81 protein-coding genes and 1 tRNA gene are annotated in these 87,086 nt (G+C 63.8%); 65 read left to right on the top strand and 17 right to left on the bottom strand.

The features are described from left to right. The 4 genes from VNN55_07635 to VNN55_07650 form a co-directional block, all read left to right on the top strand. On the top strand, positions 1–994 hold a 994-nt coding region (locus tag VNN55_07635; GenBank protein ID HWO57421.1), incomplete at its 5' end, for a GGDEF domain-containing protein. 53 nt (positions 995–1,047) lie between these two features. Beyond that, positions 1,048–2,199: a DUF362 domain-containing protein gene (locus VNN55_07640; GenBank protein HWO57422.1), complete on the top strand. Its 1,152-nt coding sequence runs from the start codon at positions 1,048–1,050 to the stop codon at positions 2,197–2,199. 57 nt (positions 2,200–2,256) lie between these two features. Continuing rightward, complete coding sequence (locus VNN55_07645; protein HWO57423.1) at positions 2,257–2,637, top strand: CoA-binding protein; 381 nt, start codon at positions 2,257–2,259, stop codon at positions 2,635–2,637. A 3-nt stretch (positions 2,638–2,640) separates the two neighbouring features. Next, positions 2,641–3,837, top strand: coding sequence for a threonine synthase (locus tag VNN55_07650; GenBank protein ID HWO57424.1), 1,197 nt, complete (start codon positions 2,641–2,643; stop codon positions 3,835–3,837). Between the two features lie 50 nt (positions 3,838–3,887). On the opposite strand, the gene VNN55_07655 is transcribed toward VNN55_07650, so the two are convergent. The 4 genes from VNN55_07655 to VNN55_07670 form a co-directional block, all read right to left on the bottom strand. Further along, positions 3,888–3,962: transfer RNA gene (locus tag VNN55_07655), tRNA-Asn, on the bottom strand. A 12-nt stretch (positions 3,963–3,974) separates the two neighbouring features. Then, positions 3,975–5,174 carry a glycosyltransferase gene (locus tag VNN55_07660; GenBank protein ID HWO57425.1) on the bottom strand — a complete coding sequence of 400 codons (1,200 nt, stop codon included), beginning with the start codon at positions 5,172–5,174 and terminating at the stop codon, positions 3,975–3,977. Further along, on the bottom strand, positions 5,171–6,220 hold the full coding sequence (locus tag VNN55_07665) for a glycosyltransferase family 2 protein (GenBank protein HWO57426.1): 1,050 nt from the start codon (positions 6,218–6,220) through the stop codon (positions 5,171–5,173). Before VNN55_07665 ends, VNN55_07660 begins: the two co-directional genes overlap by 4 nt. Positions 6,221–6,590: 370 nt before the next feature. Continuing rightward, positions 6,591–6,809 (bottom strand): hypothetical protein, encoded by a 219-nt coding sequence (locus VNN55_07670; protein ID HWO57427.1) that lies wholly within the window; start codon positions 6,807–6,809, stop codon positions 6,591–6,593. 73 nt (positions 6,810–6,882) lie between these two features. Here VNN55_07670 and VNN55_07675 point away from each other — a divergent pair, with 73 nt between their 5' ends. Genes VNN55_07675 through VNN55_07685 form a run of 3 tightly spaced genes read left to right on the top strand, consistent with a single transcriptional unit; the run spans position 6,883 to position 9,329 of the window. After that, complete coding sequence (locus VNN55_07675; protein ID HWO57428.1) at positions 6,883–7,671, top strand: class I SAM-dependent methyltransferase; 789 nt, start codon at positions 6,883–6,885, stop codon at positions 7,669–7,671. 15 nt (positions 7,672–7,686) lie between these two features. Further along, positions 7,687–8,535, top strand: coding sequence for a class I SAM-dependent methyltransferase (locus VNN55_07680; GenBank protein ID HWO57429.1), 849 nt, complete (start codon positions 7,687–7,689; stop codon positions 8,533–8,535). Continuing rightward, positions 8,535–9,329 (top strand): prepilin peptidase, encoded by a 795-nt coding sequence (locus tag VNN55_07685; GenBank protein HWO57430.1) that lies wholly within the window; start codon positions 8,535–8,537, stop codon positions 9,327–9,329. The genes VNN55_07680 and VNN55_07685 overlap by 1 nt, the downstream gene beginning before the upstream one ends. 153 nt (positions 9,330–9,482) lie before the next feature. On the opposite strand, the gene VNN55_07690 is transcribed toward VNN55_07685, so the two are convergent. Both VNN55_07690 and VNN55_07695 read right to left on the bottom strand, forming a co-directional pair. Continuing rightward, on the bottom strand, positions 9,483–9,671 hold the full coding sequence (locus tag VNN55_07690) for a zinc-ribbon domain containing protein (protein HWO57431.1): 189 nt from the start codon (positions 9,669–9,671) through the stop codon (positions 9,483–9,485). A gap of 411 nt (positions 9,672–10,082) precedes the next feature. Continuing rightward, positions 10,083–11,453, bottom strand: a complete 1,371-nt coding sequence (locus VNN55_07695) for a sigma-54 dependent transcriptional regulator (GenBank protein ID HWO57432.1) — start codon at positions 11,451–11,453, stop codon at positions 10,083–10,085. Positions 11,454–11,669: 216 nt separating this feature from the next. Here VNN55_07695 and VNN55_07700 point away from each other — a divergent pair, with 216 nt between their 5' ends. The 14 genes from VNN55_07700 to fumC all read left to right on the top strand — a co-directional run bounded on the left by VNN55_07700 (position 11,670) and on the right by fumC (position 26,063). Next, positions 11,670–12,011 carry an STAS domain-containing protein gene (locus VNN55_07700; GenBank protein ID HWO57433.1) on the top strand — a complete coding sequence of 114 codons (342 nt, stop codon included), beginning with the start codon at positions 11,670–11,672 and terminating at the stop codon, positions 12,009–12,011. Between the two features lie 46 nt (positions 12,012–12,057). Continuing rightward, entirely contained in the window at positions 12,058–12,777 is a 720-nt protein-coding gene (locus VNN55_07705; protein ID HWO57434.1) for an SDR family NAD(P)-dependent oxidoreductase, read from the top strand. A 16-nt stretch (positions 12,778–12,793) separates the two neighbouring features. Continuing rightward, complete coding sequence (locus tag VNN55_07710) at positions 12,794–13,681, top strand: hypothetical protein (protein HWO57435.1); 888 nt, start codon at positions 12,794–12,796, stop codon at positions 13,679–13,681. Positions 13,682–13,833: 152 nt separating this feature from the next. Further along, positions 13,834–14,643, top strand: coding sequence for a segregation/condensation protein A (locus VNN55_07715; GenBank protein HWO57436.1), 810 nt, complete (start codon positions 13,834–13,836; stop codon positions 14,641–14,643). Beyond that, the gene (scpB, locus tag VNN55_07720; protein HWO57437.1) at positions 14,631–15,368 is read left to right on the top strand and encodes an SMC-Scp complex subunit ScpB; all 738 of its coding nucleotides are present in this window, start codon (positions 14,631–14,633) and stop codon (positions 15,366–15,368) included. Before VNN55_07715 ends, scpB begins: the two co-directional genes overlap by 13 nt. A 2-nt stretch (positions 15,369–15,370) precedes the next feature. Continuing rightward, positions 15,371–16,108, top strand: a complete 738-nt coding sequence (locus VNN55_07725) for a pseudouridine synthase (protein HWO57438.1) — start codon at positions 15,371–15,373, stop codon at positions 16,106–16,108. Between the two features lie 76 nt (positions 16,109–16,184). Next, complete coding sequence (lysS, locus tag VNN55_07730; GenBank protein ID HWO57439.1) at positions 16,185–17,672, top strand: lysine--tRNA ligase; 1,488 nt, start codon at positions 16,185–16,187, stop codon at positions 17,670–17,672. A gap of 16 nt (positions 17,673–17,688) precedes the next feature. Then, the gene (locus VNN55_07735) at positions 17,689–18,909 is read left to right on the top strand and encodes a lipoprotein-releasing ABC transporter permease subunit (protein HWO57440.1); all 1,221 of its coding nucleotides are present in this window, start codon (positions 17,689–17,691) and stop codon (positions 18,907–18,909) included. Then, positions 18,906–19,604 (top strand): ABC transporter ATP-binding protein, encoded by a 699-nt coding sequence (locus VNN55_07740; protein HWO57441.1) that lies wholly within the window; start codon positions 18,906–18,908, stop codon positions 19,602–19,604. The genes VNN55_07735 and VNN55_07740 overlap by 4 nt, the downstream gene beginning before the upstream one ends. Before the next feature lie 112 nt (positions 19,605–19,716). Continuing rightward, the gene (locus VNN55_07745) at positions 19,717–20,247 is read left to right on the top strand and encodes a UvrB/UvrC motif-containing protein (GenBank protein HWO57442.1); all 531 of its coding nucleotides are present in this window, start codon (positions 19,717–19,719) and stop codon (positions 20,245–20,247) included. Positions 20,248–20,257: 10 nt separating this feature from the next. Continuing rightward, positions 20,258–21,352 carry a protein arginine kinase gene (locus VNN55_07750; GenBank protein HWO57443.1) on the top strand — a complete coding sequence of 365 codons (1,095 nt, stop codon included), beginning with the start codon at positions 20,258–20,260 and terminating at the stop codon, positions 21,350–21,352. A gap of 117 nt (positions 21,353–21,469) precedes the next feature. Next, the gene (locus tag VNN55_07755; GenBank protein ID HWO57444.1) at positions 21,470–23,932 is read left to right on the top strand and encodes an ATP-dependent Clp protease ATP-binding subunit; all 2,463 of its coding nucleotides are present in this window, start codon (positions 21,470–21,472) and stop codon (positions 23,930–23,932) included. Positions 23,933–24,029: 97 nt separating this feature from the next. After that, on the top strand, positions 24,030–24,284 hold the full coding sequence (rpmA, locus tag VNN55_07760) for a 50S ribosomal protein L27 (protein ID HWO57445.1): 255 nt from the start codon (positions 24,030–24,032) through the stop codon (positions 24,282–24,284). A gap of 387 nt (positions 24,285–24,671) precedes the next feature. Further along, complete coding sequence (gene fumC / locus VNN55_07765) at positions 24,672–26,063, top strand: class II fumarate hydratase (protein HWO57446.1); 1,392 nt, start codon at positions 24,672–24,674, stop codon at positions 26,061–26,063. Positions 26,064–26,357: 294 nt separating this feature from the next. Here the strand turns inward: fumC and lpxD are convergent, their stop codons facing one another. The 4 genes from lpxD to rplU form a co-directional block, all read right to left on the bottom strand. Then, entirely contained in the window at positions 26,358–27,410 is a 1,053-nt protein-coding gene (lpxD, locus tag VNN55_07770) for a UDP-3-O-(3-hydroxymyristoyl)glucosamine N-acyltransferase (protein ID HWO57447.1), read from the bottom strand. Next, on the bottom strand, positions 27,407–27,976 hold the full coding sequence (locus VNN55_07775; protein ID HWO57448.1) for an OmpH family outer membrane protein: 570 nt from the start codon (positions 27,974–27,976) through the stop codon (positions 27,407–27,409). Before VNN55_07775 ends, lpxD begins: the two co-directional genes overlap by 4 nt. A gap of 29 nt (positions 27,977–28,005) precedes the next feature. Beyond that, positions 28,006–30,348, bottom strand: coding sequence for an outer membrane protein assembly factor BamA (bamA, locus tag VNN55_07780; protein HWO57449.1), 2,343 nt, complete (start codon positions 30,346–30,348; stop codon positions 28,006–28,008). A 118-nt stretch (positions 30,349–30,466) separates the two neighbouring features. Next, entirely contained in the window at positions 30,467–30,784 is a 318-nt protein-coding gene (rplU, locus tag VNN55_07785) for a 50S ribosomal protein L21 (GenBank protein ID HWO57450.1), read from the bottom strand. 191 nt (positions 30,785–30,975) lie between these two features. Here rplU and VNN55_07790 point away from each other — a divergent pair, with 191 nt between their 5' ends. From VNN55_07790 to VNN55_07835, 10 genes are all read left to right on the top strand, one after another. Then, the gene (locus VNN55_07790; protein HWO57451.1) at positions 30,976–31,311 is read left to right on the top strand and encodes a metalloregulator ArsR/SmtB family transcription factor; all 336 of its coding nucleotides are present in this window, start codon (positions 30,976–30,978) and stop codon (positions 31,309–31,311) included. Between the two features lie 54 nt (positions 31,312–31,365). After that, positions 31,366–32,667, top strand: coding sequence for a permease (locus tag VNN55_07795; GenBank protein HWO57452.1), 1,302 nt, complete (start codon positions 31,366–31,368; stop codon positions 32,665–32,667). Between the two features lie 11 nt (positions 32,668–32,678). Continuing rightward, a complete protein-coding gene (locus VNN55_07800; GenBank protein HWO57453.1) occupies positions 32,679–32,912 on the top strand; it encodes a thioredoxin family protein in 234 nt (77 codons plus the stop codon). 40 nt (positions 32,913–32,952) lie between these two features. Then, complete coding sequence (locus tag VNN55_07805) at positions 32,953–33,405, top strand: nitrophenyl compound nitroreductase subunit ArsF family protein (protein HWO57454.1); 453 nt, start codon at positions 32,953–32,955, stop codon at positions 33,403–33,405. Continuing rightward, the gene (locus VNN55_07810; protein HWO57455.1) at positions 33,402–34,091 is read left to right on the top strand and encodes an aromatic aminobenezylarsenical efflux permease ArsG family transporter; all 690 of its coding nucleotides are present in this window, start codon (positions 33,402–33,404) and stop codon (positions 34,089–34,091) included. The genes VNN55_07805 and VNN55_07810 overlap by 4 nt, the downstream gene beginning before the upstream one ends. 170 nt (positions 34,092–34,261) lie before the next feature. Then, positions 34,262–36,295 carry an excinuclease ABC subunit UvrB gene (gene uvrB, locus VNN55_07815; protein HWO57456.1) on the top strand — a complete coding sequence of 678 codons (2,034 nt, stop codon included), beginning with the start codon at positions 34,262–34,264 and terminating at the stop codon, positions 36,293–36,295. Positions 36,296–36,313: 18 nt separating this feature from the next. Beyond that, complete coding sequence (locus VNN55_07820) at positions 36,314–37,207, top strand: hypothetical protein (protein ID HWO57457.1); 894 nt, start codon at positions 36,314–36,316, stop codon at positions 37,205–37,207. Between the two features lie 194 nt (positions 37,208–37,401). Then, complete coding sequence (locus VNN55_07825; GenBank protein HWO57458.1) at positions 37,402–37,704, top strand: FeoA family protein; 303 nt, start codon at positions 37,402–37,404, stop codon at positions 37,702–37,704. Positions 37,705–37,768: 64 nt separating this feature from the next. Then, positions 37,769–39,916, top strand: a complete 2,148-nt coding sequence (feoB, locus tag VNN55_07830) for a ferrous iron transport protein B (GenBank protein HWO57459.1) — start codon at positions 37,769–37,771, stop codon at positions 39,914–39,916. 10 nt (positions 39,917–39,926) lie between these two features. Further along, complete coding sequence (locus VNN55_07835; protein HWO57460.1) at positions 39,927–40,064, top strand: hypothetical protein; 138 nt, start codon at positions 39,927–39,929, stop codon at positions 40,062–40,064. Between the two features lie 160 nt (positions 40,065–40,224). On the opposite strand, the gene VNN55_07840 is transcribed toward VNN55_07835, so the two are convergent. From VNN55_07840 to VNN55_07850, 3 genes are all read right to left on the bottom strand, one after another. Next, positions 40,225–40,383: a hypothetical protein gene (locus VNN55_07840; protein ID HWO57461.1), complete on the bottom strand. Its 159-nt coding sequence runs from the start codon at positions 40,381–40,383 to the stop codon at positions 40,225–40,227. A gap of 113 nt (positions 40,384–40,496) precedes the next feature. Further along, positions 40,497–41,363: a T9SS type A sorting domain-containing protein gene (locus tag VNN55_07845; protein ID HWO57462.1), complete on the bottom strand. Its 867-nt coding sequence runs from the start codon at positions 41,361–41,363 to the stop codon at positions 40,497–40,499. A 340-nt stretch (positions 41,364–41,703) separates the two neighbouring features. Continuing rightward, the gene (locus VNN55_07850) at positions 41,704–41,988 is read right to left on the bottom strand and encodes a metal-sulfur cluster assembly factor (GenBank protein ID HWO57463.1); all 285 of its coding nucleotides are present in this window, start codon (positions 41,986–41,988) and stop codon (positions 41,704–41,706) included. A gap of 366 nt (positions 41,989–42,354) precedes the next feature. Here VNN55_07850 and VNN55_07855 point away from each other — a divergent pair, with 366 nt between their 5' ends. Continuing rightward, entirely contained in the window at positions 42,355–43,212 is an 858-nt protein-coding gene (locus tag VNN55_07855; protein HWO57464.1) for a hypothetical protein, read from the top strand. Between the two features lie 17 nt (positions 43,213–43,229). On the opposite strand, the gene VNN55_07860 is transcribed toward VNN55_07855, so the two are convergent. After that, positions 43,230–43,400, bottom strand: coding sequence for a hypothetical protein (locus VNN55_07860; protein ID HWO57465.1), 171 nt, complete (start codon positions 43,398–43,400; stop codon positions 43,230–43,232). Between VNN55_07860 and VNN55_07865 the strand changes: the two genes are divergently transcribed. The 14 genes from VNN55_07865 (at position 43,393) to VNN55_07930 (ending at position 61,406) form a co-directional block, all read left to right on the top strand. Continuing rightward, entirely contained in the window at positions 43,393–45,600 is a 2,208-nt protein-coding gene (locus VNN55_07865; GenBank protein ID HWO57466.1) for an oligopeptide transporter, OPT family, read from the top strand. The genes VNN55_07860 and VNN55_07865 overlap by 8 nt on opposite strands. Before the next feature lie 98 nt (positions 45,601–45,698). Continuing rightward, positions 45,699–47,399, top strand: a complete 1,701-nt coding sequence (locus VNN55_07870) for a tetratricopeptide repeat protein (GenBank protein ID HWO57467.1) — start codon at positions 45,699–45,701, stop codon at positions 47,397–47,399. Positions 47,400–47,490: 91 nt separating this feature from the next. Then, a complete protein-coding gene (locus tag VNN55_07875; GenBank protein ID HWO57468.1) occupies positions 47,491–48,453 on the top strand; it encodes a hypothetical protein in 963 nt (320 codons plus the stop codon). Between the two features lie 52 nt (positions 48,454–48,505). After that, complete coding sequence (locus tag VNN55_07880; protein ID HWO57469.1) at positions 48,506–50,179, top strand: Ig-like domain-containing protein; 1,674 nt, start codon at positions 48,506–48,508, stop codon at positions 50,177–50,179. 59 nt (positions 50,180–50,238) lie between these two features. Then, positions 50,239–51,159 (top strand): mechanosensitive ion channel family protein, encoded by a 921-nt coding sequence (locus tag VNN55_07885; GenBank protein ID HWO57470.1) that lies wholly within the window; start codon positions 50,239–50,241, stop codon positions 51,157–51,159. A gap of 117 nt (positions 51,160–51,276) precedes the next feature. Beyond that, positions 51,277–52,044, top strand: coding sequence for a hypothetical protein (locus VNN55_07890; GenBank protein ID HWO57471.1), 768 nt, complete (start codon positions 51,277–51,279; stop codon positions 52,042–52,044). After that, positions 52,041–54,047, top strand: a complete 2,007-nt coding sequence (locus VNN55_07895; protein ID HWO57472.1) for a SpoIIE family protein phosphatase — start codon at positions 52,041–52,043, stop codon at positions 54,045–54,047. The genes VNN55_07890 and VNN55_07895 overlap by 4 nt, the downstream gene beginning before the upstream one ends. A 191-nt stretch (positions 54,048–54,238) precedes the next feature. Continuing rightward, positions 54,239–55,273 carry a heat-inducible transcriptional repressor HrcA gene (hrcA, locus tag VNN55_07900; protein ID HWO57473.1) on the top strand — a complete coding sequence of 345 codons (1,035 nt, stop codon included), beginning with the start codon at positions 54,239–54,241 and terminating at the stop codon, positions 55,271–55,273. Further along, complete coding sequence (locus VNN55_07905) at positions 55,270–55,812, top strand: nucleotide exchange factor GrpE (protein ID HWO57474.1); 543 nt, start codon at positions 55,270–55,272, stop codon at positions 55,810–55,812. Before hrcA ends, VNN55_07905 begins: the two co-directional genes overlap by 4 nt. A 120-nt stretch (positions 55,813–55,932) precedes the next feature. Further along, positions 55,933–57,861 carry a molecular chaperone DnaK gene (dnaK, locus tag VNN55_07910; protein ID HWO57475.1) on the top strand — a complete coding sequence of 643 codons (1,929 nt, stop codon included), beginning with the start codon at positions 55,933–55,935 and terminating at the stop codon, positions 57,859–57,861. A 100-nt stretch (positions 57,862–57,961) separates the two neighbouring features. Further along, positions 57,962–59,146 (top strand): molecular chaperone DnaJ, encoded by a 1,185-nt coding sequence (gene dnaJ, locus VNN55_07915; protein ID HWO57476.1) that lies wholly within the window; start codon positions 57,962–57,964, stop codon positions 59,144–59,146. Between the two features lie 287 nt (positions 59,147–59,433). Then, positions 59,434–60,270, top strand: a complete 837-nt coding sequence (locus VNN55_07920; protein ID HWO57477.1) for an RsmE family RNA methyltransferase — start codon at positions 59,434–59,436, stop codon at positions 60,268–60,270. Then, complete coding sequence (locus tag VNN55_07925; protein ID HWO57478.1) at positions 60,267–60,611, top strand: histidine triad nucleotide-binding protein; 345 nt, start codon at positions 60,267–60,269, stop codon at positions 60,609–60,611. Before VNN55_07920 ends, VNN55_07925 begins: the two co-directional genes overlap by 4 nt. Positions 60,612–60,641: 30 nt before the next feature. Continuing rightward, positions 60,642–61,406 carry an inositol monophosphatase family protein gene (locus VNN55_07930; protein ID HWO57479.1) on the top strand — a complete coding sequence of 255 codons (765 nt, stop codon included), beginning with the start codon at positions 60,642–60,644 and terminating at the stop codon, positions 61,404–61,406. A gap of 142 nt (positions 61,407–61,548) precedes the next feature. Here the strand turns inward: VNN55_07930 and VNN55_07935 are convergent, their stop codons facing one another. Together VNN55_07935 and VNN55_07940 are read right to left on the bottom strand one after the other, a co-directional pair. Next, a complete protein-coding gene (locus VNN55_07935; protein HWO57480.1) occupies positions 61,549–61,977 on the bottom strand; it encodes a DoxX family protein in 429 nt (142 codons plus the stop codon). A 62-nt stretch (positions 61,978–62,039) separates the two neighbouring features. After that, positions 62,040–62,909 carry an HAD family phosphatase gene (locus VNN55_07940; GenBank protein ID HWO57481.1) on the bottom strand — a complete coding sequence of 290 codons (870 nt, stop codon included), beginning with the start codon at positions 62,907–62,909 and terminating at the stop codon, positions 62,040–62,042. A gap of 37 nt (positions 62,910–62,946) precedes the next feature. Between VNN55_07940 and rpsU the strand changes: the two genes are divergently transcribed. The 17 genes from rpsU to VNN55_08025 all read left to right on the top strand — a co-directional run bounded on the left by rpsU (position 62,947) and on the right by VNN55_08025 (position 80,950). Beyond that, positions 62,947–63,138: a 30S ribosomal protein S21 gene (rpsU, locus tag VNN55_07945; protein HWO57482.1), complete on the top strand. Its 192-nt coding sequence runs from the start codon at positions 62,947–62,949 to the stop codon at positions 63,136–63,138. A gap of 283 nt (positions 63,139–63,421) precedes the next feature. Next, positions 63,422–64,078, top strand: a complete 657-nt coding sequence (locus tag VNN55_07950) for a CvpA family protein (protein HWO57483.1) — start codon at positions 63,422–63,424, stop codon at positions 64,076–64,078. A 107-nt stretch (positions 64,079–64,185) separates the two neighbouring features. After that, complete coding sequence (locus VNN55_07955; protein HWO57484.1) at positions 64,186–65,469, top strand: nodulation protein NfeD; 1,284 nt, start codon at positions 64,186–64,188, stop codon at positions 65,467–65,469. Positions 65,470–65,519: 50 nt separating this feature from the next. Beyond that, positions 65,520–66,275 carry a slipin family protein gene (locus VNN55_07960; GenBank protein HWO57485.1) on the top strand — a complete coding sequence of 252 codons (756 nt, stop codon included), beginning with the start codon at positions 65,520–65,522 and terminating at the stop codon, positions 66,273–66,275. Between the two features lie 277 nt (positions 66,276–66,552). Beyond that, positions 66,553–67,878, top strand: a complete 1,326-nt coding sequence (locus VNN55_07965; protein HWO57486.1) for a glutamine synthetase family protein — start codon at positions 66,553–66,555, stop codon at positions 67,876–67,878. A gap of 90 nt (positions 67,879–67,968) precedes the next feature. Next, positions 67,969–69,384, top strand: a complete 1,416-nt coding sequence (gatA, locus tag VNN55_07970) for an Asp-tRNA(Asn)/Glu-tRNA(Gln) amidotransferase subunit GatA (GenBank protein HWO57487.1) — start codon at positions 67,969–67,971, stop codon at positions 69,382–69,384. An 8-nt stretch (positions 69,385–69,392) separates the two neighbouring features. Then, entirely contained in the window at positions 69,393–70,838 is a 1,446-nt protein-coding gene (gatB, locus tag VNN55_07975; GenBank protein ID HWO57488.1) for an Asp-tRNA(Asn)/Glu-tRNA(Gln) amidotransferase subunit GatB, read from the top strand. A 404-nt stretch (positions 70,839–71,242) separates the two neighbouring features. Continuing rightward, positions 71,243–71,842 carry a phosphoribosylglycinamide formyltransferase gene (purN, locus tag VNN55_07980; GenBank protein ID HWO57489.1) on the top strand — a complete coding sequence of 200 codons (600 nt, stop codon included), beginning with the start codon at positions 71,243–71,245 and terminating at the stop codon, positions 71,840–71,842. A gap of 53 nt (positions 71,843–71,895) precedes the next feature. Then, positions 71,896–72,819, top strand: a complete 924-nt coding sequence (locus VNN55_07985; protein ID HWO57490.1) for a phosphoribosylaminoimidazolesuccinocarboxamide synthase — start codon at positions 71,896–71,898, stop codon at positions 72,817–72,819. Between the two features lie 47 nt (positions 72,820–72,866). After that, positions 72,867–74,486, top strand: coding sequence for a bifunctional phosphoribosylaminoimidazolecarboxamide formyltransferase/IMP cyclohydrolase (gene purH, locus VNN55_07990; protein ID HWO57491.1), 1,620 nt, complete (start codon positions 72,867–72,869; stop codon positions 74,484–74,486). A gap of 128 nt (positions 74,487–74,614) precedes the next feature. Next, a complete protein-coding gene (coaBC, locus tag VNN55_07995) occupies positions 74,615–75,844 on the top strand; it encodes a bifunctional phosphopantothenoylcysteine decarboxylase/phosphopantothenate--cysteine ligase CoaBC (GenBank protein ID HWO57492.1) in 1,230 nt (409 codons plus the stop codon). 93 nt (positions 75,845–75,937) lie between these two features. Beyond that, entirely contained in the window at positions 75,938–76,609 is a 672-nt protein-coding gene (locus VNN55_08000) for a uracil-DNA glycosylase (GenBank protein ID HWO57493.1), read from the top strand. Between the two features lie 21 nt (positions 76,610–76,630). Then, entirely contained in the window at positions 76,631–77,701 is a 1,071-nt protein-coding gene (locus VNN55_08005) for a sugar phosphate nucleotidyltransferase (GenBank protein ID HWO57494.1), read from the top strand. Positions 77,702–77,715: 14 nt separating this feature from the next. Beyond that, a complete protein-coding gene (locus VNN55_08010; protein HWO57495.1) occupies positions 77,716–78,354 on the top strand; it encodes an L-threonylcarbamoyladenylate synthase in 639 nt (212 codons plus the stop codon). 17 nt (positions 78,355–78,371) lie between these two features. Next, positions 78,372–78,893, top strand: a complete 522-nt coding sequence (locus VNN55_08015) for a low molecular weight protein arginine phosphatase (GenBank protein ID HWO57496.1) — start codon at positions 78,372–78,374, stop codon at positions 78,891–78,893. Beyond that, positions 78,890–79,789 (top strand): DUF3108 domain-containing protein, encoded by a 900-nt coding sequence (locus VNN55_08020; protein ID HWO57497.1) that lies wholly within the window; start codon positions 78,890–78,892, stop codon positions 79,787–79,789. The genes VNN55_08015 and VNN55_08020 overlap by 4 nt, the downstream gene beginning before the upstream one ends. 204 nt (positions 79,790–79,993) lie before the next feature. Further along, entirely contained in the window at positions 79,994–80,950 is a 957-nt protein-coding gene (locus tag VNN55_08025; GenBank protein HWO57498.1) for a hypothetical protein, read from the top strand. A gap of 398 nt (positions 80,951–81,348) precedes the next feature. Here VNN55_08025 and VNN55_08030 read toward each other — a convergent pair whose 3' ends face one another. Beyond that, positions 81,349–83,844: a T9SS type A sorting domain-containing protein gene (locus VNN55_08030; protein ID HWO57499.1), complete on the bottom strand. Its 2,496-nt coding sequence runs from the start codon at positions 83,842–83,844 to the stop codon at positions 81,349–81,351. A 643-nt stretch (positions 83,845–84,487) separates the two neighbouring features. Between VNN55_08030 and ftcD the strand changes: the two genes are divergently transcribed. Beyond that, entirely contained in the window at positions 84,488–86,038 is a 1,551-nt protein-coding gene (gene ftcD / locus VNN55_08035; GenBank protein ID HWO57500.1) for a glutamate formimidoyltransferase, read from the top strand. Positions 86,039–86,060: 22 nt separating this feature from the next. After that, positions 86,061–87,086 (top strand): MXAN_6640 family putative metalloprotease (locus VNN55_08040; GenBank protein HWO57501.1); only part of this gene is annotated, 1,026 nt, incomplete at its 3' end.

Raw genomic sequence — 87,086 nt, forward strand, 5'->3', positions numbered from 1 at the left:
CCGCATGCCCGCCGCCGGCGACCGCCGGCGTCTCTGTGACCTGCTCAACGCCGACTCCCTCGATGATCTGGTCCGTGTCGCCTGCGCCGAATCGGCCGCCTGCGGCGTCGACCGTCTGTTCGTGGTCGGGTGGAACGCACACCAGCTCGGTCCGTGGGCGATCTTCCCCCATTCGGCCGAGACACGCGATCTGTCCGAGGCGACCGAAGCACGCCTGATCGCCGGACGCGACCGGATCGCCGCCGACCCCGCGCCGGGCGTTCTGTTGGATCAGGCACGCGCGGTCGGGTTCGATGGGATGGCGGTGGTGCCATCGCGACGGCACCTCAGTTTCCATGTCTACTGGGGGTTCAGTCCGGAGGCGCCGATGCGTTGTGACCCGCGCGCGGGCGGCGCCTGGTCCGACTTTGAAGTCGCGCTCTGCAATTTCGCGCGGCTGGAGCAATTGCGCGAGCTGTCGCACATCGACACGCTCACCAACATTTTCAACCGTCGCTACTTCAACCTGCGGCTGTCGGAGGAGGTGGCGCGCGCCACGCGTTTTGCGCGGCCGCTGTCGCTCTCCATCTGCGATCTGGACCGTTTCAAGGCCCTCAACGACACCCACGGCCACCAGGTCGGCGACGCGATCCTGCGCTACACCGCCCAGACCCTGCGCCGCACCGTGCGCGCGATCGACATCGTCTGCCGCTTAGGTGGCGATGAGTTCGCCATCCTCATGCCCGACACCGATGCGGATGAATGCCGCATCCTGGCGGAGCGTCTGCGTCAGGCGCTGGCCGCCGGCCGCTTCACTCTGGGCCGCGGCCAGTCCGGCGGCGAGGTGCTCAATTTGCAGTTGTCGCTGGGGGGCGCGAGTTTCCCGCGTCATGCCGAGCGCGCCGAACGGCTCCTCTGGTGCGCCGACATGGCGCTCCTGGAAGCCAAACGCCAGGGCGGCAACCTCTTCGTGCTCTCCGATCCGGCGCGGCACCGGCGCGGCGTCGCGTTGTAAAACCACCAAATCCGACGTATATTCAGCGGGCACGCCAAATGCCCGACATTGTCATGAGCATGCACTCACACCATCCCCAGACCGCCGCCACCGCCGCCGGTCCCGCCCTGCGCTCGCGGGTGGTCGCCGTGCGCACCACACCGGAGACCGTGCTCGATGACTACCGCCGCCTGCTCGATCTGGCCGGCGTCGTCGATGGTCTCGACCGCAACGCCGACACGCTGCTGAAATTGAATCTGTCCTGGACCAAGTACTTTCCCGCCTGTTCCTCGCAGCCCTGGCAGGTGGAGGGCGTGGTCAAGGCGCTTCTGGAGTATGGTTTCCCGCGCGAACGGCTCTGGCCCATCGAGAACAAGACCGTGGTCACCGACCCGATCAAAGGGGCGACCAACAACATCTGGCTGCCGATCCTCGAGAAGTACGGGCTGACGTTTACGCCCCTGCCGTCGGTCGAATGGACGGTGTATCATTTCGAGACCCCGCTTCTGGCGCTCAATCACATTTTTCCCCAGGGGATCGAGATCCCGAAGATGTACGCCGGCAAGCAGATCATTCACTTCCCGACGGTGAAGACCCACGGTCACGCCATCACCACCGGCGCGATCAAAAACGCCTTTGGCGGGCTGCTAAAAGAAGTGCGCCACTACGCGCACAAACACATCCACGAGGTGATGGTCGATTTGGTGCTGATGCAGAGGGAGCTGCACCCGAAGATCTTCGCCGTGATGGATGGGACCGTCTGCGGCGACGGCGCCGGGCCGCGCACGATGATCCCGCGCGAGGGCAACGTCCTGCTGGCCTCGTTCGATTCGGTCGCCATCGACGCGGTCGCCGCGCGCGTGATGGGCTTCGATCCATTCTCGATTCCGTACCTGCGCATGTGCCACGAACGCGGCCTCGGCGTGGCCGACATCGGCCAGATCGACTTAATCGGCGATGATATCCGCCAGATCAACCTCGGATTCAAGACCAAGAAGTCGCTGGTCATCTGGGGCGATCAGATGCTGCGCAAGGGACCGCTGCGTTTCCTCGAACGGCCGCTTCTGCATTCGCCGCTGGTCGCCTGGGCGCCCTTTGCCTCCAATGTCTACCACGACTGGCTCTGGTACCCGACCGTCGGCCGCAAGATCATCCGCGGCTACAGCAAGACCCCATGGGGACGACTGTTCGAGGACTACAAGAAGCGTTACCTGGACCGTCGCTGACGAAATCATCGCGCGGGGCGCTTCGGGCGCCCTGTGTGTTTCCGAAAGGATATACTCATGTCACAGGGAACCGTGGCCGTGCTCGGCGCCTCGAAGGACCGCGGCAAATTCGGCAACAAGGCCGTACGCGCCTACATCCGCCAGGGATGGACAGTCTACCCGGTCAACCCCAATGAGACCGAGATCGAAGGGGTGACCGCCTACAAGTCGATCCTCGATGTGCCCCGCCCGGTGGACCGTGTCACCGTCTATCTGTCGCCCAAAATCGGCCTGACGGTGTTGCCCGACATCGCCGCCGTCGCGCCCGGCGAGGTTTTTTTCAATCCCGGCTCCGATGCTCCCGAAGTCATTGCCCGCGCCACCGAACTCGGGTTGCAGCCGATCGTGGCCTGCTCGATTGTCGATATCGGCATGACCCCGGCCGAGTTGCCCGCGTAGCCCGTGCCGGACGACGACCCCCAGAGTCCCCTGCGCTTCGATCTGCGCTGCGGTTGGTGCGGACGCGCCTATCCCAGTGACCAGATCGCCTGCTTCTGCGCCGACTGCAACCGCCCCCTGCTCGCCCGCTTTCATCTGACCGTCGGCGAAGGCGATCGGATACGCGCCCAATTGAACAACGAACGGCCCGGCGTCTGGCGCTACCGTCGCCTTCTGCCGGTGGCCGATGGCCGGAACATCCTCACGCTCGGTGAGGGCGGCGCGCCGCTGGTCGCCGCGCCGCGGTTGGCGCAACGGCTGGGTCTGACGCGCCTCTGGATTAAAGACGAATCGCAGAACCCGACCGGATCATTCAAAGCGCGCGGCATGACCGTGGCCATCTCGCGCGCCCGCGAATTGGGGGTGCGCCGATTTTGCCTGCCGTCGGCGGGCAACGCCGCCGGCGCGGCCGCCGCCTATGGCGCGCTGGCCGGATGCCCGGTGCGGGTCTACATGCCCGAGGATTCCGGTGAGGCCTTCTTCGGCGAATGCCGCGCCTATGGCGCCGAGGTGCGCGCCGTCAAGGGCACCATCGCCGACTGCGGCGCGCGCCTGCGCGCCGAATGCGACCCCGCCGAATGGTTCGACCTCTCCACGCTGAAGGAGCCCTTCCGCCTGGAGGGGAAGAAGACCATGGGCTATGAACTCTGGGAGGATTTCGACGGCGACCTCCCCGATGTCATCATCTATCCCACCGGCGGCGGCACCGGCTTGATCGGCATGTGGAAGGCCTTCGAGGAGATGGAACAACTCGGCTGGATCGATGCGCGTCGTCCGCGTCTGGTCTCCGTGCAAGCCGAGGGTTGCGCTCCGATCGTGCGCGCCTTCAGCGCCGGCGCGAAGACCGCCGATCCCGTCTCCGATCCGCACACCGCCGCGCTGGGATTGCGCGTGCCGTCGGCCTTCGGCGACTTCCTGATATTGCTCGCCCTTCGCGAGTCCGGCGGGGCCGCCGTGGCGGTCGGCGAAGACGAATGGGCGCAGGGATCGAACTGGATGGCCGCCGACACGGGCATCTTCGCCTGCCCCGAAGGCGGCGCGACCGTGGCGGCCCTGCGACAGTTGCGCGATCGCGGCCTGGTGCAGGCCGGCGACTGTGTCGTGCTCTTCAACACGGGCTCGGGGTTCAAGTACCCGCCGACGACCTGGCCGCGTCCATAGCGGCCACGACTCTCCATGCCGATTCAATGGTGGATGATTCTTCTCTGTCTTGGCTGGGGAGGCAGGATTCGAACCTGCGATCGACCGGTTAACAGCCGGTTGCCTTACCGCTAGGCCACTCCCCAGTCAGGAGGACGTCAGCGATGAACCGCGACATCAGGGCGAGCCGCTTTGTGATCGCGGGATAATGCGGGTTCGGGCGCGGCGGTGAACTCCGCCCCGAAGGCACTGCGGCAAAATGCCACCGCGGCGCCCCTTGGATCAAGCAATTTGAGCAGACGCTCCCGTCCCGGAGCGCTGAAGACCGGGCTGTCGGCCATCTGACGCATCGCCGCCGCCAACAGCGCCGGGTCGGCCGAATCGCAGACAATCCCCAGATGGAAGCGGCGGATCATCACGCCCAGATCGCCGACGTCGGTGCCGATCACCGGACGGTGTGCCTGCGCCGCCTCGGAGAAAACCAGCGGCAGACTGTCGGACTTAGTCGGGATGACGACAAAATCACACTGACGATACGCGTCGAGAATTTCCGTGCGGCCCACCGGTCCGGTAAAGGCAACCGACGGCGCGATTCCCAATGTCTCGGCCTCTTCACGCAGCGATGCCAGATCGGGGCCGTCGCCCACAAACCGCAACCGGGCCGCCGGCAGCGACCGGATGACCTCGGCAAAGGCCAGGAGCAATTCACGCGTGCCCTTGGCCCGGTGGATACGCCCGAGATACAGGTAGCGCGGCGCCGCGGTGGCCGAGGGCGCTTGCATCGGCAGCTCGCCCGAAAGCGGACGAAACGACGGCAGGAAGCGGCAACCCAACCCCAGCCAGCTTTTCACCCGCTCGCAGATATCCTCACCGTCGCCGAAGACCTGTGCCGCGTCGCGCAGCACTCTCGCAATCTGCGCGCCGATGAACGGACGCTGCGACCACGAGTAAATGTCCGACCCCAGGCACCAGACCGAGTAGGGGATGCCATACTCGCGCGACAGACGCCGCGCAAATTCTCCCGACGGCAGCGCCCAGAGCGCGAAAATGTGATCGTAACGATGACTCTGGCAGAGCGCGCGCCCCAACTCGTGACCGGCGGCGACGAAGCGCTTCAGACGGACCCAGCTGGCCGGCGACGCCAGATTCCAGCAGCCGACCGGCGATGATGCCCCGGTCTCAAAGCGATGCACCGATGGCGCTTCGGGGCAGACCGGACGGTGTGTGTAGCGCGGGGTGAGCACATCCACCGCCACGCCGCAGCCGCGCAGCGCCTCGACAAAGTGGGGCACAAACGGCGACGCCGGATCGTCGGCGTCGCAGGGATAGCGGTTGGTGATGACGAGGATCCGTCTCATCGCGCCGCCAGTTCATGCTCCGTGTCGCGTGTGGTCGGCGCCGGGGTTTCCTCCGGGACCGGTTGATCCGTCGGCCTCATCTGCAGCGTCGCCGCCCGGATCGTCTTTTGGGTGCGGAATAGCTCACGCCGGATTTGGACAATCTGCGATCCCAGGAAACCGAACAATAGCACCTGCAGTCCCGCCACCAGCAGAATCACGGTGAGGGAGACCAGCGGACGATCGGGATTGAGCGACTCGGTCTGCCACAGATAGATCAGGTGCAGTCCCGCGCCCAGCCCCAGGCCCATGATCAACGCGCCAATGAGCCCGAAAAGCAGGATCGGTTTCTCGTAAAAAGAAAAGATCAGATGCGAGGCCGCGGTGGCCTTGAAAAAGAACTTCGAGCGGCCGCGTTTCCGTCCGGTGAGCGTCGCCGGCATCTCCGCGGGGACAAACCCCGCCGCGATCGCCTTGGAGATGATTTCAAGGTGCAAGTCCTTGTCGTTGGATTCCAGCTCGAGGACCTCGAGCACCTCGCGGCGGTAGGCGCGCAAGATGCCGGTGACGGTCGTGAGGCCCCCCGGCATCGCCAGCCCCAGAATCCGGTTCCCCCAGCGCGAGATCAAAAGCCGCCCGGCCGGGACATTCTCCGTACGGCCTCCCCGGCAGTAGGGCGAGCCCACGACGAAGTCTACCTCGGGCCGCTCGTCGAGCACCGACAACAACCCGAGAATGTGTTCGGGATCGTAACTGAGATCGGCGTCGATGCTGACGATGATCCGTCCGCGCGCGGCGGCAAAGCCCTGACGAATCGCATAACCGCGTCCGCGGTTGGGCCTGTACGAAACCACGCGCAAGACACGCTGCGACTGCGCCATCGAGCGCAGACGCTCGCCGGTGGCGTCGGTGGAACCATCGTCGATTGCGATGATCTCGAAGGTCCGGCCCGCGCGCGACAGTACCGCAACGATCCGGTCGACCGTGGCGGGCAGGTTGTCCAGTTCGTTGTGCATCGGCACAACGACCGAAACATCGGGACGATGTGAGGCCGTGGGTGTACGCATCCCATGTCGCGCCGGCCCCATCCCTGGGGTCCGGAACTCTTAGGAGATTATCGACAGAAACGGGGAGAGATTAAGGCAGGAACCTGACGACTCACTGAACGCGCCATGCAGCCGACGGCTCGCCCTCCCATAAAGTCCGTACGAAAGGGAGGGCGAGGCTCCCGTCGAGCCGTCCCGGCGCGACTGCATCGGTTCGCGCACAGCGCGAACTTCAGACCACCCAAATGATCGCAATGATCAGGCTCGCCCCGGCCAGCGAACGCCACACGATCGAGCGCCCGCGACGGCGCAACATGGCCGCCATCTCCGGATCGGCGAACGGCTCATCCTGACCGTCGAGATTGCGCGTCCCGCGCGCCGCATGACGTACTCAGGTGGCCTCGCGCGCCTGCAGGAGCCCGACCAGACCCAGGTACAACAAGGGAAGCAGCGCCAACCGCCAGAGCCGTCCCGCCGCCAGGAGCAGCAGGGCGACCCCCAACGCCGCCGATGCCCCGAGCGCCATCAGTCCGCCCAGACGGCGCAGGGCCCGTTCGCGCTCGCCGATGTTGCAGACGCTCCCGACCGCCGGGTCAATCGCATGCCGCAATCAATCTTTCCGTGCCGGCCCGGTCCAGCCCGAAGCCGCTTGTGCCGATAACTCAGAGGAGGGGAAGGGGAGTATGCACGAGTCCGACATCATCACCGAGCCCATCGCGATCGAGCCACCGGCGCCGGTTGTGCCGACCAGCGAGCGGCCCCGTCTGGTGACGCGTCTCGCGCCTGCCAATGACCGGCAACGCTACTTCGATCACTATTGGGAAACCCGGCAATTAACCAGCGTCGACAGCCGCACCCGCCTGCGCATCGGCCTGATCGACCGGATGCTGGAGCATCGCGGCGGCCGATTGCTCGATGTCGGTTGCGGCCGCGGCTCGGCCGCGGCCTATTTCGCCGAGTCGGGCTTCGATGTCGCCGCCATTGATCTTTCGCCGATGGCGGTCGAATGGACCCGCCGCCAGCATCACCGCATCCGTGCCGCCGTCGTCGATCTGGAGACCGATCCGATCCATGGCCTGTTCGATGTCGTACTCTGTCTGGAAGTGCTGCAGCAGGTGCGCGAACCGGCCAGAGCGCTGGAAAAACTGGTCGCGGCGCTGGCGCCCGATGGGGAACTGTACGTGAGTCTGCCGAATGAATTCCATCTGGCCCGCCGTCTCAACATCCTGCGCGGCAGGGTCGACTTCGGCGGCATCGACGATTCGCATATCAAACTCTACACCGTCGCCGAACACCGGCGCCTCCTGGCGGTCTGCGGACTGCGCATCACCGGCGTCCGGGTGCAGTCGGTGTTCCCGCCCCGCTGGTGGGGCGGCCACCCCCACGCCTGGGGAAACCATCTGGCGCGTCTCTGGCCCGGATTGTTTGCCTTGTCGGTCATCTACAAGTGCCGCCGCCAGCCGGCCGTCTGATCCGCGCGAGGACGCATGCCGCAACCCATCGACATCACCCATCTCAACGACGCCGACGGCACCTTCTCCGAGCGCTTCCCCGTCCTATTCGAGCCCGAGGGACGTCTTGAAAAGGCCGACAAGGTGATCGCGGTGCTCGGGGATTACTTTGGTGAGCGCACGGCGCAGGTGACCGTGGTCGACATCGGCTGCTCCACCGGCATCATGACCCGGCATTTCGCCGGCGCGTTTGGCCGCGTGATCGGGTTGGACAACGATCAGGTCGGCGTGATCCACGGCCGTCAATTGGCCGCGCAGGCGGGGATTCCGTCGGCCCGGCTGCAGTTTCTCGCCGGCGATGGCTGCCACATGCCGCTGGCCGCCAATTCGGTCGATGCGGTGATCTGCAATCAGGTGTATGAGCATGTTGACGACCAGGATGGGTTGATGCGCGAAATCCACCGCATCCTCAAGCCCGGAGGCGCCTGTTACTTCGGCATCGGCACCCGCCATGTCCTCATCGAAGGACACTACAAACTGCCGTTTCTCTCCTGGGTGCCGCATCCGGTCGCGCATGTCTATATGAAATTGGCGGGGAAAAACGCCAAATACGATGTCCGCCTGCTGTCCTATCGCAATCTGAAGAAAATGGTCCGCAACTTCGGCGTGATCGATTACACCATCGACGTGATCAAGGACGCCGACCGTTACGCCGATCGCAGCCGCGGCCGGCTTCGCCGCTTCGTCGCCCGCTGGCCGATGGGGCTTTTGCGGGCGCTGCGGCCGGTGATCCCGGTCCATGTCTGGGTGTTGGTCAAACCGAATGAACGCTGCGGATTGCAGGCAGGGCAGTTCGTCTGCCGCCGCTGCTGGGAGAGGGTCTGATGCCGCTGACGCCCGAAAGCCGGGTCATCCTGTGGATTATGGTGGTCGTCGTCGGCCTCTGTGTTGGCAGTTTCGCCAACGTGCTCATCTGGCGTCTCCCGCGCCGGCAGTCGATCATCCGCCCACGCTCCCGCTGTCCGCAATGCGGCAACAGTCTCCAGTGGTACCACAACATTCCGGTGCTCTCGTGGCTGGTCCTGCGCGGCAATTGCGCCTTCTGCCGCGCCCGGATCGGCTGGATCTATCCGACGGTGGAGTTGCTCACCGCCGCCCTGTTCGCCGCGTTCTATGCCCGCTACGGGGTGTCGTGGACGACGCTCGGCTTCTGGTACCTGGCGCTGACGCTGGTGGCGGTCTTTTTCATCGATCTGGAACACCAGATCATTCCCAACGCGCTGACCTACCCGGGCATCGCGATCGGCCTGGCCACCGCGGCGCTCTCCACGCATCTGCCCTGGCCAGAGTCCCTGCTCGGGGCGGCGGTCGGCGCCGGTGCCTTCATCGGCGTCGCCGTGATCGGACGTTTCCTCTTCCGCAAGGAGAGCATGGGCGGGGGAGATGTGAAACTGGCGGCGATGCTGGGGGCGTTTCTCGGTGTGGGGCGGATCCTGCTGGTCTTTGTGCTCTCCGCCGCGATCGGCCTGGTCATCTCACTGATCGCGATGGCCGTCTCCGAGAGACTCCGCCGCGAACGGGTGATCCCGTTCGGCCCGTTCATCGCCCTGGCAACGCTGGTGGCCGCCTTCTTCGGGGATCAAATCGTTGGGTTCTACGTCCGGCATTTCCTGCCATAGGCCGACCCGGCCGCCTCTGACAAGGCAGAGCTCCCGCTGTGCGCGCAAAACTATCCCTTGCCGCCATCGCGATCCGATGACGCGCTTCCCCCAGTCTGATGTGACGTCGCGGGGTGGTCCCCCCCCGAGGGTCAGTTGGTACCGCAGTCCGGCTCAGCGACCGTAGCCGTTTCCGTTCCCGTTGTGGTCGCCGCGCTTGTGACGATTGTGGCAGGACTTGCACCGCTTGGGACGGTGTGCATACCCCTGCTCGATGAAGTACTCCTGGGCCGAGACGGGAAAGACGAACTCCTCGCCGCAGTCCACACAGACCAGATACAGCGGCTCCAGCGGCTGCATCATGCTGCTTTCCCCCTTCATACTGCAACCTCCCCCTTACAGTAGGACAACACATGCACAGCCCCCGCCGTGTGCGGGAAATGGCCATGCCCGACCATCCGTGGCCGACGCTCCGCCGCCCTGCCGGCGGTACGCCCTGAGATTCGACGACTTACGACTACGATCCGAAAGACCTTAAGGCGGACGGGCCGCCCCAACTCTCGAAGTCTGCCCCCCTCGTCGCCTCTGCGATGCGAGGTTTCAGCCCCTTAGGTGATGGACAGCCCACAGTCTGTCAAGGGCAAACTTGGTCCGCGCTTGAAATGTGCAAGGGATGCCCGGTTTCACGACCGGTTTGTCCGTGACGCCGCCGAATGTGGATAACATTCGGCGGCGAAACGGTAAGGTGTTTGTGCCTAAGACGTTATCGCCCGCCTAATGACGGCCGTTTTCGATCTCGTAGCGCTTCAGTTTCTCAAAGAGCGTGGTGTAATCAATCTTCAGGATCTCGGCGGTCTTGCGCTTGTTGCCGCGGGTCTCGTTGAGTACCCGGATGATGGCGGCACGTTCGGCCACCATCTGCGCATGCTGTCCGATCTCCTTTAAGCCCGCGCCTTCGCGCAGTCGGATCTCGTCGTCGGTGCGCACACGGATTGCCAGGTGCTGGGGATTGATATAACGTCCTTCGCAGAGAATCACCGCGCGCTCAACGGTGTTCTCCAGTTCGCGCACATTGCCCGGCCAGTGGTAACGGTCCATCAACTTCAGCGCTTCCTGTGAGAACTTCTTGACCGGCTTGCTCATCTCATTGCAGTACTTCTGCACGAAGTACTCGGCCAGACGCGCCACATCCTCGCGCCGCTCGCGCAGCGGCGGCACATGGATGGGGAAGACCGACAGACGGTAATACAGGTCTTCACGGAAACGCTTTTCGGCGATGGCCTCCTTCAAGTCGACGTTGGTGGCGGCGATTACGCGCACATTGACCGAAATCTGCTTGGTCCCGCCCAGGCGCTCGAAGGTCTTCTCCTGCAGGAAGCGCAGCAACTTCGCCTGCAGGGCCATGTCGAGGTCGCCGATCTCGTCCAGGAAGACCGTCCCCCCGTCGGCGATTTCGAACTTGCCCAACTTCAACCGGTGCGAGGAGGTAAACGCCCCCTGCTCCGAACCGAAGAGCTCGTTTTCCAGAAGCTCGCGCGGGATCGCCGCGCAGTTGATCGTGATGTAGGGTTTCTCGCGACGGCTGGAGAGCGAATGCACGCCGGCGGCGAACAGCTCCTTGCCGGTGCCGCTCTCGCCGAGGAAGAGGACGGTGGTGTCCGAGCCGGCCACCTTCTTCACCAACTTTTCCACTTCCAGCATCGCCGGCGAGGCGCCGATGATCCGGTTGTAGCCGATCTTGTCGGCCAGCTCCTGGCGCAGAAGCGAGTTTTCCGCCAACAGCCGCCGGTTCTCCAGCGCGCGGTCGATCAGCACATTGAGGTGATCGGGATCGAACGGTTTTGTCAGAAAATCATAGGCGCCCTTGCGCATCGCCTCGACCGCGGTCTCGACCGTGCCGTAGGCGGTCATCACGATCACCTGGGTCTCCGGATCGTTCTCCTTGACCGCTTCCAGCACCTGCAGGCCGTCCAGCTCGGGCAGCCGCAGATCGGTGAGCACCAGGTCAAAACGGCTCTCCTTGGCCTTCTCAATCGCCGAATTGCCGTTACGGGCCACTTCCACTTCATGCCCCTTGGCCGCCAACGCATCGGCCAGCATGCGGCGCAGTGAATCTTTGTCCTCCACCACCAGAATCGATGACATGCAATTCCCCCTGAGGTCGCTTCGGTTGACACGATTTATATCGGACAAATCCGATACTCCCTTACCCCGGAATGGCGAAATTCCCATACTTTCCGGTTCCGAACAGCCCGGCGCCCTGGATGTCTTTGACCGGCGCAACTTCCGGTTGTATACTCCGCTGCGCAACGCGACCTATTGGCGCCGTTGGAGATAGGCAGACCAGGCAGGGGAGGGACGATGAAGGTCAGAACTTACAGCAAGGACGGTGTCGAAGTGCTGGAGCCCAAGGGCAAGTTCCTCGGCGGCACCGATACCGGCGAACTGGACGAAAAGCTCTACGCGCTGCTCGGCAAAGGGGTCAAGGCGGTGGTGATCGACCTGGGTTCCACCGACTGGATGAACTCCTCGGGTATCGCGATTCTCATCCACCACTACAAGAAGTTCCGCGATCAGGGCGGCCAGCTGAAACTTGCCAATCTGACCAAGAACATCGAAAAGATCCTCGTGATTGCCAAGCTGACCTCGGTCTTCGAGACCTACGACTCCCTCGACGAGGCCGTGGCCAGCTTCAAGAAATAGGTCTCAAGGGTCCGGGCGGACCTGTTCCTTCGGAAAGGCCAATGCCATGGGTGATCTGGCTGGAAAACGCGTCATCATCACCGGCGCCTCCAAGGGCATCGGACGCGCCATCGCCGAACGGTTGGCCGTCGAGCAGTGCGCGCTGGCGCTGATGGCCCGCAGCGGCGACTTGTTGGTCCAACGCGCCGCCGCCTGCGAAAGGAAGGGCGCGAAAGCGCGCGCCTTTGTCTGCGATGTCGGCGATGCCGGGCAGGTCGCCGGCCAGTTCCAGGCGGCGATCGACTGGCTGGGCGGAGTCGATTGCCTGGTCAACAACGCCGGGCTCGGCTACTTCGCGCGCTTCGATGAACTGGCGCTGTCCCACTTCGATGAGATGCTGTCCACCAATCTGCGCGGGCCGTTTCTCTGCGCGCAGGCGGTCGTGCCGGCGATGAAGCAGGCTGGCGACGGTCTCATCATCAACCTCGCTTCAATCGCCGGCAAATACGCCTCCGAACGCGGCGCCGGCTACTGCGCCTCCAAGTTCGGACTGATGGGCATGAGTGAGTGCATGGGGCTGGACCTGCGCGGCCTGGGCATCCGCGTCTCCGCCATCTGCCCCGGCTCGGTCAACGCCCCCGATTTTCGTCAGGGACGCGCCACCCGGATCAAGCCGGAAGACATGATCCAGGCCGAGGACATCGCCGAGGCGGTGGTCTATCTTATGCGCCAACCGTCCCGCATCTTCATCCGCGAGATGGAAGTGCGCGTGACCAAGGTGTCCTGACCCCGCCGCGCGTCGCATGCCCACCGTCGCCTTCCTCACCGCCGGCTGCATGCTCCCCGGCCATCCCGATCTCCGCGAGGACCACTGGGAGCATGATCGCGAATTCCTCCCTCTGCAGGCCGCCTGCCGCGCCCGCGGCATCGATCTGCGCGCCGTGGTCTGGGATGATCCGTCGCTGACCCCATCCGATTATGACGCCCTCGTCCTGGGCACCACCTGGGACTACGCCGAGCAGCCGCAGGCCTTCCTCGCGGCGCTGGAGGCCTTCTCCCGCCAGCGGCCGCTTTTCAACCCGTTGCCGGTGGTGCGCTGGAACATGCGCAAGACCTACCTGCGCGCGCTGGCCGAGCGCGGCCTCCCGGTTGTCCCGACCCTGTGGCGGTCCAACGCCGACGCATCCACCATTGCGCGCGCCTTCGATGAGCTGGGTGTTGATGAGATCGTCGTCAAACCGGTGGTCGGTGCCTCCGCCTGGCGGCAGGCACGGCTCCGTCGCGGCGATCCACTCCCGCCCGTCGACGCATTGCCTCCGGGCGAGACGATGATCCAGCCCTTTCTGCACGCCGCGGTCAATGAGGGGGAGTTCTCGTTTCTCTTCTTCGACCGGGTCTTCTCACACTGCGCCCAGAAGATCCCGCGGGCGGGGGATTACCGGGTTCAGTCGATGTATGGCGGCCGCGAGGAGGCCTACCGTCCCAGTGAAGCCGAACGCGCGCTGGCCCGGCAAGTGCTCGAAGCGGTCGATGGCCCGCTGCTTTATGCCCGCGTCGACATGATGCGCGGCCCGGATGGCCGACTGGCGCTGATGGAACTTGAATTGATCGAGCCCTACCTCTATCCCGACCAGGGGCCGGACTTCGGGGCGTTCTACGCCGCCGCTCTGGAGCGCCAGCTGGGCCGCTGAACCCATCGAGCCCCTGCTCCTCGCCCACTGGCGCCCCCGGCGGGCAGGGCGAATTTTGATCGCTTCCGGGGCGATTTTCTTGTTGCCGGGGTGGGGATCGGTGGCCACATTCCCCACTCAGGGGGTCGTAAAAGCGGGGGCGATTTACCGCGATGGCCAGAAAGGTCAAAGACGTCCAAGTTGTATCCACTGACGCCGCCACCGACGTGATCGGCGCCGGGCCGTCCTCCGCGCTGTCGTTTAAGCTCGACATCTTCGAAGGGCCGCTCGATCTGCTGTTGTTCCTCATTCGCAAAGACGAGATCGACATCACCGACATCCCGATCGCCCGCATCACCGACGAATACCTCAAGCTCCTGCGTCTGATGCAGTGGTGCGACCTCGAGATCGCCGGCGAATTCATCGTGATGGCCGCCACGTTATTGCGCATCAAGTCGGCGATGCTCCTGCCCCGCGACCCGGAGGAAGAGGACGAGGAAGACCCGCGGGAGGAACTGGTGGCGGCGCTTCTGGAGTACAAGAAGTTCAAGGAGGGCGCGGCCATCCTCAATCGGCGCGAGGACGAGGAGCGCCTCATCTACGCCCGCTCCGACTTTTCCGCCGGGCCGTTGCCGGCCAAGTCGCGCTTTGTCATGGACTCGACCCTCTACGATCTGCTTTCGGCCTTCCACGATGTGGTGTCACGTATCGAGCATGAGACCGAGCACAAGGTGCTGATCGCCGAGAAGACCGTCGAGGAACGCATCGCCGAGCTGGAAGACTTGTTGGAACGCCAGGAGAGTCTTGAATTCGCCGCCCTCTTTGCCGGGCTGGCGGCGCGCTGGATGGTGGTGGTGACCTTCCTGGCCATACTGGAGATGGTGCGTCTGCGCCGGATCACCGTGCGACAGAACCGCGCCTTTGGTGAACTGATCCTGATCCGGGCCGCCGCGCCCGTGGAAGCCGAAACATGGACACCCTGATCGAACCGACCAATCGGATCGCCGGCCAGGTGGCCGTCGTCGACTCCGACGCCGAGCGCTTTGTGCAGGCCGTGGAGGCGGTGCTCTTTGCCGCCCATGAGCCGCTGGCGCCGACCATGCTCCATTCGCTCAACGGCCACACCGGCTGGACGCTCGATGCGGTGGTCGATGAAATCAACCGCCGTCTGGAGCAGGGCGGCCATCCGATGCGCGTGCGCAAGGTTGCCGGCGGCTACCAGATGTACATCCTGCCCGAGTTCGGCGCGATTGTCGAGGCCGCCCTGGTCAAGACCAAGACCCAACGCCTCTCCCGCGCCGGGCTGGAGACGCTGGCCATCATCGCCTACCGCCAGCCCTGTTCGACGCCGGAGATCGAACGCATCCGCGGCGTTGCCGCCGATGCCCCGGTGCGCACCCTGCTGGAACGCAACCTCATCACCATCAAGGGACGGTCGGACGGTCCGGGACGGCCCCTGCTGTATGGCACCACCGATGAGTTCCTCCGCTACTTCGGGCTCAACTCCATCGAGGATCTGCCGCGCGAGGAGGAACTCTCCGCCCTCCTGGCGGCGCGCACCGAAGAGCAGATGCGCGAGAAGGCCGCCGAAGGCGAGCATGCGCTCCGTCTGCGGTTGCCGGAGGCCGACGGCGCCGAAACCGACGCCGGCGAGTCCGCGCCGGTTGAGGATGTCCGCGCCACCCCGCCGCCGAATCTCGACAATTAGCCATGGGCAACTCCGGTCCCGAGACCGGTCGCGAGCGCCTCAACCGCTATCTGGCGCGGTGCGGGGTCGGCTCGCGCCGCCGCGCCGATGAGATCATCGCCGCCGGACGCGTCGCCTTAAACGGCGTTACGGTCGACAAACTGGCGACCACCGTCGATCCGGCGGTCGATACCGTCACCGTCGATGGCCGGCCGGTCGCGCGGACTTCCCCCGACAATGTCTGGATCCTCTTCCACAAACCCGCCGGGACACTGACCACCCGCCGCGATGTCCGGGGGCGCCCGACCATTTTCGACCGCCTGCCGCCGATCTTCGCGCAACTGATCCCGGTGGGACGTCTCGACCAAGACACGGAAGGCGTTCTGCTCTTGACGTCCGATGGCGACGGCGCCAACCGGCTGATGCACCCGCGTTACGAGATCGAGCGCATCTACGAAGCCGAAGTGCAGGGCATCCCGGCCCCGTCGGCGCTGGCTCAGTTGCGGCAGGGGATCGACCTGGGCGACCGGACCTTGGCGCACGCCGACGCCGCCGTGACCGGAAAACATCCCCATGGCGCCGTCGTCCGGCTGGTGCTGCGCGAGGGACGCAAACGCGAGGTCAAGCGGATGATGCAGGCAATCGGCCACCGCGTGATGCGCCTGCGCCGTGTCTCCTTCGCCGGATTGACCGTCCACGGCATGCAACCCGGCGACTGGCGGCGGCTGACGGAGCAGGAAGTGGCACGGTTGCTTGATTGACAGCGCGTTCACCCCGATACCGTCGTTGCGCCGTGCCCTGCCGCCCCGTATTTTGGCGGTCTGGCGACGAGGCCCAATGACCGACCACATCCACGACACCAGCGCCGAGTTACTCGAACACCGCCGCCACAAGCTGGACCAGTGGCGCGCCGCCGGGGTCAATCCCTACCCGCATGAGTTCGCGCGCACCCACCAGGCGGGCGCCATTCTTGAGGGATTCGCAGCGCTGGAAGGCCGGATGGTGCGGGCCGCCGGACGGATCGTCTCGTGGCGCGCCCATGGCAAGAGCACCTTCTTCCATATCCTCGACGGCACCGCGCAGATCCAATGCTACGCCAAAGCCGATGTTCTGGGCGATCTCTATGCCCGTCTCGACTGGCTCGATCTCGGCGATTTCATCGGTGTGGAGGGGGAGGTCTTCAAGACCCGCACCGGCGAAATCACAATCAATCTGAAGAGCTTCACGCTCCTGTCGAAATCGCTGCGTCCCCTGCCGGAAAAGTGGCATGGGTTGACCGACACCGAATTGCGCTACCGCCGCCGCTATCTCGATCTGATTTCCAATGAGGACGTGCGTGAATTATTCCGCAAGCGCACCCGGATTGTCTCGGCGGTGCGCGCCTTCCTCGACAACCTCGGCTTCATGGAGGTGGAGACGCCGGTCCTGCAACCGCTCTATGGCGGCGCGGCGGCGCGGCCCTTCATCACCCACCACAACGCGCTGGACACCGACTTATACCTGCGCATCGCCGACGAACTGTATCTCAAGCGGCTGATCGTCGGCGGCTTTGAGCGCGTCTACGAAGTCTGCAAGGACTTCCGCAACGAGGGCATCGACCGCGACCACAATCCTGAGTTCACCATGGTGGAATGTTATGCGGCGTATTGGGATTATCGCGATGTCATGAAGATGTTGCGCGACCTCTACATCCACGTCACCACAGAGGTCAACGGGATACCGGAGATCCCATTTGACGGCCAATCGATCGATCTTTCGCAGCCCTGGCCGGAGTATCCGTTGCTGGACATCATCCGCGAGCGCACCGGCGTGGACCTGACCAATACCGACCCGGTCCGGGCCCGTGCCGAGGCCAAGCGCATCCATGTCGAGATTCCCGACAACGCCTCCTACGGCAAGGTCGTCGATGAGATCTTCTCGCAGCGTGTCCAGCCCGACCTGGTTGCGCCGACCTTCATTACCGACTATCCCGAAGAGATTTCGCCGCTGGCCAAAAAGCACCGCAGCAAGCCGGGGCTGGTCGAGCGCTTCGAGTTGTTCATGTGCCGCAAGGAACTGGGCAACGCCTTCACCGAACTGAACGATCCCATCGACCAACGCGCCCGTTTCATGGCGATGGCCGAGGCGGCGCGTCGCGGCGAGGAAGAGGCGCACCAGCTCGATGAGGACTTCCTGTTGGCGCTCGAGCACGGCATGCCGCCCACCGGCGGGCTGGGCTTCGGCATCGACCGCATGGTGATGGCCATCACCGGCGCGCCCTCCATCCGGGAAGTCATTCTCTTCCCGACTCTGCGTCCCGAACGGGCCGCGGAGAAAGACTCCTGACCGGCGTATAAGCGACATGGCGTACGCCCCCTTCATCGCGCGACGTTACCTCCGTTCGCGGCAGCGCCATGGTTTTCTCTCCCTGATTACGCTCATTTCGATCCTCGGCGTCATCGTCGGCACTTCGGTCATGGTCTTCGCGCTGGCGATTATGAAGGGATTCGAACTCGAGGTGAAACAGCGGATCGTCGGCACCACCGCCCACATCTCGGTCTTCCACCGCTTTGCCGACGGCATTGCCGACTGGGAGCCGCTGGAAACGCAGATTGCCGGCGTCGATGAGGTGGTCGCCGTCGCGCCGTTTATCTACTACAAGGCGGCGATCTCGTCGGCCGACGCCAATGACGGTGTCATCGTGCGCGGCATTGTTCCGGAGAAGGAAGCCGAGGTTACCCGTCTGTGCGAATCGATGGTCAAGGGGGACTGGACGCTCAAGCCCGACTCCGGACGCGGGATTCTGCTGGGACGTGTCCTCGCCGACCGTCTGGGTTGCACACTCGGCGACGAGACGGTGCTCTACAGTCTGCGCGGCGAAGCGTTAAGCGAGGGTATGCCCCCCAAGATCATGAAGTTTGTCGTCACCGGCATTTTCGAGACCGGGATGTACGAATACGACGCCTCGCTCTGCTACATTCAGCTTGCCGACGCCCAGCGTCTCTTCCTCCTGCCCGGCAAGGTGACCGGTTTCCAGGCCAAAGTGGCCGACTGGAACCGCGCCGATGAGGTCGCCGTCGGCATCGAAGCGCGCCTCGACGGTGACCTCTACGCCACCGACTGGATGCAGATGCACCGCAACCTGTTCAGTTGGATGGAAATCGAGCGGGTCTGGGCGATCGTCGCGCTCTCGCTGATTGTCACCGTCGCCGCCTTTAACATCGTCTCAACGCTGATCATGGTGGTGATCGACAAGCGCCGCGAGATCGCCGTGCTCAAGACCCTGGGCGTCCCCTCCAGCGGCGTGCGCGCCATCTTCATGTGGCAGGGCAGCATCATCGGCATCGTCGGCACCGTGCTGGGGCTGGCGCTCGGGCTGGCGATGTGCTGGGCGCAGAGCACCTTCAATCTGGTTTCGCTGCCGCCGGAGATCTACTTCATCGATTCGCTGCCGGTCATCGTCGACGCCGAGGACGTGATCGTCGTCGGCGTGCTGGCGATTCTCATTTCGTTTTTGGCCACCATTTACCCCGCGCGGCGCGCCGCCCGGCTCTATCCGGTTGAGATTCTCCGCTACGAATGAACGCGTCCGCCGCCATCGCCCGTGCTGTCGCCATCACGCGCCACTTCGTCACGCCCGATGGCCGTCTCGATGTCCTCAACGGCATCGACCTGGAGATTCAGCCGGGACGCATCGTTGCAATTGTCGGCGCCTCCGGTGTCGGGAAAAGCACCTTCCTGCACATCGTCGGCGGGCTCGATATGCCTTCTTCCGGCAAGGTCCTCTGGGGCGACCGGTCGCCGTATGACATGGGCGACGAGGAACGGGCGCACTACCGCAACCGCGCGGTCGGTTTTGTCTTCCAGTTCCATCATCTGCTCCCCGAGTTCAACGCCGAGGAAAACGTCGCGCTGCCCCTGATCATTGGCGGCGCCGACTACCGCACAGCCGTCTTAAGGGCGCGTGAAACACTGGCGCAACTGGGCTTGGCCGAACGGGGCCGTCACATGCCCGGTGAGCTGTCCGGCGGCGAGCAGCAGCGCGCGGCGCTGGCGCGCGCGCTGGCCACCGGCGCGCCTTTGATCATCGCCGATGAGCCCTCCGGCAACCTTGACCGGCTGACCGCGGAACAGTTGCACTCCCTGTTGGGTACAATTGTGGCGGACGGCACACGGTCGGTGTTGGTGGCGACCCACAATCCAGATTTGGCCGGGCGCGCCGATGAAGTCTATAGGATGCGCGATGGCCGTCTGGAGCCGGAGCGCCACGGCCGCTGAGACGGCCGTATCCGGGTGCGCCGAATGCTGTTGCCGGAATTGCCAAGGCGGCGTTAATTCCCTGTGGGAGGGGGACTGCGCCGTGCCCCGGCGCGGGGGAGGGGAGTGTCCCGTGAAATGTGAAAACTGCGGCGAACGCGACGCCAGCGTGCACTTCACGCAGATTCGCAACAATCGCAAAAGCGAAATGCACCTCTGCAAGGAGTGCGCCAAAAGCAAGGGGTTCCACAACCCGCTCGACGATGTCCCGTTTCCGTTGGCCGAGTTTCTGACCTCGATGGTCCAGCGCGGCGGCGCGCCCTCCGACCCGATCGCCCGGCTGGTGTGCCCCGAATGCGGCATGCGCTTCATCGATTTTTCGCGCATCGGACGCTTCGGCTGCGGCCAATGCTACACCGCCTTCCGCGCCCCGCTGGAGGATCTCTTCCGCAAGGTCCACGGCGCGGTGCAGCACCGCGGACGCGGCCCGGAGACGCAGCTGCGCTCGCTCCCCTCGCCGGTCGAGGAGGAGGTTCGTCTTAAGGAAGATTTGAGACAGGCAATTGAACGCGAGGATTTCGAACTGGCCGCCGAACTGCGCGACCGTCTCAAGGCCGTCACCGCCTCGTTGCCGCGCAGCGGGCGGTCGCGGCGGTCCTCGTAAGGGGCAGGGTATGTTCTCGTCCTTCGATGAAGTGGTCAAGCGCCCGGTCCGCTGGATGTCGGGCGACGGCGATCGCGCCGACGTAGTGGTTTCCAGCCGCGTGCGGCTGGCCCGCAATCTGACCAAGCACCGTTACCCGATGCGCGCCGAGCCAAACGAGGCCGCGGAGGTGGTGGAGTTGGTCCGCACCGCCATCGAGAAATGCGTGCCGTTGGCCGACGGTGGCTTCTTCGAATCGGCCGCGCTCGACCGCGACGACCGCGATCTGCTCATCGAGCGCCACCTCATTTCCCCCGAATTCATGCGCGATGACCTCCCGCGCGGGTTGTATGTCGATGGCACCCTCGAATCGAGCCTGATGATCAACGAGGAGGACCACCTGCGCATTCAGGCGGTCCGTTCCGGCCTCGATCTCGGCGCGGCGATGGCCCGCGCCCGCGAAATCGACGTCGCCCTCGCCGAGGTGCTGCGCTTCGACTACGACACCCGCCTGGGCTACCTGACCGCCTGCCCGACCAACGTGGGAACCGGCCTGCGCGTCTCCGTGTTGATTCATTTGCCGGGACTGGTGCTCACCAAGGAAATGGACGTCGTGTTGCAGCAGATCAACAAGGTCGGCCTAAACGTGCGCGGCTTCTACGGCGAAGGATCGGATGTCCTGGGAAACATCTTCCAGGTTTCGAACCAGACCACGCTGGGCCGCACCGAGGAGGACCTGGTCGACTCGCTGGAGAAGGTGACCGAGCAACTGATGATGTATGAGGGCAACGCCCGCCGGACACTGTTCACCGACGCCGGCGACCAGATCCGCGACAAGATCTGGCGTGCCTTCGGCATTTTGTCGAACGCGCGGGTGCTCACGTCCCAGGAAGTGATGAACCTGCTCTCGGCAGTGCGGCTGGGTGTCTCGATGGGCGAGCCGCTCGGATTGGACACCGCGCAGATCAACGAATTGATGCTGGCCACCCAGCCGGCACACCTGGAGCGCGCCTATGGACGCGACATGACGCCGGAGGAACGGGATGTGGCGCGCGCCGAGCTGGTGCGCGCGCGGCTGGCGAAAAAACGGGCCCGGCGGCGGCCCAGCGGGGGCACAAAGGACTAGACTTGACCGTCTTTGTCGTATTCCCTGCAAACGAAACGGCGACCGCCGCCGATAATAGGGGTGAGGGACTGACGCCGACGCCCGTGGGGGGCGCCGACCAAGCCCGCAGAGGACACCATGAACGACATGTTTTCCGAGGCCGCTCGCAAGGCGATCGAGTACGCGCGCGATGAAGCCGCCCGCCTGCGGCACGACTACATCGGCACCGAGCACCTGCTTCTGGGCTTGATCCGGCTCGGTGAGGGCATGGCCATCGACATTATCAGCAATATTGGCATCGATCTGGCGGAATTGAAGACCTCGGTCGAAGAGGTCGTCCAGCCCTCCGGCGGCACCATGACCATGGGTCAACTGCCGCTGACCGCCCGCGCCAAGAAGACCCTCGAGGTCGCCGGCCAGGAGGCGCGCGCGCTCAAATCGAAGGAAATCGACACCGAGCACATCCTGCTGGCCCTGCTCAAGGACGAGGAGGGGGTCGCCGCTCAGGTGTTGTCGATGTATGATGTCGATTACAAGGACGCCTACGAGGAACTGAAGAACATCCGCGGCGGCAAGCCGTCGGCGTACGGCAAGAAACGCAAAAAATCCAAGACCCCGGCGCTGGACCACTTCGGACGCGACCTCACCGAACTGGCGCGCAAGGGCAAGCTCGATCCGATCATCGGCCGCGACAACGAAATCGAACGTGTCAGCCAGATCCTGTCGCGCCGCAAGAAGAACAACCCCGTGCTCATCGGCGAGCCGGGCGTGGGCAAGACCGCCATCGCCGAAGGGCTGGCCCAGCGCATCGTCGAGGGGAATGTCCCCGAGATGCTCGAAAACAAGCGGCTGGTCACGCTCGACATGACCTCGCTGGTGGCCGGCACCAAATACCGCGGCCAGTTCGAGGAGCGGCTCAAGGCCGTCATGAACGAGATTGTCAATTCCAACGATGTCATCATCTTCATCGATGAGCTGCACACGATCGTCGGCGCCGGCGGCGCCGAAGGGTCGCTGGATGCCTCCAACATCTTCAAGCCTTCGCTGGCCCGCGGCGAACTGCAGTGCATCGGCGCCACCACCTTAAACGAGTACCGCAAGTACATCGAGAAGGATGGCGCGCTGGACCGCCGCTTCCAGACCGTGATGATCGAGGAGCCGGTCTACGCCGACACGCTGGCCATCCTCAAGGGCCTGAGGCCCAAGTATGAGGAGCATCACAAGATCAAGATCTCCGAGGAGGCGATCATTGCCGCGGTCAAGTTGTCCGACCGCTACATCTCCGGGCGCTACCAGCCCGACAAGGCGATCGACGTCATCGACGAGGCCGGTTCGCGCGCGCACCTGAAGTCGTGCACCAAGCCCAGCGAGTTCGCCGACCTGGAGCAGAAGATCATCGACATCCAGACCGCCAAGGAAAACGCGGTCAAAAACCAGGAGTTCGAGACCGCCGCGCGTCTGCGTGACGAACTGAAAATCGCCCGCGAGGAGCTCGAGGCCCGCAAGAAGACCTGGCTTGAGGACCGCGAGAAGTCGATGTACACCCTCAGTGCCGAGGACGTTGCCGAGGTCGTCTCGAAGATGACCGGCATCCCGGTCTTCCGGCTGGAGGAAAAGGAGTCCAAGAAACTCCTGCGCATGGAAGAGGAGTTGAACAACCGCGTGATCGGGCAGGCGGAAGCGATTGCCGTCCTGACCAAGGCGATCCGTCGCGCCCGCGCCGGGCTTTCCGACCCGCGCCGTCCGATCGGCTCGTTCATCTTCCTCGGCCCGACCGGCGTCGGCAAGACCGAGCTGGCCCGCGCCCTGGCGCAGTTCCTCTTTGAGGACGCCGACGCGCTCATTCGCATCGACATGTCCGAGTACATGGAGAAGTTCTCGGTCTCGCGCCTGATCGGCGCGCCCCCTGGCTATGTTGGTTACGAAGAGGGCGGCCAGCTGACCGAGAAGGTCCGGCGCAAGCCCTACTCGGTGGTCCTACTCGATGAAATCGAAAAGGCCCATCCGGAGGTCTTCAATATCCTGCTGCAGCTGCTCGATGACGGCCAGCTCACCGATTCGTTCGGACGCAAGGTCGACTTCAAGAACACCGTCGTCATCATGACCTCCAACATCGGCACCCGCCAGCTGCAGGACGAAAAGGCGATGGGATTCCAGAAGGAGCAGGTGCAGGGCTCCTACGAGCACATGAAGAGCAAGGTGCTGGCCGAGCTGAAGAAGATGTTCAATCCCGAACTGCTCAACCGCATCGACGACACCATCATCTTCCATTCGCTGGGCACCGGCGAGATTGCCCGGATCGTCGACATCGTGCTGGAAGATGTGGCCAAGCGTCTGGCCGAACGGGGCATCTCATTCCAGTTGACCCAGTCGGCGCGCGAATTTCTGGCGCGGCGCGGCTACGATCCGAATCTGGGCGCGCGGCCGTTGCGCCGGGCGGTCCAACGCTATCTGGAGGATCCACTGGCCGAGGAGATCTTGCGGGGCCAGTTCGCCGGCGATTGCGCCGTCAACATCGACCTCGATCCCTCCGGCGAGAAACTGGTTTTCTCCCTTGCGGTTATGGCCGATCCGCCCAAGGCCACCCCGGCCCCGGCGTAGGCAAAAGACGCTTGCGCCGCCAGGCGCGGACCTTTATACTTGGAGTCTCTGGTGGGGCGCTTTTCGGGCGCCCCGCTTTATTGAAAGGGTCGAAGCAATGGCTCATAAAAAGGGTGTCGGTTCTTCCCGCAACGGCCGCGATTCGCACGGCCAACGGTTGGGTGTCAAGGCCTACGGCGGCAACTTCGTCACCGCCGGCTCGATCATCATCCGCCAACGTGGGACGCAGATTCATCCCGGACGCAACATTGGCATCGGCAAGGACTGGACGCTGTTTGCCATGGTCGACGGGGTCGTGCGTTTTGTCGGCGGCAAGGGCGACAAGCGCATCGTGCACATCGACAAGGTTTGAGTTTGTCCTCCATAAGGACCGCCGGGCCGCCCCGCACGGGCGGCCTTTTTGTTGCGCCGGTCGTTCCCGGCCCTGACCCCTCACCCGCTTCGCCTTGCGGGCTCAGCGACCTCTCCCTGAGGGAGAGGTGAACCAAGCCGCGGGAGGCGACATTTCGCGTCCGATGTTCCTGCAGGTTCAGTTCACTTCCGCCATCGGGGAAGTCGTCCCGTCGCAGGCGGGACGGGTGAGGGAGCCCGCCGCCGTCTTGCTCGACGTTGAGACAGACAGCGCTGGCTGGGGATATCATGGCGTTTTTGACAGTCTTCCTCTGCTTTGCCACAGCGGCAATTGAATCCGGACTCTGACTGGCGTATTGTCATGGCAACTGTCAATCCGGAGGCACGCATGAGCACACGAGTCGAAACCGATACCATGGGACCGGTCAATGTCCCGTCGGACCGTTACTGGGGCGCGCAGACCGAGCGGTCGCGTCAGAACTTCAAGATCGGCGGGGACCGCTTTCCCCGCGAACTGATCCGCGCGCTGGGCGTGCTCAAGAAGGCCGCGGCGCTCACCAACAGGGAACTGGGGCTGCTGACGCCCGAGAAGGCCGACCTGATCGTGCGCGCCGCCGACGAGGTGATCGAGGGCAAGCTCGACGATCACTTCCCACTCGTGGTCTGGCAGACCGGCTCGGGCACACAGACCAACATGAACGCCAACGAGGTCATCGCCAACCGCGCCATCGAGCTGGCCGGCGGGCAGATTGGCTCGAAGAAGCCGATCCACCCCAACGATGATGTCAACAAGGCGCAGTCCTCCAACGACACTTTCCCGACCGCGATGCACATCGCCGCCGCCGAGCAGATCAAAAAACGCCTCATCCCGCAGGTGAAGCGTCTGCGCGACACACTCGACAAGAAATCACGCGAGTTTAAGGATATCATCAAGATCGGACGCACCCACCTGATGGACGCGGTCCCGCTTACGCTCGGGCAGGAATTCTCCGGCTATGTCCAGCAGTTGGACAACGACATCGCCCGCCTGGAGGCGGCGCTCCCCGAGCTGTATGAACTGGCCTTGGGCGGCACCGCGGTCGGCACCGGCCTCAACACCCATCCTGATTTCGCGGTCAAGGGCGCCAGGAAGATCGCCGAGATCACCGGTTTGCCCTTCGTCACCGCGCCGAACAAGTTCGAGGCGCTGGCGGCGCATGACGCGTTGGTGCATGCCCATGGCGCGCTCAAGACCCTCGCCTGCTCACTGATGAAGATCGCCAATGACATCCGCTGGCTGGCCTCCGGCCCGCGCTGCGGCCTGGGCGAACTGCACATTCCGGAGAACGAGCCGGGATCGTCGATCATGCCCGGCAAGGTCAACCCGACCCAGCCGGAAGCGATGACCATGGTTTGCTGCCAGGTGCTCGGCAACGATGTCGCGGTCAACTGCGGCGGCGCGATGGGCAACTTCGAACTCAACGTCTTCAAGCCGGTGATCATTCACAACGTGCTGCACTCGATCCGCCTGTTGGCCGACGCCTGCGAATCGTTCGATGAGCACTGCGCCGTCGGCATCGAGGCCAACAAGGCGAACATCGACCGCTTCCTGCACAACTCGCTCATGCTGGTGACCGCGCTCAACCCGCACATCGGCTACGACAACGCCGCCAAGGTCGCCAAGAAGGCCCACGCCGAAAACATCACGCTGCGCGAGGCGGCGATCATGCTCGGCGTCCTCACCGGCGAGAAATTCGACGAGATCGTCCGTCCCGAGAAGATGATCGGCCCGGGGATGTAGGTTTCATCCGCAGTGGACTGCCACAGGGGCGCACAGCCGTGCGCCCCTTCTTCGTGGATGCGATCAAATACCAGGCCTGACTCAACGGCCTTCTATCCCGCTCGGTCGATGGCCCATCACCACGACCGCGTCATCCCAAGCCGCCCTCGCGCTCGTTGCGAGGGCGGCTTGGGATCTTTGTTTGATCTTAGGTCGCGGATGTGGCCGCGGCCATGCGGCATACTGCCGTTTGCGGCAGCGTGAAAGTCCGTTCTGTTGATGAATCGGGTAGAGAGGCGGCCGGTAACGCCCGTCCTACTTTTGCCTGGCTTCCAACTCCGCCACCCGCTTTTCCAATTCGCGCAGGCGCTTGAGGGTCTCGGGGAGGGAATGCGTGGCGGCAATGACGCGCTTTTGATGCGCCATTTCGCCGGCCGGCGAGCCGAGCCAGATGGTGTTCGGGGGAAGGTCCTTGACGATGCCCGATTGGGCGGCGACGATGACATTGTCGCCCAGTTCGATGTGTCCGATCAGGCCCACCTGCCCGGCCAGGGTTACATGGTTGCCCAACTTGGTTGAGCCGGAGATGCCGACCTGCGAAACGATGATGCAATCCTCGCCGATCTGCACATTGTGCGCGATCTGCACGAGGTTGTCGATTTTGGTGCCGCGGCCGATCACGGTCTGGCCCATGGTGGCCCGATCAATCGCGCAGCAGGCGCCGATCTCGACATCGTCGCCGATCGTGACGCCCCCGACCTGCGGAATCTTTTCGTGCTTTCCGTTGACCGGAGCGTAACCGAACCCGTCGGAGCCGATCACTGTGCCCGGATGAATCCTTACCCGCGCCCCCAGCGTGCAGCCCGGCAGGATCGTCACATGCGGGCCGATCATCGAGTCGGCGCCGATCACCGAGCGGGCGCCGACAAACGATCCGGCCAGAATCACCGCGCCGTCGCGCAATTCCGCCTCATCATCGATCACGCACATCGGCCCGACATGCACCCGGTCACCCAAACGGACCCGGTGTCCGATCCGTGCCGACTGGTCGACACCCGGCGGGGGAGAGGGCGGAGGCGGATGAAACAGGGTCAGCGCCTGCAGAAACGTGAAGTACGGATTGTCGTGGATCAGGAGCGCCGCGCCGCGGGCGACCTCCGCGCGCGGGACGCCAAACAGATCCGGCGCCACGATCACGGCCGCGGCGCCGGTCGTACGCAGATGGTCGGCGTATTTGGGATTGGCCAGAAACGACAACTGGCCCGGACCGGCGTTTTCAATCGGCGCCACGCCGGTAATCGCGACCGAGCCGTCGCCATCCACCCGGGCGCCGAGACGCTCGGCCAACTGGGCCAGCGTGAAGGTCATTTGATCTTGGCCAACTCCTCGAACACCCGGTCGGTGATGTCGAGCTTCTTTTTGGCGTACATCACCGGCGCGAACTGGATCCCCGCCGGCGTCATGTAAATCTGCGAGGCGTTGAAGACAAAGTCGTAGTCCTCGTTGGTGGCGATGGTCTGCACCACTTCCTGGATCTTCTGCAGAATCGGGTTGGTCAGCTCGGCGCGGCGCTTTTCGGCCTGCTGCTCGAGGCGCGTCTTAGTCTCCATCACCGTCTGCTCCAGCGCCTTGAGCTCATCCTCGCGCTGTTGGCGGCGCTCCTCGTTGAGGATCAGTTGCTGCTTCTTGTAGTCTTCCAGCCGGTTGAAGTAGACTTCCTGCAGACTGTCGAATTCGGCCTCCCAGACCGACGCGTCCTTGCGGAACAACTCCTCGGCCTCCTTGAACTCGGCGTATTCGCCCAGGATGCGGTCCAGATCAACCCAGCCGATCTTCCCCTGCGCCTGCGCGGTTGCGGTCATCCCGGCCGCAGCCCATGCCACAGCCAGCGCGATCAACCCCCAGCGGACCAGCCGCCCACTTGTGCGTCCCATAGTCGCTCCCATCTAGTCGGCGCGTCCGGTTAGAATGACCCGCCGAACTGAAAATGCGGTTTCAACTTGCCCTTGTCGTTCCCCTTGAGGGGAATGCCGAAGTCAAAGCCCAGAAGCCCCATCCCCGGCACCATCAAACGGAACCCGAAGCCATACGATGTCCAGACATCGAACGGATCGATGCTGGTCGCCTTCAGCCAGACATTGCCCGCATCGAAGAACATCAACCCATAAATCTGCTGCTTGACCACCGGAAAGACAACCTGCGCGTTCAGCGTGTAGATCGCCTGCCCGCGCGCGGTGTCCAGCGTGCTGTACTCCGGCAGACGGCCAGTGACCAGATCGCCGATCCGGTTGCCGGGAATGGTGGCCTCACGCTCGGCGACCGTGCTGGTGTCCTCGAAAGCGACGATCGAGCGGTCGCTGTAGCCGCGGATCATCCCGTCGGAACGGATCCCGCCGGCGTAGAAGAGCTCCGAATACGGCACCGAGCCGCCGCCGGCCCCGGCCTGGATCACGCCGACGTTCCACGACGGCGAGAAGACAAATCCCTTCCAGAGCCGCTGGAAGATCGTGTAGGTGAAGTTGTGCTTGGTGTAACTCCAGTCGCCGCCCAGGGCGCCGCCGGCGAACTCCGTCCGGTAACTGGCCCGGCTGCCGCGCGTGGCAAACTCCGGCAGGTCGCGCGAATCGCGCGACACCGTCATCGACGTCGCCGACACCAGCCCCTCGCTGTAGTCGTACGAGGCCGCCAGCGCCGAGTCGGAAAAGTCGGTGTACTCGAAATTCTCAAGACGGTAGTTCCAATAGACGCTGAAGTAGTCGTCGGGCCACTTCAGCCGCCGCCCCAGCCGCGTCGAGAGCCCCGAGGAATTCTGCGTGAAATCGTCCGAACCGGCAATGTACGGATCGTCGTAGGTCCGCTCCAGCCGCGAGATGTCAAACCCCACCGAGGTCGGCGTGTCAAACAGCCACGGCTCGGTGAAACCCAAACGATACGACTGCCGCCGTTTGCCGAACTCGACCAGGAAATTGGCGCTCTGCCCGTTGCCGAACAGGTTCGGGATGCCCAGATCGACAGTGCCGACAAACTTGTCCTGCTCCGAATACCCGCCGCCGACCTGGATCTGCCCCGTGGGTTTCTCCTCCACACGCACCGTCAGATCGACGCGGCCATCGGGCAGCTGGTTGAACTCCGGCACCGCGTTGCTGAAGTAGTTCAGGAGCATGACGTTGCGCAGCGATCGCTCCAGAAGCGAGCGACGGAACACCTGCCCCGGATACAAGACCAGCTCGCGCCGGATCACCTTGTCCTTGGTCTTGGTGTTGCCGACGATGTCCACCCGGTTGATGTGCGCCGGCACCCCTTCGGAGATTTCATAGGTGATGTTGACCGTCGAGTCCACCGTCTTGGTGTCCTCGATCATGCGCACGTAGAGGTATCCCTCTTCGAGGTAGGCGTTGTAGATCTGCTGCTCGGATTCCTCGAACTTCTCCTGATTGTAGACATCGCCCGGCTGGTACTTGAGCGCGCGCCGCAGGCGCTCCTCGCTTAAGACCGCCATGCCGGAAAACGACGACGTCCCGAAGTAGTAGCGCGGCCCCTCGTTGACGGTGATCTGGATTTCGACGTGCGTCTTTTCGTCGTTGAGGATGATCGTATCGTCGACGATGACCGCGTCGAGATACCCCTTCTTGCGGTAGAAGTCGGTCACCGCCTTGAGGTCCTCGGGATACTTCTCGCGGTTGAAATGCCCGCCGCCGAAGATCGAGCGCAGAAACCCGCGCGGCTTGTTGGACATCCTCTTCTGGAGCTCGTCGTCGAAGAGCTTCTCGTTGCCGATGAACTCGACCCTGGAGACTTTGACCGGGCTTTTCTCATCGATCTCGAAAACGACGTTGACCTCGTCTTGCGCCACCCCCGGCTCGGTCTTGGCGGTCACGGTGGCCAGGAAGTACCCCTTCTCCTGGTAGGCCTTGCGGATGGCGGTCTCGGCGTCCTTGATCCTAGCCGGGCCGACCTTCTGGCCGGGCTTGATCGGCAAGGTCAGATCCTTCTCCTTGATCTTGTCGTTGCCCTTGAAGATGATCTGGCCCAGCCGCGGCAGTTCCTTGACCTTGATGATCGCCTTCAGCTGGCCGCCCAGATCCTCCGCCTCGATCCGCACATCCTCAAACAGCCCGAGCGCGTAGATCTGGTGCGCCGCCTTCTGCATGTCCTCGCGGGTGACCATCTGGCCCTTGGCCAATCCGCCGACGCTGATGATCAATTTCGCGTCAGTGGTGACCGCTCCTTCAACCACCACGTCGGCCACCATCACCCCCTGCGCCTGCGCCGGCCACGGCGCCAGCGCGACGGCCAGCCACAACAACAAACCGCCCCATCGGAGACACCCGACAGGACGGTTTGCGGGATGGACGCTGGTGGTGGACTTAGATCCGCCGCGATATGGACGGCCGTACAGTCTCAAAGCGGCGAGCCACTCGAGTCTAGGCATGGACCGCGGTGATGCGGACCTTGGTGTATTCCTGACGGTGTCCGTTGCGTTTGCGTGAATTGTGACGGCGGCGCAGCTTGAAGACGATCTGCGTGTCGGCCTTCTCCTGCGCGAGAATCTCAGCGGCGACTTTGGCGCCGGCAACCACCGGCTGGCCGGCCCTGGTCTGGTCGCCCTTGCGGACCAGAAGCACCCGCTCGAAGTTGATCTTGTCGCCGGCCGATCCGGCCAGATGCGGGACACGCAAAATGTCCCCTTTGCCGACCGCAAATTGACGCCCGCCCGTTTCGATGATTGCCTCGTAACCCATTCCCGACCTTTCGCTGACCGTAAAAGCCAAAGTAGACCGCTCACAAAGCCCCCCATGATAACAATCCACCGGCCCAAGTCAAGACATTTAACCCCTTAGAGCGCAAACCGTTCCACCGGCCCAATCCGCGCAGACGCCCATTGTCACAACCTTGGCGAATTTGCCAAACAGCCAAGAAGGCGGAGCGTAACATGGGCACACGAGGGGAGCGCATGCCCAACATCGACCGTAAACGACTCGCCACACGCGCCAACATCATCAAGGCCCTGGCCCATCCGAGCCGCCTTCTGATGGTCGAGGAGCTTTCCGCCCGCGAACGCTGTGTCTGCGAGCTGGCCGAGTTGGTCGGCGCCGACATGTCCACCGTCTCCAAGCACCTTTCCATCCTCCGCAACGCCGGCATCGTCGAGGATGAAAAGCGCGGGTCCATGGTCTTTTACCGTCTGCGCACCCGTTGCGTCTTTCGCTTCTTCGAATGCGTCGAGGCGATCTCAAAAGAGTCGGCCATGGCGAAGAGCGAACGCTGATTGTTTTTGTCCTATATTTGGCGATTTGGCCAAATGACCAAGGATGACTGACCGATGGATTCCGACTTCCATTGGCGCGATCAATGGGAAGCAGTTCTCTGGATTGTCGCCGGCTTCCTCGCCCTCTACTTCCTTCCCGCCGGAGAGCGTCTTGATCGCGCCGTGACCGAGAGCGTCCAGTTGGCGCGCTGGTACACGCGCGAGCATGTCCTGCTCTGCCTGGTGCCGGCCTTTTTCATCGCCGGCGCCATCAGCGTGTTGGTGCGTCAGGAGAGCGTGATCAAGTTGCTCGGCCCGCAGGCGAAGAAGTACATCGCCTACCCGGTGGCGGCGGTGACCGGCACTATTCTCGCCGTTTGCTCCTGCACCGTGTTGCCGCTCTTTGCCGGGATCCGTCAACGCGGCGCCGGCCTCGGTCCGGCGATCGCCTTTCTCTACTCCGGCCCGGCGATCAATCTGCTTGCGATCATCCTCACCGCCCGCGTCCTCGGCATGGAATTGGGCGTGGCGCGCGCCATCTTCGCCGTCGTTTTCTCGGTTGTGATCGGGCTGGCGATGGCGGCGCTGTTCCGTGAGCGGCCCGACTCCGGCGCCGCGCCGCTGGTTGTCGGCGAAGGGCGCGACGACCCGCCGGTCTCGCACACGCTCGTTCACCTCCTGGCGCTGATCGCAATCCTGGTCTTCGCCAATTGGAGCGAGGGCGGCGACACCGGCGGTATCTGGCATCTGATCTTCCTTATCAAGTGGTGGCTGACCGGCGCGGCGGCGCTGGTGCTGGGTTGGGGGATGGTGCGCTGGTACGGCCACAAACTCCGGACCGTGGCCTTGCTCGCCTGTTCTGTCATCGCGTTGGCCGTCGTGTTTCCCCGCCATCCCGAAGTCGCTTTCGCCGCCGCCACAGTCGGGCTCTCAATCCGGTTGGCGCGTTCCACCGGTCTGTCCGCCGCCTGGTTTGGCGCATCGTGGGGATTTGCGCGGCAGATGCTGCCGCTGTTGCTGATCGGCGTGCTGGTATCGGGATTCCTGCTGGGACGCCCTGGCCACGAAGGGCTGGTGCCGTCGACGTGGATCGCCGGCGTCGTCGGCGGCAATTCGCTCTTTGCCAACTTCTTTGCCGCGATCGCCGGCGCCTTCATGTACTTCGCCACTCTCACCGAAGTTCCGATCGTGCAGGGATTGGTCGGCAGCGGCATGGGCAAGGGGCCCGCGCTGGCGCTGCTTCTGGCCGGGCCGGCGCTCTCGTTGCCCAGCATGATCGTGATCGCCGGTGTCATCGGCGTTAAACGGACCGTTGTGTACACTGGGCTGGTTGTGGCATTCGCCACGCTCAGCGGACTGGTGTTTGGATCATTTTGAGAGGAGTTGGGATGAAACGCATCGAAATTCTCGGCCCCGGCTGCGCCAAGTGCCACAAACTGGCCGAAGTGACGCAGGAGGCCGCCAACGAGCTGAAACTCGAATGTGAAATCGTCAAGGTCACCGACATTCAGCAGATCGTCAGCCGCAACGTGCTGATGACTCCGGCGCTGGTTGTCGATGGCGCGGTGAAGTGCAGCGGGCGCGTCCCGAGCCTGTCCGAGCTCAAAACGATGCTGTCATGACGGCGGCACGAGCCGAGCCCATCGGACGAAAGGACAAACCATGAAACGCATTCTCCAATTCGCGCTGCTGGCCGTCGTTGTCGCCAGCATCATCTGGCTGCTGGTTCCGCGACGCGACGCCGGCGAATCGACCGCCACCGTCGCCGCCGCGCCGGCCGAGTATGTCGCCTACTACTTTCACCGCACCGCCCGCTGCGTGACCTGCCTGAAGATCGAGCAGTCCGCTCATGATGCCATCTTCGCCAACTTTGGTCCGGCGTTGCGCGCCGGGAAGCTGCTCTTCCTGCCGACCAATGTCGAGGCGGCGGGCAACGAGCATTTCATCAAGGATTATGAACTGGTCTCGCAGGCGCTGGTGCTGGTGCAGTATCAGGATGGCAAGCCGATGCGTTCGCGCAACCTCGACAAGATCTGGGATGTGATCGGCGACAGCGCGCAATTCGCCGACTACGTCACCGGCGAAGTCGCCGCGTTCATGGGGATCACTCCATGAACGATCTCTGGTTCGGTGTCAGCACCGCCATCTGGCTGGGTCTGGTGACCGCCGTCAGCCCTTGTCCGCTGGCGACCAATGTCGCCGCGGTGACCTGCATCGGCCGTCAGGTGGCGCTGCCGCGGCGCGTCTTCTGGAGCGGGCTGGCCTATGGCCTCGGACGCGTGGCGGCCTACACCCTGCTGGGCGCGCTGATTGCCACCGCGCTGGCCACACCGCTGGCGTTGTCGAACACCCTGCAGGATGTCATGGCCAAACTGATCGGCCCGCTGTTGACCCTCGTCGGCATGATCGTGCTGAAACTCCTGCCGCTGCCGGCCACCCCCGGTGTGCCCCTGGCCCGCTGGGGGGAACGTCTCGGCGGCGGCAACCCCGGCGGCGCGGGCCTGTTGGGATTTTTGTGTGCGCTCGCCTTCTGTCCGGTCTCGGCCGCGCTCTTCTTCGGCAGTCTTGTGCCGTTGGCGGTGGAACACCAGCGACCGCTGGTCTATCCCGCCCTCTACGGCATTGCCACCGCCTTTCCGGTGGTCGCTCTCGGCATCGGGCTGGCTCTCGGCGCCAACTGGGCCGGCCGTTTCCTCCACCGTCTGCCGCAGATCGAACGCATCGGCCGCACCGTGACCGGCACAATCTTCATCCTCGCCGGCCTGTACCTGACCGCCAAATACGTCTTCGCGATCCTCTGACTGTCAGGTGTCGCAGCAAAATTCGGCAATCAGGATATTGGCGCCCCCAAGGAATCCCCGTCATTCCACTCCGTAGAAGCGGCTCTTGAGCCGCGTCCCCACCAACAGAAGTGATCCTCCCCGCCCCTTGACGTGTATTATCTTGCGCTTTCGTCCGTACAAGGACTGCCATGGCCCAGATTCGCGCTCCCCATCCCGGCGTTTTCACGCTCGAAAGCCCTTACCAGCCCACCGGCGACCAGCCGGAGGCAATTCGTCGCCTGCTGGAAGGCCTGGCGCAAAACACCCGCCACCAGACGCTTCTGGGGGTGACCGGCTCCGGCAAGACCTTCACCATGGCCAACGTCATCGCGCAGTGGGGACGTCCGACCCTGGTCCTCTCCCACAACAAGACCCTGGCGGCGCAACTCTACGGCGAGCTGAAGGGGTACTTTCCCCACAACGCGGTCGAGTTTTTCATCTCGTACTACGATTACTACCAGCCGGAAGCGTATGTCCCGCAGTCCGACACTTACATCGAGAAGGACACCTCGATCAACGACGACATCGACCGTCTCCGCCTGCGCGCCACCGCCTCGCTGCTGGAGCGTCCCGATGTCATCATCGTGGCCTCGGTCTCCAGTATCTATGGCCTCGGCTCCCCCGAGGAATACAAGAACATGATGGTCTTCGTGCAGGTGGGTCAGACCATCGCGCGCGACAAACTGCTGGGCCAGTTGATCGACATCCATTACACCCGCAACGATTTCGATTCGGCCCGCGGCACCTTCTCGGTCAAGGGCGATATCGTACAGGTGATGCCCGCCTATGAGGAACAGGCGATCCGCATCGAGTTTTTCGGCGATGAGATCGAGCGCATCACCGTGGTCGATTCGCTCACCGGCGAGATCCTGCGCCGCACCGACCGCAAGGCGATCTACCCGGCCAAGCACTTTGTCACCAGCGTCCCGCGCCTGACCCAGGCCATCTCGCGCATCGAGGATGAACTCGAAGTCCGCCTCAAGGAATTGCGCGATCAGAACAAACTGCTCGAAGCCCAGCGTCTCGAATCGCGCACCCGTTTCGACATCGAGATGATGCGCGAAATCGGCTACTGCTCCGGCATTGAGAACTACTCGCGGCATCTGGCCGGACGCGCCGCCGGGGAGAGGCCCTATACGCTTCTGGATTTCTTCCCGCGCGAGGATTTCCTCGCCATCATCGACGAGTCCCACCAGACCCTGCCGCAGGTGCGCGGCATGTACGCCGGCGATCGCTCGCGCAAGATGACGCTGGTCGAGTATGGGTTCCGTCTGCCCTCGGCCCTCGACAACCGCCCGCTGGTCTTCGATGAATTCTGGCAGATGCTCGACCAGGTGATCTACGTCTCCGCCACCCCGGCCGACATCGAGTTGGAAAAATCCGGCGGCGTGGTGGTCGAGCAGATCATCCGCCCGACCGGCCTGGTCGATCCGGAGATCATCGTCCGTCCGCTGGACAAGCAGATCGATGACCTGATCGCCGAAATCCGCAAGCGGGTTGAGAGCAAGGAACGCGTCCTGGTCACCACGCTGACCAAGCGCATGTCCGAGGACCTGGCCGACTACCTCGCCCAGATGCGCATCCGGGTGCGCTACCTGCATTCGGAAATCGACACCATCGAACGCACCGAGATCCTGCGCGACCTGCGACTGGGCGATTTCGATGTCCTGGTCGGGATCAACCTGTTGCGCGAGGGGCTCGACCTGCCCGAAGTCTCGCTGGTGGCGATCCTCGATGCCGACAAGGAGGGATTCCTGCGCTCGGAGCGGTCGCTCATTCAGGTCGCCGGACGCGCCGCCCGCAACGCTGGCGGCACCGTCATCATGTATGCCGATCAGATCACCGACTCAATGAAGAAGGCCATCGACGAGACCAACCGCCGCCGCCAGATTCAGCAGGAATACAACGCCCGGCATGGAATAATTCCCCGCACCATCGTTAAAAGCGAGGAGGAGATCCGCCGCGCCACAGTCTTCGCCGACGCCAAGTCGGAGGTCTATGTCGAGGAGGAAAAGGTCAAGCGCCCCAGCGGATTCGACAAGATGGCCCTCGACGATCAGATCATGTTCCTCACCAAGGCAATGAAGGACGCCTCGAAAAAACTCGACTTCGAGGCCGCCGCCAGACTGCGCGACGAGATCGCCGAACTGCGCAAGCAGCGGCATGCGCCGCGTTCGCGCTGAATCCAAAGCCCGCCGACAATGCGCCGATTGCTGCGACCAGCGTTGACCTTGTTGTGCCTGCTGGCGCTTGGTGAGACTGTCCACGCCCAGTGGCCCGCCCTCTATTTCCGCGCCGATCCGCTCTTGCGTCTCGATCTCTCGCGGCGCTCGGCCGGGACCAGTCTTGCTTTGTCGACTTACCGCTACAAGGCCGAGGCCTACTTCGATGGCCGCGACAAGACCCCGCACTCCAGCGTCTCCGAATACCCGATGATCGCCTACGAGCGCGAGGAGTTTGTCTTCTCCGGCGTGATCGGTTTGTCCGGGGACGTTGCCGCGGTGATCGCGGTGCCGGTTTCGCATGCCTCGCAACGTTACCACGAGACAGGGGAGTGGGGGATCGAACGTCTCTGGCTGGGGGGATTGTGGGCCGTCGATCGCGCGCGTCATTTCTCCCTGCTCGGCTGGATGGCCGTCGACTGGGATGGTCCGACCGGCAACCTGCTCTATGCCGTCGGCGACGACAACGGCTCCAGTCTCGCCGGTCTCCAATTCATCCTGGCCTCGGGCGACCGCTCCCGTGGCCCCGAGCTTTATCTGCGCGGCGGCGCGGCAGTCCACCTGCGGAAGGATCGCTGGTTCAACCGACGGCTCTACGAGTTTCCCGTGGAGTTCCGGTTCCTGATGCCAGTCACGAACCGTCTGGCGCTCGGCGGGGGTGTCGACGGCCACTTTGTGGTCGGCCACCAGGAGTCGCTCGCGTTCATCGGGCGCTACACTTCCCACGACGCCTTCGCCATCGGGCCCGATCTTTCGCTGCGGCTCACTCCGGAGACCCGCCTGCATGCGGTCTTCCGCGACGAGATCATCGGCTATTACGCTTCGGCCGGGGTGTACTGGAATGTCGCCTTGGCGATTACGCCGTTCCGCTGAACCGGGGCGCTCCGGCCCGCCCGTTAGAACACTGTCAAAACCAACTTAGGGCCGTCAAACTTTGTCCAAATTCCGTTGACTGCGTCGCGCTTTCTTGCGTAGATAGGTCGACGCGGAGGCCGGAAACCTCCGCTCTCTTGGCGCCTGGTAGTTAGGCATGCCTAACTATCGCGCCGCAACCGGAGATCGTACCAATGACCGCTGTTGTCACCGCCGCGCCGTCCCGGCCCGCCGCCTGGACGACTCTTGAGGAGATCGACGCCTTGGCCCCCGCGCGTTGCCTGTCACAGCTCCTGCCCGGCCAGACCGGACGGGTCCATTCGGTGCAGGGCGAGCCGCAACTGGCCCTGCGCATCCTCGAACTTGGCCTAGTGGCGGGCACCCCCGTGCGGCTCCTGCGTGCCGCGCCGCTGGGCGGACCGATCGAGGTCGAAGTCGATGGGTTCTTTCTGTCGCTGCGTCGCAGTGAGGCCGATGCGGTCTTAATCGAGGTCTGAGGTCGGGTTTGCCGTGACGATGGGGGGCAGCCCCGCGTCCGCCGCCGTAACACTCCGGATCCGCATGTCCATCGCCGCCAACCAGACTCAACGTACCTACACCGTCGCGCTGGCAGGCAATCCCAACTCCGGCAAGACGACTCTCTTCAATGCCCTGACCGGTCTGCGTCAAAAGACCGGCAATTATCCCGGCGTCACCGTGGAACGCAAGACCGGCGCGTGGTGCTTCCGCGGCGCGCGGTTCGACCTCCTCGATCTGCCCGGCTGCTATTCGCTCATTCCGCGCTCGCCGGATGAGAAGGTCGCCTCCGACATCATTTTCGGCCGCGACCATGCCACGCCTCCCGATGCGGTGATCTGCGTGGTCGATGCGACCAATCTGGCGCGCCACCTCTATCTCGCCGGCCAGATCATCGAAACCGGCCTGCCCACGGTCATTGCCCTGACCATGGTCGATGAAGCCCGCCGTCGCGGGCTTTCGGTCGATGCGCGACGCCTCGCCGCGCGGCTGAAAGTGCCGGTGGTCGCGGTGGTCGCCGCCAAGGGGGAGGGGCTGGAGCAACTCGGCAACGAACTTGAACGCATCCTTGGGTGCGGCTGGCAGACCCCGGATCGCGGGTTCCGCCTGCCGCCGGCGCTGGAAAGCCGCATCCGTGAATCGGCCCCGCTGGCCGACTCCACCGAAATCCAGACACTCTACTGCGTCGCCGGCCAACATACACCCGCCTGCACCGAGAAGCTGGAAAAGATCGCCGGGCAGGTGCGCGCCGATCTCGGGCTGGATGAGGAGACCGTGCGCCGCTTCATTGTCGAGGCCCGCTACAAGTGGCAGCGCGATGTCGCCCATGAGGTGGTGCGGTTCGAGGGCCGCGGCCAGGCCGACTGGACACGCCGTCTCGATGACCTCTTCCTCCACCGCGTCTTCGGACCGATCATCCTTGTCGTGGTCCTCGCGCTGGTGTTCCAGTCGGTGTTCACCTGGGCCTCCTATCCGGCCGACGCGATTGCCTATCTCACCGACACCTGGCTGCCGTCGCTGGTCGACGGCGTCCTCGCGCCCGGGCCGTTGCACAGTCTGCTCAACGATGGTGTGATCGCCGGCGTCGGCGCGGTGCTGGTCTTCCTGCCGCAGATTCTCTTGATCTATCTGTTCCTGACTCTGCTGGAAGACTCGGGCTATCTGTCACGCGCCGCCTTCATTCTCGACTACGCGATGGCGAAGGTCGGCCTCTCCGGACGCAGCTTCATCCCGTTGCTTTCGTCTTTTGCCTGCGCGGTGCCGGGGATCATGGCCACACGCACCATCCCGCATCAGAAGGACCGGCTGGCCACCATCCTGATCGCGCCGCTGATGACATGCTCAGCGCGGTTGCCGATTTATGCGCTGCTCATCGCCGCGTTTGTGCCCGAGACCAGAGTCTGGGGACCGTTTGGCTATCAGGGGCTCACGTTGTTGGGGCTCTACCTGATGGGCATTCTCGGAGCGATGCTGGTGGCGGCGATTTTCCGCCGCACCATCCTGCGCGGTCCGACCCCGCCGCTTTTGCTTGAACTGCCGACCTATCGCATGCCGCGATTGAAGACCCTGCTCATCACGCTGTGGGACCGCGCGCGGACCTTCCTGGTCTCCGCCGGCACCCTGATCTTCGCCGCCTCGATCGTGCTCTGGGCGCTCTTCAGCTACCCGCGCCACCAGGACATCGAAGCGCGCTTTGCCGCCGAACGGCAGGCGCTGATTCAGCAGAATGCCGGAGAGGACCAGTTGACCGCGCTGGACAATCGCGCCGCCGCCGAACGGTTGCGCGGATCGCTGGCGGGCCACATCGGGCGCGCCCTCGAGCCGGTTTTGGAGCCGTTGGGCTTCGACTGGAAGATCGGCATCGGCATCCTCGGCTCGTTTGCCGCCCGCGAGGTCTTTGTCTCGACCATGGGCGTCACCTACGGCGTCGGATCATCGGCGGACGATGCCGGCCTGGCCGAAAAACTGAAGGCCGACACCAACCCGCAGACCGGCGCGCCGGTCTGGACCCCGCTGGTGGCGATCACGCTGCTGGTCTTCTACGCCTACGCGCTCCAATGCGTCTCGACGCTCGCGGTGATCAAACGCGAGACCGGCGGCTGGAAGTGGCCCGCCTTCGCCTTCGCCTACATGGCGACACTGGCCTATGGCGCCGCCTTCATCACCCGTCAGATTGGATTGCGGTTCTTCTGAGGAGATGGCGATGCAGATTCCCGACTGGCTGCAGCATCTTACCATCGGCGTCCTTGTCGCCGCGGCGGCGCTCTACATCATCCGCACCCGTATCAGATCCGCCAAGTCCAAGTCCGGCTCCTGCCCCAATTGCACCATCAAACACTGATACCCTCACGGTTGGACTCTGCCAAGGAGGACGATCCGCCGCGGCGGATCGCCCGCACTTTCGCGCTGGCAACAAGGGGAAGGTCTGAGACCTGCCCGTACAATTTGAATGTGTAATCAACCGTAGGGGCGGGTCTGTGACTCGCCCTCATCATACATCATCACACATCCCCAAATACCATCATCCCCAATACCATCATCCCCAATGCCGTCATCCCCAATACCGTCATCCCAAGACCCGGCGCTCTTTGCCGGGTCTTGGGATCTTTGTTGCTCTTGAAGCGAAACGGCAGCGCGGGCACCGTCCGCCGGTGCATCATCTCACGCATCCTGCCGCGGGCGGCTCGCCCTCCCACCGGACGCGCCACACGAATACAAAAACCCCCGCCGGTTGCCCGGCGGGGGTTTGTGGTTGATGCCGAGGATGCGCCGGTTACTTCAGCAGCGTCATCTTCTTGGTGTCGGTGAAGTGGTTCGCCGTGATGCGGTAGAAGTAGACCCCCGAGGAGGCCTGCATGCCGTTCTCGTCGCGTCCATCCCACTCGACCCGCTGCACACCCGCCGTCATCTCCTGATCGGCGAGCACACGCACCGTCTGGCCCAGCACGTTGAACACCGTCACCTTCACCTGGCTGGCTTCGGGCAGCGAAAAACTGATGACCGTGCCGGCGTTGAACGGGTTCGGGTAGTTCTGATCGAGCGCGTACGAGGTCGGAACGGGCACCGAGCCGGCGCTGGTGACCGGGACTTCCATGCGGAATTCCAGGTCCTCGTTCCAGCGGACTTCCAGCTGGCCCTGGGCGTTGGTCTCATGCCAGACCAGCATGAGCTTGTGCGCCGGGGTCGGAATGTATTCGGAGTTGATCGTAAACCGGTCGATGGTCGGATCGGAAATGTCGAACGTCAGGAACGCGATCGGGCCGGAACCGACTTCGAGATCGGGCTTGTTGGCATCGTAGGCCATCGAGATCAAGCCCATCACGATCGTTTTGTTCTCGTTGTCGATGTTGGTGATCTTCTCGTCGAAGTAGTCAACGCGGCTGGCATACTCGACATTGACCAGATTGATGCCGTCGCCCGGCTGCCCGAACCGCAGCGGAATATCCATTGCCACCAGCGGCTGGGTGTTGTCCATCAGGAGCGGCACTGTGACGCGGCGGGTCGTGCCCTGGCCGGCCGCGGCCATCACCGGCGCGCCGATCCCCACCCTATCCTTGGTGGGCGCCGCGCCCGCGACCGCCATCGCCGGCAACAGCACCAGCACTGCCAGTGTCACTATTAGGCATTTCTTTACCATCATTCTGAACCCCCATGTGCAAATGGGTTTGTGTTAACGTCCCTTGTTAACCTCTGTCCGCAACATCCGTGCCAAGACAACCAGTGTGCAACGGCTTGCGATGTACGGGCACAACTTGGAAAGTGGGGTGAAGTCATTGTCTGACCTGTCTTCGATTAACCCCGTTCCGGCACGGACCGTGAGGGACAGCCCGTCTGACTGCATCGCCCGGGTGGCCCACCCCAGCGCGGGCCAACCCATGGGGGATTAACCATTCACGGTTTTGGGATCGATAGCACCCTCCTATGGTTGGGGTGGAAGACTCATCATCCGTGACGAGTCCTGATTGTAAAGCTGAACCGGGTTACACCCAGCCCAGCGCCTTGCGCGCCGTGTCGCTCATGCGGTCGGGCGTCCACGCCGGTTCCCAGACCACATGCACATTTACAGTCCCGATGCCGGGGATCTGGCGCAGCTTCGAGGCGGCGTCCTGCGAAATCATCTGGTGCGCCGGACACCCCTGCGCCGTCAACGTCATGTCGACATCGACATTGTTGTTCGCATCCACCCGGACATCGTAGATCAAACCCAGATCAACCAGCGAGACGATCGGAATCTCCGGATCGAAACACTTTCTCAACTGGTCCATTACCATCTCTTTAGTGACCATGGGGGCGCTCATGTTACCAGTTACCCGTCAAAAATCCAGACGTTCCCGTTGAAAACCAAAGTTGTCGCAGGACGCGGGTCAGAATCATCGATTCCAACCGGGCCGGGGAGGGGACGGCCCAAGGGACTAACGGCATCGGAAGGGCGGCGACTTGTGCGCCCCTCCCTCATCCAACGGCATGATAACCAATGCCTTCAGGGATGCAACAGGAAAAGTTCGCTCTGGTTTGGCCACCGACAGTCAAAGCGGGTAGGGAGTCGTAAGATATTGCCGCGTAACGTGTTCCACCAACGTTTCCACCTGCGATCTTGTCGATCACCTCCCAAGCCCTTATCATCCGCCGCCGTGAACAATGTCCTCATTGCCGATGTCTGCACCGCCGAGTTTGGTTGGGAAATCATGTGCTGGCAGGGCCTGGTGCGTCGGCGCGCGCAGGAGGGATTCGACGCCGTGGTCGTCGCCAGCACCGACGGGCATCTTCCGCTCTACGCCGACCTCAATCCGCTCTTTGTGCCGCACCGCATCGAGGGTCTGCGCGACTGCTGGGAAATGAAGAAGATCAGCAATCGTCGCGAGGCGGAGCGGGTGCGTCTTCATCTCGACAGCTTGCAGCGCGAGTACGAAGCGCGCGGCTGCCGTGTCCAGCGCATCCGTCCTTCGGGATTTGTTCCGACCAGCGAGCAGGTCTTCATACCCTTCGGCTCGCGCGAGGCGGCGCGTGCCGCCGGCCCGGTTGCCGACGTGGTGGTCCATGCGCGCACCAAACGCGGCAAGAATCCGCTCATCAATGCGCTCAACTGGCGGCAACGCGACTGGGACCGGTATGTGGCCTCGCTGCGCGCCCTCGGCCTGACGGTGGCGTCGATCGGTTCGCTGGATGCCTCGCTTCTGCCCGAGGGGACACTCGACTGTCGCGGCCATCCGCTCGATGCCGTGATGAATTTGCTGGCCGCCGCGCGCTTGGTTGTCGGTCCATCCAGCGGCCCGATCCATCTGGCCAGTCTCTGCCGCGCGCCGCATCTGGTGTGGGTGCCGCCGCTGCACGGCTCGCGCACGCTGGCCTGGGGCTCCACGCGCCAGCGCTATGAATCCATCTGGAATCCCTTCGGCACCCCGCACCGCGTGATCGAACTGGATGGCGAGCGCACGCCGCCGCCGGAGAAGATCCTCGCGCAGACGGTGGACTTTCTGGAACGACTCTGATCGGCGCCGATGGCGGATTATTTTACGCCGGATTGCGCGCACAGGCCAGTCTCTGACAGCGCGGCCAACTTTGGCCTTGTTGCGCCCGGAAAACCGCCGTTATCATCCGGCATGACTACCACCCAGTTCAAACCGTACATCGCCCCGGAAAAAACGATCACGGAAATGACGGTCAGCGGGTTGGTCATCGGATCAATCCTCGGCATCGTCTTCGCCGCCTCCTCGGTCTATCTGGCGTTGAAGGTGGGCCTGACCGTCTCCGCGTCGATTCCGATCGCGGTGTTATCGATCACGATCTTCCGCGCCTTCGGACGCGCCACGATCCTCCAGAACAACATGGTGCAGACCGTCGGCTCCGCCGGCGAGTCGATCGCCGCCGGGCTGGCCTTCACCCTCCCGTCGCTGCTGTTGATGGGGCAGGATCTGGAGTTCATGCGCATCCTATTGGTCGGTCTGCTTGGCGGCATGCTCGGCGTGCTGATGATGATCCCCCTGCGCCAAGGGCTGATCGTGCAGGAGCACGGCAAGCTCACCTACCCCGAGGGCACCGCCTGCGCCGACGTGCTGATCGTCGGCGACAAGGGCGGCACCACTGCCAAGACGGTGTTTCTGGGCGCGATCGTCGGATTTGTCTATGGGTTCCTCAACCTGGTCACCCGCTTCTGGAAAGACACCTCCGACTGGACGCTGCGCTTCTTCAAGGGGGCGTCGATCTCGGCGGAAGTCTCCGCGACGCTTCTGGGCGTCGGTTACATCATCGGCCCGAAGACCGCGGCCAACATGATGGCCGGCGGCGCGCTTGCCTTCATTGTGATCATCCCGATCATCAAGGTCTTCGGCGACGGGCTCGAACAGGTGATCTTCCCCGCGACAAAACTGATTCGCGACATGAGTCCCGGTGAACTGCGCAACGCCTATGTGCTCTACATCGGCGCCGGCGCCGTGGCCACCGGCGGCATCATCAGCCTGATCCGCTCGATTCCCTCGATCATCGGCGCCTTCAAACGCGGGGTCGGCTCGCTGTCGGCGGCGCGTCGCGGCACGCAAGTGGTTGTCCCGCGCACCGAACGCGACATCCCGATGGTCTGGGTGCTCGGCGGCAGCGCCGCGCTGGTCCTGGCCATCTGGGCCGCGCCGATGCTTCAAATCAATTTCGTCTCGGCCATCCTGATCGTCTTGTTCGGATTCTTCTTCGTCACCGTGTCCAGCCGCATCACCGGCGAGATCGGCTCCTCTTCAAATCCGATCTCCGGCATGACCGTGGCCACGTTGCTCATCACTTGCTTGCTCTTCCTGGCGGTGGGCTGGACGGGTGTCGATTACCGGGCCATGGCCTTGACCACCGCCGCGCTGGTCTGTGTGGCCGCATCCAACGGCGGGACCATCTCCCAATCGCTGAAGACCGGCTACCTGGTCGGCGCGACCCCGTCACTGCAGCAAATCGGCATCCTGGTCGGCGTCGTCACCAGCGCGATCGTGATCGGCTACACGCTTCTGTTCCTCAACGAATCCAAGACCACCTTCTCGGTGCGCGATTACCCGCAGTTCACCGCGACCGTGGCGCCCGATGCGCGCAAGGTCCAGGCCTACGACGGCAAGACGTATCCGGTCGTGTCGGTTCCCGAACCGACCAACGGCGTGCCCACCGGACAGTACCTCGTCAACGACCAGGGCAAGATTGTCTACTTGATGGATCCGGGCGTGTGCGGCACCGATGTGGAAAAAGTCGAGCCGATCCCGGCCGGCGAGTATGCCAACTTCCGCGCCGAGGCGCTGCCGGCCGATGCGCCCACCTTCCTGCTGGCCACCGGGCCGGCCCCGATTCTCGAACTGCATTCGGGACGCGATGGCGTGCCGCCCGGACGCTACCTCGTGGATGCCGGCGGCGCGATCACTCATCGGATCGTGGCGGTCACCAAATTCGACGCTCCCAAGGCGCGCCTGTTCAGTCTCATCATCGATGGCATTCTCACCCGCAAGCTCCCGTGGGCGCTGGTGCTGATCGGTGTGGCGCTCGCCTTCATGATGGAACTGGTCGGCGTCTCGTCGCTGCCGTTTGCCGTGGGTCTTTATCTGCCGATTTCGACCTCCACGCCGATCTTCGTCGGTGGCGTGGTCCGGATGATCATCGACAAGCGCCGCAAGGTCTCGGCGGCCGAGGCCGAGTTCTCGCCGGGCGTCCTGCTTGCCAGCGGACTAATCGCCGGCGGCGCGTTCGCCGGACTCTTCCAGGCCATCGTGCAGGGGGTGGGCGCCGATGCCACCTGGGACAAGTCCGCCTGGCTGAGTGCCATCTCCGGGGCCGACTGGTGGGCCCTCATTCCATTCGCCGGACTGGCGCTCCTGTTGTTCTTTGTCGCCGGCGGCTCGAACAACAAGGTAAAGTAGGTTCCCGCTTTTCACTGCAACCTCTTCGGCCAAAGTCGTATAATCAGCGGATGGACCCGGTTCATCCGCTGATTGTTTTTTGGAAGGGGGAGTCCCGTTTGCGTCTGTTGACCTTCGTGCGCGTTGCGCTTGTCCCTGCCTGCGCGTTCCTGTTGCTGTCCGCCTGTGGATCGACTCGGCCGAAGTCCGTCGTCGCCGACTCGGCAGCCGCCGCGGCCCCGATCGATCCCGCCAAGGGGCAGGCCGCCTACTATCTCTTCATGGAAGGCACAACGCTCAAGGAGGAAGGCAATCTCGAGCAGGCGGCGCAGGCCTTCGAGCGCGCGCTGCAGTTCGATCCCGGCTCCACCGAGATTCGCCTGTCGCTGGCCGACTGTTACTTCAACATGCGCCGCTTCGACCGCGCCATCGCCGTGGCCGAGGAGATCCCCGAGCGCGACCGCCGTGTCCTCGAACTGATCGCGCGCAGCCACCGTTTCATGGGTCATGACGAAGCCGCGGCGGCCATCTATCGCGAAATTGTCGCCCTCGATTCCACCGACGCCGAGACCTGGTGGTACCTGTCGCGTCTGTCGCTGCGCCAGGGCAATCTGAATCAGGCCGCCGACGATCTCGAACGGCTGGCGCGGCTGCGCGCCGATGGGCGGGTCTACATCGAGCTCGGCGACCTGCGCTCCCGGCTGGGGCAGTTTGATCTGAGCGTGATCGCGTTCCAGGAGGCGCTCAAGATCGACTCGGGGTGGGCCGGACGCGACGCCTGGATTGGGTTGGCCGGCGCGCTCGAACCGCTGGGTCGCTACAATGAAGCCGCCCACGCCTACCGTCAGGTCATCGCCATGTCGCCGCCGACCGAGCTGACGCCGCACCGTCGCTTGATCCAGTTGTTCCTCGCCGCCGACCAGCCCGATTCGGCCATCGCCGTGATCGAGCAGATACTGGCGGTGCGTCCCGACGATCCCGAACGGCTCCGTCTTGGCGTCCTGTGGTACTCCACGGGCCAGGAGGAGAAGGCCGAGTCGCTCTTTGTCGCGCTCGGCAGTTCCGTCGATCCCTATCTGCCGCTCTATTACCGCGGCCGCATCGCCGCCGACCGCAACGAATACCAAGTCGCCAAGGATTTTTTCACCCGCGCCATCGCGGTCAACGATTCCTTCCCCGATGCCTGGCTGCATCTGGGGCAGGCGCTGCTGGATCAGGATTCGGTCGATGCCGCGGTGGCCACCGCGCACCGCGCCATCCAGGCGACCGGCGATGAGCGCGACTTCTGGTACTTCATCGGGCTGGCCTACTCGCGCGCCGAACGCTACGATTCCGCCGCGGTCTGGCTCGACAAACTCTGGCGCGTCGATTCCCTCAACGCCCGCGTGCAGTTTTCCCTCGGCGCGGCGCTGGAGCGTTCCGGGCAGTTCGACCGCGCCGTCGCCGTGTTCGAAAACCTTATCGCCCGCGAGCCCGACAACGGCATCGCCCTCAATTACCTCGGCTACATGTACGCCGATTCGGGGATCCGCCTTGACGAATCCCTGCAGTTGATCCAGCGCGCTCTGCAGCAGGAGCCGGACAACGGCGCCTACCTCGACAGCTACGGCTGGGCGCTTTTCCGGCTGGGCCGTCTCAATGAAGCCGAGGCGGAGATCCGCAAGGCGTTGCAATCGCTGGAATCCGATCCCACGATCCACGACCACCTGGGCGACATCCTCGCCGCGCTCGGACGGCGCGACGAGGCGGTCACGCACTGGCGCCGCGCGCTTGAACTGGAACCCGGCAGCCAGGAAATCCGGCAGAAGCTGGGGCTTTAGACCGGTCGCCCGACCCCGCTTGACAAAACGCCGGCTGTCTGCTTTGTTTTCGGCAGGGTAGGCCAACGCACGGTCCTCACGGAGGTGTTACATGTCCACAGGGAAGTCCGCACGGCGCGCCGCCGTGACGCTCGCAGTCTTGCTGGGCACATTTGCGTACGTCGCCGCCGCTGAACAGCCGGATGCCCCACGCCCCGCTTCGTCGGCACTGACCAATTCGGTTGTCGTGGAATCGCAGATTCTGATCACCGGCACGCCGGGCACCGTGGTCGGCGTCTCGGTCTCCAACGCCGTGCCTCTTGCCGGTCTGCTGGTGCCGCTGGAGATCCGCCCGCTGACACCCGGCGCCGCCATTGCGGAAAGCATCGCCTACGTGATGAACCCGTCCGGGCGTGTCGCCAACAGCCCGCTGGGTTTTGCCGACGATGTCGATTCGCTCTGGCCCGAAGCGTTGCGGGTCGTGCGCCGGACCTGCCAGGTTTGCCCCAACAGTTGTTCCGGCCCGGTGTCGAATTCGTACTGCTCTGATGACATCTCCTGCACCTATCCGACCGGACCGTATGGCCTCCTCTTCGGGACCGTCAGCACCGGCGACAGTCAGTCGGGCCATCAGATCGAGATGGCCGCCGGGGCTGACCCCGGCGATGCCGCCGGCGCCTCGTTGCAGATCATCCTGACCCACATGGGCACGACGCCCGGGATATTCGAGATCGACACCGCCTGCTGGACCCCCGCCAACTCGCTGGCCTATGTCCGGGCCAACAGCCAGTTGATCGTGCCGTCGTTCACCAAGGGCACGATCGAGCTGCGCTGCGATTGCGGCTGCCACGGCGATCCGTTCTGCGACGGCATTCTCAACATTCAGGACGTGGTCAGCACCATCGATGTCGCCTTCCGCAATGGCACGCCCGTGGCCCAGCCCTACTGCCCGCGTCAGGCCACCGATCTGAATTGCGACGGCATCGTCAACATTCAGGACATCGTGATCATGCTCGATGTCACCTTCCGCGGCCAGGACCCGGAGCAGGCGATCTGCAATCCCTGCGCCCTGTAATCGCCGCTTTCGGTTGCCCCTTGCGGTTTCTCTGACTTACTTGCCCGGCGTGATGCGATCCCGTCACGCCGGGTTTTTTCTTGCGGCCGTCGCCGTCCTGCTGGGGACATCATGCGCCCAGAAAGGCGCGCCGCAGGGCGGACCCCCTGACACCACCGCGCCGCAGGTGGAATCGACGCTGCCCGCCGGCGGCGATGTGCGGGTCGACCGGCGCTCCGGCCTGACGATCCAGTTCTCCGAGCCAATCGACAAGGCGACCTTCGCCCGCAACTGGGAGATCTCGCCCGCGCGCGCGGGGGAGGCGAAGATCGAGTGGACCAAGGGCGGGCGCTGTGTCAGCATCTCCTGGTCCGACACGCTGCGCGACAGCACCAGTTACCGCGTGACGATCAGCAGTCGCGTCGCCGATCGCCGCGCCAATCCCCTGGCCGAGCCGTACACCTTCGCCTTCTCCACCGGCCCGCAGGTGGACCGCGGCGAGATTCGCGGACGCATCATCGCCGCCGGCGAGGGCAAATCCGCCTTCGATGTCTTCGCCTATCGGCTCGAGTCGCTGCCCGACACCTTCTGGCTTTCGCCGCCCGACTACTACACCCAATCGGCCTCCGATGGCCGTTTTCAGTTGCCGTATCTGCGCGCCGGACGGTACCGATTGCTGGTGCTCGGCGACAACAACCGCAACCGCCGTCTCGATCATGGCGAGCCCTTTGCCCTTGCGCCGCGCGATTTCGCGGTCGCCGATGACGCGCTGCCGGACAGCGCCCGGTTCTTCGTCACCGTTCGCGACACCGTGCCCTTCCATCTGCGCGACTGCGCGCCGGTCGGACCGCAGTTGATCGCCGTGGGGTTTTCCCATCCCCTCGACACCGCCGGCATGTCGACGTGGTCGATGGGTGTGGTCGATTCCCTCGATGGCGCCGCCGCCGTCGCGACCATATTGCCGCCCACCGCGCGCCGCCCCAGCCAGCTACTGCTGCGCGGCCAGTGGCGGGACGGCGGCGTCTATACGATTGCCGTCGGCGGTATCGTCGATCAACTTGGCCAGATTCTCTCCGACAGTGTCTGCCGTTGTGTCTACACGCTCGGACGCGACTCCACCGGCCCGCGCATTGAGATGGTCGTTCTACCCGAACCCAATGCCGCGCTGACGCCGCGCGATCCGATCCGCTGGGTCTTCGCCGAGCCGCTGGACACCACGCGATGGCATGACGGCGTATTGGTCGCCGACACGCTCGGACAACGGCTCGATGGCCTGACCCGCTGGGTGCACGAGCAGGAACTGGAGTTTGTGCCGTCGGCGCCCTGGCCCGACACGCTCCTTGTCCTGGTGACGCTCGATTCCGCCCAATTGGTCGATCTCAACGGCAACCCCGCCGGACCCGGCGTGTATCGCTGGCGCTTCCGTCCGCTGGGCGAAAGCCAGATGGGGGAGATCGAAGGACGGGTCACCTCGGCCGAGGCGACGGCGGCGCCTTTCTGGCTGGAGGCACGCGCGATCGGTGATGCCCGTCGGGTCCGGCGCAAGATGACGGTGCCCGGTTCCTTCACGCTGGCCCTGCCGGCCGGTCGCTGGCAGTTGGGCGGCTTCGTCGACAGCAATGACGATGGCCGCTGGCTGGCCGGATCGTTCGCGCCGTTCGCCTTTGCCGAGCCCCGGGCGCTGGCCGCCGACACGTTGTCGGTGCGCGCACGCTTCACGCTCGAAGAGATCACACTGGAATTCTGAAGCCAACACGGCCGGCGCCCGGGGCCGGAGCGGCCGTGACGCAGCAAGGGGGTTGACCCATGTCGCTTTCCGGATTGTGGCAGAAATGGCAGCAGATGATCGCCGACCACGGCGCCGAGATCACGCTCTCGATCCTCCATGTCATCGTCATCGTGATCGTGGGCATGGTCGCCATCCGTCTGATCAAACGCGCGCTCCGACGCATGGAACGGCTGTTTCTGGAGCGGTCGCGGTCGGAGGATGAAATCGAGCGCATCGCCGCCGAGAAGCGGTTGCGCACCCTGACGGCGCTTCTGCGCACCGTGGCGGTGATCGGCATCTGGGCGCTGGTGATCGTCAGCAGCCTCAATGAACTGGGCTTCAATATCGGACCGCTTCTGGCGGGCGCCGGCATCGCCGGGTTGGCCGTCGGCTTCGGCGCGCAAAACCTTGTGCGCGACGTCATCAGCGGCTTTTTCATGATCCTCGAAAACCAGGTCCGCGTCGGCGATATCGCCGTCGTCAACGGCACCGGCGGGCTGGTCGAGTCCATCACCCTGCGCACCATCGTCCTGCGCGACGTCGAGGGCGTGGTCCATGTCTTTCCGCATGGTTCGGTCGTCACGCTGGCCAATCGCACGATGTGCTGGTCGGCGTATGTGATGGACATCGGAATTTCTTACGGATCGGACATTGACCGGGCGACCGCCGTGATGAAGGAGGTCTATGGCGACCTGGCGGCTGATCCAGGGTTCGGACATCGGATCCTCGAGCCCATCGAAGTCTTCGGTGTCGATCAGTATGGTCCCTCGGAGATCGTGATCAGGGCGCGGATCAAGACGCGCCCGGGCGAGCAGTGGGTCGTCGGGCGGGAGTACCGTCGGCGGCTCAAGTACGCCTTCGACCGTGCCGGAATCACCATTCCGTTCCCGCAGCGGACGATCCATATCCAGCCCGCGGGTACGCCGCTCGCCCCGGGCCGCTCGACGCCCGCCGCCTGACGACAATTCCGCCGATCCTCCCCGCGCCGCCGCACTTTTGTCTTGCGGCGGGCAGGGATTTTCGCATCGTGCACCGCGGAGGGCGCGTCCCGCGTCCCGCAAAAGGGGGTCTGTCCCATGTCCGCGTTCCACCCGCCCCGTCGGTTGGTCACCGGTCTGTTCGTCTTCGTCTGGATGGCCGCCGCGTTGCCGGCATCGGCCCAAACCGCCGACAACGATGTCATCGCCGTCCTGCTTCGTGATGGCGCCGAAGCGTTGGCCGCCGGACGGTACGCCGAGGCCCACGCCCGCCTCTCCGAGGTGTTGCGTCTCGATTGGAACCACCCGCGCGCCTACGATCTCCTCCAGCAGGTTCGGCAGGAACGCGCCCATGCGCTCCTGCAATGGGAGGCCGAGGCCCGCAACGCCGAATACCGGCGCGACCCCAGCCAGGCGGTCTGGATTTACCAGCGCATCCTGGCCGAAGACTCGACCCGCGCCGATCTGCTCGAACGCGTGCGCCGTCTGACCCGCCAGCGCGAGTCGTCGTCGTATGTCCGCACCGGGATGGAGAAGTTCATGGCCGATGATTTCGCCGGGGCGCAACTCGATTTCGAGCAGGCGCTGGCGATCAACCCGAACGACACGCTGGCGGCGCAATACCGCGACCGCGCCCGGCAGAAGATCGCCGCCACCGGTTCGCTGGCCGCCATTCAGGCCGACTCCGCCGCCTGGGGCAAGTACCTCGATGCCATGCGCCGGCTGCGCGAGGGGAATCTCGCCGCCGCCGAACGGCTCTGGAGCGATCTGCTTGTGCTCTTCCCCGGCAATGAGAGTCTGCGCTCCAACCTGGACCAGGTCCGCCGCCGCCTCGGCGGTGAAAGCGCCAGCGTGGACGACGAATGATCTTCACCGATCACACGGCCGAATACTACGCCATTTTCAACGCCGCCGCCGAATCGCTCGATGAGATTCGGCAGTTCGTGCAGTCGGCGCTTCTGACCACCGGCCTCAACAAGAAGGCGATCGCCGGGCTGCTCCTGGCGGTCGAAGAGGCGGTCTCCAACATCATCCGGCACGGCTACCTCTATGGCCCCGGCCGCTTCCGGTTGCGCATTCGCGCCACCCGGCGGCTGGTGACCCTCACTTTGCACGACAACGGCCGCGCCTACGAAGTCAATTGGGACGACAAACCCGACGCGCACAAACTGGCGGAAACCGGACGACGCGGAGGCCTCGGCCTTTTGCTCATCCGCAAAGTGACCGATGCCGTCGACTACAAGCGCATCGGCGATGAGAATATCCTCACTATGACCAAGTATCTGGGACCCGTCGAGAACACCGGCGGCCACCGCGCCTTCTCGCGCAAGGTGGCCGCGATCGGCCTGATGGCGCTGGTGGCGGTCACCGTGTTCGGGGCCACCCTGCTGTTTCTGCACAACCGCTCGACCCTGCAAAGCGAGTTCGTCGCCCGCTGGCAGGAATTCGCCCGCGCCGCGGCCGCCTCCGCCACCCAGCACATGCTCAATGACCGTTCCGACGCCGAGTTCGATCAGCTCGTGGTCGGTTTGAAACAGGCCCAGCCCGATGTCGCCTACCTGATCATCGCCGATGAGGAAGGACGGGTCCGCGCCCACTCGGAAACGCCCGAGGCGGTGCGCAGCCCGTACATGCCGCCCCACGGCGCCGCGCTGGGACAGCGCGGTTTCTGGTCGGTCATCGCCGGCGGACATTCGCTGTTCCACTTCAGCGAGCCGCTCACCATCGACCGGCGCAACGTCGGCACCATCGCGCTGGCGGTGGATGAAGAGGTGCTCGGACGGCAGGTGTCGGCCGAGTTCTGGCGGATCTTCATCGGTGCCTTGTCGGTCATCGCCATCGGCGGCGTGCTGGTCGGGCTGGTGGCATTCTTCATGGGACGCCCCCTGCGGCGCTTGGGCGATGTCCTTCGTCAGGCCAAGTCACAGGGCGCGGTGGCCAACATCACCCCCGGCTCCGCCCCGGATGAAATCGCCGAGGTCGTCACCGCCATTAACGAAGTCACCGAGGCGGTGGCCCGTTCCGAGCGCCAAATCGCCCGCCGCGACCAGGCCCGTCGCGAGATGGAGCAGGCCGAACAACTCCAGCGCGCCCTCCTGCCCCTGCAACTGCCCGCCATCGATGGCTACGAGGCCCAGGCGGCTTACCGCATGGCCCAGCATGTGGGCGGCGACTACTATGACGTCATCCCCATCGATAATGCCGATGGCCTCTGGGCGATCATCGTCGCTGATGTCGCCGGCAAGGGATTCCCGGCCGCGCTGGTGATGACCGCGGTACGCACCGCGATGCGCATCCTCGTTCCGGCGCGCCGTTCGCCGGTGGCGATCCTGCAGGACCTCGATGCCTACCTCGCGCAACATCACCCCAATGGCCCCTTCGTGACCGTTGTCTGCGGCGTTCTCGATACCCGCCGCCACCGGCTCACCCTCGCCTCGGCGGGGCACACGCCGGCGCTGCACTATCTCAACGCCACCGGGACCATCCTGCGGGTCAACCCCAAGGGACGTCCCATCGGCGTGCGGATCGGCGACGGCGCGCAGTCCTTGTCGCTGGCCGAGCAGGAAATCACACTCGCCGATGGCGATGCGATTGTCCTTTACACCGATGGCCTGATCGAGGCCCGCAACCGCGCCGGCGAGGCCTACGGCATGAAGCGCGTCGAGGACTGCCTGAAGGGCAATAAGGCCGATGCCAGGACCGCCCTCGATGCCATTATCTCCGCCCTCAACGAGTTCAGCGAGGGGGGAAGCGGCGAGGATGATGTGACTGTTCTGGTCCTGCGTCGCGGACGTCCCGCCGAGTCGATGCAGAAACGCAGACCGGAATCGATCAGTATTCTTCCGCAAAACATCGCGGCGACTTTTTAGTATCAGCTTGTACTACAATGACTTATCTACAATTTGTCGAGGATTGACAGAATCGACTGCCAGTCCGGCAAACTCGTTGGGCAAAATGGCGTAAAAGTGTTAGCACTCGGAACGCTTGAGTGCTAATATTGTTTTAGAACTAGTTTTCGATCAATGAATTGGGCGGGATGGCCGCCACGGCGAGGACAACGATGGGATTTGATCAACTCAGTGCGCGGGAGCGGGAAATCCTCCGTGTCCTGATCGACCACTACATCGCGACCGCCGAGCCGGTCGGTTCGCGGGTGCTTGCCGGTCGGTACCGACTCGGCCTGTCGCCGGCGACCATCCGCAACACGATGCAGGACCTCGAGGAGATGGGGCTGATCCGTCAGCCGCACACCTCGGCCGGACGGGTCCCGACCGACGAGGGCTACCGCACTTACATCGACAACCTGATTGAGCCTTCGCCGGTCCCCGATGAGCTGGCGCGCCGTTTGCGCGAGGAGATCATCGCCGCCTCCAAACGCGCCGTCGATGACATCCTTGAGCAGACCGCCCATGTGCTGGCGAAGGTCTCCACCCAGATCGGCGTGACTCTGGCCCCGAGCATGGAGCGTGGCATCATCTCGCACATCGAATTGGTGCCGGTGGCCGAGCGCCGGCTGCTGGTGGTTCTCGGCGTGCAGACTGGATTGGTGCGCACGCTGCTTCTGGAAGTCTCCACCGAGGTGGACCGCAAGGCGGTGGAGGCCACGCAGCAGGCGCTCAATGAGCGACTCGCCGGCCAGCCGCTGGGATCGTTGCGCACCCTGGTTGCCCAGCGTCTGCGTCAGGATGAGCGGGTCGACGCTCGCCTGATCAAGATGTTCATCGAGGCCGCCGACGAACTGCTCGAGCGCCCCGCCGCCGAGTCGTTGCATGTCAACGGCACCGCCAATCTCTTCGACAAGCCGGAGTTCGCCGACCATGAGGCCTTGGGCGGCGTGTTGCGGGTCATCGAGCAACGCACCCCGATTGTCGAGGTGTTGCGCCAGCGCGGCATGGGCGAGGGCATCGTGATTTCGATCGGCAGCGAAGTGAAATTGCAGGGCGCCGAAGGGTGCGCACTGGTCTCGGCGACCTACACCGCCGGACGTGTCCGTGGCACGATCGGCATCATGGGGCCGACCCGGATGGAATACGCCAAACTGGTTTCGATCGTCGACTACGTCGCCAAGGTGCTATCGGAAGAGATTGACAAGTGAGCGCACAACAGCCGCAAACCGACGCTGTCCCCGCCGGGGAACAACCCCAGGTGGAGACCCCGGAGCCGGAGGCCCCATCGGCGCCGCCGGCCGACGACTGGAAAGACAAGTACCTCCGCCTCGCGGCGGAATGGGACAATTTCAAGAAGCGCTCGGCCCGCGACTTCAATGACCTGATCCGCGGCGCTGAACGCGACCTGATCGGCGATCTGACCGAGGTCTACGATGACTTTGTCCGTGCCCTCGAAGCCGATCACAAGGCCGAATCCGGCGAGCAATTCGCGCAGGGCATCGGCCAGATCAAGGCCAAGTTCTGGACCGTGCTGGAAAAACGCGGCCTGGAGCGGATGGAGACGATTGGCAAGCCGTTCAATCCCGAGGAGCACGATGCGCTCATGCGTCTGCCCTCGGAGGAGTATGACGAAGGCATCGTGATGCAGGAAGTCGCCCCCGGCTACCGTCTCGGCGGCAAGATCCTGCGCCACGCCAAAGTTGTCGTCTCGCAAGGCAAACCGGCGGAGGAAAAGCCGGAGCAGTGACGGCCTCCGCGGCAACACATTCCCCTCGTCCCCGCACGGGGAGACGGCCCGGGTGAGGGGCGAGGTCACCGCAGGGCGTCGCGCGGACGCCCGACGGGCAACAAAAGGAGAGATTGAACAATGGGTAAAGTCATCGGCATCGATCTGGGAACGACCAACTCCTGCGTCGCCGTTATGGAAGGCGGCCAGCCGACCGTCATTCCCAACGCCGAAGGCGGACGCACCACCCCGTCGGTCGTCGCCTTCACGAAGGACGGTGAGCGCCTCGTCGGGCAAATCGCCAAGCGCCAGGCGATCACCAACCCCGAGAACACCGTCTTTTCGATCAAGCGGTTCATGGGGCGCCGTTACAGCGAAGTCTCCTCGGAGATGAAACTGGTCCCCTACAAGGTCAGCGAGGGGCCCAACGGCGACGCTCGTGTCACCGCCGGCGGGCGCGAGTACTCCCCGCCGGAAATCTCCGCAATGATTCTGCAGGCGCTGAAGAAGGCGGCCGAGGACTATCTCGGCGGGCCGGTCACACAGGCGGTCATCACCGTGCCGGCCTACTTCAACGACTCGCAGCGTCAGGCGACCAAGGACGCCGGACGCATCGCCGGGCTGGAGGTTTTGCGCATCATCAATGAGCCCACCGCGGCCTCGCTGGCCTATGGCCTCGACAAGAAGAAGGATGAAAAGATCGCCGTCTACGATCTGGGCGGCGGCACCTTCGATATCTCGATGCTCGAGTTGGGCGATGGCGTCTTCGAAGTGAAAGCCACCAACGGCGACACCCATCTGGGCGGCGATGACTTCGACCAGAAGATCATCGACTGGATGGCCGATGAATTCCTGCGCTCCCACGGCATCGACCTGCGCAAGGACCGCATGGCGCTCCAACGCCTGAAAGAGGCGGCCGAAAAGGCGAAGATCGAACTGTCCAGCACCATGCAGACCTCGATCAACCTGCCCTTCATCACCGCCGACCAGTCGGGCCCCAAGCACCTCGACCTGACGCTCTCGCGCGCCAAACTCGAGTCGCTGGTCGCCGACCTGTTGCAGCGCACCGTTGGCCCCTGCCGTCAGGCGCTCAAGGATGCCGGCTGGTCGCCCTCCGATGTCGATGAGGTTGTGCTGGTGGGCGGGATGACCCGCATGCCCAAGGTGCAGGAGATCGTCAAGGAGATCTTCGGCAAGGACCCGCACCGCGGCGTCAATCCCGACGAGGTCGTGGCCGTCGGCGCCGCCATTCAGGCGGGCGTGCTCGCCGGCGACGTGAAGGATGTGCTTCTGCTTGATGTCACGCCGCTGTCGCTGGGCATCGAAACGCTTGGCGGCGTGATGACGCGGCTGATCGAGCGCAACACCACCATCCCGACCCGCAAGTCGCAGATCTTCTCGACCGCCAGCGACAACCAGACCGCGGTCTCGATCCATGTCCTGCAGGGCGAGCGCGAACTGGCCGTCGACAACCGCACGCTCGGACGCTTCGACCTGGTCGGCATTCCGCCGGCCCCGCGCGGTGTGCCGCAGATCGAAGTCACCTTCGACATCGACGCCAATGGGATCGTGCACGTCACCGCCAAGGACATGGCCACCGGCAAGGAGCAGAAAATCCGCATCGAGTCCTCCAGCGGCCTCACCGAGCAGGAAATCAAGGCGATGGTGAAGGACGCCGAGGCCCACGCCGACGAGGACAGGAAGAAGAAGGCGCTGATCGAGGCGCGCAACAAGGCCGACCAGATGGTCTACACCGTCGAGAAGACCCTGAAAGACTTCGGCGACAAAGTCTCCGCCGACGAGAAGAAGCGTATCGAAGAGGCGATCGCCAGGGTGAAGTCGGTGCAGGCCGGCTCCGACACCGCCGCCATCGACGCGGCCGTCGATGAGCTGACCCGCGCCTCGCACAAACTGGCCGAGGAGATGTACAAGCAAAGCACCGCCGGCCCGCAGCAAACCGCCGGCGCGCAGCCCACCGGCGGAGCCGCCGCCGACGAAGCGGCCAAGCCCAAAGGCGACGGCGCGGTGGATGCCGAATACGAAGTGGTCGACGACAAGGACAAGAAGTAGATTCAAGGCACCCGGGAGGGCGAGGCTCCCGCCGAGCCGCCGCGTTGGCGCACGCGGTCACGGCTCAGCAGGAGCTTCGCCCTCCCGATAAAGAGTCCTGATGACACGCGCGCACGCCAAACGCGATTACTACGAGGTCCTTGGGGTCGAGCGCAACGCCGACGCCGATGAGATCAAGAAGGCCTATCGCAAGCTCGCGATCCAATTCCACCCTGACAAGAACCCGGGCAACAAGGAAGCCGAAGAAAAGTTCAAGGAAGCGACCGAGGCCTACGAGGTCTTAAAGGACGAGGAGAAGCGGCGTGTTTACGATCAGTTCGGCCATGCCGGTCTCTCCGGCGCCGGGGCCGGACCGGGCGGCGGCTTCCAGGGCGGCGCCTATGGCTTCGATCTGTCCGATGCGCTGCGCGCCTTCATGCGCGACTTCGGCGGGCAGGGGGGCGCTTTCGAGGAACTGTTCGGGATGGGCGGCGGACGACGCGGTCCTTCGGGGCCGCCCGCCGGCGCCGATCTGCGCGTCCGGCTCAAGCTTACCCTCGATGAGATCTTCACCGGCGTCGAGAAGAAACTCAGAATCAAACGCATGGTCGTCTGCGATGAATGCGGCGGCACCGGCGCCAAAAGGGGCGCGCGTCCGGTCACCTGCCCGCAGTGCCAGGGCAGCGGCGAGGTCCGCCATGTTTCGCGCTCGGTCTTCGGGCAGTTCGTCAACATCAGCACCTGCCCGCGTTGCCGCGGCGCCGGCGAGATCATCGAAAATCCCTGCGCCGCCTGCCGCGGCGAGGGACGGGTCGATGGCTCCTCGACCATCACGGTCAATGTTCCTCCCGGCGTGACCTCGGGCAACTACATCACCGTCCGCGGCGCCGGTCACGCCGGGCCCCGCGGTGGCCCGGCCGGCGACGCCATCGTCGTGATTGAAGAAATCCCGCATGACTACTTCGAACGCCACGGCGACGATGTCCTCTACCGTCTTCCGATTTCCTTCCCGCAGGCGGCGCTGGGGGACAGCGTGATTGTGCCGACGCTCAACGGCAATGTGAAACTGAAGATCCCTGCCGGCACGCAGTCCGGGAAGCTCTTCCGCCTGCGTGGCAAAGGCATCCCGCACCTGCGCGGCTACGGCGCCGGCGATCAACTGGTGCAGACCGTGGTCTGGGTGCCGACCAATCTCTCCTCGGAAGACAAGGCACTGCTGGAAAAGTTCGCCAAATCCACCGGCGGCCAGCAACCCAAGGCCGACAAATCCTTCCTCGACAAACTGCGCGAGACCTTCGGCGGATAGGCCGCCGCTACACAATCTCTGTGCCGCCCCTCCGGGGCTTGCAATTCCAAGTATCCCACAACCCAGAGCACAAAGGCGTCTTGAATTACTCGAGAGCCGACCAAGATTGCTTCGCCGGTCCGACAAAGAGCCGTCGGACCGTCTCGCAATGACGATGTGAGGCTTGGAATTACTGATTACGTCATTGCGAGGAGGAGTCCGCCGCAGGCGGACGACGACGAAGCAATCTTTTTCACCCGCCACCCGGCCATCACAGGGTTGTCTCATCCTCCCTCAGCCACGGGCTGATGAGCGCCACGGTTCGGGCGACACAAAAACCGCTGTCCCCCGGGGGAGTGCATCGCGATTTTTCCCCTGTGCCCTACACCGATGACCAGCGCGCCATGGATGCCCCCGGCTTCTTCTGGACGCCGCCGGATCACATCACCGCCGACACCGTCACGCTGATCGGCCCGGAAGCGCGGCATGCCTTTTCCGTCTGCCGCCTCCGCGCCGGCGAACTGATCACCGTCACCGATGGCGCAGGCAACGCCTACGACTGCCAGATTGCGAAAGCGTCCGCCAAGGAAGTCTCCGGCGCGATCATCCGGGTGCACCGTCAGCGCGGTGAGCCGGTCGCGCAGGTCACACTCGCCGCCGGCGTTGGACGCCCGCAGGTTTACGATTGGATCATCGAGAAGGCGGTTGAGCTGGGTGTGGCGCGGATTGTGCCGCTGCGCTGCCAGGCATCCCCGTCGGGAATCGGCGGCGCCGAAGCCGGCGCGCGACGGGTCGAGCGCTGGCGCCGTCTGGCGCTGGGCGCGATGAAGCAATCGCTGCGCACCGTGCTGCCGGTGGTCGACCCGATCGCGACACCCGAGGCGGCGGTGCCGCTTCTGGCCGCTCAGGCCCGCGCTTGGCTGGCCGACCCGACCGGGGGCCGTCTGAGCGCCGCCCCGCCGATCGGACGCTCGGGCAGAGTCATGCTGATCATCGGTCCCGAGGGCGGTTTTGACCCCGCCGAGCGGGACTTGTTTTTTGCGCACGGCGCGCAGTTGATTAATCTCGGCCCGCGCCGTCTGCGCGCCGAAACCGCGGCGATCGCCGCGCTGACTCTGGTCATGCAACACCTGGGGGAACTATGAGCCACCCAACCGATCCGAACTGCATCTTCTGCAAGATCATTGCCAAACAGATTCCCTCGACCGTCCGCTATGAATCCGAGCATGTCTACGCCTTCAACGACATTCATCCCAAGGCGCCGACCCATGTCCTGATCTGCCCGAAAGGACATTATCCAACCTTCCTGGACACGCCGCCCGACGTTCTCGCCAAGCTCAGCGAGGAGGTGCAGGCAATCGCCAGGCACCTTGGCTTCGCCGAGCGCGGCTTCCGTCTGGTAATCAACAACGGCCGCGAATCGGGGCAGGAGGTCTTCCATTTGCACTATCATTTGCTGGCGGGAAAAACCTTGGGAGGATTCTGATCGGTCCTATAGGACCAATGGGATCTAATCTTGTTGCTCTCGCCGTTCCTCCAGCTCGCCCTCGCCGCCGCCCGCGCCGCGGAGCCCGTCATCATGCGGCACTATGGTCCGCATGTGGCGCATGAGGCCAAGGCCGATGGCTCCCCCGTCACCGTCGCCGACCGCGCCGCCGAAGAGATCATTCGCGCCACAATCAGCGCCGCGTATCCGGACCATGCCTTCCTCGGCGAAGAGTTTGGCACCACCGGCGACTCGGATCATGTCTGGATCATCGATCCCATCGACGGCACCAAGAACTTCATGACCGGCATCCCCGTCTTCGGCACCCAGATCGCGCTGATGGTGAAGGGGGAACTGGCGCTGGGTGTCTCCAACTGTCCGGCGCTCGGTGAGCTGTGCTATGGCGAAAAGGGGAGAGGCGCGTTCCTGAACGATCATCCCGTGCGTGTCAGTGATGTCGATCATCTCGAAGCGGCGCGCGTCTCCTTCGGCGGGCAGAACTACTTTCGCCAGATCGGCCGCGAAGCGGGCATGCTGCGTCTGATCCACGCCGCGCGGCGCGTGCGCGGCTTCGGCGACTGCTGGGCCTACCATCTGATCGCCAGCGGCCGTTTTGAGGCCAATGTCGAGGCGTCGATCAAAATCTGGGACATTGCCGCCGCCGCGGCGATTGTCGCGGCGGCCGGGGGACGCGCCACCGATCTCGAAGGCCGCCCGGTCACCCGCGACATCCGCACCTTCATCGCTTCCAACGGACATGTGCATGATGAGATTGTCCGCGCGATGAACGGGTGAGAACAAAGATTGCTTCGTCGTCGACGCGCCTGTGGCGCGTCTCCTCCTCGCAATGACGTTGGCTGAATGGCCTCATCCGATACCGTCATTGCGAGGAGGCCCGATCCGCCGGAGGCGGATCGGGCCGACGAAGCAATCTTTGTTAACCCCGGCCGAACAACTTGGCATCCAGTGAGTACTTGCCCGCCCCGGTGAAAAACAGCGTCAGGAATCCAATCGCGTACAAGAGCGCGAACTCCTTGCGTCCCCATGGGTCATCGGCGTGCACAATCCCCGCCGCCACCAGCATGGTCACCAGCAGGGGGATGGCCGCCACCCGCGTGAAAAGACCCAGAATCAAGGCGGCCGAACAAATGAACTCGGCGAACACCGCCAACGTCAGAGTCAACGGACTGCCCAGGCCGATCGGGTCGGAAAAACTTTCCAGCCGCGCCCCGTAGTTGGTGAGCTTTCCCCAGCCATGAAACGCCAGCATGAATCCGCCGATGGCCATCCGCAGCCAGAGCAGGCCCAGACTCACACGGGATTCGTCGGTTCCGCTGTCGGTGATCCAGTCGATCAATCTGCGCATTGGTCCTCCGGGACGGTGATGGATATGTCGGTAACCGCCGCGAAGGGCGTTGGGTTTCCCGCTCACTCGTCGCGGTTGCCGAAACACGCCAGCGCGCGCCGGATATCCTCCGCCGAGCCGGCCAGCACGTCGGCCGGATCGAAGTTCATCGCCGCGGTCGTGGCGGTGGGGAAGGCGATCACATACATGCCGGCGTTCTTGGCGGCGCGTACTCCGACGTCGGTGTCCTCGATGGCGGCGCAGAGCGCCGGGTCGATCCCGATCCGACGCGCCGCTTCCAGATAGATCTCCGGCGACGGCTTCGGCGCGGGAATGTCGTCGGCCGAAACCACCGCGCGGAAGTACCCGCGAATGCCGCCCCGCTCGAGAGTGTACTCAATAATCCGCCGCAGCCCGGAGGAGGCCAGTCCCAGCAGACACCCCGCCGCGGCGAGTTCGGCGATCAGTTCACGGATCCCCGGTCGCCAGACCAGCGCGCCGTTCTGAATCAACTCGAGGTAGATCGCCTTGCGCCGGGCGATCAGATCGTCGATCTCCTCCTCCAGTCCGTGCTGCCGCTTCAGTTCGGCGAACATCACCCGGTCGGTTGAGCCGATGAACCGGCGATTGTCGGCGTCGGAAAACGGCAACCCGAACTGCCGCATGACCCGGACGGTCGACTCAAAGTGCACCGGCTCGGAATCGACCAAAACCCCGTCCATATCGAAAATCACCCCACGGGGCCGCCCCGGGTGTTGAGATGTATTGTCATGTCCCGCAATGGGTTGTCGTGCGTCCTGTCGGGTCGGCGGCTGGGAGGGATTCAGCGGTAACCTCTTATGATTGACAAGTTTTCGGGTCTTTACGTAATTGTACGCTGGTGGCGTGTCCCATTGATACGCCGGCATAGACAAGTAAATAACGGGAGTCTTTGGCAATAAACACTTAAACATGCCAGTAGCCGGATTTGGAAGGAGTTGAACGCTCTTAATGACCGGCGTTCGCGTACGCGACGATGAATCCTTCGAGAAGGCCCTGAAACGATTTAACAAGACCTGTGAGAAGGCGGGGATCCTCTCGGATGTCAAGAAGCACCAGCATTTCGAAAAGCCATCGGAACGCAAGAAGCGCAAGATGAATCAGGCCAGACGGCGCAACCGGAAACGCGGCGGCGACTATTGAGCCGACCTCTTTTGCTGAGGGCATATCGTATCGGGTGTGATCTTGACGCAGTGATTTGACAAAGACGACGGCGCGCGCGGGCCGCCTTGGGCTCGCGCGGCGCCGGCGCACTTGGGGGGCCAAGGGCAGTCTTTCGCAACACCGTCAAAACGGAAGCGTAGGTTCCGTCGGTTCGGCATGGGGCAGGGGGCCCGCCGTCAGGCCGGCACAGAACCGTGGAGCGACTCCACTCGTTCGCGCCATCCCGCATCATGCCGTCCCGGCGACCAAACGGGGGGGCACTATGATGAACCTGATCGATCTGGCGCTGCTGATCGGCGTGATCGCCTGCGCCGGCTGGGGCGCCAAACGCGGCTTCGTGCGCATGATCATGATCACGCTCGGCCTCTGCGCCGCGATCGTGGTCGCCGTGCACTACAACGACTCCTTCACCCGCGAGCTGGCCGGGTACTTCCACGCCTCGCCGCTGTGGGTCTCGATGTGGGCGTTCCTCATCGCCTCGATGCTGCTGTTTGCCCTCTTCCGCCTCGGCGCCAAGGTCTTCTTCCGCGTCGCCAATGTGCAGAAACTGGGCAAGCACGACCAGTTCGGCGGCGCCTTCGTCGGCCTCATCTTCGGCTGGGTGATGATGGGTTACCTGGTCTTCCTCTCGATGTTCCTCCCGCTGCCCTACACCATCGAGGAGCGCTTCGAAAACACCGTGCTGGCGATGAAGATGGGCGCCTCGGTTCCGTTCCTCTATGAGACCACCGCCAAACTGCACCCGTCGCAGTCGAGCTTCATCGACAAGATGGAACTGACCCTCGATGAGGCGCTCGTCATCGCCGAGAAAAACAAGTCCGGCCGCCGCCGCGCCACGAAGTCCGGCGTCACCGACCAGACCCGCGTCGACGATTTCCTCGACCGGATCGAGCGGTACTTCGCCTCCGAAGAGTACTAAGTCCGCACAGTCATCATTGGGCAGACAAGGGGCTTTGGCCCCTTGTTTGCCATTGGGCGGTCGATTCATCTCGCAATCCGGCGCGGAATCACGTATACCATTCGCAGATGAGACGTTCGAACCTCCACCGACTGACTCTGGTCGCGGCGCTGGTTCTCCTGGGGGCCGCGGCGGCGCTGGGCGCATCGGTGCACGTGATGACCATCAAGGGCCCGATTGGCCCGGTCACCGCGATGCAGATCGAAAACGCCCTCGAGGCGGCGGTGGCGGAGGATGCCGAAGCGCTGATCGTCCAGATGGACACTCCCGGCGGGCTGGTCTCCACCACCCACGAAATCACCCAGCAGATTCTCAACGCCAACGTGCCGGTGGTCACCTATGTCGCCCCTTCGGGCGCCAGCGCCACCTCGGCGGGCGTCTTCATCCTCATTTCCGGCCACATCGCCGCCATGGCCCCCGGCACCAACGCCGGCGCCGCCCATCCGGTCACCCTGCAGGGGGAGATGGATTCGGTCATGTCCGGCAAGGCCACCAACGACGCCGCCGCCAACATCAAGGCGATCGCCCAGCGCCGCGGACGCAACGCCGCCTGGGCCGAACGCGCCGTGCGAGAATCGGTCTCCATCACCTCCCACGAGGCGGTTGACTCCAACATCGTCGACCTTATTGCCGATGACCTCGACGATCTGATCGACTCCCTCCATGGCCGCGTCGTCATGCTTCCCTTCGGCGAAGACACCCTTGACACCCGCGGCGCGGCGGTGGTGCGCATCGAGCCGACCTGGCGCGAAAAACTCCTCGGCCTGATCAGCAATCCCAACATCGCCTACATCCTGATGTCGATCGGCTGGATTGGCATCCTGATGGAGTTGTACAACCCCGGCAGCATCTTCCCCGGCGTCGTCGGCGCGATCGCGCTCATCCTTGGATTCTATTCGCTGCAGACGCTGCCGATCAACTACGCCGGGTTGTCGCTCATCCTCGTCGCCATCATCCTGTTTATTCTCGAACTGAAGATCATCAGCCACGGCCTGCTGACCGTGGGAGGCGCCATCGCCATGATCATCGGGTCGGTCATGCTCATCGATTCCCCCGATCCGGCCGCGCAGATCTCGTTCACCGTGATCCTCGCCGTGGTCGGGACCGTGGTCGCGTTTTTCACCTTCGGGCTGGCGATGGCGCTGAAGGCGCGGTTGCGCCGTCCGGTCACCGGCCCCGAGGGCTTGATTGGCCAGATCGGCACCGCGCGCGAGGCCTTCGAGACGACCGGAATGGTCTATGTCGGCGGCGAATACTGGCAGGCCGAGACCCAGGCCCCGGTCGCCGCCGGCACGCGCGTCGAAGTGGTCGGCAAACAGGGTATGAAACTGATCGTCAAACCGATTCCGTAACGATCGCCGGCTGCCCGACCGTCGGGCCGCCGCAGGCGGAGGGGTTCACCATGGAAGGAAACATGCCGTCGTTGGCGCCGTTCATCATCATTGTGGTCGCGCTCATCATCCTCGGCAACGCCATCCGCGTGCTGAAGGAATACGAGCGCGGCGTCGTCTTCCGGCTCGGGCGCTTGATCGGCGCCAAGGGGCCGGGGCTCATCCTGCTGATCCCGATCATCGACAAACTGCAGAAGGTCGATTTGCGCACCGTGACCCTCGATGTCCCGCCGCAGGATGTGATCACGCGCGACAACATCTCGGTCAAGGTCAACGCCGTTGTGTACTTCCGCGTCATCGACGCCAACATGGCCATTGTCAACGTCGCCAACTACCTGGTCGCCACATCGCAGATCGCCCAGACCACACTGCGCTCGATTCTCGGCCAGTTCGAACTCGATGACCTGTTGGCCAATCGCGAACAGATCAACAAGCAACTGCAGAAAATCATCGACGACCAGACCGAGCCGTGGGGCGTCAAAGTCTCCGTCGTCGAGGTGAAGAATGTCGATCTGCCGGTCGAGATGCAGCGCGCCATTGCCCGCCAGGCCGAGGCCGAACGTGAACGCCGCGCCAAGATCATCCACGCCGAAGGCGAACTGCAGGCCTCGCAGAAACTGGCCGAAGCCGCCGAAATCATCGGACGCAACCCCGCCACGCTGCAGCTTCGCTACCTGCAGACGCTGACCGAGATCGCCGCGGAGAAAAACTCCACAACGATCTTCCCCATCCCGATTGATTTGATTACGCCGTTTCTCAAGAAGTAACGGGCCGCCACACTGAAAGATCCAAACGGGCCGGCGCACAGCGTCGGCCCGTTTCTGTATTTGGCGTGGCTGCTTGGACTTAACCACTCATGGAAATTGTCGCACCACTGCCAATCGCGGCGTGAAACTGACCAGCCACAACCCCTTGTGGCTTGTGGTGATAGGCGATTGTTCCACATCGCGACAGTTTCCGTTTGACTTAGGTGCGCCAAATCATTGATTCGCTGGCTTTTTCAGGGGGGCGGAAGACACACAAACCAGAGAGGGTGACGGGACAATGGTCAAAACCAATGCCGATGTTCTCACTGCCTTGGACAAGAACAACGTGAAGTACATCCGCCTTCTCTTCACGGATGTCCTGGGCCACATGAAGGGGATGTCGATCACGCGCTCGGAAATCGAGGGCGTGCTCGAAGAGGGGCAGGGCTTCGATGGCTCGTCGGTCGAGGGATATGTGCGCATCGAGGAATCCGACCTGATGGCGCGTCCTGACATCGCGACCTTCCGCATCATTCCCTGGCTGGTCGCCGGCGAGCGGGTGGCGCTGATGTTCTGCGACATCGAAAAGCCCGATGGCACGCCCTTCCAGGGCGATCCGCGCCAGGTGCTCAAGCGCGCTCTGAAGAAGGTGCAGGACAAGGGCTGGACGTTCTACACCGGGCCGGAGATCGAGTACTTCTACTTCCGCAATGCCAACGGCACCGAACTGCTCGACCGCGACGGCTACTTCGACTATTCGACCATCGACGAGGGCACCCGCCTGCGCAAGAAGGCGGTGGTCTCGCTTGAGCAACTCGGCATCCAGGTGGAGTGCTCCCACCATGAGGTCGCGCCCTCCCAGCACGAGATCGACCTGCGCTATCAGGAAGCGCTGACCATGGCCGACTACGCCATGCTTTACCGTTTCGTGGTCAAGGAACTGGCGCTGGAGGCCGGCGCTTACGCCAGCTTCATGCCCAAGCCGATCTTCGGCCAGAACGGCTCCGGCATGCACACTCATCAGTCGCTGTTCGAAGGCAGTAAGAATCTTTTCTTCGAGAAGGGTGACGCCTATCACCTCTCGAAGGTCGCGCGCCACTACATCGCCGGGCTGCTCCAGCACATCCGCGAGTTCACGCTCGTCACCAACCAGTGGGTCAACTCCTACAAGCGGCTGGTGGTGGGCTACGAGGCCCCGGTGTACCTCTCCTGGGGCATGCGCAACCGTTCCTCGCTCATCCGCATCCCGATGTACCGCGTCGGCAAGGAGAAGGCGACCCGCGTCGAACTCCGCTCCCCCGATCCGGCCTGCAACCCCTATCTCGCCTTCGCCTGCATGCTCGCCGCCGGCCTCAAGGGCATCGAGCAGCAGTATCCGCTGGGCGAGCCGGTCGAACAGAATATCTTCCACATGGACGACAAGCAGCGCGACCAACTCGGGATCAAGGCGCTCCCCGGCTCGCTGGCTGAAGCGTGCGATGTCTTCGAACAATCGGAGCTGATGCGCGAAACCCTGGGCGCGCACATCTTCAACACGCTTCTGGCCAACAAACGGCTCGAATGGGATCGTTTCCGCATGCATGTCACCGACTACGAGATGAACGAATACCTGCCACTGCTCTGACATCGGCCGGTCCGCGCCAACCTCTCCCGGTCGGGGAGAGGTTGGCCGACCGCGGATTGATTTCAGAGTCGGACCGTCCTATCATTCAGGGTGAGCCTTTCCCCGACACATTGGTCGATCGCCGAGGCCGTCCGTCGCGTGGTCGCCGGCGACATCTCCGCTTCGAAGATTGTCGATGCCCATCTTGATCGGATCACCGAGCGGCGCGGTCTGAACGCCTACCTGCGCGTCACCGACACCGACGCCCGTATGCAGGCGGCGGCGATCGACGGGAAGCGCGCCGCCGGCCGTCCCCTCGGGCCGCTGGCCGGGGCGATCGTGGCGATCAAGGACAACATCGCAATGCCCGGCGTGCCCTGCACCTGCGGCTCGCGCATGCTCGCAAACTGGAAGCCCCCCTACGAGGCCACGGTCGTCTCGCGCCTGAAAGCCGCCGATGCCATCATCATCGGCAAGACCAACCTCGATGAGTTCGCCATGGGCTCATCCACCGAGAATTCCTTCTTTGGTCCGTCGCGCAATCCCCATGATCCCCGCCGAGTGCCGGGCGGTTCCTCGGGCGGGTCGGCGGTCGCCGTCGCCGACTTTCAGGCGATGGGCTCCCTTGGCTCCGACACCGGCGGCTCGATTCGCACCCCCGCCGGATTCTGCGGCGTGGTCGGCCTCAAGCCGACCTACGGCTCCGTCTCACGCTGGGGGCTGGTCGCCTTTGCCTCGTCGCTGGACCAGATCGGCCCCTTCGGACGCTCGATCGCCGATGTCCGCGCCGTCTTCGATGTCATCAAGGGGCATGATCCCCACGACTCAACATCGATGCCGCTAAGCGATGGCCGTCCGCTTCCCGAACGGCTGACCATCGGCCTGCCGCGCGAATACTACGGCGAGGGGCTTGATCCCGAAGTCGCCGCGGCGGTCAACGAGGCCCGGGCGCGTCTCGAACGGCAGGGGCACCGTTTTGTCGACGTCTCATTGCCGCACACCAAGTACACCATTGCCGCCTACTACGTCATCTGCACCGCCGAGGCCTCCTCCAACCTGGCCCGCTATGACGGCGTCAAGTATGGCCACCGGACCGGTACGGCCCGCGACCTGATCGAGATGTATGAGAAGACCCGCAACGAGGGATTCGGGGCCGAGGTCAAGCGCCGCATTCTCCTGGGCACCTATGTCCTTTCCGCCGGGTACTTCGATGCCTACTATGGCACCGCGCAGAAGGTCCGCGCGCTGATCGCCGATGATTTCCGCCGCGCCTTCGAGAGTTGCGACTGCCTGCTCACGCCGACCGCGCCGACCGTCGCCTTCAAGCTCGGCGAACGCACCGAGGACCCGCTGGCGATGTATCTGTCCGACATCTACACGACGTCGATCAATCTTGCCGGCGTGCCGGCCGTGTCGGTGCCTTGCGGCAAATCCTCCAGCGGGCTGCCGATCGGCGCGCAGTTGATTGGACGCCCCTTTGAGGAACACATCATTCTGAGCGCCGGGGAAACCATCGAGCGATTCTGACCGTGCCCATGAAATACGAGCCCGTCATCGGACTGGAAGTCCACGCGCAGCTTTTGACCGAGACCAAGATCTTCTGCGGTTGCCGCGCCGCCTATGGCGCCGAACCGAACACCCAGACCTGTCCGGTCTGTCTCGGGCTGCCCGGCGCGCTGCCGGTGCTCAACCGCCGCGCGGTCGAATACGCGATGAGGATGATTCTCGCCGTCGGCGGGACCGTCAATCGCGAATCGATCTTCGCGCGCAAGAACTACTTCTATCCCGACCTGCCCAAGGGTTACCAGATCTCGCAGTATGACCGCCCGCTCGGCGAAGGTGGCGCGGTCACCTTCCTCGACGACGGCGCCGAGATTGCAATCGGCCTTATCCGCATCCACCTCGAAGAGGACGCCGGCAAGTCGTTTCATCCCGAATACGCGCATGACGCCGACGCCACCTGGGTCGACATGAACCGCTGCGGCGTGCCGTTGATCGAGATTGTCAGCAAACCCGACATCCGCTCCCCGCGCCAGGCAGGGCTCTACCTGACCCGCCTGCGCCAGACCCTCGAATACCTCGGCATCTGCACCGGCAACATGGAGGAGGGGGCGCTGCGCTGCGACGCGAATGTCTCGATTCGTCCGGTCGGTGACCCACGGTTCGGCACCCGCACCGAAGTGAAAAACATGAATTCGATCCGCGGCGTCGAACGCGCCCTCGCCTTCGAGATTGAGCGCCAGACCCGGCTGGTCGAATCCGGCGGCGTCGTGGTCCAGCAGACGATGCTGTGGGACGAGCGGGCGCAATCGGCCCACCCGATGCGCTCCAAGGAGGAGTCGTCGGATTACCGCTATTTCCCCGACCCCGATCTGCTGCCGTTGCGTGTGTCGAAGGCCTGGATCGAGGACGTGCGCCGCTCGCTGCCCGAATTGCCCGGCGCGCGCGCCGCGCGCCTGGCGTCGCAGTATGGCATCCCCGACTACGACGCGGCCGTGCTCACCGACACCCGCGCGCTGGCCGATTTCTTCGAGGAGACAGTCCGCCATTTTCCCGACGGCAAGAAAGTCTCGAACTGGATCATGACCGAGGTCCTGCGCGTCACCAGGGAGAAGGGGATCACCATCGATCGGTTGCCGGTAACCCCCGCCGCTCTCGGCGAGATGTTCAACTTGGTGGCGAAAGGCACGATTTCCGGCAAGATGGCCAAGGAGATCTTCGATCAGATGGCCGCCACCGGACGCACCGCCCGCGACATCGTTGCCTCATCGGGGCTCGTCCAGATCTCGACCGATGCCGAGTTGCTGCCCGTCATCGACCGCGTGCTGTCCGAACACGCCGACCAGGTCGCTCTCTACCACGCCGGCAAGACACAACTGTTCGGCTTCTTCGTCGGCCAGACGATGAAATTGACGCAGGGCGCCGCCAATCCCGGCAAAGTGAGCGAACTGCTCAGGCAGCGGTTGAACGAACAGTGTTAGGCAGGGTACGGCGGGATCGCCAATCTGACATCTGGACTATTGTGGAAGAATCGGCATTCGATGTATGATCCTTCTCCCATGCGGGGAGCATGAGGATGATTGATTGATGCTCGTAGGGGCGTATTGCATACGCCCCTGTTGCCACGCACGTGAAGGGCGTATGCAATACGCCACGACGTGGGAATAAAGATACATGGTGCTACGGTTGCTCCGGCCCGCTGCCCAGCAAGGATTGCTTCGTCGGGCGCAAAGAGCGCGCCCTCCTCGCAATGACGTGGGAGTGACGGCTGGACGCCTGCATCGTCATTGCGGGGAGACCCGACGGCTCTATGCCGGGCCGACGAAGCAATCTTTGTTCCTACCCATACACATGAACCGATTCCGACCATCACGGACCCCCGACCATGACCACTGACCCCATTCGCATCACCGTGCTTGCCTCCGGCAACGGCAGCAACTTCCAGGCCATTGTCGACAAGATCGCTTCCGGGCAACTCAACGCCCGGATCATGGCGTTGATTTGCAACAATCGGAATGCCTACGTCCTCGAACGCGCCCGTCAGGCGGGCATCCGCGCCGAGCACTGGTCGGAGGTGCGCGCCGGCTCGCGCGAGGCCTTTGTCGAAGGGCTGCTCAACATCCTGCGCGAAACCCGCACCGAATTGATCGTGCTGGCCGGCTACATGAAGCTGCTGCCGGCCGAGGTGGTCCATGCGTACGCCGGCCGCATCATCAACATCCACCCGGCGCTCTTGCCCAAGTTCGGCGGGCGGGGGATGTACGGCATGTTTGTCCACGAGGCGGTGATCGCCGCCGGCGAAACCGAAAGCGGCGCCACCGTGCATTTTGTCGACACCGAGTACGACCGCGGGCCGATCTTCCTGCAGCGCAAAGTCCCGGTCCTTCCAGATGACACCCCCGAAACCCTGCGCGAGCGGGTCCTGAAAGTGGAGCATGAACTTCTGCCCGAAGCGATTGCGAAATTTGCCGCCGAGCGCCGTTGATTCCGGCACGCCGGCCGGGCTACATTCCCCGGCAACGAAAGGATGACCAACCCATGACAGTGACCACCGACCACGGCGCCATCGTTCAAACCAACATCCCCGGCGTCCCGCTCCATGCCCGCGGCAAGGTCCGCGACGTCTATGATCTGGGCGACAAACTGCTGATCGTGGCCACCGACCGTCTCTCGGCCTTCGATGTCGTGTTGCCGACCCCGATTCCCGGCAAGGGGAAACTCCTCACCCGCATGTCGGTCTTCTGGTTTTCGCAGACACGGCACATCGTGCCCAATCATCTGCTGGCCAGCGACGTTGCCGCCTTCCCGCCGCCGCTCCCCGACTTCGCCGATCAGCTGGATGGGCGTTCGATGCTGGTCAAGAAGTGCCGCCGCATCGACTTTGAATGCGTCGTGCGCGGCTACATCACCGGCTCGCTGATGGCCGAGTACGAGGATGCCCGTCCGAACGCCAAGGGCGGCGTGGTTTCGCTTCATGGTTTCCGCTTCCCCGATAACCTGGTGGAGTCGCAGAAACTGCCGGAGCCGATCTTCACCCCGGCCACCAAAAGCGACACCGGCCACGATGAGAACATCTCGTTTCAGCGCATGGCCGATGAGCTGGGCGCCGATCTGGCCGGGCGGCTGCGCGACACCTCGATTGCGCTCTACAACTGGGTCGCCGACTACTCCCGCGCCCGCGGCGTGATCATCGCCGACACCAAGTTCGAATTCGGTTTCGACGGCGACACGCTCACGTTGATCGATGAGATTTGCTCCCCCGACTCCTCGCGCTTCTGGCCCGCCGCCCACTACCAGCCGGGCAAGGTCCAGCCCAGTTTCGACAAGCAGTATGTGCGCGAGTATCTCAAGGCCATTCGCTGGAGCAAGACCCCGCCTGGGCCGGAGCTTCCGGCCGACGTGGTCGCCAACACCGTGGCCAAGTATGAGGAAGTCGCGCGGCTTCTCATTCCGTCATCATGACACCCGAACGCCGCGGCCCCGCGCCGCGGCCAGAGAGAAGACATCCGATGAATCCCCCCACCGCCGCCGAGTCCGGCGCCATGACCGCCGCGTCCGCCGCCCCCGATTTCGTGCGCGTCCGGCGCGCCGTGCTCTCCGTCTACGACAAGACCGGCATCGTCGAGTTCGCCCGCGCCCTGACATCCCACGGGGTCGAGATTATCTCCACCGGCGGCACATTGAAGGCGCTGCGCGACGCCGGTCTCGCGGCCACCTCGGTCGAGGACTTGACCGGCGTCGGCTCGATGTTCGATGGCCGTGTCAAGACCCTGCATCCGATCATGATGGGCGGCATCCTCGCCCGCCCCGGCCATCCGAAGGACCGCGACCAGATGCGTGAGCATAACATCGCCGCCCTTGAATTGGTGGTGGTCAATCTCTACCCGTTCTCCAGGGCCGCCGATGACCCCAACGCCACGCTGGCCGAGGCGATCGAACTGATCGACGTCGGCGGGCCATCGATGATCCGCGGCGCGGCGAAAAACCACGCCACCGTCGCGGTGGTCTGCGATCCGGCCGATTACGCCACCATCACCGCCGAGCTGAACGACCACCAGGGACAGACCACACTGGCCACCCGCGCCCGTCTGGCGGCCAAGGCGTTTGCGATCACCGCCGCCTACGATGCCCGGATCGCCGCGTATCTTTACGATCGCTTTTCCGGCGAGGAACAGGGCGTCTTCCCGGCGGTCTATATCCCGCGTTTCACCCGGATGGCCTCGTTGCGCTACGGCGAGAATCCCCATCAGCAGGCGGCGATCTACGCCGCCGATGAGGCGCCCATTTCGCTGGCGCGCGCGCGGGTGCATGGCGGTAAGGAACTCTCCTACAACAATCTCAACGATCTCGATGCCGCCTGGCGGATGGCCGCCGACTTCGCGCAGCCCTTCGCCGCCATTTTTAAGCACGCCAGCCCCTGCGGCGCTGCGGTCGCCGGCAACATCCGCGACGCCTACCTCGCCGCCTATGACACCGATCCGCTCTCGGCCTACGGCGGCATCGTCGCGCTCAACCGTCCGGTCGACCTCGATTGCGCCCGGGCGCTGGATGAGACCACCTTCCTGGAATGCATCCTCGCGCCCGGCTTTGCGCCCGATGCGCTCGATTTGCTCAAGCAGAAAAAGACCCGCCGCTATGTCGAAGTGCCGACCATGAATCTCAGGGAGGCCCTGCGCTTCCGCATGCGCGATGTCGTCGGCGGCCTTCTGGTGCAAAGCGAGGACACCGCCGTCGTCGGCGCGGAAAACCTGCGGGTTGTGACCCGCAAACAGCCGACACCGGCAGAGATCGAGTCGCTCCTGCTGGGACGCATCATGGTCAAGCATGCCAAGTCGAACGCGATCGTCCTGGTCAGGGGGAACGCCGCGGTCGGCTTCGGCGCCGGGCAGACATCGCGCGTCGATGCGGTGCATCAGGCCATCAGCAAGGCGGGAGAGAGATCGAAAGGCGCGGTGCTGGCCTCCGATGCCTTCTTCCCGATGGCCGATGGACCGGAGGCGGCCATCGCCGCGGGCATCACCGCGATCATCCAACCGGGAGGCTCCAAACGCGACCCCGACGTCATCGCCGCTTGCGACGCCGCCGGAATCGCCATGGTCTTCTCCGGCGTACGGAACTTCCGGCACTAAGCCGCGTTGATAAAGGCGATGGCCGGCTGATGGCGCCGTTCACCTCCGGGGTCCTTCGCATGCGGCGCGGACCATCGGGGGACCGTCACGACACTCACCGGCGCGGGGAAACAGCCGATAATCCGACTATGGCACCGCTGAAAGACCGTCACATTCTGCTGGGCATCTCCGGCGGCATCGCTGCCTACAAGACGGCCTACCTCTGCCGCCGTCTGAAGGATGCCGGCGCCGATGTCTGGGTCACCATGACCCCGCATGGGGCGAAATTCATCACGCCCCTGACAATGGAGACCCTCTCCGGACGCGATGTCTTAATCGACATGTTTCCCGCCGAGCGGTTTGTCGGCACACGGCACATCGATGTCGCTCAGTGGGCCGAGCTGTTCCTCATCGCGCCGGCGACCGCCAATCTGATCGGTCGCTACGCCAACGGCCTGGCCGATGATCTTTTGACCACGCTGCTGATTTCCACCACCGCGCCGGTCATGCTGGCGCCGGCAATGAACACCGAGATGTGGTACAACGCCGCGGTGCAGGAGAACCTGCAGCGCCTGCGCCGTCGCGGCACGCTGTTCGTCGAACCCGGCACCGGTGAGCTGGCCTGTCACACCGTCGGTGTCGGACGCATGGCCGAGCCGGAGGAGATCCTGCAGGCGGTGCTCGACCACTTCAACGCGCGTCATCCACGCGATCTGGTCGGTTTGCATGTGCTGGTCACCGCCGGGCCGACGCAGGAGCCGCTCGATCCGGTGCGCGTGATTACCAATCGCTCATCGGGCAAGATGGGCTATGCAGTCGCGCAGGCGGCCGCCGCCCGCGGCGCCGCCGTCACGCTGATCAGCGGCCCCACCGCGCTGCCGCGTCCGGCAGTCTCCGAATTCGTCCCGGTGCAGACCGCCGCGCAGATGCACCAGGCGGCGCTGGCGCGTTTTGATCGCGCCGACATCACCATCGGCGTCGCCGCCGTGGCCGACTGGCGCCCCGCGCATCCCAGTGACACCAAGCTCAGCAAGGACGCCGGCGCCCCGCGGATCGAGTGGGAGCCAACCCCCGACATCCTCGCCGATCTCGGCGCGCGCAAGCGCCCGCACCAGATTTTGGTCGGTTTCTCGCTGGAGACCGATTCGCAGCGTCTTGTCTCCAGCGCCAAGCTGGAAAAGAAAAACCTCGATTTGCTGGTTGCCAACAATCCCACCCATCCCGGCTCCGAATTCGGCGGCGACACCAACGACGCGATTTTCCTCACGCGCGACAGCGCCCCGGAGGAGACCGGCGTTTGTCCCAAACTTGAACTGGCGCACCGCATCTTGAGTCGCGCCATTGCCCTGCGCGGCGTTCGTCCGGCCCGCGTCGTCTGATCTCGCCCTGATCGTGTCCGCGATCACGCGCCATTGCCCGCGCGCGCGATCCTTCATCTTGACAGCCCCGCCCCGCTTGCGTACCAAACATCCATGGAAGAGACTCCGGCCGCGATGGCGCGCGCCCTGCGCCAGGCCCTCGACATGGAACCGACCATGGAACTGTTCGCTCCGGCGGGGGAGAAGCGGCGCGCCGCCACGCTCACCGAACTGTATGACCGCATCCACACCTGCACCAAGTGCCCGCTGGGGCACACCCGCACCAATTTCGTCTTTGGCGTCGGCAATCCCCGCGCCGAGATCATGTTCATCGGCGAGGCGCCGGGACGTGATGAAGACCTGAAGGGGGAACCGTTTGTCGGTCGCGCCGGCCAGTTGCTCGACAAGATGCTGGCCGCGATCGATCTGGATCGGACCCAGGTCTACATCGCCAACATCCTCAAGTGTCGTCCGCCCGACAACCGCGATCCGCTGCCCGAGGAATCCGAGGCCTGCCTGCCGCATCTGGCCGAGCAGATCCGCCTGATCGCCCCGCCCTTCCTCGTCTGTCTCGGGCGCGTCTCCGCGCAGATTCTGCTCGATACCAAGACCCCGATTTCCAAACTGCGCGGCCGCTGGTTTGAGTTCGGCGCCTCGCGCATGCTGGTCACCTTTCACCCGGCGGCGCTATTGCGCAACCCCGAATGGAAGCGCGACTCCTGGGAAGACCTCAAGGACCTGCGCCGTCAATATGATCGTTACCACGGACGCGCGTCGAAGTTTTAGCGGCCGCGCACGGGACACCCTATGGATCATGCCGTCATTCTCGCCGGGGGACACGGAGAACGCTTCTGGCCCCTGTCGCGCCGCCAACGCCCCAAGCAGCTTCTACCGATCCTCGGTGATCAGTCGCTCCTGGAAACCACCATCGAGCGCATCAAACCCGATTTCCCCGCCGAGCGGACCTGGGTGGTGACCAGCGAGGAGATCGGCCACGCGGTGCAGGAGCGAGTCACCTATCTGCCGAAGGAGAACGTGCTCATGGAGCCGCGCGGCTGCAACACCGCGCTGGCCATTGGCTGGGCCGCGGTCGAAATCGCCCGCCGCGATCCGGAGGCCACCCTGGTCGTGCTCTCCGCCGATCACGCCATCGAGCCGGCGGCGATGCTGCGCCGCATCCTCCGCGAAGGGATCCGTCTTGCCAAGGCGGAAAACAACCTCGTCATCATCGGCATCAACCCCTCCCGTCCCGAGACCGGCTACGGCTACATCGAACTGGGGCCGCACTTCGCCTCCGCCGACGGCATCAATTCCTATCAGGTCGAGACCTTCCGCGAAAAACCCGACCGCACCACCGCGCAGGATTACTACTACGGCCGCCGGCACCTCTGGAACGCCGGCATCTTTGTCTGGACGGTTAAGACCCTGTTGGAGGCGCTCGAGAAGCACTGCCCCGGCGTCTACCAACCGTTGGCACAGTACCGCAAGTCCGGACGCGACAGGCAGGCGCTGGCCAAACTCTACGAGACCGCCGAGAGAATTCCAATCGACGTTGCCGTGCTCGAACGCGCAAGCAACGTTGTCGCCATCAAAGCCGACCTGGCTTGGGACGATGTTGGCTCCTGGCTGGCGCTCTCGCGGTTGCGCAAGGCCGATGTCGACAACAACGTCCTCGTCGGCCGGGTGGTCGAGATGGAAACCTTCGACACCACCGTCTACAACGACACCGATGACCTCATCTGCGCCTTCGGCGTCTCCGACCTGGTCGTCGTGCGCACCGACAAAGCGATCCTGGTCGCGCACAAAAGCCGCATCGATGAAATCAAACGGCTGATGGAACGGCTCAAGTCCGACCCGCAGTGGGAGCCCTACCTCTGACCCAGGCGGCCGGGATGATCATTCCGCTCGACCGTTACAACCCCGAAGCCGCCGTGGGCCCGCTGGTGCGGCATCTGCGTCGTCGGGGGGCCGCGGTGATCCCCACCGAAACCCAGTATGCCCTGGCCGCTGATGCCACCAGCGCGGAGGCGGTCGAACGCGTGCGGCAGATCAAAGGACGCGGCCCCGGCGCGCCGTTTACCATCTTTCTGACGGGCGTCGATGAACTGGCGCGATGGCGTATCGGTTGTCCTCCCGCCGCGCGGACACTGGCGGCCGCCTTCTGGCCGGGGCCGCTGACATTGATCTTGCCCACCGTCAACCCAACCTTCAAGTTGTTGGGGGGCGATGGACGATCGGTCGGGGTGCGTGTCTCCCCCGAACCGCTGATTGCGCGTCTGCTGGCGCGGCTGGGCCATCCGCTGCTGGCCACCAGCGCCAACCCCAGCGGCATTCTGTTGAACCCGCGCGCGGAAAACCGCTGGCTGGTGCAACAGGCGCAGGCGCGACGGCTGGTCTGGGCGCGTCCGACGCGCTACCGTCGCCGTGCCGCATCGACCATCGTCGACTGCACCGGATCCCGTCCGCGGCAGTTGCGCCCCGGACCGGTGACCCAACAGGCCTGGAACGACGCCATGCGCCGGGCTGTTTAAGTGACAACATGAATCGCATGCCCGAACCTGATCCGCCCGCCGCCGGCTCGCGTCCCTATCGGGTCTTGTTTGTCTGCACCGGCAACACCTGTCGCAGCCCGATGGCCGAGGGAATCCTGAAGAAGGCGCTGGCCGAACTGCCCGACAACCCGGTGCGGTTCGATGTCCGTTCCGCCGGAACCGGCGGCATGATCGGAGCTCCCGCCACCGACAACGCCATCGCCATCTGCGCCAGGTATGGCATCGATCTCTCCGCGCACCGCTCGCAGGCGGTGACGCCGGCGCTGTTGCAGGAGTCCGATCTCGTCCTGGCCCTGTCGGAGGAGCACCACGAATCCTGCATCAATCTCGGCGCCGATCCCGATCGGGTCTTTCTTCTGCGCGCCTTTCCGAATGCGACGTTCGATCCGCGGCGCGACTCGATCCGTGATCCGATCGGCGGTGACATGAATCGCTACGAGCAGGCCTTTTTCGAAATCGAGGAGGCGATCCGACGCGCTCTGCCGGGGATCCGGCAACGCGCCGGCGTCGCATCATGACCGCGCCTGCCACCGAGCGCTCCGCGCGGCGCCTGTCGCAGATGGCGCTTCTGGCATTGGCCGCGCTGGCGGTGTGTCTGTTGATGGCCGATCCGTATGCGCCGCCCTTGCGCGCCGCCGATCAGAATGAACCCGCCGATACCGACACCGGCAAGCCGGTCAATGAACTCCCCGAAAGTCTGACCGTCGGCACCGGCCCCTGGCCGCCCCGTCCGGTCACCAACTGGGCCTTCGGCGTCGGCGAGTCGCTCACCTATTCGATCGGCTGGGAGAAGATCAATGCCGGCACCGGCGCCATGTTTGTCGGCGCCCCGGTCGACACTTTTGGACGGCTCTGTTATCCGATCGTCTCCACCGTCAAGTCCAACGGCTTTGTCTCTACCTTTTTCAAGGTCGATGACCGGGTCGAGACATTCATGGATGTGCGCGAACTCTATCCGCTGCACTTCGAAAAGCGCCTCCATGAGGGACGCTACCGCTCCAACCGCCGCATCCGCTTCGATCCCGAGGCCGGCATGGGGTACACGCCCAAGGACACGTTCCCGGTGCCCCGCTATGTCCTTGATGATCTCTCGCTTTTGTATCATGTCCGGACGATGGAACTGGTGCCGGGCCAGGACATCGAACTGGACATCTATTCCGGCAAGAAGCTCTACCGGTTGACTGTCAGGATCATCAAAAAGGAACGCATCAAGGTCAAGGCCGGGGTCTTCAGCACCGTAGTGGTCGAGCCGCTGTTGCAGGCGGCCGGCCTGTTCAAGCACGAGGGTAAAGTGACCGTCTGGCTCACCGATGACCGTCTCCATCTGCCCGTCCTGATGAAAAGCAAAGTGGTGGTCGGCTCGATCATCGCCGAACTCGAAGACTACCGCCTCGGGCAGATCCGTCGCTACTGATCCGCGCGTCCGCCAAAAAAGATTGCTTCGTCGGCCGCAAAGAACGCGCCCTCCTCGCAATGACGGGGCGTTACGATCCCGTCATTCCAGGCCGGCGCTGCCCCAAAGATCCTAAGCGCAGTCGATGGCCGCCGGCTTGGAATCTTTGTTCACTTCCCACCCATCCTCTTGGCTTTCCCCGCGCATTTGCTTTCCTTTCCACCGATGCCCAATCGACCGACACACACCCCCGATACTCTCCGCGGCCTCAAACGGGTTAAGGCCGCGCGGCGCGACTCGCTGGTCGATGTCACCCGTTTCGCCAAACCGCTCGACTCGGCCGACCGTCTCGCCGAATACCTCGATGCGCTTCCCGGATTCCTCAAAGCCAACGACTGGCGCGCCTTGCTCGATGCGATTGTCGCCGCCCGGCAGAACGACAAGCCGATCTTCTGGTTGTTCGGCGCGCATGTGCTCAAATGCGGCCTCTCGCCGGTGATCATCGACCTGATGAGCGATGGACTGGTCGACCTGGTCGCCTTCAATGGCGCTGGCGCCATTCATGATCTGGAAATCGCCTTCCTCGGGCGCACCTCCGAGGATGTCGCCGCCGGTCTGGAGGATGGCCGTTTCGGCATGGCCGAAGACACGGCCAAATGGTTTGCGGGAGGCGTGAAAACCGCGGCTCGCTACGGCGTCGGGTTGGGGGAGGGCGTGGGGCGCTACATCATTCAGAAACATCCGCCGCATGCGGTTTATTCGCTCACCGCGCAGGCGGTGCGTTATGGCATTCCCGCGCTCGTCTTTCCCGCCATCGGCGCCGAGATCGTCGCCCAGCATCCCGAATACGACGGCGCGGCGGTGGGGAAGACCGGCCATCTGGACTTCAGGATTTTCGCGGCGCAGTGCCGCCGCCTCCATGACGGCGGCGTGGTGTTGCACTTCGGCTCGGCGGTCATCCTTCCCGAAGTCTTCCTGAAAGCGCTGACCGTCGCCCGCAACCGCGGCAGGGTGACCGGCTTTGTCACCGCCAATTTCGACATGATCCAGCACTACCGCCCCAACACCAACGTCGTCAACCGTCCCACACTGCGCTCCGGCAAGGGCTACTCCTTCACCGGGCATCACGAACTGATGCTGCCGCTCCTGGCCTGGTCGATCAAATCGCGGCTGGGACTGTAACTCGAGTCTCGATCCCGCATTGATCGGGAGGGCGAGGCTTCCGCCGAGCCTGCTCTTCCGCCGTCGCCATCGAGAGCAGACGTAGGGTGGGTGCAAAGAGCGCACCCTCCCTACAGGACTACCTCCCCAACACCAACGTTGTCAACCGCCCGACGATACACTCCGGCAAGGGCTACTCCTTCACCGGGCATCATGAGTTGACGCAGCCGCTGCTGGCGTGGTCGATCAAGGCGAGGATGGAGGGTTGACGATTGAAGAACGCTTCCCTTGTGTCGCTGTGATCTGCTTCACAGAGGACTTATACCTCCAGGTCAGTGCCCATACCGGACGCACAAGAAAAGGGCCGCCGAGAATCCGGCGGCCCATTGCTGCACATGCGATGGTTGTCAGAAAACAGGTTATCTCAGAAGCATCATCTTCTTGGTCGAACTGTGACCGTTGGCCTCCAGCCGGTATAGGTACACCCCCGAAGCTGCCAGCGAGCCAAAACCGTTCCGACCATCCCAGGTCAACCGGACTTGTCCCTCGTCGCCGCGGCCTTCAAATTGGCGGATCGGCTGGCCAAGAACATTGTAGATAGTGAGATCCCAGTCTGAGTTCTCACTTAAGTCAAATGAAATGACTGTTCCTGCATTGAACGGGTTCGGAAAATTCTCATGGAGCCGGAATGCAGTCGGCATTTCGTCTGTTGCTGTGCGAAGAACTGGTTCATATCGTCCAACCGCCTTCACTACAAAGTCGCGTTTCATGCCCGGATCAGTCAGCCCAGGTAGTTCGAATTCGAAAGTGGCGATGTCTCCTTTGTGGAGAACCATAGCCGACGGATCTGAGCCTTGATCTACGGGTTCTTCTTGCTGGGAGCCACGAAGCACAGAAACACTCGAAGCTCGGACCAACTGAACCATGGGTTCTTCTTGAACGAGGATGTGGTACGGTACAGAATTCACCGCATATGGCCCCAGCCACGAGACCCGATACGTAACCAGATCCGTTGAACTGGCTGAGAAGCCCGGCACTACGAATCGACTTGAGGGATTCTCCCTTGGCGGCAGCGCGGCGGAAGGGGACCATAGACCATCCGACGTAAGCAATTCCACCGTCAATTCCGGCTTCGAGCGGGTCGAGTTTGATGCCACCTTTTCGACCGGGTGGCATCGGTCCTTGGCCGCTGCTGGGAGAAAGATCGCACCCTGATGTGCCCCGTAGGTCAACACCAACGACCCACTCTGTGGGGCTTCATAGTAGGAATCATCAAATGTAACCAACTCCGACAGTCGATCGTTGCCATCCTCGTCAATCGCACTCATTGGCGGCTGCCCTACAGACTCACAGAGTCTTACATTGCCTTCCGGGTCGCATGCCATGAGCGTTCCGGACGAGTGATCGACGACCATGATTTCGAGATCCCTCAAATAGGTGACTTCGTCCTCAAGTTCACGCAACTGAAGTGTCAATCGTTCCTGATCGCGCGGAACCGGCGCAGTGATAGGATAAAGATCGGTGACCTCCTGTGTATAGCCGAAGCGTTCACAAGCCGTTAGCAGGGGATTCTCCTCAGCATACCCGCTCTCGCCGAGGACGAAGAGAACTGGGCAAGAGGGTGGTGGCGGGGAATAAGGCTTCTCCACCCAGAACCAGCGGACCTCCGACCAGTTACCCCAGATTGCGCAGGAGGGGGCGTCGGATCGCTGATTTCTGGCGCGAACGCGCCAATACCAGTCCCCGAAACTGAACGCTGGCCACTGATCGGCATCCCAGTTGGAAGCCGACAAATCAGACGCGGAGCGTTCGATGGAGTAGAAGCCGTTGCTGCCACTCACCTCGATCATATACGTGAGAATGCAGCCCGGCCCAGGGCTAACATCCGACCAATCAAAGTACGGGTTTCCGTCGGTGGTGCTGATCCCATTAAAGGGAGACATCAACAGCGGCGCGTCGGGCTGGGGCAGAGGCCCAGAAGAGACGCTCGTCGACTGGCTATTCGATGTCGATCCGCAAGGCGCGGTGGCTGTCAATCCAATATCGCAGGGACCGCAGAACCCAGACGGAGCTGTCCAAATGGTGCTACTGTTGTCAGGCGGATTGAAGCTTCCACCGCAAGAAGAGCTCCAACTCCAACCTGTCGGGTTTCCCGGGGCACTCGCGCTAAGTGAGTATATTTGCCCCGCCTCCACTGTGCCTGGCAAACCCGTAATCGAAGGTATGCCGGGTGGCCCGCCTACGATAGTCCATTCGCCCCCGTTGGCCCCCCAGCAATCGGTCTCTGCCCGCGCGATGACTGCGCAATCCCCAGTGAATCCTGCGGGTGGCGTCCATCTGGTGACATTGCTGGACGGGGCGCTAAAAGTCCCGATTCCAGACGGGTTTGTCGTCCAATGCCAACTTACTTCACATGGTGCTGAAACAGACGCAGACAGGTCATAACCCTGCCCTCCGCATACAGCCTCAGGCACTCCCAAGACCGTGACGGGCTGCGGCGAGTCATTGGGGAGGATCGTCACATGCAAAGTCGCCTCATCCGACAAGTCGCCGTCGTAGACTCTGACCGTCATATGACACTCGTATGGAATGCATCCGGAAATAATAACAGGGGGCACGATATCGATCATGTGTCCGATGCCGAAAGGATTCAAACTTGCCCAGCAGCAGTTGCCCGGGTTGCACTCAGACAAGGAAAACATCAATTGGTCGTCGCTCGATTCGGCATCTTCCGCATAGTCCCACAGGTCGAAACTGTCGGTGCAACCTGCCGTTACGACGATCTCGGGCAGCTCAAGGAAGTAAGGCGCCGTGTTCTGCGCATAGCCATTCATGGGGGCAACGCCCGCCAACAAAACAACAATCACGGCGAATAGTTGGCAGTTCACGCCCGCACGCTGATTGGAAGTGCTCACGACCACTCTCCTCTCGTGACTTACTTCGTTTCCGTTGAGCCGGCGAGGCGTCCGCCAGCCGGACTGAGTATGCGAATGGCTAGTGCTCGGGCGCGTGCCTTCGGCCTAGGGTGATAGGGAGCGACCTGAACTTTAGTAGGGGAGAGAGCCTCCGGATGTCAATCGAATTTCGCTGCTTGAGTTGCGTCAAGATGAGTTCTTGACCTTCAGGATAGCTACTGCCCTATTCGTCGTTGTAACTCATTGTCCGCCAGTCATACTTGCGATGCATGCTCCGGACTTCCCGTTGATCTGAGAATTAAGCGGCCGCCCGTTTCGGACGACCCGCTCCGAGCGCGAAGAACGAGGACGATTGAATGGGAACTTGCCGATTGGCCGGCGTGATGGCCCCGCGCGCCATCATTGGATTTGGCGCACCCGCCCTTGTACGACAATCAGTACGATTCCTTTTGAGGAGGGCGATGCTTCCGCCGAGCCTGCTCTTCCGCCGTCGCCATCGAGAGCAGACGTAGGGTGGGTGCAAAGAGCGCACCCACCCTACATGGCGCGACGTTCGCTTCTGCAAACACCCATAGCCCCAAGCCCCGCCATGCGCTATCTTTATGGTCTGGCCCAAACGGCCAGCCACAAAGGACCGCATCTCATGCCCGCACTCGTCGAATGCGTCCCGAATTTCTCCGAAGGACGCCGTCCTGAAATCGTCGATGCCATCATCGCCGCCGCCTTGACCGAAAACGGCGTTATCCTGCTTGACAAGGAGATGGACGCCGACCACAACCGTTCGGTGGTGACGTTGGTCGGCGCGCCCGAACCGGTGGCGCGCGCCGCCTTCAATGCCGTGCGCAAGGCCGCCGAACTGATCGACATGCGCACCCACAAGGGCGAGCACCCGCGCATGGGCGCCACCGATGTGGTGCCGTTTGTGCCGATCGCCGGACTCACACTGACCGACTGCGCCACCCTGGCGCGTCAGCTGGGCCAGCGCATCGGCGAGGAGCTGGCGATCCCGGTCTATTTCTACGAGGCCGCCGCCACCCGTCCCGACCGCGAAAACCTCGCCGATGTCCGCCGCGGCGAATACGAGGGCATCCGCGACACCATCCAAACCGACCCCAACCGCCGCCCCGATGCCGGCCCGGCGATCATGAATCTCAAGGCCGGCGCGACCGCCGTCGGCGCGCGCATGCCCCTGGTCGCCTACAATTGCTATCTGGCCACCAACCGCCTCTCGGTCGCCAAAGAGATCGCCAAGGCGATCCGTTTCGGCGGGGGCGGGCTGCGCTACTGCAAGGCGCTTGGATTTGAGATTAAGGACCGCGGCTGTGTCCAGGTCTCGATGAATCTGGTTAACTACGAGAAGACGCCGATTTTTCGTGTCTTCGAGATGGTGAAATCCGAGGCCCGGCGCTGGGGGACGTATGTCACCTCTTCCGAAATCGTCGGCCTCACCCCGGCGCAATCGCTCTATGATGTCGCCGCCCATTACCTGCAGTTGGAGCGCTTCTCCTCCGAGCAGGTGCTCGAGGAAAAACTGCGCCGCGCGGTCGAGGCGCAGGCGCAGTCAGCCGGATGGACAGTCTTCGCCGACAGCGTCGCCTCCTCCGCGCCCGCGCCGGGCGGGGGAACGGTCTCCGCCGCCGCGGGGGCCCTGGCGGCCGCGTTGACCGCCATGGTCTGCCGTCTCACGGTGGGGAAGAAGAAATACGCCGCGGTGCAGTCCGAAATGGAGGCCGTGCTCGCCGAAGCCGAGACCCTGCGCGCCAAGCTGACCCGCCTGGCCGACGATGACGCCAAGGCCTTCGACCGTGTGATGGCCGCGCGCAAACTCCCAAAGGACACTCCCGCCGAAGTCACCGCCCGCGACCAAGCGATCGACACCGCCACCCGCGAGGCGGCGCAAGTGCCGCTGGAAGTCTGCCGTGCCGCCTGCCGCGTGATCGAGCTGGCCGCCATCTGCGCGGAGAAGGGCAACGCCAACGCGGTCTCCGATGCGGGGGTCGCCGCGCAGATGGCCCATTCGGCGATTGTCGGCGCCGGGCTGAATGTGAAAATCAACATGGCGGGATTCCCCGATGCCGCCTTCCGTGAACAGATGCTCTCCGAAGCCGGGGAACTGCTGACCCGTGGCCAGAGTTTAAGCGACAAGGTCCTGCGGACGGTCCATGCCCGCATCGACAATCCGGAAACCGCCTAATCGATCCTAACAGGAGCTTCCCTTGCGCCGTCACGTTTCATCGGTCCTGCTGGCCCTGTCGGTTCTGCCAACGCTTCTGGTCTTTGTCCCCGCGGCCCGGGCCGCCGATGCCGCCTACGAGCGCGACTTGATCTCCCGTCTCGAGGCCGCCTTCGCGCCCGCCGGTTCCGTGATCGTTGATGGCATCCCGGTCCACCGCACCTGCGCCTCGCCGCTTCTGCTCGAGACCCGGCTGCGCTGGCCCGATCTGTCCGCGGCCACGCGCGCGCAGATCGCCGGCGTGGTGGACTTCGACCGTCCGGCGCTCCCCGAGTTGTATGACACACCCGATGGCCTCTTCCGCATCCACTACACGCGCACGGGGAGCGATTCGGTCAATCTCTCCTTCGGCATTGGGCCGGGGAATGTCCCCAACTATGTGCTCAACTGCGCGGAGATTCTGGAACGCGTGGTCGCCAAGCAGATCGACACCCTCGGGTTCCGTTTTCCGGTCTCCGATCAGATTCCGCGCCCCGGCGAGAATCCACGGTTCGACATTTACTTCGTGTCGTTGGCCAATTCCTTTTACGGCTTGACTTATCCCGACACGCTGGTCAACAACGGCCCCGGCAATCCGTGGTGGGCCACCAGTTGGATGGAACTGCACAGCGACTACACAAAACTCGCCGGATATGAGAGCCGCCCCTTCGACGCGATGGAGGTGACCGCGTCGCATGAGTTCCACCACGCCAGCCAGTGGTCGTATGACGCCTTCGAGGCCGAGGAGCGCGTGGAGGGCGGCAGTCTGAAAAGCTTCCCCTGGTGGCTGGAAGTCTCCGCGACCGCGATGGAGGAGATCGTCTTCGACGATGTGAACGACTACTACGGCTACCTGCCGTTTTGGTTCAACAACCCGAATGTCTCGCTGCGCGCCTTCTCCAACAGCGCATCGGTCGATGGGTTGCATCCCTACGCGTCGGTGATCTGGGCGCTCTATCTGGCCCAGACCCAGGGGCCGGAGATTCTGACGGAAATCTGGGAAGAGGCGGGCGAAGTCGACGGCTTCAAC

The sequence above is a fragment of the bacterium genome (assembly GCA_035559435.1).
Taxonomy (GTDB): domain Bacteria; phylum Zixibacteria; class MSB-5A5; order WJJR01; family WJJR01; genus JACQFV01.

What these genes read in the sequence shown, in the direction of transcription:
- VNN55_07845 (HWO57462.1), bottom strand. Translation starts at nt 41,363, where the DNA reads ATGATGGTAAAGAAATGCCTAATAGTGACACTGGCAGTGCTGGTGCTG.
- VNN55_07725 (HWO57438.1), top strand. Translation starts at nt 15,371, where the DNA reads ATGGGCAACTCCGGTCCCGAGACCGGTCGCGAGCGCCTCAACCGCTAT.
- lpxD (HWO57447.1), bottom strand. Translation starts at nt 27,410, where the DNA reads ATGACCTTCACGCTGGCCCAGTTGGCCGAGCGTCTCGGCGCCCGGGTG.
- VNN55_07810 (HWO57455.1), top strand. Translation starts at nt 33,402, where the DNA reads ATGAACGATCTCTGGTTCGGTGTCAGCACCGCCATCTGGCTGGGTCTG.
- VNN55_08000 (HWO57493.1), top strand. Translation starts at nt 75,938, where the DNA reads ATGGAAGAGACTCCGGCCGCGATGGCGCGCGCCCTGCGCCAGGCCCTC.
- VNN55_07925 (HWO57478.1), top strand. Translation starts at nt 60,267, where the DNA reads ATGAGCCACCCAACCGATCCGAACTGCATCTTCTGCAAGATCATTGCC.
- VNN55_07950 (HWO57483.1), top strand. Translation starts at nt 63,422, where the DNA reads ATGATGAACCTGATCGATCTGGCGCTGCTGATCGGCGTGATCGCCTGC.
- VNN55_07695 (HWO57432.1), bottom strand. Translation starts at nt 11,453, where the DNA reads ATGTCATCGATTCTGGTGGTGGAGGACAAAGATTCACTGCGCCGCATG.
- VNN55_07685 (HWO57430.1), top strand. Translation starts at nt 8,535, where the DNA reads ATGCCGCTGACGCCCGAAAGCCGGGTCATCCTGTGGATTATGGTGGTC.
- gatB (HWO57488.1), top strand. Translation starts at nt 69,393, where the DNA reads ATGAAATACGAGCCCGTCATCGGACTGGAAGTCCACGCGCAGCTTTTG.
- purN (HWO57489.1), top strand. Translation starts at nt 71,243, where the DNA reads ATGACCACTGACCCCATTCGCATCACCGTGCTTGCCTCCGGCAACGGC.
- uvrB (HWO57456.1), top strand. Translation starts at nt 34,262, where the DNA reads ATGGCCCAGATTCGCGCTCCCCATCCCGGCGTTTTCACGCTCGAAAGC.
- VNN55_07755 (HWO57444.1), top strand. Translation starts at nt 21,470, where the DNA reads ATGAACGACATGTTTTCCGAGGCCGCTCGCAAGGCGATCGAGTACGCG.
- VNN55_07750 (HWO57443.1), top strand. Translation starts at nt 20,258, where the DNA reads ATGTTCTCGTCCTTCGATGAAGTGGTCAAGCGCCCGGTCCGCTGGATG.
- VNN55_07835 (HWO57460.1), top strand. Translation starts at nt 39,927, where the DNA reads ATGCAGATTCCCGACTGGCTGCAGCATCTTACCATCGGCGTCCTTGTC.
- rpsU (HWO57482.1), top strand. Translation starts at nt 62,947, where the DNA reads ATGACCGGCGTTCGCGTACGCGACGATGAATCCTTCGAGAAGGCCCTG.
- VNN55_07715 (HWO57436.1), top strand. Translation starts at nt 13,834, where the DNA reads ATGGCCAGAAAGGTCAAAGACGTCCAAGTTGTATCCACTGACGCCGCC.
- feoB (HWO57459.1), top strand. Translation starts at nt 37,769, where the DNA reads ATGTCCATCGCCGCCAACCAGACTCAACGTACCTACACCGTCGCGCTG.
- VNN55_07840 (HWO57461.1), bottom strand. Translation starts at nt 40,383, where the DNA reads ATGATGCACCGGCGGACGGTGCCCGCGCTGCCGTTTCGCTTCAAGAGC.
- VNN55_07800 (HWO57453.1), top strand. Translation starts at nt 32,679, where the DNA reads ATGAAACGCATCGAAATTCTCGGCCCCGGCTGCGCCAAGTGCCACAAA.
- coaBC (HWO57492.1), top strand. Translation starts at nt 74,615, where the DNA reads ATGGCACCGCTGAAAGACCGTCACATTCTGCTGGGCATCTCCGGCGGC.
- VNN55_07860 (HWO57465.1), bottom strand. Translation starts at nt 43,400, where the DNA reads ATGACCAACCCGCTGACCGTCATTTCCGTGATCGTTTTTTCCGGGGCG.
- VNN55_08010 (HWO57495.1), top strand. Translation starts at nt 77,716, where the DNA reads ATGATCATTCCGCTCGACCGTTACAACCCCGAAGCCGCCGTGGGCCCG.
- VNN55_07640 (HWO57422.1), top strand. Translation starts at nt 1,048, where the DNA reads ATGAGCATGCACTCACACCATCCCCAGACCGCCGCCACCGCCGCCGGT.
- VNN55_07735 (HWO57440.1), top strand. Translation starts at nt 17,689, where the DNA reads ATGGCGTACGCCCCCTTCATCGCGCGACGTTACCTCCGTTCGCGGCAG.
- VNN55_07775 (HWO57448.1), bottom strand. Translation starts at nt 27,976, where the DNA reads ATGGGACGCACAAGTGGGCGGCTGGTCCGCTGGGGGTTGATCGCGCTG.
- purH (HWO57491.1), top strand. Translation starts at nt 72,867, where the DNA reads ATGAATCCCCCCACCGCCGCCGAGTCCGGCGCCATGACCGCCGCGTCC.
- VNN55_07645 (HWO57423.1), top strand. Translation starts at nt 2,257, where the DNA reads ATGTCACAGGGAACCGTGGCCGTGCTCGGCGCCTCGAAGGACCGCGGC.
- VNN55_07985 (HWO57490.1), top strand. Translation starts at nt 71,896, where the DNA reads ATGACAGTGACCACCGACCACGGCGCCATCGTTCAAACCAACATCCCC.
- VNN55_07890 (HWO57471.1), top strand. Translation starts at nt 51,277, where the DNA reads ATGTCCGCGTTCCACCCGCCCCGTCGGTTGGTCACCGGTCTGTTCGTC.
- VNN55_07705 (HWO57434.1), top strand. Translation starts at nt 12,058, where the DNA reads ATGGGTGATCTGGCTGGAAAACGCGTCATCATCACCGGCGCCTCCAAG.
- VNN55_07850 (HWO57463.1), bottom strand. Translation starts at nt 41,988, where the DNA reads ATGGACCAGTTGAGAAAGTGTTTCGATCCGGAGATTCCGATCGTCTCG.
- VNN55_07820 (HWO57457.1), top strand. Translation starts at nt 36,314, where the DNA reads ATGCGCCGATTGCTGCGACCAGCGTTGACCTTGTTGTGCCTGCTGGCG.
- VNN55_07935 (HWO57480.1), bottom strand. Translation starts at nt 61,977, where the DNA reads ATGCGCAGATTGATCGACTGGATCACCGACAGCGGAACCGACGAATCC.
- VNN55_07660 (HWO57425.1), bottom strand. Translation starts at nt 5,174, where the DNA reads ATGAGACGGATCCTCGTCATCACCAACCGCTATCCCTGCGACGCCGAC.
- VNN55_07675 (HWO57428.1), top strand. Translation starts at nt 6,883, where the DNA reads ATGCACGAGTCCGACATCATCACCGAGCCCATCGCGATCGAGCCACCG.
- VNN55_07965 (HWO57486.1), top strand. Translation starts at nt 66,553, where the DNA reads ATGGTCAAAACCAATGCCGATGTTCTCACTGCCTTGGACAAGAACAAC.
- VNN55_07690 (HWO57431.1), bottom strand. Translation starts at nt 9,671, where the DNA reads ATGATGCAGCCGCTGGAGCCGCTGTATCTGGTCTGTGTGGACTGCGGC.
- dnaJ (HWO57476.1), top strand. Translation starts at nt 57,962, where the DNA reads ATGACACGCGCGCACGCCAAACGCGATTACTACGAGGTCCTTGGGGTC.
- lysS (HWO57439.1), top strand. Translation starts at nt 16,185, where the DNA reads ATGACCGACCACATCCACGACACCAGCGCCGAGTTACTCGAACACCGC.
- VNN55_07825 (HWO57458.1), top strand. Translation starts at nt 37,402, where the DNA reads ATGACCGCTGTTGTCACCGCCGCGCCGTCCCGGCCCGCCGCCTGGACG.
- VNN55_07795 (HWO57452.1), top strand. Translation starts at nt 31,366, where the DNA reads ATGGATTCCGACTTCCATTGGCGCGATCAATGGGAAGCAGTTCTCTGG.
- VNN55_07955 (HWO57484.1), top strand. Translation starts at nt 64,186, where the DNA reads ATGAGACGTTCGAACCTCCACCGACTGACTCTGGTCGCGGCGCTGGTT.
- VNN55_07680 (HWO57429.1), top strand. Translation starts at nt 7,687, where the DNA reads ATGCCGCAACCCATCGACATCACCCATCTCAACGACGCCGACGGCACC.
- rplU (HWO57450.1), bottom strand. Translation starts at nt 30,784, where the DNA reads ATGGGTTACGAGGCAATCATCGAAACGGGCGGGCGTCAATTTGCGGTC.
- VNN55_07805 (HWO57454.1), top strand. Translation starts at nt 32,953, where the DNA reads ATGAAACGCATTCTCCAATTCGCGCTGCTGGCCGTCGTTGTCGCCAGC.
- VNN55_07960 (HWO57485.1), top strand. Translation starts at nt 65,520, where the DNA reads ATGGAAGGAAACATGCCGTCGTTGGCGCCGTTCATCATCATTGTGGTC.
- rpmA (HWO57445.1), top strand. Translation starts at nt 24,030, where the DNA reads ATGGCTCATAAAAAGGGTGTCGGTTCTTCCCGCAACGGCCGCGATTCG.
- hrcA (HWO57473.1), top strand. Translation starts at nt 54,239, where the DNA reads ATGGGATTTGATCAACTCAGTGCGCGGGAGCGGGAAATCCTCCGTGTC.
- VNN55_07700 (HWO57433.1), top strand. Translation starts at nt 11,670, where the DNA reads ATGAAGGTCAGAACTTACAGCAAGGACGGTGTCGAAGTGCTGGAGCCC.
- scpB (HWO57437.1), top strand. Translation starts at nt 14,631, where the DNA reads ATGGACACCCTGATCGAACCGACCAATCGGATCGCCGGCCAGGTGGCC.
- fumC (HWO57446.1), top strand. Translation starts at nt 24,672, where the DNA reads ATGAGCACACGAGTCGAAACCGATACCATGGGACCGGTCAATGTCCCG.
- VNN55_07880 (HWO57469.1), top strand. Translation starts at nt 48,506, where the DNA reads ATGCGATCCCGTCACGCCGGGTTTTTTCTTGCGGCCGTCGCCGTCCTG.
- dnaK (HWO57475.1), top strand. Translation starts at nt 55,933, where the DNA reads ATGGGTAAAGTCATCGGCATCGATCTGGGAACGACCAACTCCTGCGTC.
- VNN55_08020 (HWO57497.1), top strand. Translation starts at nt 78,890, where the DNA reads ATGACCGCGCCTGCCACCGAGCGCTCCGCGCGGCGCCTGTCGCAGATG.
- VNN55_07790 (HWO57451.1), top strand. Translation starts at nt 30,976, where the DNA reads ATGGGCACACGAGGGGAGCGCATGCCCAACATCGACCGTAAACGACTC.
- VNN55_07940 (HWO57481.1), bottom strand. Translation starts at nt 62,909, where the DNA reads ATGTTTAAGTGTTTATTGCCAAAGACTCCCGTTATTTACTTGTCTATG.
- VNN55_07665 (HWO57426.1), bottom strand. Translation starts at nt 6,220, where the DNA reads ATGCGTACACCCACGGCCTCACATCGTCCCGATGTTTCGGTCGTTGTG.
- VNN55_08015 (HWO57496.1), top strand. Translation starts at nt 78,372, where the DNA reads ATGCCCGAACCTGATCCGCCCGCCGCCGGCTCGCGTCCCTATCGGGTC.
- VNN55_07710 (HWO57435.1), top strand. Translation starts at nt 12,794, where the DNA reads ATGCCCACCGTCGCCTTCCTCACCGCCGGCTGCATGCTCCCCGGCCAT.
- VNN55_07895 (HWO57472.1), top strand. Translation starts at nt 52,041, where the DNA reads ATGATCTTCACCGATCACACGGCCGAATACTACGCCATTTTCAACGCC.
- VNN55_08005 (HWO57494.1), top strand. Translation starts at nt 76,631, where the DNA reads ATGGATCATGCCGTCATTCTCGCCGGGGGACACGGAGAACGCTTCTGG.
- ftcD (HWO57500.1), top strand. Translation starts at nt 84,488, where the DNA reads ATGCCCGCACTCGTCGAATGCGTCCCGAATTTCTCCGAAGGACGCCGT.
- VNN55_07885 (HWO57470.1), top strand. Translation starts at nt 50,239, where the DNA reads ATGTCGCTTTCCGGATTGTGGCAGAAATGGCAGCAGATGATCGCCGAC.
- VNN55_07875 (HWO57468.1), top strand. Translation starts at nt 47,491, where the DNA reads ATGTCCACAGGGAAGTCCGCACGGCGCGCCGCCGTGACGCTCGCAGTC.
- VNN55_08025 (HWO57498.1), top strand. Translation starts at nt 79,994, where the DNA reads ATGCCCAATCGACCGACACACACCCCCGATACTCTCCGCGGCCTCAAA.
- VNN55_07920 (HWO57477.1), top strand. Translation starts at nt 59,434, where the DNA reads ATGAGCGCCACGGTTCGGGCGACACAAAAACCGCTGTCCCCCGGGGGA.
- VNN55_07740 (HWO57441.1), top strand. Translation starts at nt 18,906, where the DNA reads ATGAACGCGTCCGCCGCCATCGCCCGTGCTGTCGCCATCACGCGCCAC.